We start from the raw sequence: 112,385 nt of genomic DNA on the forward strand, positions 1-112,385 counted from the left end.
CCCGCGGAGCGGGTACCACAGCGCTGCGCGCTGTGCAAGGGAAGGCCCTGCGCTGCGCTCCGGGCGCCCCACCCGTCGGGTGGGGCTGGCCTGCGCTGCGCTTCGGCCTGGGGTGGGTTCGCTGCGCTCTCCCACACTCCCTCGGTCATCCCCTGCGCTGCGCTTCGGGGTTGACCGAGGGTCACCGGCCGCGCTGCGCGCGGTCGGTGAGGCCTTTCGCTGCGCTCCCGGCCGGGCCCGGTCCGCTGCGCTCCCCGGGCCTGAGCCCGCTTCGCGGGCGGCCGGCTAGGTCAGGGGGTGTTCTCCGGGTGCGGGAACGGTGTCAATGGTTCAAGGGGAAAGGATTCCTTGGGCCTGGGGTCCGTGACTGCCACGAGTTCAGCCATCCGGGAGAGCCTGGCCCAGTAGGTCGGACTGTCACCGGGCCTCAGGGCAGGCAGGATCTGCTCAAGCTGCGACCCACGCCAGTGCAGGACCCTGTATCGCCATTCATCGAGCGTGCCACCGTTGACCAACCAGGTGTGGACACAGCCGCCAATGTCCGCATCGACCATAACCAGGTCGAAGCCCGCCCTCTCCGCACCGGCAAGACCAGGAGGAAAAGGAAGCGCACCGTGCGCTTCGTACAGCGCTGCCACAACAGTCATCGCATCAGAATCATTCATCACCCCCAAGACCACCCGGGCCCTACGAAGGTTGTACGGGGCGATATCGGCAGCCCGACTCTCGGCCCGGCCCCTGCACTGCGCTTCGGGGTTGACCGAGGGTCACCGGCCACGCTGCGCGCGGTCGATGAGGCCTTTCACTGCGCTCCAGGCTGGGCCCGCTTCGCGGGCGGCCGGCTACAGGGAGGGGGGGCCGGTCATGTTGCTGCTGGGGGCGTCAACCACTCCACGTAGTCCAACGGGCATGGGGCGGCTCGCACTGTCCGGACTCGATTGCCCATTGATACGCCTCCTTCACGTTCACCGGCTCCCCAGCGCTGCTGTAGGCGAAAACGCAATCCGGGTAGACCGGCTGTAACCCATACCAGCAGGTGGTTATCAGGAGGGTCAGCACAAATGCGGCAAAGGGGTACCTCCACGTGAGAGGACCTGAGAGAGGACGGATCACACCGGAAATCGTACGACCGGGACCTCAACATCCGGCCCCCGCGGGGCCTTCCCATCGCCGAGGGGGTGGCCGGTCTTGCTGTTGTGCGGGTGTCAGCGTCGTCTTCTGAAGTAACCGTGTTGATGCAGTTTGTAGAGGACCCACGGAAGCAGGGCAGCCCACACCCCCAGGAACGCCCACTTGAACCACGGAGGCCCGTCCGGCCTGTCTCGCGCCAACTCTGAGGCAACCACGAAGAGCGAAGTCATGCCTCCCCGACTGCCCAGCCCGCAGGCCAACACACGGCCCCTCGGCACCAACCCAGACGGGGGAAGGTTCAGCCCGCTCCGCCGGCCCGCGGTGATCCCGTTCCACAGAATCCGGGCCCCCGGCCCTGTGTGTGTGGCGTCCCCCGCCCAGGTCCTTCCGATTCCGCCTCCAGGACCAGCCGCAGGGGCATCGGCCGGCCGCGGCCGGTGAAGGCCTTCCGCTGCGCTCCAGGCGCAGCCCCGCCCACTACACTCCCCGGCCCTGAGCCTGCTTCCCGGGCGGCCGGTTAGGTCGTCTCTTCCGGGTCTTGCGTGCCCGGCGCCGCCCAGCACGGTCAGACGACTCGGCTCATGCCGGCTGCTGGCGGCCGCCGCCCTCCACGGCCCAGCCTGTGATCTCGGGCCTGACCGGAGGAAGCGCCCACGGGTCCAGGGCTCCGTCGCAGAGCTCCGCCAGGAACTGGACCATTCCTCCCTCGTAGTGCCACCAGGGGCCGTTTCGGGAGCAGACGGTGACCGGCCAGCGCTCCGGATCATCGCCGAGCACACTCCAGAAGAACTGGTCGCCCTCCGCCGAGTCCCCCCAGGGCATCAGGCTCGTCGAGACGAGCTCCACGGGACGCAGTTCCGCGGGGTAGTCGAAGTCCCATCTCTTCGATTGCGTGCCCTCCGCGTTGACCTGGCCGATTTCCTGCCCGGGCCAGGGGAGCATGATGGCCAAAAAGTCGTCCAGGTCGAAGGCCGGATACCACTCGGCGAGCGACTTGAAGTCGGACGGCAGTGCCCTGCCGGCTTCTCCCTCGACCGCCCGCCAGTCGAAAACGGCTGGCGTCTGCCGGCGCAGTGCCACCAGGCCGGGGACAGTGCGTTCCAGTACGGCAATCGCCTCGTCCGGGTCGAGGATCCTGCGCACCGGCCTCTGGGTTCCCATGAGCTCTTCCACAGGCGCAGCATGCCAGACGGCTCCGACAGTCTCGCTGCTGGGTGATCCGCTGGTTGGGTTCCGGTGTAGCGGCTATATCAGCTAGATGCAGCATGTACCGTTGGCAAAAACATGGGACATCCACAGACCGTCTTGGCGGCAAGCGGTATTCTCTGAAAAGGACTATTGGGCATGTGGAGTGCTGACGATGTGGCGCGGGATTCGGTTCGGCGCCAGGGGGACGGTCTGGCCGGGGCTGCGGTTGTGGAGCGGGTCGTGGAGGCAGCGGTCAGGGAGCGGGAGACGGAACGGGTCCTGCTCGGCGGGGCGTTCTCCGAGTACGGGTCGGATCCGGAGCGGCTGGCCGCGGTCTGGGCGGCGAAGCACCGGGAGTGGCGGCGCGTCAGCCTCCTGATGGAGGCCTCCGGGTGGGGCGCGTACGAGCCGGAGCGGGACGTTCAGGGCTGCGAGTGGGCACGAGAGCGTGATGAACGGCGGCAGGAGGTCCTGTCCGGACACGCTGCGCAACTGGCGCGCCGGCAGGACGAACAAGATGAGCTGCGGGCGGAGCTGTGGCTGTCCGCGGGCTCCGGCCGGCTGATCAGGGCGGCGGCCGCTCGGGCAGGGCTGCGGCCCGCCGAGGTTCTGGCGCAGCTCGCCGAACGGGTCGTGGTCGACCAGGACGGCACGGTGTCCGTACCGCCGTTCTCGCCCTCCACGGCCACCTGAAGACCCACCGGAATTAGTCGTCGAAGGCCAGGAGAATGTCTGTGATTCAGCTCAGGGAACACCAGGTTGTACAGAAGTCGGCGTTCCGGAAATGGGTTGGATTCTCTGCAAGATCTTCTGTACCCGTTCAGGGGGTGCGGGGCACGATCGTGTCCGCGACCGGGTCGGGGAAGACGATCATGGCCGCCGCGTCCGCGCTGGAGTGCTTCCCCCGCGGGCGGATCCTCGTCACCGTCCCGACCCTGGACCTCCTCGTCCAGACCGCCCAGGCCTGGCGCAGGGTCGGGCACCGGGCTCCGATGGTCGCGGTCTGCTCGCTGGAGAACGACGCGGTCCTGGAGCAGCTCGGGGTGCGTACGACGACGAACCCGATCCAGCTCGCCTTGTGGGCCGGGACGGGGCCGGTCGTCGTGTTCGCCACGTACGCCTCGCTGGTGGACCGCGAGGACGTCGAGGCGCCCGTGGGGCAGCAGAAGGTGCGGGGGCCGTTGGAGGCCGCGCTCGCCGGCGGGGAGCGGCTGTACGGGCAGGTGATGGCCCCGTTCGACCTCGCGGTCGTGGACGAGGCGCACTCCACCGCCGGTGACCTCGCGCGGCCTTGGAGTGCGATCCACGACAACGCGCGGATCCCGGCCGCCTTCCGGCTGTACATGACGGCGACTCCGCGGATCCTGGCCGCGCCGCGGCCGCGGAAGGGCGGGGACGGGCCTGAGCCGGAGATCGCGAGCATGAGCGATGATCCGGACGGCATCTACGGGGCCTGGCTCCCGGGGGCGGAGCTGGGGCTGTCGGAGGCGGTGGAGCGGGGGATCCTCGCCGGGTTCGAGATCGACGTGCTGGAGATCCGCGACCCCGACCCCATCCTCGCCATCTCCGAGGACGGGCTGCGGGGCCGGCGTCTGGCCCTGCTGCTGGCCGCGCTGCTGGAGCACGCGGCGCGGCACAACCTCAAGACCGTCATGACGTTCCACCAGCGGGTCGAGGAAGCCGCCGCGTTCGCGGCGAAGCTGCCCGAGACCGCGGCCGAGCTGTACACCGCGGCGGGCACGGACGAGGGGGCGGCCGCCGCGGCCATGGCGCAGGCGGCGCTCCTCCCCCGCTCCTCGATCGGCGCCGAGTTCTACGAGCTGGAGACCGGCCGGCACGTCCCGCCGGACCGGGTGTGGGCGGCGTGGCTGTGCGGGGACCACCTCGTCGCCGAGCGGCGGGAGGTACTCCGGCAGTTCGCCAACGGCGTCGATGCCGGGGGGCGGCGGGTGCACCGGGCGTTCCTCGCGTCCGTACGCGTCCTCGGCGAAGGCGTCGACATCACCGGCGCACGGGGTGTGGAGGCGATCTGCTTCGCGGACACCCGCGGGTCGCAGGTCGAGATCGTGCAGAACATCGGCCGCGCGCTCCGGCCGAACCCGGACGGGACCACGAAGGTCGCCCGCATCATCGTCCCGGTCTTCCTGGAGCGGGGCGAGGACCCCGGCGACATGGTCGCCTCGGCGTCCTTTGCCCCCTTGGTGGCCGTGCTTCAGGGCCTCCGCTCGCATGACGCCCGCCTGGTCGAGCAGCTCGCCTCCCGCGCGCTCACCCGCGGACGGTACGAGCGGCCGGTCCACATCCAGCGCGACGAGGACGGCCGGATCACCAGCGCCAGCGCCGGGAACGGTGCCGGGGAGGACGGCGAGGACCAGGGGCAGGGCGGTACCGGCGCCGCGGCCGAGTCCGCGTTGCTGCGCTTCTCCAGCCCGCGGGATCCCGCGACGATCGCCGCCTTCCTGCGGACCCGCGTCTACCGGCCCGAGTCACTGGTCTGGCTGGAGGGGTACCAGGCCCTCCTGCGCTGGCGGAAGGAGAACGAGATCACCGGCCTGTACGCGGTCCCGTACGACGTGGAGACCGCGGTCGGGGTGACCGAGGACTTTCCGCTCGGGCGGTGGGTGCACCAGCAGCGGAAAGCCCTGCGCGGCGGCGAGCTGGAGGAGCGGCGCAGAACCCTCCTCGACGCGCCGGAGGCCGGGATGGTGTGGGAGCCGGGCGAGGAGGCGTGGGAGACCAAGCTCGCCGGTCTCCGCTCCTACCAGCGGGCACACGGGCACCTCGCACCCCGGCAGGACGCGGTGTGGGGCGAGGACGGCGAGCAGCTCGCGATCGGACAGCTGATGGCCAACCTCCGCCGGAAGGGTGGTCTCGGGAAGAACGAGGAGCGGGCCCGCGCCCGCGCGCAGCAGCTGGCCGCCATCGACCCGGACTGGGCGTGCCCGTGGCCGCTCGACTGGCAACGCCACCACCGGATCCTCGCCCAGCTCGCCGAAACCGAGACCGGCGGGCAGCTCCCCGCGATCGCGCCCGGGGTGCTCTTCGACGGCGACGACCTCGGCAGGTGGCTCACACGGCAGACCCGCGACTGGGCGCAGCTCTCCGCCGAGCAGCAGGAACGACTTGCCGCGCTCGGCGTGACGCCCGCCCAGGCCCCGGCCCCCGCCCCGGCGGCAGCGGGCGGCGGGGTGAAGGGCGGGTCGGGCAAGGCGCAGCAGGCGTTCCAGCGGGGCCTGGCGGCCCTCGCGCAGTGGGTCGCGCGGGAAGGAGCCGACCGGCCCGTGCCCCGCGGGCACGCCGAGCCGATCGAGGTCGACGGCGAGACCGAGCCGGTGACCGTGAAGCTCGGCGTGTGGGTCTCCAACACCCGGACCCGACGCGACAAGCTCGACCAGGCACAGCTGGACGCGCTCGCCGAGCTCGGGGTGGAGTGGGCGCGGTAACGGGACCGCGGGGCGTCGAGCGGTGGGGGGTAGGCCACCGGCCGTACGGCCCGCCCTACGACGCAGCGGGTCGCGCGGGAAGGCGCCGACCGGCTCGTGCCCCGCGCGCACGCCGAGCCGATCGAGGTCGACGGCGAGACCGAGCCGGTCATCGTCAAGCTCGGCGTGTGGGTCTCCAACACACGGGCCCGGCGCGACAAGCTCGACCGGGCGCAGTTGGACGCGCTCGCCGAGCTCGGGGTGGAGTGGGCGCGGTAGCGGGACCGCGGGGCGCCGAGCGGTGGCGGGGGTAGGCCACCGGCCGTACGGCCGGTACGACGGCGTGGAGCGCACATATCGCGTACGCGAGGCGTGCGCAGCGGGTGCGAGCCCTGCAGGCGGCCGCGTTCAGGAGAACGGCTGCCGCGGTGTTCCCGGCCCGATCACCGCAACCCGGTCCACGGCTACGTGGCCTTTTTGCGTGGTTGGCGTCTTCGGGCGGTGCCGTTCCGCGTCCTCTTCTACGCTCGTCCTCTACGTGATGCGGGATAGGGTACGTGATGCGGGATAGGGCCGGGGGGCAGGGTGCGGGCGAGAAGTGCGTGGGCGGGTTCGGTGGTTGCGGCCGCGACAGCGGTGGCTGCCGGGGCGTCGGCCGTGGTGACGAACTACGTGACGGATGTGCTGCCGGGCTGGGCCAAGAACCCGTGGGTGGTGTGGCCCGTCTTCGTCGCCTCCGTTGCTATAGCGGCCGTCCTGGCCGTGATCGGCCGCCGCCTGGACGGCGGCGGCGGGCCGGGGCCGGTGAGGCTGGTGCCGCTGGAGCGGGTCCTGGCCGGCGGAACCGAATCCCTGTCAGCCCCCCACGGCGCCGGGCCCGTCCGCGGGCGGGCCGACGAGCTCGCGGCGCTGCGCCGGATGCTGAAACGACCCGACGGCAAGCTGGCCGTGCTGTGCGGGGTCGGCGGGGTGGGGAAGACCACGATCGCCTCCGCGCTCGCGGACATCGGCCGCGCCGAAGGCCTGCGCGTGTTCTGGGTGCGCTGGCGCGGTCAGGGCGAACTCGCCGAGCAGATGACCCGGATCGCCCTGGCCTGCGGGCTCGCCGAGGAACGGCTGGAGGAGGCCCGGGCCGGTCGGGCCGGCCTTCCCGACCTGGTGTGGGAGCAGCTGGAGCGGGCCGGGCGGTGGCTGGTCGTGCTGGACAACGTGGACGACCCGGGGGCGGTGGGGCCTGGTGGTGAGCCGGTGGCGTCCTATCGGGGGTGGGTGCGGCCCGGTGGCCGGGGCCTGCTGCTGGTGACCAGCCGGGCCGGTGACCCTGCCGTGTGGGGCGCACGGGCCGAGCTGATGCGGGTGGCGTCGCTGGCGGCGTCGGCGGGCGGGCAGGTACTCCTCGACGCCGCGCCCGCGGCCGGCACCGCCGCAGAAGCGCAGCGTCTGTCCGTCCGGCTCGGCGGTCTTCCCCTCGCCCTGCATGCGGCCGGCCGCTATCTCGCCGCGCCCGGCAGCCGCTACCGCACCTTCAGCGCCTACCAGGACGCCCTCGACGGCCACCTGGCCACCCTCCTCGGCGCTGAACAACCGGGCGGGGCGGATCCCGAGGCCGCGCGCCGCCTGGTCCGCTACACCTGGGAACTCTCCCTCGACCAGCTCACCGCCAGCGGCAACACCCTCGCCCGGCCCGTCCTGCGCCTGCTCTCCCTCCTCGCGCCCGCACCGGTACCGGTCTCCTTCCTCAGCCCGGAACTGGTCACCGCGGCCTGCGGCCTGCCCGCCACCACCGTGACCGTCGAGAGCGCCGTGAACGGGCTTCACGCCTACGGCCTCCTCGACACCCCCGCGCCCGTAGACGGCGCCCCCGCCATCGGACAGGTCGTCCTCCATCCCCTGGTCCGCGAGATCACCGTCCTCTCCCTCCGCGCCGAAGTCCCGGACCCGCAGGACTGGCACCACGCCCTGGCCGCACGCATGGAAAGCGTGGTGGCTGAGGCCGCAAACGCCGAAAGCTCGGGCTGGGGCACCGTCCGGCTCCTCGCCCCCCATGCCCTCACCACCGCCCAGCTCACCCCCGACGCCGGGACCGCGGGCCGCACCCTCGACATGCTCTCGAGGAGCATTCGCCTAGCCGGACATCCTGAGCAGGCAGCCACCTTGGCGGAACAGGCTCTCAGCCGCCTCCAGCCAGAACTCGGCAACGACCACCCCGACACCCTCAGCAGCCGCAACAACCTCGCCACCGCCCTGCAGGGCCTCAGCCGCCACCAGGAAGCCGCCGACCTCCACCAACAGACGCTCACCGACCGCGAACGCACCCTCGGCCCTGACCACCCCGACACCCTCAGCAGCCGCAACAACCTCGCCAACGCCCTGCAGGGCCTCGGGCGGCATGAAGAAGCCGCCGACCTCCACCAACAGACGCTCACCGACCGCGAACGCACCCTCGGCCCTGACCACCCCGACACCCTCGGAAGCCGCAACAACCTCGCCAACGCCCTGCAGGACCTCTGGCGGCCTGAGGACGCCGCCGACCTCCACCAACAAAACCTCACCGACCGCGAACGCACCCTCGGACCCGACCACCCCCACACCCTCGGAAGCCGCAACAACCTCGCCAACGCCCTGCGACACTTCGGCCGGCATCAGGAAGCTGCCGACCTCCACCAACAGACGCTCACCGACTATGAACGCACCCTCGGACCCGACCACCCCCACACCCTCGGAAGCCGCAACAACCTCGCCGTCGCCCTGCAGGACCTCGGCCGACTTCAGGAAGCCGCCGACCTCCACCAACAGAACATCACCGCCTGCGAACGCACCCTCGGACCCGACCACCCCCACACCCTCATCAGCCGCAACAACCTCGCCATAATCCGTACACAGCTACCGTCCGGTTCCGTGGTTTGGCGGCTTCTGGACCGTTTCCGGATCCGTTCACGCGGTTGAGCAGCACGAGCTGGAGCGCCTCGGGGGGGCGAGGCGGCCGTGGAGCAGGCGGCGCTGCTCCCCCGCTCCTCGTTCGGCGCCGAACCATGCAGCAGGGCGCCGGCCTTCGCGGCTCCTGCTGTCGCAGCACGCCCCCGGTTCCGGTAGGTTGAACGCGTTCAAGTCGTCGGGTTCGAGGGTTGGTCATGCAGGCCGCTGTGCGAGCGAGTATTCATCCATGGCAGTTCGGCCTCGTGCTGTGCGCCGTGCTCACCCCCCTACCTGTGCTGATCGTGTGGTTCGCGGATTCCGGCAGCCCGGCGCTCGCCCTCGCGACCGCCGCGGTGGTCTCCGTGCCGTTGTTCCTGTACGCCCGGCCGTCCGGGTTCGTCTACGTCGCGGGCACCATCGCGGCGCTGCTGGTGCTGTGGTCGTTCATCGGCGCCATGGCCGGGATGTTCCTGTTCTTCCCCTCGGCGCTGCAGCTCCTGCTGGCCACCGGGGCGGACCCGCGCGAACGCCCGGCCGCCGCCAAGGTGATGGTCGCCACCGGACTCCTCATGTCGGCGGCGGTCGTGGTGCAGTCGTTGAGGAGCTGAGCGCTCCCAAGGGTCGGGCATAGCCAACCTCCGCAGGAAGGTCGGCCTCGGCAAGGACACGGAACGGGCCACACCCACGCCGAGCAGCCGACCGCGATCGACGAGGACTGGGCATGCCCCTGGCCGCTCGACTGGCAACGCCACCACCGGGTCGTGGCCCAGCTCGCCGAGACCGAGGCCGGCGGGCGGCTCCCCGCGATCGGACCCTGGGTGCTCTTCGACGGCGACGACCTCGACAGGTGGCTCACACGACAGGCCCGCGACTGGGCGCAGCTCTCCGCCGAGCAGCAGGAACGGCTGACCGCGCTCGGCGTACGAGCCGCCGCGGCCCCGGCCCCCGGCGGGCGCGGGCGCGGGTAGCAGGGTGAAGAAGCCGTCCAAGGCGCAGCAGGCGTTCCAGCGGGGCCTGGCAGCCCTCACGCGGTGGGTCGCGCGGGAAGGCGGCGACCGGCCCGTCCCCCGCAGGCACGCCGAGGTGCTGCCGGATGGGACGCCGGTCCGGCTGGGGGTCTGGTTGTCCAACGCCCGCAGCCGGCGGGACAAGCTCGACCAGGCGCAGCTGGACGCGCTCGCCGAGCTCGGGGCGGACTGGGCGCGATAGCGGGAGCGGCACGCGCGCTGCGGCCCTGCGCTCCGCGTGTGCCCTTGGCGTCGGTGCCGCGCAGGACATTGAGCACGGCTGGGCCGACCGCGTGAAGAGTGGTGCCCACGTGGTCGGCCCGTCAGCGATCAGGCGCTGCGTCCGACGGTCCTCCGAATCCAGTCGGCATACGCGGGAACGCTGCTGTACAGCCCTGGTCCGTCCGAGCACGCGACGCCCGGGGCGCCGGGCCCCGAGGTGGTCCCGACCAGTTCCCAGCGTCCGTGCCGTCCCTTCTGCAGCTGCGGTCCACCGGAGTCGCCGAAGCAGGCCATGGCCCGGGGCACGCGGCTGATGGTGCAGAGCCGGGTGCGGTCGGCATAGCCGGGGGCGCACTCAGCCGTGGCACCCCTGCGGGTTTCGAGCTGCTGCAACCGGTCCGCGAACGCCAACTCCGTGTCCGAAGTGGTGCCGAAGCCCAGAATCCTGGTCAGGGTGCCCGGCCCCCCCGCCCGCTTCGCGAGTGGAATGGGCGTTGCGGCCACGGGGCGGTCGAGGCGGACCAACGCCATGTCGTCCTTGTTCGCCCCTCCCTCGTAGCCATTCACGTAGCCGGGGTGGACGACGATCCGGTCGATGGCGCGGACAGTGCCCCCGGACGTACGGCGGCCGCTGCCGACGCGGACGGTGCCGTCGAGTACGAGGGCCTCACCCTGTACGCAGTGAGCGGCCGTGAGCACCCACTGCGGATCGATCAGCGCGGCCCCGCAGGTTCCGTCGAACAGCCCCTGTGACGGGGCCGATTCCGGAATCGTCGCCATGAAGGGGTAAGGCACGGTGGCATTGTTCCCATTGACGATCGCCGCGGCACTGCCGCTCATCAGGGTGCCGCACACCGCTGCGGTGAGAGCACCTACGACGGTGGTGCGGGCCACGCGACCACGCACCGATTTCAGGCTGAACACAGGGGGTTCCGTTCCTTGGACATCCGAACGTACCCAGCCTCCGTGTTCGACATCCATCGGACCATCGGGCCAGCAGGCCACCGGGCGGACCGGGTAGCGGTCCCCCACATGGTCGGGGTAGCCCCCCCCCCGGCGCGGCCGGCGGTGCCACGCCGCCGATGTCATCCGTGTGTGCATCGCCTCTGCCACGGCCCGCCCCCGAAGTGGTGGCTTCGGCATCGCAGGGATGCGCGAGTCCGCGGCAGTGCGGGGGCATCGGCGATCACCGTGAGGAGACTGGCTCGGGATGAGCGGGCGGTAGCGGGAGCACCGGGAGCCGGCGGGGCACCGCACCGCCCGTCGGACTCCGCGAAGCGGCAGCTCGCCTCCCGGGCACCGTCCCGGGGACGGCACGAGCGCACCGTCCACATCCAGCGCGACGAGAACGGCCGGATCACCAGCGCCAGCGCCGCGGCCGGCACCGGGTCCGGGGCCTGAGAGGAGGACGGCGAGGACCGGGAGCAGAGCGGTACCGCCCGCGGCCGAGTCGGCGCTGCTGCACTTCTCCAGCCCGTCCCAGCACCACCATCCCGCCCGCAGGGCCAAGGCAGTGCCCGAGAGCTCGTACCCGGACCACTGCGCCCACCAGCCGTCCGCGGCCAGTCTGGTCCCCGCCAGCACGCTGCCGCCGGTCCGGCGCTGCCTGCCCCCCTTCCGCGCAGTTCCGCCCGGTCAGGCGCCGGGGGCGGTGCCCGCCTCGCGGGCGCGGTGTTCGCTCGGGCGACTTGCCGCGCTCGGCGTAACACCCGCGCCGTCACCGGCTCCCGCCCCGGCGGCCGCGGGCCCGGACCCGGGTGGCGAGGCGAAGGGGGCGTCCAAGGCGCAGCAGGCGTTCCAGCGGGGCCTGGCAGCCCTCACCCGGTGGGTCGAGCGGGAAGGCACCGACCGGCCCGTGCCCCGCGGGCACGCCGAGACCATCACCGTCGACGGCGAAGCAGAACCGGTCATCGTCAAGCTCGGCGTATGGATCACCAACACCAAGGCCCGACGCAACAAACTCGACCAGGCCCAGCTCGCCGCGCTCGCCGAACTCGGTATCGGCTGGGCGCGGTGATACCCGGGCGGGTGGTTGGGATGCGCACCCGCTGCCGATGGAGGTCGTTCTCCAGGGGTGACCACATACAAGGCAGCCACGACCTTCGTACTCACCGCCGGCGCGGCGGCGGCACTGGCCGCAGCCGCCGTACCGGCTTCCGCCGGAGGCATCGGTGACGTCCTGTCACCGGCCTTCGGCACCAACTGCGCCAACCACAACACCGGACCCCACGCCGCCGGGACCACCACCACCGGCACCGGCGCCGCCGACGGCAACCTCCTCGGTCTCCCCCTCGGCAGCGCCCTCAACCAATGCGGCGGAGCCGACTTGACACCTGAAACGGACAGCCAGAACGGCCTCGCGAACCTGCACGGCGTCCCCATCGGCATCCTTGGCAGCGCCAGCAACACGGAGGAGGAGTAGGAGTCGATCACCCACACGAGCGTCCCGGCGCCGGCTCGCCGCCCAGCACCGGGACTTCGGAAGCTGAACGCCGAGCAGAAGCGCCGGTTCGGTGAGCTGGGCGTGAAGAAGGCCTTACGGGCCCGTAAGGCCCCCGCGAAGGCGGTTGTGGCGGCTGGGCCCGGCGCGGGCGGCGGGGCGTTCCAGAAGGGCGTGGAAGCGCTCGCGCAGTACGTCATGCGGGAGGGCCGGCTGCCGGCGCGGCGTGGTCGAGGTCCTGGCCGACGGGATCGAGTACCGCACCGGGATCTGGCTCGGGAACATGAGAGCCCGTCGCGACCGGCTCGACCAGGCGCAGCTGCGCGCGCTCGCCGAGCTTGGCGTGGGCTGGGCCCGGTAGGCGCAATGTGAGCCCGTGCCGACTCGGCCAGGGCTTGGGCGGCCTGGCGGAGGCCGGAGCGGCGGGGCGAGGCGGCGGGCCTCAGCGGGGAGCGGCCGCAGGCCGGCCGAACGCGACGGCCAACCGCAGCGGGGCGGCACCCCGCCCCCACGAACCGTACATATTGCGTACATGTGGCGTACGGAGGGCGTCTAGGGCGGGCGCGGGCGAAAGGAGCCCGGCGGCGGCAGCATCGGCCGGACGTTGGTACGCCGCCGGGTCCGGGGCCAGTCTCGCCTGCTCCCGGGCCGAGCCCCGGGAAAGGAGTGGGGCGGCCCGGCGGTACTGCCCCCGTCGAAGCGGGCACCGGGCCTGACCGGCACACCCATGTCGGTGCAGGCTGACACCGACCCAAACCGGCGTCCGGCCCCGGAGCCGGCGGCATCCTGCGGTCGCCTCGGGGCAGGAGAGCCGCATGCATCTCCTCCTGCTATTCCTCCTGCCCCTCGGACTGGCGCTCGTCCTCCTGGCCGTCGCCGAACCTCAGCACGCCGAACCCCAGCAACGCGGACGCCACCGCCGCTGACCCCGCCCGCCCCCCGCAGAGGACAGAGCACGCTCAAGGCGGCGCGGTCCATGGAGGTCACCGCGGACATGGCGAGGACGGGTGGCAGGCACGGGCTCCGTCTACAGGGTGCGGGCCGCGTCGATGCCGTCGGCGGTGGGGAGCAGGTCGCGTACCTGGGTGAGGTCCAGGAGACGGCCCAGCTGCTCGGGGACCGGGCCGGCGACGACCAGGCGGCCGGTGCGCAGCATGCGGACGATCACGTGGAGCATGGAGGAGTCGGCGAAGCCGACCTGGGTGACGTCGAGGACGATGCGTCGTACGGCGGGGTCGTCCACGGTGTCCGTACAGGCCTGGGTGAGGGGGGCCAGGGTGTCCTGGTCGAAGTCGCCTGCGCACTTGATGACGCGGACACCGTCCTCGTCGGGTAGGACCTGGACCTGCTGTTCCACCTGCGTACTCCCCAACATCCGCCCGGCCCGCTGGTCTCGCGGCCGCTATCGGCTGCCCAACATACCGGCGCAGACCATGCCGGTTGGCCGTGGTCCGGAAGCCGGTTCGCCCCGGCCGTGACCGGTTCGGATACGGGCGGGATGATTCCGCTTCCGCGCCCCTGTACGGCTCGGGAGGCGAGCTCCGCGGCAGCGTGGAGCAGCAGGCGGGGCGCCGGGGACTGCTCTGTCCGGGGGGGCAGGCCGGTGCGCCGAGCGATCCGGGGCAGGCGGTTAGAGTCCTCCGGTGGCCGCGCCCGCAGCGTGGCCGACCCGAGAGGGCATAGGAGGCCGAACAGCCCGTGGTGACCCGCCCCACCCCCATATCCTGCTCCGCCGTCTATAAGGGCAGCGAGCCGATCGCCGCCGCCCGCCACCTCGCCCGCCGCTTCCTCACCGACCTCCGGCACGTGCACCGCCTGCCGGTCAGCGAGCGCGCCCTGGAGCTGGTGGAGCTCGTGGTCAGCGAGCTGGTCACCAACACCCGGAAATACGCGCCCGGGCCGAGCGGGCTGCACCTGGAAGTGCGGGAGGGCTGTGTGGAAGTGATGGTGTGGGACAGCAACCCCAGCCCGCCCGCGATCCTGCCGCCCGACCCGCTGCGCATCGGACAGCAGGGGCTCGCGATCGTCGTGGGCGTCGCCCGCGCCTTCGGGATCGAGCGCGGACCCACCGGGAAACGCATCACCGCGACCATCGCCCTCACCGACAGCTGAAGCAGTCGGTACGAGCACGTCGACAGGCCGGGCGGGCCCGCGGGCCCCGGTGCGGGGTGGGGGTGGCCCTGACGCCTGACGTCGGCACCACCGTGCGCGGTACCCGTCACCGTCAGGCCCGGCGGTGGTCGGCCCGCGGTGACGGAAGCGGTCAGGCGCCAGGACCCGGGACCCGTCCCGGAAGCTGGGGCGGACCCCCGGGACAGCGTTGGCTCCCACCCCTCCAACGAACCTCCCCCACCCGCGGACACGCACGGCAAGGGCGCACCCCCGGGGCGCTGAGCCTAGGGCGGGAGCGGTCAGAAGGCGGTGGGGATGATGTCGAAGGTCTTGTCCGCGCCCGTGACGGCCAGCAGACGGGCAACCTGGCTACCGGGCGCGGCCAGACACAGGCCGCGCCCGGACTCACGGGCGACCAGCATGGCGCGGATCAGGACGTTCAGCCCCGAGGAGTCGCAGAAGTCGACCCGGCTCAGGTCCACGACGACGTCGGTGGGGCCGCCGGTGTGGGCCAAGGCGCCGAGGAGCGCGGTGCGCAGGGCGGGGGCCTGGTCGACGTCGAGCTCGCCGGTGGGGCGAACGATGATCACGTCACCACGTATCTCGGTCTCCACCGACTGCGGCCCGGTGGTCGCATCCGTTGCCATGCTGAATCTCCTCCATGCCGGACAGGGTCCTGGTGACCGTACTTGAGGATCTTCCTCGGCGGCCACGCCCGGGGTGCCGCCCGTAGGTGACGCGGGCCCGGGCCCGCTCGCGGCGTGCGCGGCCCGGATACCGGGTACCAGTGGCGCCATCAGCGGGTACGCCCCACGCCCTTGCCCTGTGCGGCCTGCTGCCGGTGAGCGGGGATCGCGGCTTCCGTCGGGGCCTGCTGTCCGGGAGCTGCGGCGGCGGGTGTGGTGGTGGAGCGGGAGCGGGCCGCCGCCGCGGAGACCCGGATCCGCACCGGGGACGCGTGCGCGGGCGGCTCCGAGGGCGGTGTCGTCAGGGAGTGCAGGGTCGCGTCCACGAGACGGCCGACCGCGGCCGAGCCGGAGACCTCCTTGAAGGAGGTGTCGTCCTTCAGGCGGGCCAGGTGCGCGCCGAGGAGTGCGGGGCCGCCCTGGTCGCGGATCCGGTTCATGCGGGCCGCGAGCAGGGGCCAGGGGCGGGAGCGGACCAGGAGACCCACCTCCGTCTCTGGCAGCACGTCCCTGACGAGGCCGACGATCGTGGCGTGCGCGAGCCGGTTCACGCCGAGCTGTTCCAAGGCCTTCGCCCGGTCGCCGAGATCCAGGTCCCTCGGCACGGTCAGCCCCTCGGTCAGCGGACCCCAGGAACGCTTCGCGTCCCGGCTCGCGGGCGGCGCCCACGGATCGACGGCCTCCCCCACCGGCACAGCAGCAGGAGCAGGGGCGGGAGCGGGAGCGGGCACACGGGCGTCAGCCGGAGCCGGATCGGGAGCGGAGGACGGGCCGCGCGCCGGGGCGGGTGCCGGGGCGGGTGCCGCGGCGGCCGGAGCGGTCCTCTCCGCGCGAGCGAAGGTGAGCCGACCGTCTCCCCCGCCAACGAGGTCGCCCGCGGGTCCTCTCCGCGCGAGCGAAGGTGAGCCGTTTCCCCTATCCGCGCGGCTGTTCCCGGTCAGGCGCCGGGGGCGGTGCCCGCCTCGCGGGCGGCGTGCCGCCGGACATCCTCCGAAAGCCACGCCAGCGGCCCCACCCACCGCGGGCGGAGCGGGCCGCGGCCGGTGGACGGCGCCCCGGTATAAGGTGGCCACGCCCGCCGTGCCAGCCAGGACCGACAGGACGAAGTCCGTCTGCACCATGCCGAGGTGGCCCGCCCGCCAAGCGGCCGCGAACAGCACGCCGGTCAGCAGCATGCCGTCGACAGCGATCCGGTCCCGGTCCGACAGCGCCCATCAAGCCGCCCATACCCGATCCGTCCACACCCGCAAGGCCTGTCGTCCGGATGTGGGGGCCTTCGCCGTCACCGCGTACGCCCCGCGCTCCTGACCGGTGCCGCCTGCTGCCGGTGGGCGGAGACGGCGGCCTCCGTCGGGGCCGGCTGGCCGGATGCCGCGGCGGCCGGGGTGGTGGTGGAGCGGGAGCCGGCCCCCGCCGCGGACACCAGCGAGTGTGGTGGGCCAGGAATGGCAGCTTGGTAACGCGCTGCGGCTATAAGCCTCCAGCAGCCGCGCCGACAGCTCCCGGTCGGCCCGGGCCCGCGCCGAGCCCGGCGGCCCCGGCGCGGGGCGTCCGGCCTGATCCCGGGGGCCCGCGGGAGTGGAGAGCGCCCGAGCGCACCGTCCAGCACCAGCGTCCCGGCCAGGAGGGCCAAGGCCAGGCCGCCGGGCCTCGCCCGGGAATTAGGTCACGTATTGACCTGGATGTCTTCTAGCGTTGCGTCCTCGGCAGGAATGCCTGCGGGACTCGGCGAGGGGGAACTCCGAATGACGATTCTGGTGACCGGCGGGACGGGGAACCTGGGCCGCCACATCGTGGAACGGTTGCTGCTCACGGGCCGGACGGTCCGCGTGCTGACCCGCGATGCGAGCGTCCACCGGCCGCCGGCGGGTGTCGAGGTGGTGGAAGGTGACCTGGAGCAGCCGTCGTCCCTGGCCGCGGCGCTGGACGGCGTCGGCGGCCTTCACCTGCTCGGCACCACGGGGGTGGACCACGCACCCCTGCGGACCGGGAGCGAGATCCTGACGATGGCCGCCGAGGCAGGCGTGCGCCGTATCACGGTCCTGTCGCCCGGCGACGGGGAGGGGTTGGACGAGGCGGTGCGTGGCAGCGCTCTGGAGTGGACGTTCCTCTGGCCGGTCGACCTGATGGCCAACGCTTTGGGGTGGGGCGACGCCATCCGCGCCGAGGACCGAGTCCGTGAACCGTACGGTGACCGGCGAACCGCCTCGGTGCACGAGAAGGACGTCGCGGACGTCGTCAGCATCATCCTGACCGGTGGCGGGCACGCCGGCCGCAGCTACGTCCTGACCGGCCCCCAGGCACTCAGCCCGGCCGACAAGACCGCCGCCCTCGCGGCGGCGGCCGGCCGCGAGATTCACTTCACGCACCTGACGGACAGGCAGGCACGCGAGCTGTGGCAGGCTCAGGGATGGCCCGAGGAAGGCATCGACTTCATGCTGCACATGTGGGCAACGGTGCCCGCCACAGTGGCCGATGTGACGTCTTCGGTAGAGCGTGTCACCGGCCACCCTCCCCGCAGCTTCGCGCAATGGGCCACCGCGCACGCCGAGACGTTCCGGAGCCTGTTCTCCGAGTAGGACACGCACCGCCGGCTCAAGCACCCGCTCAGACGCCGGGCAGCGCGGCCGCGCTTGCCGGACTCGGGGTGAAATGGGCGTAGGTTTGGGCGCCGAACCCACCCGCCTTGAACCGTACGTATTGCGTACGCAGGGGGTACGGATGCCCTCCGCGTCGATCCGATCCCGGCCCGCGCTCATGTCCCGCTTCGGTTGGGGGTTGCTGCCGCCGTTACCTCCCGCTCGTGCGCCCGGGGCCGGTAGGGCCGCGGCGCCTCACAGCCGGCTGCAGCCCGTCCAGGGTCCGGATCGGTGTGGATCTTCGCCTGCCGTGGAGGCTTTGGTCAGTGTGGAGTTCGGGCGCGGCTGTGAGGGTGGCCGCGCAGGGTGATGTTGTGGTCGGTGACGGCCGAGAGGTCACCGCACTGGCGGGCCCGCCGGCGCTCCTCACCCGCTTCGGCGCAGATCTCACACCCGGAAATGGGGATTGGGAACCGCCAGTCGTGGTCGGGAAGATCGAGCGGCGCTGGCTGCACACTGCTGTGGTTCATGGGACTGCTCCTTTGCCGGCCCCCTTCGGCAAGCTACCGCCGGTAATGGAACTGACGGCGCGTGAGGTGCGAAACCGGCCATATCTCCGGCCTGGACACGCGAAGACGGGCCGTACGGGTTTGGGGACCGGGAGGACCGGCACGGCCGGCGTGCTTCCCGGCCGCGCGGAGAGCTCCCGGAGCCGCGGCCGGGCTGGCCTCGCTCAAGGCCCCGCCCGGTGTTCGCCTGCCCGGTGGGTGATCGCAGACCTCGGCGGCATTGGAGCCGATGACGGTGCAGCGGGGTCTGCCGGAGCGGCGGGCCCAACCATGGTGCGCCGCTCCGGCAGGTTCCGGGGTGCGCGCCGATACGCGGGGCGCACCCCCGGGTGCGGTGTCCGGGCTCGAGGGGCGGACACCACGTGAGGGGTGGATCAGGAGCCGGGCCGGGGGCGGCTCCCGGAGGGGGCGGCTCGTTCCTCGCCGCGCTGGCCGGGGACGAGCCGGCCAGCGGCCTGCCACTCCCGGACGAGAGCCGCGTAGATCGGCGGGAAGCCGGGGGGGAGAACCCTTTCTTCCACTCTCTGTTGCCCGGCGGCAGCTGGGGCGGCCCCCATCCTCGTGGTCATATCCCGTTCAACGCGCAACCGCCTGGCCGGTTACCCCGCCACGGGGTGACAGGTGCCTTCGCAGGCCAGGGCGCGCCCGCGCCCTTCCCCCTGCCCGCGGCCCAGGTCGGCTGGTCGTGGTGTGCGGCCGGAGCGGGCGGTGGTGCCGGTGACGTCCACGGCCTGGGCACCGGATGGCACGAACTGCTCAAGGCCCGACCTGGCTTCGCTGCTGGAGCGGGGCGGGCCGGCGGCAGTGCCTGCGACTGCAGCAGACGCGGACGCGTGCAGGGCGCCGCCGGGTCCCCGCCACTACAGGGTGCGGGCTTCTACTCTCTCCCACCTCCACCGCAACCGGCGAAGTAGAGGCCGGATACCTCAAGCCCCTGATTGCAGCCACCTACCCACTGGAACGCATCGCCGCCGCCCACCGCGACGACGAAAACGGAACCGGAACCCCGGGGAAACGCATCATCGCCCTCACCGACGACACCACCTCTGTGCCGGCCGTCGGCCGTGGGGGTCGGCGTCGCAGCCGATAGCGCTCAATGCGCCGCTGGAGGTCGCTGCTGGTGGACGTCAGGGCGCAAAGGGGTCCACGCGGGTGAGTTGGGTGCTCGCTGCCCAGAGGGCTTCTGCGGTGGGCGGGTCGGTCATGTGGGGGTGGGGTGTTTCAAGGTGGGGCCTGCCGCTGAGGCCGAGCCTGCCGGGACCCCACAGCTGGCCGCCTCGGACCTCAGGGTCGAGGGTGGCCCGGACCGCGGGCCAGGCCCCTGCGTCCTTGCCCTGAAGGAGGAGTTTCGCGGGGAGGGTCAGGAGGTGCCGGGGGCCAGAGCGCTGGTGGATGCCGGGGCGGGGCGGGGTGAGTGCGTCCAGGGCGCCGCCGGGGTGGGCGACGACGCTCATGCAGGTGCTGTCCGAGGCGCGGAGCCGGCGGTCGAGTTCGAAGGCGAAGAGCATCTGGGCGAGTTTGGAGCGTCCGTAGGTGCGCTTGGGATCGTAGCCGCGTACGGATTGCAGGTCGTCGAGGTCGAGGCGTTCGGAGCGGGCGGCGAAGCTGCCCATGGTGACGATCCGGGCCGCCGGAGCTGCGTTGAGCAGGGACGTGAGCCAGTGCACCAGGGCGAAGTGGCCGAGGTGGTTGGTGGCGAACATCAGCTCGTGGCCGGGCCGGTTCTGCATGCGCGGCGGGGCGTCGAGAGCGACGCCCGCGTTGAGGACCACGGCGTCCAGGGCGTCGGTCTCCAGTCGGCTGACGGATGTCCGCAGAGAGGCGAGGTCGGCCAGGTCCAGCGGTATGTGCTGCACCTGGGGCCCGCGCACGCGGCTGGAGATGGCCTCCACGGCGGCGACGGCCTTCTCCGGGCTGCGGCTGCCGATGATGACGGTCGCTCCGGCGCCGGCGAGCTGCTCGGCGATGAAGTAGCCGATGCCGGCGTTGCCGCCGGTCACCAGCACGGTGGCGCCGTCGGCGCGCCGGGGCTTGTGAACGTTCCAGGCCACGGGGGCTCCTTGCAGGGTGTCGCGGGTGGGGCCCTCAGGTGGCGGCGGAGGCGTGATCAGATTTCGGGCCAGCCCAGTTGGAGACGGCGGAACGCCTCGGCGAGGGAGGCCTTGCGGTCGGGACGGCGTGATGCCACGTCCGGGGTCTCCAGCACGTAGCGCGCCAACAGGCGCAGCGACTCGTCGGGCTCGCTCCGGCCTGCGGCTTCGGCGAGCAGGGCGGCGAGCGGCTCCTGGCAGGCCACCCAGACCTGACGGGCGTAAGCCCACAGTGCCGGGGTGTCCATGATCAGTTGTGACGCACGCCGGTACTGCTCCGGCAGGTCATCCTCGTCGGCGAAGGGGGCCCGGCCCAGGAAGAAGCCGTGCAGGGCCTCCAGTGCCGAGCAGCCCTCGGGCCGGTTGCGGACCGCGTCGACCAGAGCGGCTTCCCGCTCCCCGCTGTCGGCGAGGATCAGTGCTTCCTTGCCCGCAGGGAAATGCGCGAACAGGGTCGTGGTCGCGGTGTCCGCGGCCTCGGCGATCTGCGCGATCGTCACCTTCTCGTACCCGTGCTCCAGGAAGAGCTCCAGGGCCGCGTCGGCCAGGGCCCTGCGGGTTGCCGCCTTCTTGCGTTCGCGCCTGCCGGGCGCGGCTCCAGTGGTCGCCATGACTGAAAGGTAGCACCACACATTTCAAAACCCTACTCGTTTCACTTTTGGCTGTAGTTGTGTTTCAGTCTCTGTGGTAATTCGAATGTCGTTCACTCTCGGAGGCCGCCATGACCACCACCGCACAGACCGGCCCTCCTGGGCCTCCGACAGGAGCGGCACGGCTCGGCAAGCTCACGATGTGGGCGGTCCTGCTCCTGGTCCTGCTCGCCGACGCGCTCGACATGATCGACGCCACCGTCACCAACATCGCAGCGCCCACGATCGCGGGAGACATAGGGGGCGGGGACGGCCTGATCAAATGGCTCGGCGCGTCCTACGCCCTGGCCATGGGGGTCCTGCTCGCCATCGGAGGACGCCTCGGCGACCGCTACGGACAGCGCCGCCTCTTCCTCATCGGCATGAGCGGCTTCACCCTCGCCTCCGCCGTCTGTGGACTGGCCACCGGACCCGGAGTGATGATCTGCGCCCGGATCCTGCAGGGCGCCTTCGGTGCGCTCCTGATCCCGCAGGGCATGGCGATCATCACCCGCCACTTCACGCCCGAGATGCGGCGCACCTCGTTTAACCTGTTCGGACCGCTGCTCGGCATCGCCACGATCGGCGGCCCGGTCCTGGCCGGATTCGTCATCGACGCCGACTTCGCCGGGCTCTCCTGGCGGCCGATCTTCCTGGTCAATCTCCTCCTGGGCACCATCGGCGTCGCCCTGGCCGCCCGGCTCCTGCCCCGCGACCACACCGACTCGACGGTCACCGTGGACGGGATCGGCGCGGGCATCCTCGCCCTGGCCATGTTCGGGACCATGTTCGGGCTGATCGACGGATCCGAGTCCGACTGGAGCGTCCTGTCCCTCGCGGCCCTGGCCGCCGGCGTGGTCTTCCTGCTGCTGTTCGCACGCCGTCAGCGCACGGCCCCGGCCCCGCTCATCACGCCCTCCCTGTTCCGCAACAAGGGCTTCACCTCAGGACTGCTGGTCGGGCTGATGTTCTTCGCCGTCACCAACGGACTGGCCTTCGTCATCTCCCTGTTCATCCAGCAGGCCCTGGGCGCCAGTCCCGGCAGTGCGGCCGTCGGCATGCTCCCGCTCACCCTCGGCATCATGGTCGGCGCCGGCGCGGGCATGGCCCTGACCAAGAAGCTGGGCCGCCTCCTCATCCTCGCCGGCATGCTCATCACCCTCGCCGGCGCCGGCTGGCTCCTCGCCCTGGTGACCACCAGCGGCACCGACGTCACCCTGCTCTCCCTGGCACCCGCCAGCGTCCTGGCCGGCATCGGCATGGGCGCCTGCTTCGGCACCCTCTTCGACATCACCATCGGCAACACCGACCCCGCCGAAGCCGGCAGCGCCAGCGGCACCCTCACCGCCGTACAGCAACTCGCCACCGCCCTCGGCTCCGCCACCGTCACCACCGTCTACCTCCACGGCGGAGCCCCCGACCACGCCATGACCCTCGCCATCATCACCGTCATGACCGTCACCATCATCTGCATCCCCTTCCTCAACCTCCTCCCCAAGACCACACCCACCGACAACCCGACCCCAATCCACTGAACCCTCAGAACCACCCCGCCCCGACAACGACGGACAGCCACCACCCACGCACGGCGTCCGCGCTCACCCCAGCGCAGGAAGTCGGCCTACGCCAGCCCGAGCTGGCCCGACCGACCGGGCGGCCGCGAACAGCAGGCCCCGGGCAGCGACCCGGTCCCGGACCGACAGCGCCCACCACGCCGCCCGTGCCCGATCCACGCCCGTGCAGCAGGAACGGCTGGCCGCGCTCGGCGTACGAGCCGCCCAGACCCCGGCGCCCGTCGCCGCACCGGCCGCGGCTACGGGCGGCGGGGTCAAGGGGCCGTCCAAGGCGCAGTAGGCGTTCCAGCGGGCCTGGCAGCCCTCACGCAGTGGGTCGCGCGGGAAGGCTCCGACTGGCCCGTCCAACGCGGGCACGCCGAGCCGATCGCGGTCGACGGCGAGGCAGAACCGCAGGCGGAAAACGCGCAGGTCATGCTCGCGAGAACGCAGCTCCCAAACGACGGTTACATGATCGCCCCGACAGCTCCGGCGCTCGGGGAACTGCGAGGCCGACCCCGTGGATTGCCGAACACGCGCGTAAGGCCGATCACGGGGTTGGCGTCGCAGTTCCCCGAGCCCCTGATGATGAGACCGTGCCGTAGGCCCGGAGGGTGTCGGCCGGGTCGCCGGGGCGGCCTCGCAGAGTGGCGTCCAGAAAGGCAAGGGTGGCCGCGGCGACGACGCGCGGGCTCTCGGTGCGGCCCAGGGTGCCGACGATCGAGGGCACCGGCGGCAGGTAGAGCGGGCCGTCCATAAAGGTGAGGTGCCCGGCGCCGGGGACGGTGAGCCGGTAGCTCGTCGCGGTGCTGTGCTCGAGGGCCTCGGTGAGCCGGGGCAGGTAGCGCGGGTCGGTGCCGGCGGTGATCTCCTGGGTGAGCGCGAGCGCTGGCTGCTCGAGGTCGGGCGCGGTGGGGCCGTGGGGGTAGCCGTCCAGGTCGACGACGGCGTCGAACCGGCGGTCCTGCCGGGCCACCTGCAGGGCGGCGGCTCCGCCCAGCGAGTGGCCGGCCACTGCGGCGCGGCCGGTGTCCAGGCATCCGGTCAGCGGGTCGGCGCTCTCACCGCGGTCCAGTCGCTCCAGCTGGGTGAGGGCGAAGCCGAGGTCGGCGGCCCGGACGGCGGTCCAGTCGGCGGCCAGTTCCTCGTCCCTGTCGCGGTCCCCGGAGGAGGCGGTGGTGGCGCGGATGATGCGGCCGTCGTCGAGGACGACGACGGTGGAGTCGTACGGGTGGTCGAGGGCGGCGACGAGGTAGCCGTGGCTGGCCAGCTCCTCCGCCCAGGCGGTGTTCTGGGAGCGCACCCCGCCCGACCCCGGGGAGAAGAGGACGACCGGGAACCGCTCTCCCCCGCCAGCCACCGGGGCGTCGACGACTGCGCGGCTGCGGGCTCTTGGTACGCCGTCGACCAGGAAACCGGGCAGGCCGACCCCGCCGGCGAGGGCCTCGGAGACGGTCCGCGCCTCGCCCTCCGTGCGTCCCAGGTACTGGGCCCGGGGGACGCCCCCAGGGCTCTCCTGCGCCGGGTACCAGAGTTGGACCACGAGGGTGCGCCGATCGTCCGGATCGGTGGTGAAGCTCTCGGGGCGGAGCGGGTCGGTCCACTGCACCACCCGGGTTCCGACAGCGAAGGCGCCCGTCGGCTCGGGAAATATGGGCACGGGGAAGGCCCAGGCGGCCACCGGGCCGGCGGCGATCAGGCCGGCGCATGCCAGCGATCCCGGCAGGGCCAGCCACCAGCGGGCCCGCCATGCCGGTCGGCCGGCACCGCGCCGCAGCAGGGGCGGGAGGGCGAACGCCGAGGCGACGGCGGCGCCGGCCAAGACCGGCAGCATCTGCCAGCGGATCCCCACGATGCCCAGCACGATCGCCGACGGCACGAGGACCGCCCCCGCCACGACGGTGATGGGCCGGCGGGCGGCCAGGGGGAGCCAGCGCGCCACCAGCAGCGCGACGGCGCCCAGCAGGACGAGGACTTCCGGAAGGGACAGGAACAGCCCCGGGATGGTTTCGGTCATCCGGCTATGCTCGGTGCCGGGTCCGCGCCGCCGCATCGGCCCCAGGTCGCCGCCGGCTGCGACCGGAGTGGTAACCGGGTACCCCGGACCGGCGGCCGGCCTGCGACCGCGGGAGGTGGCGGCTCTCCTCCTGTGGTCGTACTCCGGCACTGCGTCATGCACCACCCCCTCCGCCATCGTCGCCTTCAGGAGGTCTGCCCAGCAGTCGGTGCCCTTCGCCTTCGCCCGGGCCGCACTGGCCATCACAACTGAGTGCACGTTGTCGTCGAGGTGTTGAGGCGCGCCGGGTGCTCCCGACTGTGGTGCGCTCAGCGGACCGCAGGAAGCTGGCGGGCGAAGCGGCGGACGGCATCAGTGAAGGCATCGGGGTCGTCGAAGTTCGCAAGGTGTCGTGCCCGCGGGATCAATTCGATGCGAGCGTGTGGATGCGCGCGGGCAAAATCCGCCTCCCCGGCGCGGAAGACGGTGTCCTTCTCGCCGTTCAGGATGAGGACCGGAGCGTGTACATAACGCATCGCGTCCGCGTCGAAGCGTCCGAGTACTTCGTCCCAGGCTGCTGGCAGGGTACGGAAGGCGTAGCCGGTGCGGATGGTCGCCTCCACCACTTCCTGTGGGTAGAGCCGCCGCAGCAACTGGTCGTTCCACCGGGCCAGGCGATCCTCCGGCAGACGGGGGACCAGCCTGGCGAGCCACCGGTAGGGCGTTACCCGGAGGCCACGGGTGGAAGCGCTGGCACCCGCGAGAACCATTCCGCGCAGTTGTTCCGGGCAGCACCGCGCGAACTCCAACGCGGCGTAGCCACCGAGCGAGTGCCCGACGACCAGAGCCGGCCCGCGATCGAGCAAGTCCACCGCGGAAGCGATGATCTCCGTCGCGGTGCTCAGGCTCCAGGGCTGGGCGCTGCGCTCCCCATGGCCGGGCAGGTCGATGGCGACTACCGGGAACTCCTCCCGGAGCGCGGCAAGCTGCATGCTCCACTGTCCCGCGCTGAAGCGCGTCCCGTGGACGAAGACTATGGGCACTGCATCCGCTGCTGTCATCAGTCCCCCAGGCTGTCCCGGCGCTCAGTAAAGCTGTACGTGAGTGACCAGAATGTGGGGAGGGGTGCTGTCCGCCACGATGACGTACTCCGCGATGCCGAGGGCCCCCTCCTCGCCGAGGGCGAGGCGGCGCTGCTGGGGGCGGCGGGCGGAGGCTGTGCTCCCGGGGACCATGCCCGCGCTGTCGCTGATGGAGACCATCGCGGCGACGAGCGCCCCGAACGCGTCCGGGGGAAGTGCGGGGTCCATCATCAGCTGCGCGACGTCTTCAGCGAGCTCGCAGGGAAGTCCGGCGTCGTACGGATCACTCAACGGGGAGGCCTGCCCCCTGGCGCCGCACGAGGAGTTCGGCGAGCGACACGGTCGGGGTCGTGCCGGCCAGTGCGGCGTCGGCACGCTGATCTGCATCCAGGTCGGAGTCGAGCATCGCCTCCAGCCACCATCGCCGCAGGACGTTCTCCGCCCTCTCCGGCGCCGCGGCCAGCAGCTCCCGGTAGAACTCCATCCTCCGCTCCCCCGACAGAGCGGCCGCGATGCCCTCGGCATTGCGCGGTACCCGCTCAGGCTCGTGGCGGTGAACTGGTTGTGCGGTCATGGCGCGCCCCTTCCCTCGGCTCCGAGTCTGCCCTGCCGCTGCCTCCGCAGTCGACCCGCGCACGGAAACAGCTCCTGAACCGGTACGGAGTGGTCGAGAGATAGTCCTCTCCATGAAGACGACGGAGTTGGCGGTCGGAACATCGGTCAGGACGGCTTTTGAAGATCCTGGGTTGCCAGAGGGCAGCGTGGGAGAAGTCGTGATTGTGCACGACGACCTGACGGACGGTGTCGATGTCCAGTTCAGCGATGGACGGATGATCAACATCTTGGGCAATGCCCTGGACCCGGCTCTTCAGCCGTGCAGTTGACCCGACCCACCACACGGATGGTGCGGCCGCCCGTCCGATGCCTCCCGTCCCTGCGCGGCGTTTGTCCAGTCCAGTGGGCCCGCCCCCCCATCCGATCACAGCGGCGGGCAGGGCCATGGAGAGGTACAGCACGGTCTCGATGCGATCGACGCGCGGTGCTGTTCGGGGTGCGGGCCCGGTGGGGGCTCGGGCGGGAGACTGCCGGGCATGGACATGGAGTCGGTGACGGTGGAACTGCTTGCGTTGCAGCCTGCGGAGTTCACCGCAGCCAGGGACGCGTACGTGGCTCGGTCGCGGAAGGCCGGTGACAAGGAGCTTGCGGTCGCGATCGCGGGCTTGCGGAAGCCGACGCTCGCGGTGTGGGCGGCGGGGCTGCTGGCACGCCGCCGCCCTGATGAGGCCCAAGGGCTGCTGCAGCTCGGCGAGGCGCTCCGTGCTGCGCACCGGACGCTGGACGCCGGGCAGCTGCGGAAGCTGTCGCATGATCAGCATGTGGTGATCGGGGAGCTCGCGCGTACCGCGCGAGCCCTCGCGGCCGAGGCCGGGCAGGCGCTGAGCGAGCCGGTGCTGCACGACGTCGAGCAGATCCTTCATGCGGTTCTCGCCGACGGGGACATCGCGGAGCAGTGGGTGGCGGGCCGACTGGTGAAGGCTCCGGATGCGGTACGCGGGTTCACCGGCCTGGAACCGCAGCCGGGCGCGGCTCCGCCGGGCAGCAAGGCAGTCGCCGGGCCCGTCGGAGTCGCGTCGAAGGGGGCCCGCTCCCGTGCGCGCACGGCGGGGCCCGTCGAGGAGGCGGAACGGGCGCGCCGGGAGCGGGCGAAGGCGGCGCGGGAGGCGTTGGCCGAGGCTCGGGCCGAGGCCGACCGGCTCGAAGTGGCCTCCGCCGCCAGCCAGGAGCTGGCGGACTCCGCGGCCGCGACGGTGGCCGCGGCTGAGCTGGAGGTGGCTGCCGCGAAGGAACGGCTCGTCGAGGCCCGTTCGGTGAGCGTGGAGGCGGCCGCACGCCATCGGGAAGCCGGCCGGGCGGCTTCCCGGGCCCGGGCGCACGTGAAGGCCGCGGCGCGCAGTGCCGAGAAGCTCACGAGTCCCGAGGGATGAACCGCGGCCGGTGCCCGATGCCCGGCGGCGGCCCACCGGATCGCCGTGGCAGCGTCGGGCCCTCCGGGCGGGCGGAGCTGCACGGCGAGCGGCCGCCCGGACCCGGCCTCCGAACGCGTGTTCCGCGTCGCGGGCGGATGATCACGCGCACTGACGTTTTCTGTGTCTCGGGCAGGCCATGATCCGGCGTTCGGCGGGCAGCAGCGGGGGGAGGGCATTTCCTGAGTTCGCCCTCCGCCGACGGACCGTCGGCGGTTCCCACGAGGAAGAGGCTGTTCATGTCGCAGGTCGAAGAGTCCATCGAGGTCGATGTCCCCGTACGTACCGCCTACAACCAGTGGACGCAGTTCGAGACGTTCCCCCACTTCATGGACGGCGTCGAGAAGATCACCCAGGTCAACGACACCCTGACCCACTGGGAGACCAAGGTCGCCGGTGTGGAGCGCGAGTTCGACGCCGAGATCACCGAGCAGATCCCCGACGAGCGCGTGGCCTGGACCACCGTCGGCGGCGAGGCGAAGCAGGCCGGCGTCGTCACCTTCCACCACCTGGCCGACAACAAGACCAAGGTCATGCTCCAGCTCGACTACGACCCCGAGGGCTTCACGGAGAACGTCGGCGACAAGCTCGGCTTCGTCAAGCGACGGGTCACCGGCGACCTCAAGCGATTCAAGGAGTACATCGAAGCCCGCGGCGCCGAAACCGGCTCCTGGCGCGGCGAGGTCTGAGACCTCGACACCATCCCGGTCGGCCGCCCATAACGGCTGAGCCCGGATTGCTGCACTGCAGCACGAGCACGGACGAGGAGCAGCCGTGAAGCACCGCGAAAGTCCGGCCGCGCGTAATCCCGAGCGGCCCGGCCCCGAACTGCCGGACCAGGGCGCTGAGGTCGACGAGCATGGTCGCGCACCAGGCACGCCCTCCCGCACCGGTACCGGATCCAGCGCACCGCCAGCCGACTTGGATCGTATCGAAGAGGTTGAGGAGCCGTAGGAACGTCGAGGGGATCCCGACTCGATCCCGGAATGACGACGTTTTTCGGCAGCGCGAAGTGCGGGTGAGCCTCCGGCGAGGGCGGGGCAGCCGCGCCACAGCGCGGTGCCGGTGGCGATCTCCCGCGCCTCGGCGCCTCCTCATGTCCCGCCCGCATCCGTACGGCTAGGCGCCGGCCGTACGGCAGCCGCCCGACCCTGGTCACCCGCCCCGCGGGCAGAGCGCCGCCGGACGCCGCGGCCAGAGCGTCCGGGCGCGGCAGCCGCCATCGTCACTGCGTACGCCCCGCACCTCTGGTCGGGAGACCTTCCGCCGACGTGTGGGGGAAACCCTGTCCCACGCCCTGATCGGGGCACGAGAGCTGCATGCACGACCACTGCGGGTGAGGACAGGGGGGTTGCTCGAGCGGCTTTTTGATCATGGTGGAGTGGCAACCGGTTGGAGATGCGGCTGCACCCCGGTCCTTCCCCGACGGGTGCGGACCGGGGTGCAGCTTGGTGATCGGTGTCGGAACGTTCGCGCAGGTGGTTCAGGGCTTGACGACCGCTGCCCATCCGAGCGTGCAGGCCAGGGCGGGGGCACTGCAGGAGGTCTCGTAGACGTCTCCGGCAGTGGTGAGGACCTTGACGTAGACACGGCCGGTGTCCAGCTTGACGGCGACGCCGCAGGCGTTGCGGGGGTACCCGGGGGTAGTGCTGCCGGTCAGGTCGCGCCAGGTGTACGCGCCGGTCGAGGACGGACGGTAGCCCACGAACGCCTTGCCGCGAGTCAGAGCGGCGCTGTATTCGCTGCCCGGTGCAACCCCGGTGACGACGGCGAGATCGATGCACGGGCCGGCGGGACCGGCCGGCCCCCTATCTCCCTTGGGGCCCCGCGGTCCCTGCGGACCTCGCGGCCCTGTACATCCGTCTGCGGCCAGTCGGCGCACGCTCTTCGCGGACTTGGTCTTCGCGGTCTTCCCCTTGCTGCCGAGGGTTCGGAAGCCGGAGCAGTCGGCGGCCTGCACTGCGGCCGCAGTCGGCGAAGCGGCGGCCGGGGCCGCGACGGTGGCGAGGGAGAGCGCCACGGGCACGGCGAGAAGGCTCGCGAGTCGCATCCGGCGCGCTGTCTTGGGTACCGCGTTCACCTGTTCACTCCTCGAATCGTCGTACGGGACCTGGGGAGCATCGCCCGCCGGGCGCGCGCACGATGGTCGACAGGCTGATGATCGGATGAATGTCAGCGGGTCGGCTTAACCCGTGGACGGTGGCGAGCGCCTGAACGGAGGACGGACGCCCGGAGTGCACCCCCGACGTTCGGACGAGATCCATCGCCGCCACCCGGGCCGATACGTCGTCCACCCCTCGTCTGGGGCCAGAACGAGGGCATAGGCGTACGGCACTCGGGGCAGGCGGACAGCGCGGCCCGTAGCCGCTGACAGCCGGGCCTCCTGCCGTTCGACGGAGAGGACAGATCGGATGACGCCTCACAGCGCTCCCCAGCCCCCTGCGCGTTCCGGAGGACGCGGCGCCCGTGTCGTAGTCGTCGGAGCCACCGGCAACGTCGGCACCAGCGTGGTCCGCCGACTGGCCGAGGACCAGGCGGTCGATTCGGTCCTTGGCCTGGCCCGTCGCGTTCCGGGGTGGCAGCCGCCGAAGACCACCTGGCGTGCCGTCGACATCGAGCCCGGCGGAGCCGACCTCGTCCCCTTCTTCGCCGACGCGGACGCGGTGATCCACCTGGCCTGGAAGTTTCAGCCCACCCACCGCCCCGCTGAGACTTGGCGCACCAACGTCCTGGGCAGCAGCCGTGTCTTCGACGCTGTGGCTGCAGCGAAGGTCCCCGTCCTCATCCATGCCTCTTCGGTCGGTGCGTACTCCCCCGGCTCCAAGGACCGGCCGGTCGATGAGTCCTGGCCCACCCACGGCTGGCCCCAGGCCGCCTACACCCGCGAAAAGGCCTACCTCGAGCGGCTCCTCGACGCCTACGAGCACACCCACCGCGACATCCGTGTCGTACGCATGCGTCCGGGGTTCCTCTTCAAGCGGGAATCCGCGTCCGAACAGCGCAGGATCTTCGCCGGCCGCCTGCTGCCGGGCCGACTGGTGCGGGCCGGCCTCATCCCCGCCGTTCCCGACCTGCCGGGACTGCGCTTCCAGGCACTTCACACCGACGACGCGGCCGCCGCATACCTGGCAGCAGTACTCCGGCCGGTAAGCGGACCCTTCAACCTGGCAGCCGAACCTCCCGTGGACGCACACGTCCTGGCCGGCCTCTTCGACGCGCGAAGTTTCGCGATGCCCGCTGCGCCGCTGCGGACGGCTCTGGCTGCGGCCTGGAGGCTGCGCCTCGTACCTGCGTCACCCGACCTCTTCGACGCGGTTCTGCGCCTGCCCTTGATGGACTGCGCCCGTGCCCACGATGAACTGGGCTGGCAGCCCTCGTATACGGCCGGGGAAGCGCTCCATGAGTTCTTCGCCGGTCTGCGAGCGGGCGCCGGAATGGACACCCCACCGCTCACCGCTTGAGGCACCACCGGACTGCTGCGGGCACGGGGCTACAGGCTGCCCATCCGCTGCGCGGCGCTTCAACGACGGCAACCCGGGTACAACGCGGGCTGGCGTCACCCAGCGGTGTACTGCACCGCCTCGTGCAGCGCCGCAGGGGCGCCGGGGTGACCCATGAGGACGCAGAGCGTGAACAGGGTGTCTTCGAACGCCCGGCGCGCGTCCGGGTCGGTGGGCGCCGCGGTCAGACGCAGGCGCGCTTCAAAGAACCGGCCGAGGGCCTTCTCGGCATCGGTGCGCAGCGGGAGCAGGTACGGGGCGGCTTGGGGGGCAGTGCTGCGGGTGCGGGCGGCGTGGAAGGCCTGGCGTAGGGCTCGTTCGGCACGGGCCGGGGCCGGCAGGCCGCGGGAGGTGTCGAGCAGTGCGGCAGCGAGCGCCTGTTCAGAGAGGCCGGTTTGAGCTGCTGCGGCAGAGAGAATTCGGGCCGCCTCGCGCGCCGGAGCGGGCGTGGTTGCCATCAGCGTTCCCAGTGCCCACTCGATCGCCTGCGCCGGCGGTGTCTGGGTGCCGGGGAGCTGCAGGGTCGGGCGGAGACCGGCTGCGGAGGCGTGCGTGAGGGGGATGGACGCGGTCATCGGGATCACTTGCTTTCACGCGAGCGTGTTCAGGTGAGGAGGGGGCGGGTGCCGGTGAGATGCAGGAGCCGCTCGACGCTGCGGCTTGCATTGGTGATCTTGAGGTGGCGGCCTGCGCGCAGGGTGCCGAGCTGAGCGGTCAGAAGGGCGTTGAGGCCGGTGCAGTCGCAGAAGGTGACCTGCCTGAGGTCGAGTAGGAGGGTGCCGCGGTGGGACGTGAGGGCGATCAGGAGCGTCTCGCGGAGGAACGCCGCGTTGTCGAAATCGATCTCGCCTCTCACGCACAGGTGGACCGTGCCGGGTTGAGGGCCGGGAGTGACTCGGATTTCGAGTGCGCTGCCGGCGGGTGTGCCCGAGCGGTTGTCGTAGACGAGTGCGGTCATCGACTGCCTCCCCTGGGCCGGGAGTGCTTCTGCTTCCATCAGCATGGTCGGCGCATCAGCGTCGTACGTCAAGAATTACCTGAAAAACATGACGTATATGCGAATAGGGGGCACTCTGGATGTATGGGTGATGAAGCGCATCCGAGAGTTCCGTGGACCTTCCTGACCAGTCACGCCCGCGTCCTGCTCGCCCTCGCCAGGGATCCCGAAGTACGCCTTCGGGAGGTCGCTGTCACGTGCGTTCTGACCGAGCGGACCGTGCAGTCGATCGTCGCGGACCTGGAAGAGGAGGGATACCTCACCCGGGTACGCGAGGGTCGCCGCAACCACTACCAGCTCAGCGCCGGATCCACCTTCCGGCACCCTGCCGAGGCAGGACGCGACATCTCGGGCCTGCTCGCCCTCTTCGCCGAGGCGACGCCCGTCTCGGGCCCCGTGCGGCCTGCCCGCCGTGCGGCGCAGCACGCATGACCGATGCTGTGGCAGCAGACGCGCTTCACGCTCGCCCCCACAGGGCGGGAGCTGCAGCACCCATGCGCCCCGCGCTCCCATCCGGCCGTCGGGCGGTGTGGTGAGCCGCGGCCCTCTCAGGCGGCCCCGTGCACGGGGCGCAGGTTCAGAGCGGTGTCGGCTACGTCTTCGACTGGCCTTCGTACGGAGAGTCCGACCCGCACCTATTTGGCGGCGCTGGGAACGGCGAGGGGGTTGCCGGGGGCGTCCTTCTTCGCGGCTTCCATCTGCTCCCCGAGTTCGATGAGTCGGTTGCGGCCCATGGCCTTGCGGACGTCGGGGAACCACTCCTTCTCCTCCTCCTCGACGTGGTGGCGGACGTTCTCCATCAGGACGCTCATCTTGGCGTCGAAGCGTTCGTCGCTCGCGTCGAGATCCTTGAGTTCCGAGAGCATCCAGAGCACGACGTGGTGTTCCTCGACGCTCTCCAGGACGTGATCCTTGGTATCGGGAGCAGCCTCGCGGGCAGCCGGGTAGAAGATCTTCTCCTCGATCCAGGTGTGGGTGGTGAGCTCCTCGATCACCTGGTCAGCGATCTTCCGCTTCGTAGCGTGGGCGTTCTCGCCGGCCTTCTCGAACTGCTTGAACAGCTTCTCGACCGTCTTGTGATCTTCCTTGAGAAGCACGATCCCGTCCATGGGTTCTCCTTCGGATCCGTGTGTGGGTGAGCTGTGGTCCAGCCCGACGCCGTCTACCCCGTGGGGCGCCGTGAAGCCCGTGGATGGGGCGGAGTTAGTCCGCACGAGCGACGGGCGTACGCCGCACGGCTCGCGGTCCTGCCCCGCCCGACCTCTCGGGCCCAGCCCGGACTTGGCCACGCGGCCAGCGCAGCGCGAGGTACTCGATGAGCTAGCGGGCTGGGCAAGCGCCCTGATGGAAACCTCCCGCGGCCGGGGCGCCAGCTGGGGCCTGCCTCGCGGCCCACCCGGTGTGGCCAGCTGTCAGGCCGCCGACGCTGCTACCGGCGCCTGCGGTGACCTCGCCGGCGAGGTCACCGCCCTTCGCGGCCTCCTGGCACACGCACACGCTCATGTGCGCAGGTGATTTCGACCGCGTGCTCGGAGACCCGATGCCGCCCACCTTGTCCCGCCATTGGAGACACCCGGCCTCATCCGCACTTCGAGGAGTGTTCGGCTGCTGGGCGGTGCCCTCCTCCACTCGTCGCGGGGGCAGCGCGCGGCGCGGGGCTGGCTCGCTAGCAGGTGTCTTCCGCGGTCGGAGCCGCGGTGGGGGCGCCGTCCTGGAGCTGCTGCGCGCGTCGGGTGATGAGGCGGCGGAAGCCGTCCAGGGCGTAGCGCTCTCCGGTGGCGGAGCCGGGGCCGCGGATGCCGGCGACGTCGGCCATCAGCTGCTGGGGCTGGGGTTGCCAGCCCACGACCATGACCCGCAGTCCCAGGCACTGGGCTCGCCGGTGCAGGTCCAGGAGGTGAAGGAGCCCGGCGGGATCCATGGAGGCGACGCCGTGAATGTCGATCATGAGGGCACGGTCGTCGGCGGTGACGCGGTCGAGAGCCCCCTGGAGGACGGTGTCCGCATTCTCGTCGAGGTGCCCGGCGACGTTGAGCAGCACCGAGGTGCCGCAGGTCTGGATGTCCAGGGTGATCAAATTGGGTTCTCCTCCGGCCGGCATCAGGCTTGCGGCGCCCGAGGGGGTGCCCCATCCTGACGCACGGGTCCGGCCGGCTGTGCCCGGCACGCGCGACCCTGTCGACGTCCGGCCCGAGCATGGTGGAGTCCACCCGGCGGTCGGCCGGGTGGACCATCAGGCGTGAAGGGCCGCTCAGATGCCGCCGCGACCGTAGTACTTACCGACCTGGTCGCGGTAGGCGGCGTCGCCCCGGTTCTTGTCCTTGTCGTACTCCGGAGAGTCCTTGATCTGCTCCTTCGTGAGGTTCACGTGGACCTCCTTCTCCTTCACGTCCACGCGTACGACGGTGCCGGCCGGGAGCAGGACGTGCTTGCCGAAGATCCACGGACCGGTGTCGACCACGATGAAGGACGATCCGACCTCTTCGGTCTCCTCGTCCACCTTGCCGATGTGTCCGTCCGTCGCCTCCACCTTGAAGCCGACCAGACTCGTACCAGGCGTGTAGTGCGACTCCGGGTTGTAGCTCCACATCTCAGACACGGAGAACTCTCCTTCACGAGTTGGGGGAATGTCCGTGCCATCCCTGCCCGCTCTTCGTCCGTCAGCAGCCCGCGATACGCCGACCGCGCGGCGGTCGCCACCCGTACGGCCGAGAACCTCCATGGCGCGGGCCCCGCTCCGGCGTCATACCGGCCGAGCTGCGTTCCCGGCGGCCGGCTGTGGGGTATGTGAGGGCAGCGCGCGGGACAAGACTCCCTGCCCGTCCCGCAAGGAGGCCGAGGACGCCGTGCGGCGGGCATCGGCGACGCGGTCGCCTCTCCCTGACCGCGAACCCCGAACCCCGAACCTCCAGGCTCACCGCAACGGGGCCGCAGTTCGTCGGAACTCTGACGGCTGAAGCAGAAGTCGACCCTCCCAACTGCGGGCACATGGACCTCCCGGAGCGGGGTAGGGGCCGCGCGTGAACGTGTCAGAGCATGTGACAGCTGTGGAAAGCCAGCCCTCCTACCTGCTCATACTCATCGGAGTCCTCGTCGTGGCAGGCCTGCTGGCGGCCTTCTGGTAGGGAAGTCGTGCCCGCCACCGCAAAAGCGCCGATCGCCTCGCCGGACCACCCGACGGCGACCAGCGGCAGACGCCGGAACAGCGGAGCACCGACCTCGAGGACCCCTGATCCAGGACGGCCCGACCTCGGGACGCGGTGGGCACGCCGGTAGCTCCCCGCGACCGCAGCCACCCACCAGCTCACCCCCCGGCCCCGCAGACGACGGAACCCCGGCGATCGAAGCCGTCACCGACCGCGCCCACGCCCGCCGGGCCCGGCATCCGCCGCTCCGCCACCCTCGGCGGCCGAGCGGCTCACGGAGCGACCGGTAGTAACCGGCCTTCCTTCCACGCCGCCGGCGATCTGCGACCGCCGTACGGGCCAGCGTGGCCTGTCCCAAGGCGGTGGCGGGCGCCCTGGGGACCGGGCGAGCAGACCCGCTGCCTTCGCCATCGGGTGGGCTGAACTCTGCGTCCGGGTCGTGTGAGATGCGTACCCGGCCGGGTACGCGCACCATGACCGTAAATCCAACCCGTTCCGGAAAGAGGTCGCGTCATGCCCCGAGGTGCCAGTCCCCAGCGGGAGCGCCAGTACGAGCACATCAAGGAGTCCGGTGAGAAACGCGGCATGTCGGAGGGCCGGGCGAAGGAGATGGCCTCCCGCACGGTGAACAAGGAGCGTGCCCGGGCCGGGGAGAGCAAGACAGCCAGCTCCAGCTCCACGCAGGGCAAGTCTGCTTCGCAGCGCGGTGGTGAGCGGTCACGCGGAGGCGGCGGCTCATCCGACCGGACCAAGGACGATCTGTACCAGGAAGCGAAGAAACGGGGCGTCCAGGGCCGTTCCACGATGACGAAGCAGCAGCTCAAGAACGCTCTCGATCACTGATCCGCACCCAGGCCACGCTGTGGCGGCTTCGGCTGGTAGTGCATCGCAGCCTGCGTGGGAGCGGGCGGCCGCAGAGAGCTGACCCCCAACCGGATCCTTCTCGGGGCTGGGCTGATATCAGGCTCGATGAGCTGGGTAGCCGAGCCGTATGAACGCTGTTCCTCTGAAGGCTGTCGCCCTCGTGTGCACGTTGTCACCGTCGCCGAAGCCGTCCAGCTCTCAGCTGCTGGCCGAGCAGACTTTGGCGGCGCTGGCCGAGCACGGTGTCACCGGCACCATCATCCGCATCGCCGACCACGACGTGAAGCCCGGTGTGCAGACGGACATGGGCGGAGGGGATGCCTGGCCGGGCATCCGCGACAAGATCCTGGACGCCGACATTGTGGTCCTGTCCACGCCGATCTGGCTCGGCCACCCCTCCAGCATCGCGCAACTGGTGCTGGAGCGTCTGGACGCGGAGCTCGGCGAGAGCGACGACGAGGGCCGCATGCTGACCTACGGCAAGGCCGCGGCGGTCTGTGTCGTCGGCAACGAGGACGGCGCCCACAAGGTCAGTGCCGACCTGTTCCAGGGACTCAACGACGTCGGCTTCTCCCTCGCACCGAACGCCGTCACCTACTGGGTAGGCGAGGCCATGCAGGGCACCGACTACCAGGACCTCGACAAGTCGCCGGAGAAGACCGCCGCCACCACCAAGACCCTCGCCGCCAACACCGCGCACCTCGCCCGGCAGCTCAAGGCCGCCCCTTACCCTCCGAGCTGACCAGCTGCCGCAACCCGCCCGCGGTCTCGTCTCGGCGAGCAGGGAGGCCCCTCCACGCGCGAGGGGAACGGGTGACGCCAGAAGGCCCCTCCTGGCGGCCGCGCCCCAGCGCCGGCCCGCTCCCTCCGTCCGACAAGCCGCGGGGCGAACCCTCGCAATCCAATGAAGGGAAATGATCATGACGGAGTTCGGCTACTTCCTCTCCTGCGAGGAGTTCACTCCCGGCCAGCTGCTGGACCAGGCCAGAAGAGCGGCGGACGCGGGCTTCACGCGGCTGGCGATCTCGGACCACTTCCACCCGTGGAACGACGCGCAGGGCAGCAGCCCGTTCGTATGGTCGATGATCGGAGCCCTGTCGCAGACGGTCGAGCTGCCGGTCACCACCCTGGTCACCTGCCCGACCACACGGCTGCACCCGGTCGTCACGGCGCAGGCCGCAGCCACGTCCAGCGTCCTGCTCGACGGCCGCTTCACCCTCGGGGTGGGAACCGGTGAGGCACTCAACGAGCACGTCCTGGGCGACCGGTGGCCACGCCACGCGGAGCGGTCGGACATGCTGGAAGAGGCCGTCGAGGTCATGAGGAAGCTGTTCACGGGCGACCTCGTCAGCCACCGGGGGCAGCACTACACCGTGGACAACGCACGTCTGTACACCGTCCCGCCCGCCGCGCCGCCCGTCTACGTCTCCGGCTTCGGACCGAACGCCGCGCAGCTGGCGGGACGCATCGGAGACGGCTTCGTCCTCATGGGCCCCGACCAGGAACTGATCCAGGCGTTCCGTCAGGCCGGCGGCGCGGACAAGCCGGTCATCGGCGGCCTCAAGGTGTGCTGGGACTCCGACCGCGAGCGGGCCGTCGACACCGTCCACCGGTTGTGGCCCAGCGAACTCCTGCCCGGTGAACTCGGGCAGATCCTCCCGACGCCCGCCCACTTCGAACAGGCCTGCCAACTCGTCACTCGCGACCAGGTCGCCGACAGCACCCCGTGCGGCGACGATCCCGACGAGCACCTGAAGGCGATCCGCAAGTACGTCGACGCAGGCTTCGACGAGGTCTACGTCGGACAGATCGGCCCCGACCAGGACGCCTTCTTCGACAACTACCGCAAGACCGTTCTGCCAACGCTCGCCGGCTGATGCAAGGCCAGCCGAGCTCGAACAGCCCTCAACCGCCCAGAAGAGAGGAACAAGACATGCCCGAGAACGCCCCCGGGGCGTCCCAGCCCGTACACCGGAACGTCGCCCTGCTCGGCGATGCGGCCGCTGGGGCGCCGCCGGAGATCACCAACGGCGTGCCCCCGGCGAATGCCGTCCTGGCGTGGCCGACTGCGCGGTACGGCGTGATGCTCGCCGTCGCCACGTTCGCCGTGCTCGCCTGGCGCAAGCGGCGCTGAAGTCTCGTGCGACGGCCTTCCAGGCCGCACTGCTGGTGCCCGGCGGTCAGGGCACGCAGGCCGCACGGCGTTACGGAAGGGCGAGCACGAATCCGCTGCGGGGGGCCGTGGGCATGCGGGACAGCGGGATCGTCAGGTCTTGTTCGGGGACGTCGTAGTCGAGGCGGGCGAGTTCGCGGGCGAGGGTGGCGAGGGCTGTGACGGTGATGTCCTCGCCGGGGCAGCGGTGGCCGCGGGCCGGGTCGCCGCCACCCTGGGGGATCAGGTTGTCGGGCAGGCTGATCCCGCCGGTGAACCGCTGAGGCTCGAAGCGGTAGGGGTATTCCCACAGGTCAGCGTCGTGGTTCTGTCCGTAGAGGTCGAGGAGGACCAGGGCGTCCTTCGGGATCTCCCGGCCATGCCAGGTCAGGTCGGCCGCCGCCAGACCTCCGACGAAGGGCGCGAAGGGGTAGAAGCGGCGCACCTCGTGGGCGAACTCCCGGGCGTAGGAGCCCTTGGCGTCGGCCCGCAGGAGTTCGCGGTGCCGGGGCCAGCGGTGCAGCGCGTGGGCGGCGAAGGTGGCGAACCAGGCGATCGCGACCGTCGGCCGGATGATGTTCAGGAGTTCCACGGCAGCGGTGTGCGGCTCCAGGAGGCGGCCGTCTTCGTCCCGGTGCCAGGCCACCGTCTCCAGGGCGGACGGCCTGCCGGCAGGCTCCTGATTCTCCCGGACGCCGGTGATGACAGAGGCGAGGGCCTTCTCCTGGCGGGTGCGGGCGCGGCGGGCGCGCAGGTGGCGGGGGCCGGGGGTGGCGAATCCGTCGACCATGGCCGTGCAGTCGCGCGCCAGCTCATCGGTCTCGGCGTCGGAGAGCTGCAGACCGACCCAGCTGCACACGGCCTGGGCGAGGATCTTGGCGGTCTCGTCGAACAGGACCACCCGGTCCCGCTTCCATCCGGCAACCGCTTCCTGCCAACGCCAGCTGATGCGGTCGCCCAGCGCGGCGATGCCCCGGTCGTCCTTCAGGAGGGCGATGAACATCGCCTTACGGGCCCGGTGCGGGTCGCCGTCAAGCGTGTGCACGGCGCCTTGGCCGAAGAGGGTGTCCAGGACGGGATCCGGCAGGGCCGCAGCTCGCAGGACGTGGCCTTCGTCGTAGAAGAATTCGACGGCTTCCGGACCGCGCAGGGCGAACGTCGGCCGGCCCAGCAGCCGGGTCTGGTAAACGCCATCCACCGAGGTGCGCATCCGGTTCGGCAGCCAGGCATAACCGCTGGCCAGGAGACTGAGGGTGCTATCGCTGAGAGAGGGCATGAGGAGCGCGTACCCGGCGCGGCGTCCGGCACACTACGAGCGGTTGGCAGCCAACCGAGCTCCGGCGGAACGTGATCAGCGCCGACGAGGCGCGGGTCTTGGCCGTGTCCGTCGGACTCCTGGACCAGCATGTCGCGCCCGGCACAGGGCCGGGGGCCGGCGCGGAGATGCACCTGCGGGCTCTGGTTGACGAGAGTCTGAGTCCGCAGTTCCTGAACCGGCCGTGGCTCCTGATCGTCGGCGTACCACGCCGTTTGGGGCCGGGCGCCTTCGGGCAGGCGCGGCGAAAGCGACCGACATGCCTGATAGGAAGGGTGGCCAGTGAATGGGTACGCCGCCGAATGATCCCGTACCGCCCAGCCCGACGCCGGCACCAGGTCCGGGTCCAGGGCCGACTCCCGGGCCGCTGCCAGGTCCCGTACCCGCGCCCGGCGGGCCAGATCCGGTGCCCCCGGCACCGCCACAGCCGGAACCCGATCCTCACCCGTCTCCAGCACCGCGCCCCGAGCCGCACCCTCATCCGGGCCCTCTTCCCGGGCCCGTACCGGCACCGGAACCGGTTACGTGAGGGGGTGGGGCCCTGACCGACGGCTGTGCGACAACACGGTAGGGGACAGCAGGGCAGCGGTTTCCCGTGGCGACGCCCGGGCACGCGCCTCGTGAAGGGTCGAATCCACACCGAAGGGATCAAGGCCATGGACGACCAAGGCGGCGCCGGAGGCACACCTCTGCACGACGATGACCGCGATGCCCGGCATCGGCGTCCGCGAGTCCAGAAGCCCTCCCGCCAGGACAAGGTCACGCTGGCCGCGGACACGGACGAGGCGAGCCGCCTGGACCGGCCTTCCGAGTCTCTGGGGGCTCGAGAACAGCCCACTCGATGGACCAGCCCGGCGGACCGGCGCGAGTAGGGCGACGCGTCATGAAGAGCGGCGGAGAGCAGCCCGCCGGACGCGCTCGGCCCTCTCTGCTCGGTATCTACCTCAACGATCACCTCGCCGGGGCGGGTGGGGGCGTCGAGCTGTTCCGCCGGGCTGCGCGGGTGCATCGGGACGATGCGCTGGGGCCCTCGCTGCCTCCGGGGCCCCGGCCAGGAGGGCTGTGCACAGGAGCAGGGCGGCGGTGGTGTTCTTCATGGCCGGTCAATGCCGCTCCGGTCCCGGACGTCACGGGTCGGGGCGGAACCCGCCCCGAGGGGGTGACGCGGGCAGCGGCCCGCTCGGGAGCCGCGACGGACTTCCTGCCGCTGGCCACCGGCGCCCCGGCCTCGGGCGGTCCGGGGCGGTTGCCGTGGCGCGGTTCAGCGGGCTTCGAGGGGCTGGATGTTGCCGACGGCGGTCGTGAGCTCGCGGCCGCCGGCTTCGGGGCGGATGTAGGCGCGCCGTGTCCAGCGCGGGCCGCTGTGGGTGGGGACTTCTTCGCGGACGACGGCCATCAGCTTGCCCTCGGTGCCTGAGGCGATGTCGCGGACCGGGTGGCCCAGCAGCGGGTGGTCCTCGTGGCCGTAGCCGAGGTCGGCGGTCTTCTTCACCTCGCGCCCCCGTCGGTGGTTGTGTCCCGGCGCTCGTCCTGGCCGCCGAGGAAGCGGGTGAGGCCGCGCTCGGCCCGGACGAGCAGCTCCGGGGAGGGAGCGCCGTAGCCGGGCTGGGGCAGGTCCCGCCGGCTGGGCTCGGGGTCGTTGGTGGGCGGGCTCATGAGGGGGCCTCCCGTGCGGCCGGTGGAATCCCAACACCCCCGACGCTAGGGACCGGGCGGCAGGCTCCTCAACGTTCTTGCGGGAAATTGCGGACGTTCACCCGTGTGCTGCGGCGGCCCGGCGGATGAGTGCGCGGGCGTCGGTCCCGTAGACGGCGCTCCCGGAGAGGTCGGTGAAGGCCTGCTGGTAGGTGGCGATCTCGCCGGGGGCGGTGATGGTGACCCGGGCGGACAGCAGCTCGATGCCGACCTGTGCGTCGTCGTAGAGGGCGAAGGACTCCATCGACCACAGCGGCCGCGGGGCGCAGGTGGCGATGATGCCGAGGGAGACCTGCGGCAGGCGGGCGACCTCGATCAGCTGCTCCAGCTGGGCGAGGGTGGTGTCGGGGCCGGCGATGCGGGAGTACAGGACGGGCTCCTCGATGAGGAAGGCGAACTGCCGGCCGCGCTTGTGCAGGACCTTCGACCGCTTCACCCGGGCCGCGGCGGCGGCCTCGACGTCGTCGGCCGCGCCGTGGAAGGTGCCGTACGCCGTGATGACGGCGGCCGCGTACGCGGAAGTCTGCAACAGGCCGGGGACGACGTGGGAGCAGTACACGCGGAAGGCGCGGGTGCGCTCGACCAGGGGGACGATCTCCTGCTGGAGGCTGGCGAGCCCGGCCCGGTTCAGGCGCTTCCACTCCACGTACATGGAGGTGGCCGAGCGGGCGGCGGCGATCAGGTCCTCCGCCTGGCCGTCGGCCCCGCACGCCGTGCACCAGGCGCGGATGTCCGCATCGGAGGGTGCCGCGCGGGTGTTCTCGATGCGGGAGGTCTTCGCCGGGTGCCAGCCGCACGCGTCCGACAGCTGGTGGCCGGCCAGGCCCGCGTCCAGGCGCAGGTGCCGCAGGCGGGTGGCGAGCGCGGAGCGGGCGGCCTGGGCGCTGGACAGGGGCGAGGTCATCGGTGTTGCTCCGGCTAGGGCTTGGGCTTGTAGTCCTCGTAGGGCACGGCGCGCTCCCACACCGCTGCGAACGCGGACGCGCACAGGGCGGCGGCCGCCGGGTCTTCGGACATTTCGCCGCCGGCGGAGGTGCCGTTGCCGGCGAAGTGGTTCCAGCGGATGAGGCGGCCGTCGATCAGCCAGAAGTCGTTTCCGGGGAGCGCGATGACCGCCGCAAAAAAGGTGCCGTGAACACGCTGGCCGCGCTGAAGTCGATCCGCGCCGCCCGGTCAGACGGAGCACCGATCTACGTGATCATGGACAACCTGTCCGCCCACAAGGGCACTGACATCCGCCGCTGGGCTGAGAAGAACAAGGTCGAGTTGTGCTTCACCCCGACCTACGCCTCCTGGGCCAACCCGATCGAAGCCCACTTCGGACCGCTGAGGCAGTTCACCATCGCCACCAATTCGAATCACCCGAACCACACCGTCCAGACCCGGGCCCTGCACGCCTACCTCCGCTGGCGCAACGCCAACGCCCCCCACCGCGACGTCCTGGCCGCCGAACGCAAGGAACGCGCCCGCGTCCGCAGCGAGAGAGGCATCCGCTGGGGCGGCCGCCCCCTCGCCCCTGCGGCCTGAACAACCCGGCGAACCTATGCGGTCAGAGCACTAGGGGACAGCCGAAGTGAACTAGGAATCCCCGCCCTTCAGGGCGGGGAGGATGTCAAATGGCATGCGTGGCCGACACCGTTGCTGACTGCGTGCCGTCCGGGCGGTGAAAGACAGCCAGCGGCGGCGGGGGGCGGTATGTGGTGGGCGCCGGATGGCCCACGTCGAGCCCATCGTGCACGCGGACCATACCCCCGCCGTCGATCCGGACTCTGCGTGAGGCGAACGCTCCGCCCGGATGGGGCTGATGGGGGGCGGGCTGCTGCCGCGATGTGGCCGCCCCCGTCGTGACCTCTTGTCCTGTGACAGTGAACTTGGATCGATAGGCATCGAAGTTAGACCGCGCTACGGCTGGTCGTGCATGTCTCCTAACCTGTCTGAATGATCGCCGATGACGCTTCTGATGACCTGGTCGTCCGCGTGGGAGACCTCGGAGCGCAGGCGGTTCACCTGCTGCTCTGCGAACCCTCGCGGCCTTATGGAGATGAGCCGACCCTCGACTTCATCGTGCGGGCCCGCGGCCGATGGGTGAGCATCGAGACCTTGGTGCGGACATGGGACGGCGATGGCCTCGATTCCTTCCTCTCCTCCCTGGTAGAAGACTTCCGCGGCTGGGAGGGAGCAAGAACCTGGCACTCCCTCGAATACGACCTGACTCTCTCGGCAGAGCATCGGTCCGGTGGCCACGTCCATCTGACGTGGGGCATCCACGACCGGCCGCCCGCCGAAGAATGGCATTTCGAAGTCACCACGGTGCACGCGGCAGGCGAGGACATGCAGCGCCTTGCCGCTGAGATCCATGCCCTCCTCACGAGCGAGGCCGAGTAGCCGGAACGGCGGGCTACATCACGAACCGGTTCAGCTGCCGGTCCAACTACGTTGGCGATCGGTCCAGGTTCAGTGGCACAGCACACCTCTCCGCGTCGTCGCGGTGTCGTACCGTCGGACGGCCCCGGCATACCGTCACCGGTCGGCGTCACGCGGTGACGCCTCCTGAACGCGATCGCGGCTCGCGCCACGCCCGTCGGGCGGGCTACGCCCTGGCAGGCCCCTCGGTGACGGTGCACGGCGGGTGGCCAGCCTCGTGCTGGTAGGCCGGAGGGAAGGTCGGCCGCAGTGCACCGCGTTCCTCGTCGCTTAGAGGTCCTAACAGAAGCTGTTGATCATGTGACTTTCGGTCTGGGTGATCGTTGGTCTGGCTGTGGGGAACCGTGAGTCGCGGCCGTGGATCGTGTCGGATGAACTGTGGTCACTCGTCGAGCCGTTGCTGCCGCAGCCGGCGCCGAAACAGGTGGAGGGGCGCCCTCGGGTCCCGGACAGGCAGGCACTCTGCGGGATCCTGTTCGTGCTGCATACCGGAATCCAGTGGGAGTACCTGCCGCAGGAGCTGGGCTTCGGATCAGGCATGACCTGCTGGCGACGCCTGGCCGCATGGAACGACGCCGGCGTCTGGGACCGGCTGCACGTGATGCTGCTGAAGAAGCTGCGGGTCGCGAAGAAGCTGGACTGGTCGCGGGCGGTGATCGACTCCTCCCACGTCAGGGCAGCTCGGCGGGGCCCAAAAGCGGGCCCAGCCCGGTCGACCGAGCACGTCCGGGCAGCAAGCACCACCTCGTCGTCGACGGCCAGGGCATCCCACTCGCCGTCTCGCTGACCGGCGGGAACCGCAACGACGTCACCCAGTTGATACCCCTGCTGCAGAAGATTCCGTCCGTGGCCGGCCTGGTCGGACGGCCCCGCCAGCGACCCGACAGCCTCCTCGGCGACCGCGGCTGCGACCACGACAAATACCGCCGCCTGGTCTGGGCGCTGGGCATCAAACCAGTGATCGCCCGCCGCGGCGTCCCACACGGATCCGGCCTGGGAGTCCACCGCTGGGTTGTCGAGCGGACCATCGCCTGGCTCCACGGCTTCCGCCGGCTCCGCATCCGATGGGAACGACGCGACGACATCCACGAAGCCTTCCTCGGCCTCGCCACCTGCGTCATCACCCACCGACACGTCCAACGCCTTTGTTAGGACCTCTTAGCGGGGGTAGCCCCTTGTACTTTCGCCAGGCCTGTTGGCGGGAGGTACCGAGTGCGCCGGCGATGTCTTCCCACGGGGCGTCCAGGGCTCGCGCGTGCCGGACCGCCGCGGCCGCCGTGGTGGTGGCGAGCTGCTGAAGTTCGCGGGCGAGCGCAAGGGCGGCGAGCGGCTGGTCCGATGCAAGGCGGGTGCTCCAGGCGGCGGCGGCGCGGACGGCGTTCCGTGCTTCTGCGGGGGGCTCGCAGGAAGTGGTGGCGAGCGCGTGGGCGAGCCAGTAGGCACGAGCGCGGTCCTGGCCGACCGGGGCGAACACGGCGGGCCGTTCGGGGTCCGCCGGGGCGTCCAGGACGGACATGTCGGCCAGCACAGGAGAGGCCCAGCCGCAGAGACAGACCGCGCGCAAGAAGTCCGGGGGACCGAAGGGCGCTCCGTCCTTGGGTCCCTCCCATTCCCCGTCACACCAGGTCCGCTCGTAGAGGGCGCGGCCGACGCGGTAGGTAGGAGCCCGTTCGTCATCGCCTTGGTAGCCGAGCGCTGCCCCGAGGTGCGCCGCGCGGGAGTCGGAATCGAGCTGCCACATGGTCAGCGCCTTTGCCCAGCGCGGAACTGGGCGGGGAGGACCGCACCCAGAGTTGCGACTCCAGCGGCCGAGACGCCCGCGAGGCCGAGAGCGGCGGTCTCGTAGGCCGCAACGGGCTCCATGAACCCGGTGGCGCCCACGGCCCACATGAAGAGCGCTCCGGACCCGCCTGCGCCGGTGGCGAGGAGGCCGAGGGTGCGGCCTTGGCCCACACCGGCGGGCCCACCGACGTCGTCGTCGATCTCAGCCGCGTCGACTTCTGCGACTCCTCCGGGCTGAACGTCCTCATCCGCGCCATGCTCACGGCCCGCGAGTCCGGCCGCGGCCTGCGGCTGGCCGACCGCCCCCGCCAGCGCCCATCGGGGCGCCACTCACGTCGCCGAGGGTACGAGACGAGCCGCTGCACGATCTCGGACTCGCGGATTTCCTGCCTGAGGGATAGATGCTCTCGGTGTATTCGACGCGGGAAGTCGAGGACACCTCGTCGACCTGGTTCCGTGTGGCACGCACACAGCGGCTGGCGTCGCGGTTCGTGTGGGGCGACTTCCAACACGGCATGCACCCACGGCCATCCTCGTGAGTCTGCCACGTGTGTCCCAGAGCACCGCGCTGAGCCGAGTAGGTGTACGGCCGCGGGTAGGAGGGGTCCATGAACATGTCAGGTGAACTGGTGTCCGAGTCGGGAGTGCGGGAGTTGATCGGATGGCTGGTCCACATCATCGAGGCCGCCGGCGCGTTGATCATCTTCGTCGGCGCGATCTGGGCCTTCTTGCGCTTCGCCGCGACCGGTCTGCGCAGGCGTTCCCTCATCGGCGAGTTCAACAAGATCCGGCTCAGCCTGGGCCGCTTTCTCGTCCTGGGGCTGGAATTCCAGCTGGCGGGCGACGTCCTGCGCACGGCCGTCGCCCCCAGCTTCACCGAGATCGGCCAGCTTGCGGCCATCGCCGCTATCCGCACCGTCCTGAACTTCTTCCTCACCCGGGAGATCGCCCAGGAACGCGCCGAAATCGAACGCGACCAGAAGGAACCCGCCCCCCGCGCCGCGGTCGCCTGACGGCGGCCTCCTGACGGACGTGTTGTTGAGGAAGCGGAGCGCAGGGAGCGCAGACGGTCGGCGGTGGCGAAGACGCTCAGGCGCAGGGGCGCGGATGTCGTTGATGAGGCGCGCCAGGGGTCGAAGGTGTCCTCCACGACTTCGCTGGAGGCACGGACGTAGGCGATGGCGACACCGTATCCGAAGGGGCCGGTAGGGGCGGATGAGGATGATCTGTTCCAGAGTGCTGCGGTCCGCCCGTATGCGTCCGGTTCGTTGGCTGGGCGGTGGCGTCGACAGAGGCGGCCGAGCCGAGTAGTCCTGGGTCTGCCCAACGCCGCGGCAGGCACGGGGGCGATCGCAGCGGGGGAGGCGGGGCTGGGGGTCCCCGGTGTACGGACGCGCTGCGGGCCCTCGGGCGCGGCCAGCACATCCCTGGCGGTGCGACAGGCTTTGAGCGGCGAGCGCGGCGACGGGCTTATGCCTTGACGTTCTGGGTGGAGGGTTGGCCGCCTGCTGCGGCCCGGAAGTCGTCTCGGGTTGCGCGACGGGTGAGGGCGCCGACCGGGGCGGCTGACAGGACGAACAGGGCGGCGAGGATCATCCATCCGATTTGGCTTAGGCCGGTGACCAGCGAGGTGACGAGCGCAGGGCCCATGGCGACGACAGCTGCCTCCGTGCTGGCGGTGACGCCCTGGTACTGGCCTTCGGCGTTTTTGGCCATCAGCCCGAGGGACAGCCCCCAGCGTGAGGAGACGTAGTAGAGCTCGCCCACTACGTGGGCGCCCATGCCTACAAGGATCACTCCGGTGGCGAGCAGCGGGGAGGCCGCCCAGGAAACGGCGCCGAAGATGACGCAGCAGGCGGCGAGGGCCAGGGCTGAGATGCGGCTTGCGCGGACGGCCGCGGGGACTTCGACCGCGCGCTGGCTGACCCGGACCTGGAAGACGGCGATGGCGACGGAGCTCACGACTACCGCCAGGCCGGCCGTCCACAGCGGGGCCCTGGTGTCCTGGGCGATCCACAGGGGAAGCCCGCTCGCCAGGAGAGCCCAGCACAGGGACATCATGGCGGTGGTGCTCATGATCGCGACGTACGGGAGGTCTCGCAGAGCCTGGGTGCCGGAACGCCTGTTCTCCCGCGGTACCGGCGGGACTGAGGGAACGATCATCGTGAGTGCGGCCGTGGCCAGGAGGGCGAGTGCGTCGACCAGGACGGCGCCGACGAAGACCGCCGGTTTCCCGCTGGCCAGAACGAGCATGGCGCCGCCCGCGCCGACGGCGTAGGCGATGTGCTGGACGACGCGGCCCTGCGCCAGCACCTTGACCCGGTCCTCTTGCGGCATCAGGCCGTAGACCAGGGTTACGCGGACGCCGACACCGGAGCTCTGCACGGCGGAGAACAGCGTGGTCACCAGGAGCAGGGACCAGAATCCGCCGACGAACGCGTACGCGATCATCGCCAGCCCGCGTAAGACGATGACCGTGCACAGGACTTCGCGCGGGCCGCGCCGTTCGGCCACCACGCCGATGGGTACGGCGGCGAGGAGTCCGATGAGGCCGCCGATGCCCATCGCCAGCCCCATGCTGCCGGCTGGGATGTGCCGGATCTGGGTGAGGTAGATCGCCCAGATGCTGAACCACAGGCCGTCGCCGAAGCCGTTCACCCCCTGGGCGGTCAGGAGCCGTCGAACAATGCGTCGTTTTTCCATGGCGCGTCCTCTGTCCATTGCCTGCCGCGCGGCCGTGCCCCCTGCGCAAGGGGTCACGGCCGCTCTGTCATGCGTATCCGGCTGCCTGTGGGTGGAATCAGTTTCCGGACACGAAGCCGGCTCCCGCCCTGCCGGGGACGCGGCCCCAGGCCTGGAAGAGGATGGGGTGGACGACGATGGTTCCGGGCTGCGCCAGGTGCTCGCGAAGTTCGGCGGTGAGCCGGTCGAGTTCGGCGTGTCCGATCAGGTGGTGTTCGACCAAGGCCTCGCGGCAGAGTTCGGCACGGTCGACGACGAGCGTCTGATAGGGGTGGTCGTTCTGGAACACGCGGATGCCGGCGTCGACTCGGACGTCGGTGAGTCCGGCTTCGTGCAGCAGGCGCGGGAGGCGGCGGCCCAGGTGGACGTCCATGCCGCTGAGCCGCCACAACTCGGCGATAAGGTCGACCAGCTCGGTCCAGGCGGGGTGGGGCGGGTCGCATACGCGGGAGACCCAGTCGACGTCCTGCACTGCGATGGTGGCGCCGGGGCGGCCCAAGGCGATCATGGCGGAGAGTACGTCAGCGGAGTGCGGCACGTTCATCAGGACCAGCCGGGTGTGGACGAAGTCGAAGCTGGCCTTCTCTTCCGTGGTGGTGGCGGCGTCCGACTCGACCAGCCGGACGTTCGTTGCCTTCCGGTCGGCGAGGACCTGGCGCGCGAGAGCGAGCATCTCGCCCTGCACGTCCAGGCCGACCACCTCGCCGTCGGGGCCGACTCTGTCGGAGAGCATGTCGAGGATGCCCAGGGGGCCGCAGCCGACGTCGACCGCCCGCGCGCCCGGGCCGGGACCGCATTGGTCCAGTAGTCGCTCTGCCTCAGGCCGGAACATCTCGCCTTGGAAGAGCATGCGGTCCAGCTCGCTGGTGGTGGCGCCCATGAGGTACTTCTCTGCCATGTTCACGTGGTGCTCCTTGGATGTCCGTGCGGTCCGAGGGCGCGAGGGCCGTGTGTGCGGCCCGGTGGGTTTCACCCGGCGGGGCGGGTAGCGGCGGCGGACTCCTCCAGGATGGTGGCTGCCTTGAGGGCTTCCTCGGCTGTCACGGTCAGCGGCGGGGCGATGCGCAGGCAGTTGCCGTGCGGTCCGCCCAGGCCGATCAGAAGCCCCATGTCGCGGCAGGCCGATACGAACGCGCGCGCCGTCTCGGGCGCGGGGGTGCCGCTGCCGGGCTCGATCAGGTCGATGGCCAGCATCAGACCGTGGCCGCGGGCAGCGGCGAGGTGGGGTTCGCGTTCTTGCAGGGTGCGCAGCCGTGCCAGCAGGAGGGCGCCGATCTCGTCTGCGTTGTGCAGGAGGTCGCGGTCGCGGATGACGTCGAGCGTGACGAGGGCGGCGGTGCAGGAGAGGGGGTTGCCTCCGAAGGTGGAGATGGACTTGCCGGGGAGGCTGTCCAGGAGTGCCCGTTCGGCGACGAGGCCGCCCATGGGGAGGCCGCCGGCGATTCCCTTGGCGAAGGTGAGGGCGTCGGGGCGCAGCCCGTGGAGCTGGTATCCCCACCAGTCCTGTCCGGTGCGGCCCCAGGCGGTCTGGACCTCGTCGCTGATCACGACGCCTCCGCTGTCGCGGACCAAGGTTTCGTAGTGGCGTAGCAGGGCTGAGGGCGGGGTGTGGAAGCCGCCGAGTCCCTGGATGGGCTCGAGGATGAGCGCGGCGGCGCCGCCCTCGTTTTCCAGGGCGGCTCGTACGGCCTGGGTGGCGTGTTCGTCGTCGGCTTCGGTCCGCGTTTCCCCGGGAGGGTTGGCGCCGTTGTCGGCGAGCGTCACGTGCAGGGGGGAGTACGGGCTTGGGCGCCATCCGGGTAGTCCGGTGACCGCGGTGGTGGTCAGGGAACGGCCGTGGTAGCTGTCGCGCAGGGCGATGACGTGGTTGTTCTGGGCTCGGCAGAGTGCCGCCAGCAGTGCGGCGTCGTTGGCCTCGGTGCCGGAGCTGACGAGGAAGACGGCGGGATCGGTGAGCCCGGATAGTTCGGCCAGCCGCTCGGCGAGCCGGACTTGGGCTTCGATGAGGTAGAGGGTGGAGGTGTGGGTGAGGCCGGTGGCGAGTTGCCGCTGGAGGGCGTCGCGGAACTCCGGCAGGTCGTAGCCGAGTGAGTTGGTGAGGATGCCGGCGAAGAAGTCGAGGTAGGTGTGGCCGTCCGTGTCGGTGACGTGGCGTCCGCTGCCGTGGCTGAGGGCCAGGGGCTGGTCGTAGTAGGGGGTGACCCAGCTGGGCAGGACGCGGCGGTGCCGCGCGAGCAGCGTGTCCGGTCGCCCGGCGTTGGTCTCGGTGCTGTCGCGGGCGTCAGGAATCTGCTGTGCGGGGGGTTGGTGGGCGGAGGTGTCGGGGGTGGGCCTGCTCGTGATCATGGTGGTGGGTGCTTTCTGAGGGCTGGGAGGCGGGCAGGGCCCGGAGGCGGGAACGCAGGCGCAGCAGCCGCTCGCGTACGGAGTCGAGGTCGGTGGGGCCGTACGTGCCGGGGGCGTCGGGCCAGTGGGTGCGGAGGGCGGTGAGGGCGGCCGGTGTCGTACGGACGGTTCCGGTTGTGTCGACCACCACGCCGTCGAGTTCGGCGCAGCGCAGGTTCCAGGCCACCGCCTGCTCGCGGGAGAGGCCGTCGGGCAGCCGCAGCCGCACTTCTCGGTGGCCGACGGTGACCGGGTAGCCGCCGGGGAGCCCGTGGGGGCCGGGGAGGTGGCCGGTGTGGACGGAGCCGCTGCCGGCCAGCGCCGCGACGGCGGCTGCGCCCGCAGCGGCGCCGACTTCGTTGAGGTGCTGGCGCGGTCGGGAGCGGATGGGGGCGAGCTGGGAACGCAGCCCGTTGAGCGGGGCTCCGTCGAGCCAGCCGCGGACGTCGTCTTCCGGCTGGGCGGGAGTGTGCAGGTGGGCGTGGTGGGCGAACAGGTGCAGGCGCCGTGGTTCGGTCAGGTCCAGCCGGGCGGACAGGGCGGCGGCCAGGGTGGCGACGTTGCCGAGGCCGCAGAGAACCGGCAGGCCCGCGGCGTGCAGCAGGGGGTTGACCGCGTCGGGGAAGCACGCGTTGACGACGGTGGTGTTGGGGCTCGCCGCCGCACATGCGGCGGCGAGGTTGGCGACCACGGTGCTCTGCAGGGGCAGGGTGAGGCCGAAGCCGGACTGTGCCAACAGATCGGTCCATGCGGAGGGCGCGCTTCGCCCCTCGGCCGGGGACTGTTCGGAGCCCGCCACTACGAGAACGTCGGGACGAAGGGCTGCCAGCAGGCGGCGTGGTTGGTGCGGGTCGTGGGGGTCCAGGGAGTCGGCGGTGCACGCGGTGCGAGTCTCGGCCAGGTGGGCGTGGTTCCCCGCGATCTCTGCCAGGTTCCGGGCCCGGTTTCCGTCCCGGCTCAGCACGTGCAGGCGCAGCGGGTGAGAGTGGCGGGCCAGGGCGCGCACCAGGGCGCCGGCGAACGCTCCCGTGCCGGCGACGGCAACGAGTGGGGCGCTCACGTCCTGGTTCCGGGAGCTGGGGCGGGCAGGGGCGCCTGGGTGGTACCGGCGAGGAAGACGTCGAGGTCGAGGAGACGGGGTTCGGGCAGGCCCGGGCAGCTCGCGCTGATGTCCGTGCGGGGCGGTCTGGTCGAATCGGTGAAGTAGGTGGGGACCAGAGCGGGGCCGCGGGGGCCGGGTTCGAGGGCCAGGAGGGGGTTGGCGACGAGGAAGTCGCGGGTCTGCGGTGTGTCCCGGCGGACGTAGAGGCGGATGCGCTTGTCGGAGAAGTGGTTGGGGGGGAGGGTCACGCGGGGGCCGAACTTGCGCTTCCACTGGAAGATGCCCTTGCTGAGGAAGGCTTCGGTGCCGAAGAAGTCCACGTGGTCGACCCGGTTTTCCCGGGCCCATCTCAGGAGCAGGTGATAGACGGCCTTGAAGGCGCCCTCGTCGTAGTGTTCCTGGGCCCCGTCGCGGACGCCGAGCAGCCGGGTGGTCAGGGTTCGCCGGTCCGGGGACCAGTGGCACAGGACGCCGGCGACGCGTACTCCGGCGGAGGTTACGAACATCAGCGTCCCTCCGCGCAGGATGGCGTGCCGGGCGATGTCGATGCTCTCGGTACGGCTGCGTTCGCCGTGGCGGCGCCGCATCGTGGGGAGGTGCATGGCCTGGTAGAAGAAGTCGAGCGCCTCCAAGGAGGCGTCCTCTTCGAGGGCCCACTGGTGCTCGCGCTGGTTGCGGCGGAACTCCCAGCGTTCACGGCGTGAGATCTGCTGCTCGAGTTCCTCGGCCGAGGCCGGTACGTCCACCACGAGGTGGATGCGGAACGGGGCGGTCACAGAGCCGGTGGTGGGCAGATGTTCCAGCTGGCGGGCCTGGGCGCCCACGATCACGAGATCCGCGTCCGGCCACTGGCCGGCCGCCAGGTCCCGCAGGCGTGTACGGCCGCTTTCGCGGCGTACGGGGCCGGCGCTCGTGCGGGAGCGCTGGTGTTCGAGGAGTTGCAGGATGTTCGCCTCCCCCTGGGGAAGCCCCAGGTAGGCGATGCTGGGCTGCCCCTGCTCGGCCCGGGACACGGTCACGGGCATGCTGCGCGGCGCGCTGTCGCGCAGGCGGCGCAGAGTGCGCCAGCCTTGATCGGGGCTGTTGTTCCACGCGTACGCCAGGCGGGCGCGTGCGACGGCGGGCCCGGCGGCCGCCCTGCCGCCCGCGCGGGGCGGGATCGGCAGGGCGGCAGCGCGGTGTGAGTCTGTCGGAGCGGGTGAAGCGGACACTGGAGACTCCCGGGCGAAGGGTGAGGGATGCCGGCGCCGGCGCGCGGGGGTCAGGCCGCGGAGGTGCGGACTACCTGGCGCAGGTCGTCCAGGGAGTCGATGTGCCGCAGGTGGCGCGGGTCGGCGGCCCGGAAGTCCGCGCTGCTGTAGGAGCCCGACCCGTGGACGAGGATCTCCTGGGTGCCGATCAGGCCGCGGTCGATGCCGTTGAGCACACCGGTCAGGGCCATGATTAAGGACCATTCCCGCAGGTCGCGCGGGTCGGATGGCAGCTGGATGCCGTGCGGCGCCAGCATGTGGCGGATGCGCGGGTAGCGCTGCAGGCATTCCATCAGGGAGACGACCACGCCCCCGCCGCCCTGGCGGGTGATGATCTCGTTCATCCGCGGGGAGGTGACGGGCTTGTGCGTGTAGAAGGTGGCGTCGAGCTGTTCCTCGGGGTCGTGTGCGACCTGCGGGAAGTGCGGGTCCTGGTCCTGGTGGTAGAGGCCGTCGCGGGATGTCCAGGCGGGGCGGTGGTCGAACCGGCCGTGATGGAGGCTGGCCACCATGTCCGGGGTACCGAGGTGCTGTACGAGGAAGTACTGGCCGCCGAGTCCAGGCCAGTCCTTGCCGGTGTGCCACTGCTGGCCGTGGAAGTGCCCGAGCAGGCCGAACGCACTGGAGACAGAGTGTGCGTGGGTGCGTTCCGCCGCGGGCAGGAAGTCCCGTTCGAACAAGGCGCGTACGGCGTCGGCCACCATGTAGTTGCGCAGGTCGAGGGAGTGCCACAGGCGGATGCCGGTGTCCTTGAACAGGGATTCGGCTTCCTGGTCGACGACGGCGCGGGCGAGGTGCTTGACGTCGCCGGGCTCATCAGTGGTGAGGACCGCGAGCGGATTGGCCGTCCGGGAGGCTTCGTCGCCGGCCAGGTCGCTGTTCCAGAGCTTGGCGGTGGAAGTGGAGGGCACCACGCAGACGATGCGCAGCTGCTCCGGGGTGACCAGGCCGGATTCGTGGGCGCGCTGGACCGCGTCGCGCAGTGCGGTGGCCTTGTTCGCGCTCGAGGGTGTGACGATCATGATGGGCTCGCCGGTGCGGCGGATGTGCGCGACCGCTCGGGCGACGATGACCAGGGAGGCGAAGGTCTTGGTCGTCCGCGTACGGGGGTTGTGCATCAGGTTGAGGAGGCTGATGCGTTTGCCGCCGTCCTCGTCCAGGGTGTGCGCGCTGATCCCGGAAGGGGCGAAGAAGCGTTCGAGGTCGGGGCCCATGGCGGGCAGTTCCCAGGCGGGCGCGAAGCCGCCGAGCTGTCCGCCGCCGGGGGCGGGCGCGTCCGCGGCTGCGCCGAGGACGGCCCGTAACTCGGTGTCGTAGTGGGTCAGCGCCTGCGGGCAGGTGAGGTCGGTGGCCGGGAGGGCCTGGGAGGAGGGCAGGGTGGTGGTCATCGGCGGGCTCCTTCGACCACGTCGCCGCGCACGAGCCGGGCGGCTTCCGCGAACTCCGGCACCTCTGCGGGATCGGATCCGATGGAGAGCGGCCGGTTGCGCTCGTCGACGAACACCACGTGCTGGCTCGCCGTCCGGGCTTCTTCGTCGGCCACCGTCTGGTAGCCGATGATGATGACCAGGTCTCCGGGGGAGATCAGCCGGGCGGCCGCTCCGTTGATGCCGATGATTCCGCTGTCGCGTTCGCCTTCGATCACGTAGGTGGTGAGCCGGTTGCCGTTGTTGATGTCGACGATGTCGACCTGTTCACCGGGCAGGAGATCGGCGGCGTCCATCAGGGTGCGGTCGATGGTGACCGAGCCGACGTAGTGCAGTTCCGCCTGCGTGACCGTGGCCCGGTGAATCTTGCTGTGCAGCATGGTGCGTTGCATGGACAACTCCTCGGGAGGCCGGTCAGCCGGCGATCTGGATACGGCGCAGGTGTCGGCTGCGGTCGCTGAATGCGTTGCGGGCGTGCAGCAGGCGCCAGTTGTCCCAGACGAGCATGTCCCGCTCGCGGTATTCCACAGCGACGTGGTCGCGGTCGAAGGCGGCGTGCCAGCGGTCTTGGAGTCCGGCCGCGAAGTCGTCGTCCTCACGGATCAGGTTGTTGCAGCTGAAGCGGACGATGTCCCGTCCGGATCGCTCTTCGAGGATCGGGTGCCGGGTTTTCAGGTCCAGCCCCAGCCGCTGGACGCCCTCCGTGGTTTTCCACGCGTAGTCGTTGTCGAGGAGCTGCTTGCGTTCGACGTCGGTGAGGGCCGCGACCAGGGGGCGGGTGTCCATGAGGGTCGTCTCTCCGCCGGGTCCCGAGGCCGGGGTGATGCACCACAGCGCGATGTAGCGGGGCGGAGTGACGGCGAAGTCGTATCCCTCGGAGTGCGGGGTGAGGGGGCGGGTGTTGCCCGCGTGGTAGACGTCGTCCATGCCGGGTTCGGGTCGGACGTCCCCGACCACGGCGCCGGTGTAGTTCGGTACGAAATTCCCGAGACTGCGGCAGAACCGGACGTAGTCGAATTCTTCGGGAACGTTGCACATGAGCACGTACCCGTGCTCGTCCATCAACTGATGGAAAGTCCTCGATAAGAGTTCCTCGGTCAACGGGTTTCCGTTGAAATCGAGCTGAGACAGGATACTGATGGGCGAATGAGCCACATTTCCTCCACACCAAGCGGACCCCCTGATAGTCAATTCACGTCAGGGGGATTTGTGCGAATGTCAGGCGCACTGTTCCTCGGTGGTGCAAGCCGGTCTTCATCCGGCGATCCCACTCTACGGAGGCAGGGATGTGTTATGTCAAGCGAACTTGCCCGACTACTCTTTGTTCCAAATGCCCGCAGCAAGCCCCTAGTTCAGCCACGGAATGGAATCAATCAGCCATTTTCACGGAAGCTTCACTACGGAGCGTAAGTATACGTTTGTGCTTCAGACTGCCGGGAACTCGCGACGGTTGGATACCCAAGCCTGCGCTGGAAAGAAGTTTGTTAAATATTCTCCGTGATCTTTTGAGCCTGCACCCTTTCGCCCCTGCGGAGGCCCCTTTCCCTGGGCCGAACATGACGACCGACGTGAAGGCCCCCCTCGACGAGGGCGGTGCGAAGTCGTGTGACGAGACCTTGGGGACGGCCTGCCGACGCCGGTTCCGCTGCGCCGCTAACCGCCCGCCTCGCCGGCTCCGCTCAGCCCGATGGGGGCCGCTCACCCTGCGAGGGAGGCGAGTGCCTTCACGAGGTCGTCGCGGGACATCTGGGAGCGGCCGGGGAGGTTGGCGGCGGCGGCCTTCTTGTAGAGGTCGGTTTTCGTCAGCGCGTCGAGGTCTTCGGCGGGCGCGGAGCGGATCCGCTTCTTGGCGGAGGGCTTCCTCGCGGCGGTGGTCGTGCCGGAGGCGGTGGCCTTGCCGCCAGTGGCCTTAGGGCTGCCCGCTCGTTCGACGCTGGCGCGCAGGGCTTCCATGAGGTCGACGGCGCCGGTCGGCTCGGCCGCGGGTTCGGCCTTCTCAACGGTCTTGCCGGCCTGCTTGGACTCGATCATGGTGGCGACCTTCTCGCGGAAGGTGTCGTGGAACTCGCCCGGGTCCCACTTCATACTCAGGGCCTGGATGAGCTGCTCGGCCATCTTCAGTTCCCTGGCCGAGACCTTGGTCGTGCGGGGGAGGTTGTCGATCTCCTTATTCGGGTCCCGGATCTCGTCGGCCCAGTGAAGCGTGTGGAGGGTTAGGAGGCCGCTCTCGGCCTTGAGGGCGACGAGGTACTCGTGCTGGCGCATGACGAAGGTGGCGACGCCCGCCTTGCCGGACTTCGCGAGGGCCCGCTCCAGCAGGCTGTACACCCTGCCGTATTCCTTGCCGCGCGGCCCGAGGTAGTACGTCTTGTCGAAGAAGATCGGGTCTACGTCCGCGAGGTCGACGAACCCGGCGATCTCCAGGGACCGGGAGCGGCCCGGGGCGATCTCGTCCAGTTCCTTCGGCTCGAGCAGGACGTACTCGCCGCCGACGTCGTAGCCCTTAACGATGTCGTCGAGCTCGACCTCGTCGCCGGTCCGCTCGTTCACCCGGCGGTTGCGGATCCGGTCGGCGGTGCCGCGCTGGAGCTGGTGGAAGTGGATGGTGTGGCTGTCCGTGGCCGTGAAGAGGCCCACGGGCATGCTGACCAGGCCGAATGACAGGTTCCCGGCCCATACGGGACGAGCCATGATCGCCGCCTCCTCGTCAGAGGTCTCGTCTTTCCAGCTGACGACGCCCGACCGGTGATCGCATCCGTACTTCGGAGTAACCGATTCGCCATGTTCGATTTTAGTTCGATACCTTGGAGGTGCGAGTTCCGGCCATATCGGCCGAAACCGTTCGTTCATGGGAGGTGGGCATGCGCAACGGCTGTCACCTCCATGTGGCAAGCGGCTACTCGGCCCGCTATGGCGCCTCCCACCCCCGCGACCTGGTGAAACGGGCCGCCGAGCGTGGCATCGGGACGCTCGCGCTGACCGACCGGGACACCGTGACCGGCGCCGTGCGGTTCGCGAAGGCGGCCACGGCCGCCGGGATCCGGCCCGTCTTCGGCGTCGACGTCGCGGTCGCCCCCCACACCCCGGCCCGCCCGGGCTCTGCGGTCCGTGCCCGGACGCCGGTGCGTGGTGGCGCGCATGTGGTGGAGCCAGCGCTGCGGGTCACGCTGCTCGCGCGGAGCGCGGCGGGGTGGGGGCGGCTGTGCCGTCTGGTGTCGGCTGCGCACGCGGGTGCTGGGGGCGGGCCGCCGGTGGTGTCCTGGGAGACGCTCGGCCGGTACGCGGATGCGGAGCTGCTGGTGCTGTTGGGGCCGGTCTCCGAGCCGGTGCGTGCCCTGTCGGCGGGGCGGCCGGATCTCGCCGAGCGGCTGCTCGCGCCGTGGCGGGAGCTGGCCGGGGCGAACCTGCGGCTGGAGACGGTGTGCTGGGGTGTGCCCGGTACGGGGCCGGGGTCTCGGCGGCTGGCCGCCCGCACGCTCGGTCTCGCCGACCAGCTCGGCGTCCCTGCGGTGCTGACGAATGCGGTCCGGTACGCGGACCCGGGCCAGCACCGGATCGCGGATGTGCTGGATGCGGGCCGGCTGCTGCGGCCGATCGACCGCCGGAGGCTGGACTGCGGCGAGCGCTGGCTGAAGGACCCCTCCACGATGCAGGCCGACGCCGAGCGGATCGCGGAGGCGTCCGGCGCCGGACCGGGGCGCGCGGCCGCGCTGCTAGCGGAGACGGTCCGGGCCGGTCAGGAGTGCGTCCTCGATCCGGTCGCCGATCTCGGGCTGGGCCGCCCGCACTTCCCCGAGCCGGAGGTTGTCGGCGCCGAGCCGGGACCGGGCGGGGCGATGCGGCTGCTGCGCCAGCGGTGCGAGGCGGGCATGTTCGCCCGCGGTCTGGACCGGGACCGGCGTGCGGTCGGGCAGCTGGAGTACGAGCTGGGGGTGATCGGGAAGCTGGAGTACGAGGCGTACTTCCTGGCCGTCGCGCAGGTCGTCGCGGACGTCCGCGCGATGGGGATCCGGGTCGCGGCCCGCGGCTCGGGTGCCGGGTCGATGGTCAACCACAGCCTGTTCGTGGCCACCGCGAACCCGCTCGACCACGACCTGCTCTTCGAACGCTTCCTGTCGGTGCGGCGCCGGTCGCTGCCGGACATCGACGTGGACGTGGAGTCCGCGCGCCGGCTGGAGGTCTACGACCGGATCATCGAGCGATTCGGGACCGAGCGGGTCGCGGTGACGGGCATGCCGGAGACGTACCGGGCCCGGCACGCGCTCCGTGACACCGGGCTGGCGCTGGGGATCGCGCCGCAGGTGATCGACCAGGTCGCGAAGTCGTTCCCGCACATCCGCGCCTGCGACATCCGCGGTGCGCTCGCCGAGCTGCCCGAGCTGAAGCAGCTCGCCGCGGAAGCCGGCTCGTTCGGGCCGCTGTGGGAGCTCGCCGAAGGCCTGGACGCGCTCCCGCGGGGGATCGCGATGCACCCGTGCGGGGTGATCCTCTCGAACGCGGCGCTGCTGGACCGGCTTCCGGTGCAGCCGACCCCGGGCGGGTACCCGATGGTCCAGGCCGACAAGGAGGACGTCGAGGACCTCGGCCTGCTCAAGCTCGACGTGCTCGGAGTGCGGATGCAGTCCGCGATGGCCCACGCCGTGAAGGAGATCCGCCGTACCACCGGCCGGCAGATCGACCTCGACAACCCCGACCACGTCCCCCTCGGCGACCCCGGCGCCTTCGACCTGATCAGGAAGTCCGACACGGTGGGGATGTTCCAGCTGGAGTCCCCCGGCCAGCAGGACCTCGTCGGCCGGCTCCAGCCCCGCGACGTCCAGGACGTCATCGCCGACATCAGCCTGTTCCGGCCGGGCCCGGTCAAGGGCGGCATGCCCGCCCTGTACATCGCCGCCCGCCACGGCGCCGCACCCCGCTACCCGCACCCCGACCTCGTGCCGGTGCTCGCCTCGACGTACGGGGTGACGATCTGGCATGAGCAGATCATCGACATGTTCTCCGTGCTGACCGGCTGCGACCGCTCGCTCGCCGAAGTCGCCCGCCGCGCGCTCGCCGACAAGAACCGCCTGCCACAGGTGGAGACCTGGTTCAAGAACGGAGCTGGCGCCCGCGGCTACGCGCCAGCGGTCCTGGACGAGGTGTGGGAGATCATCAAGGGCTTCGGCGCCTACGGGTTCTGTCGCGCCCACGCTGTGGCCTTCGCCGTCCCCGCCCTGCAGTCCGCCTGGCTCAAGGCCCACCACCCGGCCGCCCTGTACGCGGGGCTGCTGGAGCACGATCCGGGGATGTGGCCGGCGCGGGTCATCGTCTCCGACGCCCGCCGCCACGACGTGCCCGTCCTGCAGGTCGACGTGAACCGCTCCGCCGCCGACTACCGCATCGAGCAGACACAGGCCGGGGTGTGGGGGGTACGGCTGTCGCTGTCCTCCGTGGAGGGGATCAGCGAGGACCAGGTCGCCCGGATCGCGGCCGGCCAGCCCTACAACGGCCTCCAGGACTTCTGGCAGCGCGCCCGCCCCGCCCTCCCGATCGCCGAGCGCCTCATCCAGATCGGCGCGCTCGACACGCTGCGCGGCCCGCTCACCCGCCGCGATCTCCTCCTGCAGGCCGCCGAGCTCCACGCACACACCCGCGCCCGACCCGCCGACGGCCAGCTCCCCCTCGGCGGGGAACTCGTCACCGCCGACCCTTCGGGCCTGCCGGAGATGACCAGCCGCGAAGCCCTGAACGCGGAGATCAGCGTGCTGTCCATCGACGTGTCCCAGCACCTGATGACCCACCACCACCGGCTCCTGCGCGAGATCGGCGCCACCGACGCCGCCCACCTCAAGGCCATGTACCCCGGACAGCAGGTCCTGGTCGCGGGCGTCCGCGCCTCCACGCAGACCCCACCGATCCCGTCGGGCAAGCGCGTCATCTTCGTGACCCTGGAAGACGGGGCCGGTCTCGTCGACATCGCCTTCTTCGAAGACAGCCACGACGCCGTCGCCCACACCGTCTTCCACTCCGCGCTCCTGCTCGTACGCGGCACCGTCGAAGCCCGCGGCCCGCGCCGCACCGTCATCGGACAGATGGTCTGGGACCTGGAAGAACTCGCCGCCGCCCGCCGCGACCACGGACCCGAAGCCGTCCTCAGCCTCCTCGGCCAGAACGAGCTCGCCCCCACCCCCGCGCAGAACGGCGCCCCCTCCCGGACCCTCGCCAATGGCACCACCGGCGCGCGCCTGCACCCGTACGCCGACCTCCAGCCCGCCGGCACCCGCGCCGCCGACCTCAAGTCCCTCGGCTACACCAGCCCCGGAAGCCCCGGGTGACCGCCATGAACCAGCGCCTCATCCTCCACACCCACTTTCACCTCCCCCGCCCCGGCTACACCGACCTGTACACGCAGCTCCTGGCCCTCGCGCAAGGGATCACCCCGCGCGTCCAGGCGATCCCCCCGGACGCCGCGCACCTCGACATCACCGGGGCGCTGCGCTACTGGGACCGCGACCCCGCCGGGCTCGCCGCGCTCCTGCGGCTGCGCACGCTGGCGCTGCACGGCGTGCAGACGACGTGCGCGATCGCCCCGAACCGGATGCTCGCGACGATGGCGGCCGCGGCCACCCCGCCCGGCACCACCACCGTCATCGAGGCGGGAGACGTCGAGCGGTGGCTGCGGCCGCGCCCGGCGGCGGCGCTCTACGGGGTCGGCCCGGCGACCGCGGGCAAGCTGCGCACCTACGGCCTGCACACCGTCGGCGACATCGCCGACACTCCCGTGCCCACCCTGATCCGTCTCTTCGGCGCTGCCGCCGGCCGCGCCTTGCACGCCCACGCCCAGGGTCAGGACCCGCGCACCGTCCAGACCCAGCCGATCGCGAAGTCGCTGGGCGCGGAGCGGGCATTCCAGCACGACGTCCTGGACCCGGCCGAGCACCGCCGAGCCCTGCTCTCCCTCGCCGAGGAAGTCGGCGCCCGCCTCCGCGACGGGGAGCAGGCCGCCGGCGGCTTGGCCCTGTCCGTGCGCTACGCCGACCGCAGCTCCAGCACCCGCAGCCGTACGCTCGCCGAAGCCAGTGCTCACACCCGGGCAATCGCCACCACGGCGTACGAGCTGTACGACCTGCTCGCCCTCCAGCGCGCCCGCGTCCGCAGCATCAGCCTGCGCGCACACGACCTCCACCCCGCGGCCCAGGCCGTCCAACAGCTGACCCTCGGTCCCAGCGACCACCGCGCCCTGGCCATCGAAGCGGTCACCGACCGCGCCCGCGCCCGCTACGGCCCAGGCACCCTCCGCCCCGCCGCCCTCGCCACCAGCACCAAACGCGCCAGCAACGGAATACCCGGCGCGAAAACGTTCCTGCCAGCACTGCCGCCATCCGAAGGGAACCGCCCATGACCACCCCCCAGACCCCAGCCAGAGTCCCCGCACTCAGCTGCGCCCCTGCCCAGATCGGCCCCTGCGCGAAGTGCCGACAGCCCTGTTGTCGCTACGGCGTCGGAGCGAACTCGCTCTGCGTCCCATGCCGTACCGCACTCCAGCAGGGCCAGCAGAAGTCCCACTCCGGAGCCTGACCGTCCGGGCTCGCGCGTTCCGGTCGATGCGTGCGCGCTATTCGTGGACGCGCACGACCGTGACCACCGCGTGCCGTGTCGTCCCGGCCGAGACCTCCACCACCAGGCCCTCGTCCGTACGCCGGTACGGCTCGCCGTCCGGCGTGCGGGCTTCGGCGGCTGGGGCGGCTCCCCGGAGGAAGAGGCCTACCTGCGCCGCCAGCGGCGCGGTGAGCCGTTGAGAACGGGCGATCCGGCCGTCGGGCAAGCGGACGAAGAGGTGACGGGGGCGGCCTGCGATGCCGGTGAAGCCGACGACTTCGGCGTCGACGGTCTCGGAGTGCCACTGGCGAAGAGGCGGTATTCCAACCCTGCGCAATTCGCGTGGCCCGCTTCCAGAACGGACCGGATGCGGGCCGCCCTCTGGCGCACTGGCTCGGAGGAGCATTCCCGGCGGCGTGGGTGTCTTGAAGTCGTGATGCTGGCCGTGACTGGATGCCGCACCTGTGGCCTACGGCAGCTGTTGGGACGATGCTCGCTCGGCGGTGCGGGGGGCGGTCATGTCGAGCAGGAGCATGGCGTCGTGGTCGGGGGTGCCGGGCTGGGCGGTGTAGACGCCGAGCCGGTGGCCGGGGGTGCCTTCGAGGGCCATGCCCTGGAAGTCGAGGGTGATCTTTCCGACCTGGGGGTGCTGGAAGGTCTTGGTGGTGATCTTGCGGCCCGTGACGTCGTAGCGGTCCCAGAGCTTGGCGAAGTCGGGGCTCTTCAGGAGCAGCTCGCCGACGAGCTGGGTGAGGTCGGGGGCGTCGGGGTCGGTGCCGGCCAGGGCTCGCAGGCGGGCGACGCAGTGCCGGATCTGGTTGTCCCAGTCGGGGAAGAGCTCGCGGGCGGCGGGGTGGAGGAAGAGGTAGCGACCGAGGTTTCGCTGGGCTGCGGGCCAGTCCGCCAGGCCGGGATACAGGGCGAGTCCGCCGGGGTTGTGGGCGAGGACGTCCATGCTGCGGCTGACGACGTAGGCCGGGTTCGGGCGCACGGTTTCCAGCAGCAGCTTCAGGTGCGGGCGCAGGGTGCGGCTGGGGGCGGGGGCGGCTTGGGGTGCGTAGTGGGCGGCGCGGACGGCGAGGTCGCGTAGGTGCTGGTGCTCGGCGTCGTCGAGCTGGAGGGCGCGGGCGAGCGCGTCGATGACGGCGGGGCTGGGACGGGTTTCCTTGCCACGTTCCATGCGGGTGTAGTAGTCGATGCTGACCCCGGCGAGCGTGGCCAGTTCTTCGCGTCGCAGTCCCGGAGTGCGGCGCACGCCGGGGCCCGGGGTGAGCCCGGCGGACTGGGGGCTGGTCTGGGTGCGGCGGGCGCGCAGGAAGCGTGCCAGCTCGTCACCGCTGCTGTGCTGCTCAGAAGCCATACCGCCAGTGTCGCGCCGTCTGCGGCGCGACATGCGCGCTGAGGGGGGCACTGTCACACCCCCGCTGGCCACCCCCTGTCACATCCCGGCCTGCCTGCGGCGGCTGCAAGGGGGCACGGTGGATGGTGTCGCACCGCGTCCGAGGACTTTTCGCCCTGTCTCCGGGGCGGCGCTCGGATGGCGTGCCCCTGGTGTGCGGGGAACGGTGGACGTGGTGCACGGAGACACGGCTGGTCGGGGGCCCGGCACCTGGCCTTGTACAGCGGAAGGGACTGACGATGGCGGACTGGAACGGCCCGGATCTGGAGAAGATCGCCGCGGCCGAGGAGCTGGACCTGGCATCCGAACGGTCCAACGGCACCCTGCGCGAGGCGGTGACGATGTGGGTGGTCCGCTCCGGCGACCAGCTGTACGTCCGTTCGGTCAAGGGCGCCGACGGTCCCTGGTACCGGGGAACGCAGTCCCGCCACCGGGGTCGCATTCAGGCCGGTGGCGTCCACCGGGACGTCACCTTCCACCCGGCCGGACCCGACGAGTACCGAGGCGTGGATGCGGCTTACCGGGAGAAGTACGGGCACTACCCGAGCATCGTCGAGCACGTCCTGACCGACCGGGCCCGCGCCTCCACCCTGCGCCTCGAACCCCGCTGATCACCCCGCCGGCCCTGCACTACCCACCGTCACGAAAGGCAAGATCTTCCATGCGCGCCACCCTCATGTACGGCCCCGCCGACGTCCGGGTCGAGAACGTTGCCGACCCGCGGATCGTCGAGCCCACGGACGCGATCGTCCGGATCACCCTGGCCTGCGTGTGCGGCTCCGACCTGCACCCCTACCACTCCATGGACAAGACCGACGAGGGTGCGCCGATGGGGCACGAGTTCCTCGGGATCGTGGAGGAGACCGGCTCGGAGGTCCGTGGTCTCAAGCGTGGGGACTTTGTCGTCTCCCCGTTCGCGTACGCCGACAACACCTGCCCGATCTGCCGGGACGGCTTCCACACCGCCTGCCCGCACGGCGGCTGGTACGGCGCCGGAGGCGTCGGCGGAGCACAGGCCGAGGCGATCCGCGTCCCCCAGGCCGACGGCACTCTGGTCAAGATCCCCACCGACGTCGACCCGGCGCTGCTGCCCTCACTGCTCGCCCTGAGCGACGTGTACCTCACCGGTTACCACGCCGCCCACATGGGCCGCGTCGAGCCCGGCAAGACCGTCACCGTGATCGGCGACGGCGCCGTCGGCCTGTCCGCCGTGCTCGCCTCCCGCCGGATGGGCGCCGAGAAGATCATCCTCATGGGCCGGCACACTTCCCGCACCGACCTCGGCAAGGAGTGGGGCGCCACCGACGTCGTCGCCGAGCGCGGCGAGGAAGGCATCGCCAAGGTGATGGACCTGACCGGCGGTGAGGGCTCCCACGTCGTCCTGGAGGCTGTCGGGCTCATGCCGGCCTACGAGCAGGCGTACGGCGTCGTGCGCCCCGGCGGGATCATCTCCCGCGTCGGCGTCCCGCAGTACGAGGAGGCCCCGGTCGGTTTCGGCTCGCTGTTCGGGAAGAACGCCCAGCTGGCAGGCGGGCCCGCCCCGGTGCGCGCCTACCTGGAGTCCGCCATCGCCGACGTGCTCGCCGGCCGGATCGACCCGGGCCGGGTGTTCGACGCCGAGGTCCCCCTGGACCAGGTCGCCGACGCGTACAAGGCCATGGACGACCGCACCAACCTCAAGGTCGTGGTCCGCCCGTGACCGCACGCAAGCCGAACGCCGCCGCTACCGCCGCGCACGAGCGACTCCTCCCCGGCCACGTCTCCACCCTCGCCGTCACCGATCCCGAGTTGATCGAGTACTTCGACAACTTCGCCTTCGACGAGGTCCTGCAGCACACGCAGGGGCTGCCGGAGCGGACCCGGCTGCTGACGCAGCTCGCGGCGATGATCGCCGTCGGCGCCCTCGCCGAGTACCGGGTGATGCTCGGCGCCGCCCTCACCATCGGCGTCACCCCGGTGCAGGCGAAGGAGATCGTCTACCAGGCCGTGCCGTACGCCGGCATGGCCCGGGTCTTCGACTTCCTGCACGCCACCAACGAGGTGTTCACCGACCGCGGTGTCGGGCTTCCTCTGGAAGGCCAGTCCACGACCAGCCCGGACACCCGGATGGAGCAAGGCCTGGCAGTGCAGAAGCAGATTGTCGGTGAGAAGGCCGTGGACGCCATGTACGCGAACGCCCCCGCCGACGAGCAGCACATCCAGCGGTTCCTTAGCGGGAACTGCTTCGGCGACCACTACACCCGCACCGGCATCGACGTCCCCACGCGTGAGCTGCTGACCTTCGCGATGCTCGCCGCGCTCGGCGGCGCCGACGCCCAGGTCAAGGGCCATGTCACCGCGAACCTGAACGTCGGCAACACCCGCGCCACCCTGCTCGCCGTACTGACCGGCCTGCTGCCGCTCATCGGCTACCCCCGCACCCTCAACGCCCTGGCCGCCGTCGACGCCGCCGCTCCGGCCGACACCGCCCCGGCCACGAAGAAGGACGACGCATGACCTCCCGTACCTGGCTCATCACCGGCGTCAGCAGCGGCCTCGGCCACGCCCTGACCACCCAGCTCATGGAACGCGGCGACGCGGTCATCGGCACCGTCCGCAACCTGGACAAGGTCTCCGACCTGACCGAGCAGTACCCCGACACCTTCCGCCCGGAGATCCTCGACGTCACCGACACCCGGGCCGTCCGCAAGACCGTGGACGCCGCGTTCGCAGCCGGCCGCGTCGACGTGATCGTCTCCAACGCCGGCTACGGACTGTTCGGCGCCGCCGAAGAGATCACCGACGACCAGGTTGACCACATCATCGCCACCAACCTCACCGGCTCCATCACCCTGATCCGCGCCGCGCTCCCGCACCTGCGCGCCCAAGGCGGCGGCCGCATCATCCAGATGTCCACCTACGGCGGACAGGTCGCCTTCCCCGGCAACTCCATGTACCACGCCACCAAATGGGGCATCGAGGGCTTCGCCGAGTCGGTCGCCCAAGAGGTTGCCCCGTTCGGCATCGGCGTGACGATCGTCGAGCCTGGCGGAGCGCGTACCGAGTTCCGCTACGGCAGCGCCCGGGTCGCCGACCCCATCGACGCCTACGAGGGCAACCCTGCCCACGCCTTCAAGGCCATGCTCGACCCGGCAGGCGGCCTCGCCCCAGGCGACCCGCAGCGCATGGCCGCCCGCATCATCGAGTCCGTCGACACCGGCCCGGCCCCGCTGCGGATGGTCCTCGGCTCCCAGGCGCTGGACTCCACCCTCGGTGTGCTGCGCAAGCGGATCGAGGACTTCGAGGCCCAACGCGACCTGGCGGCCTCCACGGACTTCCCGGCCGGCGAGTGACCCTCTCCAGGAATCCGGGCGGAAGCGGCCGGTAGCCGCTGCGGCCACCGCCCATACCGACCGACCGCTCCCATTCCCCGAACGACGAGGAGATCTCCGTGCAGAGCGTCACTTTGAACAACGGCGTCGAGATGCCGATCCTCGGCTACGGCGTCTATCAGATCCCGCCGGAGAAGACCGAGCAGGCAGTCGCCGACGCCCTCACGGCCGGCTACCGGCTTCTGGACACCGCGGCCGCCTACGGCAATGAGGAAGCCGTGGGCCGCGCGATCAAGAACAACGGGCTCCCGCGCGAGGAGCTGTTCGTCACCACCAAGCTGTGGGTTCAGGACGCCCCCGCCCAGGACAACGCCCGCCGCGCGCTGGAGACGTCCCTGACCAGGTTGGGCCTGGACCACGTCGACCTGTACCTGATGCACCAGCCCTACGGCGACGTGTACGGGCAGTGGCGCGCGATGGAGACCGCGAACCGGGAGGGCCTGGCCAAGGCGATCGGCGTCGCGAACTTCTTCCCCGACCGGCTCCTGGACCTGATTCTCAACAACGAGATCGTCCCGGCGGTCAACCAGATCGAGACCCACCCCTTCTTCCAGCGCACCACCGATCAGGTGCTGATGCGCGAGCACGGGGTCCAGCACCAGTCCTGGGGCGGCTTCGCCGAAGGCAAGAACGACCTCTTCACCCATCCCGTCCTGACCGAGATCGGCAAGGCGCACGAGAAGTCCGCCGCCCAGGTCGTGCTCCGCTGGCTGGTCCAGCGGGACATCGTCACGATCCCGAAGTCGGTCAGCCCCGACCGGATGGCGCAGAACTTCGACGTCTTCGACTTCGAACTCACCGACCGGCAGATGGCACAGATCGCCGACCTCGACACCGGCACGACGCTCTTCTTCGACCACCACGACCCCGAGATGGTCGCCTGGCTCAGCAAGCGCCGCCTCGACAGCTGAGAGCCGACCCCGCCCGACAGGAGAAGCATGACGATGAAGCACATCAAGCTGGGTGACCTGGAGGTTGCCCGGATCGGGCTCGGGGCGATGGGCATGTCCCACGGCCTGACCGGAGCCGGAAGCGACGACGCAGAATCCATCCGCACCATCCACCGGGCGGTCGACCTCGGTGTCACTCTCATCGACACCGCCGAGATCTACGGCCCCTACGTCAACGAAGACCTCGTCGGACAGGCACTCAAGGGCCGCCGCGACCAGGTGGTGCTGGCCACCAAGTTCGGCATGATCGACCACGGCGGCGCCGGCGCGTGGAACCTGAACTCCAGCCCCGCCAACATCCGCACCTCGGTCGAGGGGTCGCTGAAGCGGCTGGGCACCGACCACATCGACCTGTACTACCAGCACCGCGTCGACCCGAACATCCCTATCGAGGAGACTGCCCGCGCGGTCGCCGAGCTGATCGCCGAGGGCAAGGTCCGCCACTTCGGGCTGTCCGAGGCCGGCCCGGACACCATCCGCCGCGCCCACGCCGTCCAGCCCGTCACCGCGGTGCAGTCCGAGTACTCGCTGTGGACCCGCGGCATCGAGGAGCGGGTCCTGCCCGTCCTGCGGGAACTGGGCATCGGCCTGGTTCCGTTCGCCCCGCTCGGGCACGGCTTCCTCACCGGCACCGTCCGCAAGGAGAGCGACTTCGAGGAAGGCGACTTCCGCCGCGGCAACCCGCGCTTCACCGGCGAGAACTTCCGGCGCAACCTGGCCCTCGCCGACGAAGTCCAGGCCATCGCCACCGAGGTCGGCGCCACACCCGCGCAGGTCGCCCTCGCCTGGCTGCTGGCCCAGGGCGATGACATCGCCCCCATCCCCGGCACCAAGCGCGTCGCCCGCGTCGAGGAGAACACCGCCGCCGACCGCCTCCAGCTCAGCCCCGAGGTGCTGGCCAAGCTCTCCAGCCTCCCCCAGGCCGCCGGCGACACCCACAACGAAGCCGGCCTGGCCATGCTGGAACGCTGACCCACCCACTTCTCCCTCACATCCCACCCGTACGAAAAGCAAGGAGCATCCCGTGGAGTTCGTCAAGCCGCAGCCCACCGGCAAGGGACCTGAGGACTGGTTCAACGGAGACGTCTGGTTCGACGTCATCCACGCCGGTCAGGAACCCTCCCGCGTGCGCGCCAACATGGTGCGCTTCGCACCCGGGGCCCGCACCGCCTGGCACCACCACGCGGTGGGCCAGACCCTCCACGTGGTCGCCGGCGTCGCCCTGGTCGGCACCCGCGACGGAGTCGTCTTCGAGGCCCACCCCGGCGAGACCGTGACCTGCCCTCCCGGCGAGGAGCACTGGCACGGGGCCACCACGGAGAACTTCATGCAGCACCTCGCCCTGTGGGACGGCACCGCTCCCGACGACGACCGGCCCGAGACCACCTGGCTGGAACACATCACCGACGAGCAGTACGCCGCCCCGCGCACCCGCGCCCACTGACCCTCGCACGCGAAGGAAGAGCCACTCATGCCCGCGACGATGATCGCCCTCTTCGGTGGCGCCGGCCCCGACTGGGCCACCCGCCAAGTCCCCGTACCCCAGCCGGGACCTGGGCAGATCGTGGTCCGTGCCCGCTCAGTCGCCCTGAACAACGCAGACGCCTCCATGCTCACCGCCGCCGACCCCACCTCCGGCGGCACCGGCAAGGAGTACCAGGCCGGCTACGAGTTCGCCGGCGAGGTCACCGCCGTAGGCGACGACGTGACCACCCCCGCTGTCGGGGACCGGGTGATGGGCACGACCCCAGGCAGCTTCGCCCAGTACGTCCTCGCCGACCACCGCCACGTCCTGCCCGTACCCGACCACCTCGACTACGACGTCGCGTGCGCACTGCCCACCGGACTGCTCACCGAACACGGCGCCCTCATGACCGGCGGCTTCCGGGCCGGGCAGTCGGTGCTGATCACCGGGGCGACCTCCAGCATCGGCCTGATCGGCGTGCAGATCGCCAAGGCCCTCGGCGCCGGACAGGTCATCGCCACCACCCGCTCCGCCGCCAAGCACGACCTGCTTAAGCGGGCCGGTGCCGATAAGGTCCTGGTCGCCGGCGACCAGGACCCTGTCGGGGCCGTCCTCGACGCCACCGGAGGCAAGGGTGTCGACGTCGTCCTGGACCACGTCGGCGGTCCCACCTTCGCCGCGTGTCTTCCCGCCACCCGCGTCGACGGCGCCGTGGTCAACATCGGCCGCCTCGACACGGCCGAATCCACCATCGACCTCGACGCCCTGTCCTACCGCCACCTGCGCGTCACGGGAGTCTCCTTTGGCTTTACCCGGCCCGCTGAGCTGGGCGCCGTCATCGCCGCCGCCGGCGAGCAGCTGCTGCCCGCTGTCGCAGATGGACGCGTACGGCCCCGTATCGACACCACCCTCACTTTTGATACTGCCACCCGGGCCGCCGAACGGCTCCGATCCCACCAAGCCCACGGAAAGATCGTCCTCATCGTTCCCTGAGGGACCGACACACGAGCCGTTGAGAGCGGCCCAACCGCGCCCGGCGGCGAAAGCCCTCCGGGTCTGTGGGGGGCCTCCGGCCCGGCCGGGCAGAGGACATCACCGGCGCTGACGAGTCCCACGTGGTAGTTGTCGATCATGTCGTGGACACTGCCGGAACCGATACTCGCCACCCCTGTCGGCAGCCCGAGCCTCCCAGCACAGCATGCTGCCGAACCGAAGTGGGACGGCTACCGGGCTCTGCTGGCCCGGTACGCCGACGGCCGCGTGGTGATCCGCTCCCGTCGCGGAACGGACATGACCTCAGCTTTCCCTGAGATCACCGCAGCGGCCGCAAGGATCCCGGCGAACGTGGCCCTTGATGGCGAGCTGATCGTTTGGGAGGCCAACCGGCTGGCCTTCGAACGGTTGCAGGGCCGACTCAACCGTCCGGCCGCAGCCACTGCGCGGCTCGCCGAGCAGTGGCCGGTCCACTTCGTGGCGTTCGACATCCTGCGCCGCAGCGTTGACCTCACCGGAAAGCCGTACACCGCGCGCCGCGCCGCCCTGGAGCGACTCTTCGCGGAGCACGACCTCGGGCCTCAGTTCGCGCTGTGCCCGTCGACCACCGACCCGGCAACAGCGGCCGAGTGGCTGGAGTGGTCGTCGGTCGGGATGGAGGGCTTGGTCTTCAAGCGCTTGGACCAGCGGTACGCCGCGGGCCGCGGCTGGCGGAAGTACCGGTCGCGCGCATCGACCGAAGCACTGGTTTGCGCGGTCGGCGGCTCTCTTGCGTCCCCGACGACGGTCCTGCTGGGGCGGTTGGACGCGGGTGGTGTACGCATTTACGGCGACAGCACCGTGCTGACACGGGTGTGCGTAGTTGACGTACAGGAAATCCCGGTGAGAACGATCATGGTCGGTTAGCACACCCTACCCGATATATGGCCTGTGTAAGGATGCTGGCACACTGCACGCCATGAAGATCATCACACGGGGCGGGGGCGCCTTGATCGCGGGCGCCGTCGTGCTCTTCGCGACGCTGTTCGGGGCCCTGCCCGCGAACGCGGCCGGGTACGACTGCGGTACCCACACACTCTGTCTGTACAGCACCGAGGACGGCACGGGGAACGGCGGCCAGGTCCAGAGCTACGCCCGGGACAGGAACCCGGCCACGGGTGTCCTCGGCAACGAGGACGCGCAGTCCTACGAGGATTGGAACGACCAGGCGAAGTCCTTCCACAACCGCACGTTGTACTGGGCGTGCTTCTACGTGGAGACCTCGTACGGCGGTGCGGTCGTTCCGGTAAAGCCGCGGGCGAAGGGCACGCTGGCGGCGCTCGCCCCCGGACTGGGCGGCAGGCTGAGCTCCCACAAGCTGGTCCCCTCGCAGGGACAGTGCTTCACGGGCTTCGAGCGCTGCGAGGACGACAAGCTGTGCCTGTTCTACGAGCCGAACGGCCGGGGCCGGACCACGCAGCTCGACAAGGACTACACGACGTACCACCCGGACCACTGGGCGAACCGGGTCCAGGCGGTCTACAACCGCACAGCGTTCTCGGCATGCTTCTACGCGAAGCCGGCGGCCGAGCGCCTGCCCACGGACAAGCCCTTCCGGGTCCTGCCGGGTGATGCCACGACCATCGCGGCCCCGCACGCCAAGACCTTCAACTCCCACACCCTCAAGGACGACGGGGAGTGCCAGTGAGCACCCGTACCCGCCGCGCGGCACTCGCCTGCGCCACCGCCACCATGACGGCCCTGCTCGTGGCGGTGCCCGGCACGGCCGGATCGCTCGGCGTCCAGGCAGACGGTCCGGTGATCCCGGGCTGGCAGGAGGCCGCGCCCGACTCCGTGGATGTCGGGAAGGTCCTGGCCCCCGGCATCGAGCACTTCCGGTACCAGGAGAACCCGGTCACGGACCCCGCCCACCCCCGGTACGGGATGCCGCGCCGCGAGTTCAGCGTCCTGCGGATCGACCCGGCCAAGGGCTCCCTCCGGATCGAGAGCAGCACGGGCAAGGCGGCCGGTTCCGCGGAGATCGTCCGTGACCAGCTGAACGCCAACACCAAGAACCTGCCGATCGCCGGGATCAACGGCAGCTACTTCATGCGCGAGGGGCTCCGGAAGTCGGACCCCGCCGGCACCGAGGAGTCCGTCCAGAGCTTCGGGGCGACGGTGCGGGACGGTGTCCTGCTCGGCGCGGCCTGTCACGGGGCGAGCCGCAACTCGCTGGTGCTCCAGCACGGCATCCCCTACATCACCACCGTGAGCACGAAACTGGCGCTCAAGGAGAAGCTGCGCGAGGGCGCCACGGCGACGCCCGAGGAGATGGTGCTCGACGACGTGAACCGCGATCCCGGAGTGCCGCTGGCGTGCAAGCGCGAGGAAGGCGACGGAGAGAAGGTCGAGTTCACGCACTCCGGGGGCAAGGAGCTCGCAGCCTTCCAGGACCCCACGGAGCTCGTCCTCTTCAACGACCAGTACGGCCTCAAGACGCCCGCGCGGAACCTGATCGAGGACCCCAGGATTACCGCGGACGACGACGAAGGGTACGAGGTGCTGATCGCCGCGGACGGCACCCTTAGCCGGCCGCAGGCATGGACCGCGCAGCGCGGGGGCAAGGCGGTCCCCAAGGGGCAGTACATCCTCCAGGCAGTGGGCAAGGAGCGCGTGGACTGGCTCAAGGCGAGGCTCGCGAGTGGGGTGAAGTTCGACGTCAATCAGACGATGACCGACACCTTCGGCAACCGTCCCCTTCCCCTGGACGAGTCGGTGGACGTCGTCTCCGGTGGCGCCGACGCATTCGACGACGGGGTCGCCCAGGTGCCGAGCGTCTACGTGCTGACCACCAGCACCGATCCTGAGACGAGCGTGGAGCTGATCGACCCGTTGACCGGGGCGAAGGTCAGGGCCGCGCTCGATGAGGCAAAGCAGCCGGTGTTCAGCTCTTGCGCCCGCGCGGTGAAGACGGTCGGGAAGGTCTCCTGCCAAGACTCCCGGACCGTGGTCGGCGTGGACGACCAGGGCCGCACCCTCTTCGCCACCCTCACCGGGCCCCGCGACGAGGCCGACGAGGCCATCTTCGCGGGTGGCTTCCTGGTCGAACTCAACGCCCCCCTGACGGCGTTCGGCGTGATGGACGCGGTCAACCTGGACGGCGGCGGGTCGACCATGATGCTCATCCGCGACAGCGACCACCCGCAGAACTACCAGCGTCACACCGGCCTGACCGATCCGACGCACCGCGAGGTCTTCGATACGGTGTACGTCGGTTTCGGCGGCCGGCTTCTGGACTGACGTGATGGGTGACGGTGCGTCCGCTGCCGGCGGACGCTCCGTCGTCGGTTCCCGCTCCGTGAGCGGGAGGCGCTTCCGGACGGTCAGCGGAAGTGGTGGAGATTCGCGCGGCCCCAGTCCTCGTACGTGAGGGGGGTCCGGCCGATGACCTCCTGGACAGTGGGGCGCTGTCTAACAAGCCCTAACGAAATGATCTTCGGGCTGGTTGGATGAGCTGGAGGGCGTTCAGTTGGGGGTGCGGGGTGGCTCGGCGCAAGCCGTGGGAAGTCGACGACGAGTTGTGGGTGGTGATCGAGCCGCTGCTGCCGAAGGCCGAGCGACGGGTACGGCATCCGGGGCGGAGGCGGCATCCGGACCGGCTGGTGTTCCAGGGCATCCTGTTCGTTCTCCACACCGGGATCGCTTGGGAACACCTCCCGCAGGAATTGGGGTTCGGTTCGGGCATGACCTGCTGGCGACGCCTGGCGGAGTGGACCGAGGCTGGTGTCTGGCCGCGTCTCCACGAAACCCTCCTGGCCCGGCTCCGCGGAGCCGGCGCCATCGACTTCTCGCGGGCCGTGGTCGACGGCTCCCACATACGCGCGTTAAAGGGGGCTCCAAAACCGGACGAAGCCCGGTTGACCGGGGCAGGAACGGCAGCAAACACCACCTGATCACCGACGCCACCGGCATTCCGCTTGCCGCCACCCTGACCGGCGGCAACCGTAACGATGTCACCCAGTTCATCCCGCTGCTCCAGGCCGTCCCGCCGGTCCGCGGCAAGCGCGGCCGACCCCGCCGACGGCCCGACACCGTGCTCGGCGACCGCGGCTACGACCATGACAAATACCGGCGCATGGCCTGGGCCCTGGGCGTGAAACCCGTCATCGCCCGACGGGGCGTCCCGCACGGATCCGGACTCGGCACCGACCGCTGGGTCGTCGAGCGCACCTTCGCCCACCTCCACTGGCTCCGTCGGCTACGGATCCGTTGGGAAGTACGCGACGACATCCACGAAGCCTTCCTCAGCCTCGCCTGCTCGCTCATCTGCTGGCGACGCCTGAAGTCATTCCGATAGCAGTTCTAAGCGCTGGCAGCGCCATCGGCCTGGCCAGCACGCGTCCACCAGGCGATCACTCGCCCGGCCATCGCGTATGGCCGCAGGCCCAAGGAGTCGAGACCGAAGTGATCCTCCAACTCGTGCTGCAGGAACTCACCAAGCTCCGCCTGGCTGGCGCCACTGTGAAGCCTCCCGAGCAGGGGAACGAGCATGCAGTCGTACTCGTCCTGCACGTCGTCGGCGACGCCGATCGGGTCCCACTCATTGAGCAGATGCCGCAGGTCGTTCTCAGTGAGGTGCCCCAGGGTCTCATCACCCCAGACTGCCACCCGGGAACGACCACCATCCCTCGCCGCCGCCTTGATGAAAGCGAACTCCCGAGTCCTCCGTCCCCTCGTCGTCATCGTCAAGTTCGACCGCCTCCGGATCGTGCAACGGACGCAGGCCGCCGGCGACGGAGATGGAGGCGGTGGAGCTGAAGCGGCCCAGGACGTTGAGGTTCTTGTGCTTGAGCGGGGAGAGGCGGGCCACGTCCTCGTCGCGGCCGCGAAGTCGCCGCAACAGCGTGGACCAGCGCAAGCCTCACCCGCACCGCGGGTCGCTGCGTCGACGGCCTGCCCGCACCCCGGGTGCCCGGGGCGCTGCATCATCTACATCTTCGACGAGCCGCACTGGCCGGGGCTGCTGGAGGGTCCGACCGGGGGCGCAGGCACCAAGGTGCTCCTGCAGCGCCGTCTCGCGCAGTCCGGTCCGCGTGTTCCACGAGTGGGGTAACGGTTCGATTCGCGCCCACAGCGTGAGTCAACGGCACACACGAACAACGACTGGCGGTGCTGATGGAACGGCACCGCTGTCAGGCGGCCGGCCGGGTGCGAAGCCGCTGCACGTCCCGCACGAGCGTGTGCAAAGCGCTGAGGAAGATCACGACTGCGCCCACGAGCCAGAAGATCGAAGCGCCGGAGCGGTACTCACGAACGCCCGCAATGACCAGGATCACGCAGGCCAGGACGCCGAAGGCCGAGATCAGAGCGCTGATACGGTGAGTCACAGGGACATCATCAACGATGACCTCGGCCAGCGGAAGTGATCCAAACGAACCGGCCTAGCCGTCCAGGTCCGCAGCAAGGTCGTCGCGCCAGCGTACGGACAGGCGCCGGCCGAGGATCGTCTCGGCAGCGGCCGGCAGCGGCTTCAGCAGGAACTCGCGCAGAGCCCCGGCCGCCGAGTCCCGGACGGCCCACGCGGCGTGGTCGGCTTCGGTGACCGGCGCCGTATCCGCTTGGTGCCGGGCCTCGTCCAGCAGGCCCCGTGCCGCTCGGGCCTCCGCGGAGAGGGTCCTCATCCGCAGGTCCAGGGGCCCGTCGGCTGGAAGGTCCACCGGCTCGTTGCGGTGGATCCGCTCCAGTGCCTGCGCGATCTCCGGGTAGGTGTCGATGCCGGTCTCGGACGCCAGCCGGGCGAGCTGCGCCGCCATCGCGGAGCGCAACCGCTGCGGCGGCGTCCGCTCGACGAGTGCCTCGAGGTCGAAGTCGCGTACCGAGGAGACTGGATGCCGTGCCGGTGGCACGTCGCTGAGGACCGGCAGGAGCAGCGCGCTCGCCAGCGGCTCGTCGCCGTCGCCTTCCGGGTCCCAGGTGATGTCGTGCTCCTGCGTGAGGTCGGCCAGGAGCCGGGTGTAGGCGGCCGTTGAGCCGGGCCAGGGATCGACGCCGATTCGCTGCCACTGCTGCCCGCAGGCTCCCAGGACCGGCTGCCCGTCGGCATCGGTCACGTAGTCCTCGCGGGGTGAGTCGACCCGGCGGGATGCCTCGGGCTGCTCGACACCGTCGTCGACGACTGCGACGTGCACTTCGGGTCCCTGCTTCGACAGCCTCACGACGCGGGTCCCGCGGGACAGCCGTCGCAGCACTTCCGGACGGCCGAACTGGGCGTCGCCGCTTTCCTGGGTGGCGTACGACCACCCGTCGCCGCACCACCCGGCCCGGACCATCGGACGGTACGCCGCCCAGGATGCGGCAGCCGACAGCCGCGTCTGCTCCCGGCTGCGCGGCCGGACGGTCGCGGGCACGGAGCCCAGCCTGTCGAGGAGTTCCTCGGGCGGAATTCCGGCCACGAACACGACGTCCGGCTGACGTGGCGCGGCCTGCGCGGCGGGGGCTTCGACGGTGATGATGATGTAGGCCCCGTCGGGCCGCGGGGCGGACGGCACCGGCGCGGGCGGGGGCGGGATCAGCGGTTCGGTGGCCTCGGCGGCGAGGCCAAGGGGGAGAGCGGATCCGGGATGATCGGCTTCGTCTGGCCCGGCTGAGGAACGGTTTGAAGTGGTCCCACCCGGCGCCGACGGACGCTCTCATCGGCTCGGTCAGTCCCTTCTGCGAGCATGTCGCCATGACAATCGGACCACCTGATCAGCGTCCCGCTGAGGCCGCCCTGGAGTTCCTCCGTTCGGCGTTCGAGCCGGAGTGGCGGGAGTCGGCTCTCGGATACGAGGCGGTTTCGGCGTGGGAAGCCGAGAACGGGGCTGTGCTCCCGGAGCCGTACCGGAGCCTGGTCGCGGAGATCGCCAACGGGTCCTCGCTCGGGCCGCCGGAGGACGGTGGCCTGCTGCCCCTGGGCTGGCTCCCGCCGGGCTGGCCCTTCCAGGTAGGCCGGAATCCCGCGGCGCCGTTCCCGCTCCAGGAGACCTGGGCCTGGGAAGGCGAGCCTCTCGCCCAAGACCACAGCGCGCGCGTTGCCGACGTCTACAGCCACGGATCCGTCGTGCTGGGCACCGACGATGGACTCTCCTACTGGGTCCTCGTCGTCAACGGACCCCAACGGGGCAAGGTCTGGCTGGTCAGCGACGTCGGAGCCTACTCGTATCCGGGGCCGGAAGCCTTCGGCTTCCTGGAGTGGGTTCAGCGCTGGCAGACCGGCGCCGGCTGGTGGGACTGACCACCCCTGCACGTCGTCCGCTCCACCCCAGGACAGCCCGGAAACGTCACCCGGTCGAGGGGTGGGGCCACTTCAGTCCACTCAGCGGGGACACCTCCTGAATCGTTCACCCGGCCTAAAAGTGGGGCCACCGCGGACCGTCCATCGACCGAGCTGTCCTTACGCGTCTCAGCGGCGTCACTCACCGACTTCGCGATGCACGGCGCCGGCGCCGGCACCGCGGCGTGCGCGGAAACCGCCGCGAGGAGCAGCACGGCGGCGAAAGCCGCCGGACCTGCGTTCAGATGTCGATCCCAAAGAGTCAGCGGCGGTACATGACGTACAGCTTGCCGTTGTGGACGGCTGTGGCAGCTTCTTCCTTGGGCTTGTTCGCACTCGGGCCTCCGACGGGTGAGGTGGCGCTCCAGGTGCTGCCGACGAGGGTGGCGCTGTACAGGGTGCCGTCCATGCCACGGAGGAAAACCCACAGTTTGTTGTTGTGGGCGGCGAGGGCGGCTCCGTGGGGGATACGCCAGCCGGAGGGGGAGGCGACGTCCTTCCAGTTTCCGGTGAATTCACACCGGGTCAGGTGCAGCCGGTCCTGGTGGGTGTCACCCATCCCCCGGACGGCCTGCCACATCGTGTTCCCGAGCGTGGTCAGGGCCACCGGACTGGCCGTCCTCCAGGAGTGCCACTGGACGGAGCTGCTCCAGTTCGGGTCGCTTCCGTCGTAGTAGTTCTCCCAGACCCTTCCGTCCGAGCCGGAGTGCACCATCCACAGCTGGTCTCGCCAGGCGGTCATGGCCGGGGCGTTGGCGACATCGCCGATGCGGAACTGGCGCGCCGCGCTCCAGGTCGTACCGCTTTCGTGGGAGCTCCAGTAACCGCGGCCGTCCAGTCCGGCCATGCCGCAGTACAGCTTGTTCCGGTAGACGGCCAAGGCCGGCGGGAAGGCGCAGGACCATCCTTGGATCCGTGTGGGCGCGGTCCAGTTTTGGCCTTCGAGCCTGGTCCACATGACCGCTTGGTCACTGGGGCGCAAGAAGAGGGCGTGCAGTCTGCCGCCGAAGGAGGCCAGGGCGGGGGTGGCCATCGCCTGCCAGGGCAGGGCGACGGGGGCGCTGGGGGTGTCCGCGGTGTAGGTGATGTATTCGAGGGTGGTGGTGGGGAAGGGGATGGTGGCGCCTGTGAACTTGGCCTTCAGTTCGTGGTGGCCGTCCCCGTTGAAGTGCCATTGCGCGCTGCCGCTGTGGGAGAGCGCGGCCAGGGTGCGTTGGTCGAGGAGGAGAGTGCGGGAGCTGGAGACGTCGTTCCTCGCGACCAGGTTGACGATGTTGATCGTGAGGGCGGTGATGTCCATCAGGAGTCCGAAGACGTCGGGCACCACGGCGCCGATGGCATCCCACGCGAGGCTGAAGAGACGATTGCCGTTCAACCGGTTGAGGGCTTCTCGGAAACTGTCGTCGTTGCCATCGCCGGTGTCCCACTCCCAGCATGTGACGTTGAGGATCAGCCCGTTTTCGGCACGCCCCTGGAAGGCCAGCCGGTCACGGGTGAAGGCCGGCGTCTGTCCCTCCCGTGCGGTCTCTCCGCCGAACTCCTGCGACAGGAACGGTCTGGCGTGCATGCCCAGGTCGCTCTGGCCTCCGGAAGTCCAGCGGATCTCGTCCCTGGTGCTCGGCCAGCCGTCACCAACCGTGCGGTGGACACGGAAATTCTCGTATTCCAGCGTGAACTGATGGGCCGCCCGCTCGTCCTCGCGTGGCGCCTTCTGGCTCCCGTGGGCGTCTTCGGAGGCGGCCGCCCATGCAGGCACGGTGACTGCGAAGCCCCACTCGCGCATGCCCTCGATGAACTCGGGGCTGTCGAAGTCCTCCCCCGCGGCCAGCGCCTCGGGTTCGACCGTCGAATGGTTCGACTGCGCCCGCCATTGCTCTGCCACCGCCGGCAGATCCCCGGCCAGGTCCGTAAAGCCGTACCCCTCGGAGAGCGAACGGCTCGTAATGACCTCGGGCACACCCACCAGAGTCCCGTGAGTGCTCAGCGACTCACCATAGACCCGCCCCCATTCCTTGACCTCTTCCTCCGTCAGCACGCCCCGCAGCGAGCCCAACAGCAGTTCCTCCAGCTCGGTCAACGACTCACCCCGCCGCAACCGGTCCGCGGCATGCAGCAACGCCCCGAACATCACGTTCACCCTCGGTGCGCGCGACAGGCTCCGCGCCATCCGCGAATCACCCCGCGTCCCCGACAGCAGACCCCGCAACCGCTCCAGCCGCTCCGGCTCCATCGAACCCGCCTGCTCCGACACCGGACACCCCTCTTATCAACCATCCCGTAGCCGGAAGGACCACGGCCCGGGCCGACGCTAAAGCACCACTAACGGGCCGAAAGGAGTGAAGGAACCAACCAGCCACAAAGGAGACCGAAAACGCCACCTTGTCCCCGACCCGACTCCATGACCAGCACCATGAAAAGCACCGCGGCACCCGGCGGGACACCTTGCGACGTTCGCGGCCGAGCCGGGCGGCTCCTCACGATGCTGGACGCGGAAGGCCTCTGGCCTGCTCGGCGGTCAGCTGCCCGGCCGACAGCGCGGAGCACAGGTACGTGCCGCCCAGGCAGACCGATGCTCCGGTCGTCGTGCGGCATGTAGCGGATCTGGACGATCTGGCCGACCCTGCCGCAGATTTCGGGCGCGACGCAGGAGAGAGCGCACCGGCGGATGCCGCCCTTTCCGATGGTGCGTTCCTCTCCCGGCTGAACGAAGAGGATGATTCCGTCGCGCAGCGCCAGCGCAGTGGGCTCCGCTTAGCTCCCGTTCGGGTACGGCGCTGTCCCCCGCACCGGTGCACCGGTGTAGGTGTAGCGGTGCAGGTGTAGCGGTGCAGGTGTAGCGGGAGCCGGTCAGGATGGTGCCGAGGGCGGTGTGCATCGCCGATCGCACCACCTCGTAGCGGACGACGGTCTCGTCGTCCTTGCGGTCGGCTTCGACCATGTCCAGTGCCGCGCGGTCGAGGCGGGTGTGGGGCAGCCAGTCCACGACGACCAGGCCGGGCGTCTCGCCTGGTGGGCGGCTGAGGGAGCATGGACATCAAACCTGACACACCTCGGTGAGCAGGGCGCCTGCGAGCTGATGCTGATGGCGAAGTCCTGGCATAGCCGCCGGAGCGAAGCGCGGTGGTCGCCCGTGCGGCGTGCGCCTACGGCTGTACCACCGGCTGCACGGGTGGTTCGGGCCGTCCTGATAGGTATTTATCGCCTTTTTGGTCGGGATGTCATGGTGAGGGTGCCAAGGTCATGGGTGGTACTCGCAGCCGGGTCCGCCGGCGTCAGGGTTGCCCGCGGCCTCCGGTTCGAGACGTCAAGTGCCGATGGGCAGCAGGCGGTTTACGGCCGCGCTGTCCTTCCGTAGCACATCCGGCACGAACAGCAGGAGTTCCCTCTCATGCGCATGCGCACAGTCTTCTGCACCCTGCTCGTCGCAGCGATCGGCGCGACAGGCACCACCGCGGTACAGGCCCAGGCGGCCGCCCCGTCCGTCAAAACCGTCACTGCCACCGGCACCGCCGATAACACCGCCGTGACCGCCACCTGCCCGGACGGCTACGTGGTGACCGGGGGCGGGTACTCCACGGAGTCCACCTATAAGGACATCAGGGAGAACCTCCCGTCCTCCAAGACCGCCTGGACCGTCACCGCTCGCGAAGACGACCGGGACGACGCCCCCGGGCCGTTCACCGTGTACGCGCAGTGCCTGGCGGATCCCGAAGGACAGCTCACCAGCATCGTGAAGGCAACCGGCAACGGCAAGATCAAAGCGGCGACGTGCCTCAGCGGGAAGGTGACCGGCGGCGGCTGGAGCTACGAGGCGGACGGGATGAGCCCGGAGTTCAGGCGCTCCGCGATGTCCCGTGCCGGTGACGCCTGGGAAATCACACCCCAGGCAGAGGCGATCGGGGATTTCGGCGTGTATGCCGTGTGCCTGACCTCGGCTGACGCCACCGTCACCCCGGCCGCCGAGACCGTGGTCACCCCCGGCGATGCGACCGTGTACAAGGCGAGCTGCCCCGAAGGGCAGCTCGCGGTAGGAGGCGGCTACCTGTCCATCAACATCCCGAAGAGCTTGAAGCCCGCCGCCGACAACACCGGATGGGAGTTCGTACACGGGGGCAAGGACGGAACGCCCCGGCAGGTGAGCGTCATCGCCGAGTGCCTCAGCATCTGAGGAACATCCGTGTGAATCCGGGCACCTGACAGGTACCCGGGTGTTCCTCAACCCCCGCTTCGCCGCCATCCGTACGGATGGCGGCGAAGCGGTGCGCCCTGCGGCGGGCGGCGCAGAGCCGCCAGTTACTCGGAAGAGGAACGCGGCAACCTGCTGAAGAGGCCGGACCAGATGTTCGTCGTCGCCTATCAGGACGAGGAGTCCGCCGAGACGGCCGCGGAGCTCTTCCAGCTGGCAGGCGCCAAGGTCGTGGTGAACCAAATCTCCGACCGGAGCGGGGGCAGCCCGCGAGGCCGGGGCGAGGCGCCGGAGGACCCACTCGACCCCGCGAAGTCCACATATCGCGCATGTGGGGCGTGTGTGATGCATGGCGAGGCGAGTCTGGCGTGTCCTGGGGCTAGGCAGCGCTCTCATCGGGGTGTGACGGGGCAACGGGCGCCTTGGCGGAGCGTGACCGCCGGGTGCGGCGGTGGGGCAGTTGCATGCGTGATGCATTACCTGAAATGCGGTGTGGCGTTGGTCAGAACACGCAAAGAGCTGCGGGTGCTCCGGCCCAGGCGCATGATCACCCGCGTCGCGCACACCACAGTGGAGGAGAGTCCCATGGCAGTTTCCTACCCGGGCGTCTACGTCGAGGAGACGTTCAGCCTCAGCCTGTCCGTCCAGGGGGGGCAGACCGCGGTGACGGCGTTCGTCGGTGATTTCGCCGGTGTGCCTGCGGGCGGGGTGCGGGTGAACAGCTGGCTGGACTTCACCCGGTGGGCCGACGAGGACGGCAAGAGGGATGTCTTCACGGGGCTGGGGCCGGTCCTCAGGAGCTACTTCCAGAACGGCGGCGGGTACTGCTATCTGGTCAGCACCGCCGAAGCCTCGCTCGCCGAGGCACTGGAAGCGGTGACCGGGCTCGGGGACGTGACGATCCTGGTCGCCCCCGGTCTGTGGGACCACGGCGCGCAGGCGGCCGGCGAGTGGGCCCGCGCGCTCGCAGGCTGGGCCGCGCAGAACAAGGCGATGGCCGTCCTGCACACCGACCGGGACCACTCCGCCGGCCAGGCCGGTACGGCGATCGACGCCTGGGGCCTTGACGAGGAGGTGCGCGGCTACGCGGCGGTGTACTTCCCCTGGCTGCGGCAGAGCGGCGACGACGAGCCGGTCGCACCCAGCAGCGCCGTCGCGGGAGCCTGGGCCGCGGTCGACCGTGAGCGCGGCGTGTGGAAGGCTCCCGCCAACATCACCCTGCGCGGCATCACCGGCCCGCTCCGCCCGGCCTCCGACACCGACCAGGGCACCCACCTCAACGTCAACTTCATCCGCGCCTTCGCCGGCAGCGGCACCCTGATCTGGGGCGCACGGACTCTCTCTGACACCGACCAGTGGCGCTACATCCCGATTCGCCGCCTCTTCAACGCGGTCGAACACGACATCCAGCGGATGCTGCGCACTGCGGTGTTCGAGCCCAACAGCCAGCCCACGTGGGAGCGGGTACGCGCAGCAATCGACAACTACCTGCACGGTCTGTGGCGGCAGGGCGGCCTCAGGGGCCAGACGCCGCAGGAGGCGTACTTCGTCCAGGTCGGCACCGGCATCACGATGACGCAAGACGATCTGGCTTCGGGCCGGCTCATCGTCAAGGCCGGCCTCGCCGCCACGCGGCCCGCGGAGTTCGTCATCCTGCAGTTCACCCAGGAGATCGGCCAGGCCTGAACCGTCCCGCTGAGCCCCCGGGGGCTGCCACAGACAGCACACAGTGGCGGCCCCCGGAGGGCCTACTCGGGGCCGTCCCCCTCACCCGGGCACATCGCGCCCGACCCCGTCTGGCGTCGACGAGACGGGACCACCTGCGGGCAGGCGCTCTCGGCGGGCACCAGAAAGACGGAAGTACCAGCCTCACCCCGCCGGCGTTGTACCGGCATGACCCCCCACACCAGCACCGCCTGATCACGCTGCCGCTCCGAGCCGGTTCGCGATGTACGAGGCGGCCCTGATCCGCCGCCAGCTCACCGACACCGAATGGCACGAGCTCCTCAAGACCCGGCCACAGCTCGCCGCCGCCCTCACCGCGCATGAACGGGGGCGGCCCGGCGGTGCCGTCCCCGGCCGAAGCGGACGCCGGGCCTGACCCGTGCACGCCGTCGTAGCCGGGTGCCACGGCTACAGGGTTCGGGCCTCTTCCACGGTGTCGGCGATCGTGAACAGCGGGCCGGCCAGGGTGATCTCCAGGACCTGGGCCAGGAGGCGGGGCAGCGGGCCGGCCAGGACCAGGCGGCCGCTGCGCCGCAGGTACAGCATGGCGTCGAGCATGGCGGAGTCGGCGAAGGTGATGCGGCTGACGTCAAGGACGATCCGCCGGACCGCCGGGTCGGCGAGGGCCCGTGCGCAGGCCTGCCGCAGGGGTTCCAGGGAGGACTGGTCGAACTCTCCGGAACACGCGATCACACAGACGTCGTCGCCCTCGTCCGGGAGTACCAGGACGCCTTGTTCCACGGACTTTCCTCGATCGGGCTCAGGGGTCTCGGCTGGGCAGGGGATAGGGGAGAGCCGATGTGGGGGATCTCCGCATCGGCTCGTGAAGATGCGTGAGGGGTGGAACCGGTCAGGCCGCGGTCCGGGGCCGTGCCGGCGCCGCGGCGGTGGCGGCCTGCTGCTGCTCGGCGTTGATGCGCTGCGCCTCCAGGAGCTGGTCCTCCAGGATGACGATCCGGCAGGCCGCCTCGATCGGGGTGCCCTGGTCGACGAGCTCGCGCGCGCGGGCCGCGATGCGCAGCTGGTAGCGGGAGTAACGCCGGTGCCCGCCCGCGGAACGCAGCGGGGTGATCAGGCGGGCTTCACCGGTCGCGCGGAGGAAGCTCTGGGTGGTGCCGAGCATGTCGGCGGCCCGGCCCATCGTGTAGGCGGGGAAATCGTCGTCGTCGAGACGACCAAGCGTGTCGTCTGCTGTCATTTCACCTCTTTCTGGAGCATGCGGAGGGGCCCTGGTGCCTATGGCACCAGGGCCCCGAAGGAACTGCTACACCATCTGCCGGCCCTGGTACTGCGCCGGCCTACTTGCTCCGCCTACCCGACCTGAGCTCTGCGTCGGGACTGCGGGGATCGCGGTTGCTCGACCGGAGACCACCTCACTACTCGATGTCCTGCGGTACCCGGACTCGCGTGGCGTCCGGGCGATCCTGATGGCGACCAATCCCTCCGTTCATCCCTCGGATGATCAACTGCTGTACTGCTGGTACTGCGAACTGCTTGTACCGCTCGTGGCCTGACCGAGCGCCACGCTTTCGGCAGCCAGCCCCGTCGCCCGTCCTGCGTCTGCTCTGGCTTAGAACCCCACTGCCGAACCTCCCGGTGCGGACGCCCACCTTCGACGCCCTGACCGAGGTACTGCCTACTGCGAACTGCTGGTACTGCGTGTGGTGGCCCCTGATGACTGCGGGCCACCCGGTCCGGTGACCAGTCCCGTCGCCGACCTGCAACTGCTCTGGCTTCGACACTCCACCACCGCACCGCACTGCTGAACTGCAACAACCTGTACTACTGCCCGGCAGTTCGTCTCTGCCGGACCCTTCTTGACTGGGCTACGAGAGAAACCATAACCACACCACCACCCAATGTCTACTCCGGCCATCACAGATTTCCGGACGGGCTACGGAGAGGTAATCGGCGGCGGCGGGGCATGCCGGCGCAGGACGGCCGACGGCCGGTCCGGGAGGGGAGGAGAGTAGGTGAGGACGGGTTCGGCCCACGGGGTGAAGCGGTTACGGTCGGCGGAAAAACGGCTACTCCGGGGGAACGATGACCGATCACGACCAGCCCGCACAGCACCCCTCGCCGGCAGCCGTATCTGCGGCCCCGCCCGCCGTGGTGGTGGTCAGCGTCGCCGGGGAACTCGACATGGACACCGACCGCACCGCCGCCCTCGACGCGGCACTGCAACGCGCGATCACCGACCCCCACAACCCTCCGGAAATCACCCTCGACGTCAGCGGGCTCGGGTTCTGCCACTCCGCCGGCCTCAACGCCCTGCTCCGCGCCCAGCTCACCGCCCTCTCCCACGGCCGCACCCTGCGCCTGCGCGGGCCGAACCCACAGCTCCTCAACCTCCTGCACCGCACCGGCGCCCTCACCCTCTTCGACCACGAGCCCCGGCCCCCGGCGGTTGCCTGACCCGCACCGGGCAGGCGGCTGCCCAGGGCACGGAGCTGCGTACGAGCAGAGCCGGCGGGCGAAAGGCCCGAGCCCCGGCCCCGGGCCGCATCCCCGGGAGACGTCCCCGGGAGGCCGGCCCCCGAGCTGCTATCCGCACTCCGTACCAGCCGGGGGCTGTCCGGCGACGGGGCGCCGACACGTTGAGCGGCGGACGCTGCTGCGGTAGGCGGGGCCGGCCCGCAGAGCAGACAGGCCGACGTCCTGGAGCGGTGGTCACGCCGGTAGCCGTGCCGAACGCCCCGGCGGCCGGGGCGGGCCCGTCGTACAGGCTGACCTCCCCCGGCCCACCCCACCAGCGCGCAGCCGGCGGACGGGCCGGAGCGTCGGGGACGGCGTGCGCAAGTCGCCGGGGTGCCCGCGGACACCGCGGGCAGAGGGAAGGTCCTTTGCGGCTGTCCGGGTTCAGCCCAGGGGCGATCCTGCTCGGGGTGGGGTGACGCCCGGCCGTGAGGCTCGTTGATCGTTTCTGCACGGCGGCGCGTCCTGCCGGGCCCGGCCGTGGCAGTCCCGTGGCCGGCAGACGGTCCCGAGCCGGAGGTGCACCACCCGTGGCGGCGAACGGAAATCCCACCATCCGACGGCGCCGTCTGGGCGCGGAGCTGCGCCGGCTTCGTCTGGCCAGTGGCCTGACGGGTGCGCAGGTGGCCGGGGAGCTGATGGTCTCCCAGCCCAAGATCAGTCTTCTGGAGAACGGGCTCCGTGCGATCGGTCCCCGCGACGTGCGCGAGCTGTGCGGCCTCTACGGAGTCACGGACCCGCAGGCCGTCGACTCGTTGATGCGGATGGCGAGGGAGTCGGGCCGGCAGGGGTGGTGGGTTGCCTGGGGCGAAGTCCCGTACAGCGTCTACATCGGCCTGGAGAGCGAGGCCGCCGCGATCTGCTCCTACGAGCCGCTGGTGATCCCCGGTCTGCTGCAGACGCCCGCCTACGCGGCCGCGGTCATCGCGGAAACGATCCCCCTGGCCACGGCCGAACAGGCCGCCGCGCGCCTTGAGGTACGGCTGCGCCGCCAGCACCGGATCCACCACCCGGCCCGGTCCTTCCGCCTCTGGGTGGTGCTGGACGAATCGGCACTGCACCGGACGGTCGCCAGCCCCGCCGTCATGCGTGAACAACTGGAGCACCTGAACCATCTCGGCACCCAGCCCCACGTCACCGTGCAGGTCCTCCCCCACAGCCTCGGCGCCCATCCCGGCGTCTCCGGGCAGTTCTCCGTCCTGCGCTTCACGGACGCCCCGGACGGCGGGACGGTGTACCTGGAACGGTTCACCAGCGACCTCTACCTGGAGAAACGATCCGACGTACAGCACTACACCGTCATGTACGAACACCTCCAGGCCCAGGCCCTCAACCCCGACGACACCCGCAGATTCATCACCCAGACCGCCCAGACCTACCCCGCACCCTCCCTGCGGTCAGACCGCGGGCCCGAACCGGGCTGCTCGGATCCAGGTCGGGGGCGTACGGGGCGGTCACGGGCGGGGGTATCCGTGGCCCACGGGCGGGTAGTCCCGGCCTGGGAGTCCGGCGACCTCGTACCGGACGATCCGCCTTGACGGCCTACCCCTGGCGGGGTTCCCTGCTGGGTATGGAACCCCTGTTCTTACTTGGGCTGTTCGTCGTGGGTGGGTGGCTTTGGTGGAAGTGGGAGATGCGGCCCAAGTCACGCTCTGAGGGGAGCGGTCTCCCACCTGCTCCGAAGCTGCCCCCCGTGCCCTGCATGCCGAGGAAAGGGGACGACGAAGGAAGACACCCAGGCCTGTTGGGGATGTGGGGGCAGGGGGGTGCTCGACCCGCGCGATGACTGGTGAACCAACATCCGAGTGATCACAGGTTCACGTCGATGTAATCGATGCCGGTGAACTTCGCCAGGAGGCGCTGCGCGCGGTTCCCGCCGTCCTCCGCCCCGGCACGCTCGGGAAGAACCTCGACCACGCCGAGCGGCGAGCGGAGAAGCTCGCGGCCGTCGATCCGGACTGGAACCCGCGAGAGAGCGGGTGGCCGGTCGGCTGGCAGCGGCACTACACCTCCCCAGCCCAGCTCCCCACGGGCGGCGCCCGGCTCGACTGCCTCATGCCCGGGGTCACCCGGCACGGCGAGCGTCGGACGCCGGCTCACCACCCAGCGCCGGGACCTCAGCAAGCTGAACGCCGAGCAGCAGCGCAGGCTCGGCGAGCTCGGCGTGAAGAAGGCAGCACGGGCCCGCAAGGCCCCCGTGAAGCCGGGCCGGGGCGGCGCGGCGTCATCCAGGTCCTGGCCGACGGGAGCGAGCACCGGACCGGGATCTGGGTCGGGAACATCAAGGCCCGCCGCGACCGGCTCGGCGCGGCGCAGCTGCGCGCTCTCGCCGAGCTCGGCGTCGACTGGGCCCGGTGACCGGGTCGGGCGCCGTTGCAGAATTCTGGAACGGCGCGGCGCCCGGGTCAGGTGCGCGGGTAGTCGTGGCCCGGTGGCGGGTACTGCTGGCCGGGGAGTCGTGCGACGCCGAAGAGGACGATCCGCTCGAGCTCCGGCAGCTCGCCCGCCCGCCCGTGGTTCGTGGAGCCGATCGAGCGGGCGGCGTATCCGCGGTCGAAACACCCGGTGTCGGCCCGGGAGTTGCCCACTCCGGAAGCACGTATCCGGGAGGCAACGGCCCTGCCCCGGCTCGAGGCCGCGTCAGCGGCAGGCCTGAGAGGGCACGGAGGGCGGCGGTGCAGGGACTCGGCCGTTCAGCGGTTCCGGTCGACGCGGTCGACGAAGTCGCCGACCGCGGTGGCGAAGGCGGCGGGCGCCTCCTGCGCGACGAAATGCCCGACGTCCGGGATCGCGACCGCGGTGACGTCGCCGGCGACCTGGCGCATCGTCCGCTCGGTGAAGGGGGCGTTGATGCCGTCGACGGCGAGCACGGGAACGGTCAGCGGCCGCGACTCGGCCAGTTCCCGCATCCGGTCGCCGCCGATCAGGGAGGAACGGTAAAGCCCCTCGGTGCCGCGCCAGCCGCCCGGCCGTGCGTAGGTGCGGGCGAACTCGTCGAGGTCGGCGTCGGTGACCGCGCCCGGCACCATCGTCATCACCGAGACGGCCCAGTCGAGCATCACTCGCTCGCGGCCGGTCAGGAACAGCTCCGGAATTCCCGGGGCGGCCAGGAATCCCACGTGCCAGGAGCCGCCGTTCCTCACGTCGGCCAGCATCTCCCAGCCGTACCCCGGAAGGGTGGTCTCGACGCCGGTGAAGCTGAGGACGTCGCCGGGTTGCGTGGCCGCGAACGCGAAGACCGGCCCGCCGCTGATGTCCTGGCAGGTCACGTGCACGGGTCCGACGCCGAGGTGGGCGACCAGCCGGTGCAGGTCCTCCGCCATGGTGGCCACGTCGTGGTCGCCGTCGGCGATGCCGGAGTCGCCGAAGCCGCGCAGGTCGACGGCGAACACCCGGTGGGTGGCGGCGAGCAGCGGGATGACGCCGCGGAAGGCCCACCAGGACTCCGGCCACCCGTGCACCAGCAGGATCGGGGAGCCGGTGTCGCCCGCCGAGACGTAGTGCAACGTGGTGCCGTTGACCTCGGCAGTGTGGTGCGTGACGCCCGCTACGGCGGGAGAGGCGGTCACGAAAGCGCTGGTCATGCGGTGACTCCCAAGATAGACAACCAGGTTGACTAGAGCATTGGTCAACCTGGTTGTCCATGTCAAGGGAGATCTAGACTGAGGTCATGTCCTCACGATCCGGCGCCGATCTCGCCCTGCTGCTCCTGGGCAGCTATCGCAATCTGGTGGACGAAGTGGTCCGGGAGCTGGCGACCAGGGGATACCCCGACGCCCGGCCGTCGCACGAGTACGCGATCCGGGCCATCCGAGCCGGCGCCGACAGCGCCTCGGACCTGGCCCGCAGACTCGCCATCACCAAGCAAGCCGCGGCGAAGACGATCGCCGCGCTCGGCGAACGCGGGTACGTCGCCACCGAGACCGACCCCGCCGACACCCGCCGCAAGAACATCCGGATCACCGATCACGGGATCGGGCTGATCACCGAGAGCACGGCGATCTTCGACGAGGTGCGGGCCCGCTGGGAAGTGCGCCTGGGCGCCGCCGAACTCGCCGAGCTGGAAACGCAGCTCGCCCAATTCGTCGGCGACTCGCCCATAAACCTCGACGCTCCGGGCTGGGCGGCAGGACAGGAACTGCGCTAGCGGTCAGCAGCCGGCCCCGGGCAGCGGTCCGGCCCCGGTCCGACAGCGTCCACCAGGCCCCCATGCCCGGTCCGCGCCCGCCCGCAAGCCCCGCCCGCAGCGTGCGGGGGCGGGAACCTTCGCCGTCACCGCGTACGCCCCGCACCCGTGGCCCGTGCGGCCTGCTGCCTGTGAGCAGGGACGGCGGCTACCGCCGGGGCCAGCTCGCCGGGTGCCGCGGCGGCCGGGGTGCTGGTGGAGCGGGAGCGGACCGCCGCCGGGGACACCCGGGCCCGGGAGGCGGGCGCGACCGGCGCCGAAGACGGTGTCGTCAGGGAGCGCAGAGTCGCGTCCACGAGCCGCCCGGCCGTGGTGGAGGCGGGACCGTCCTTCCAGCCGGCGTCGGCCTGGAGGCGGGCCAGGTGCGCGCCGAGGAGTACGGGGCCGCCCTGGTCGCGGATCCGGTCCATACGGGCCGCGAGCAGCGGCCACTGGCGCGAGCCGACCAGCAGACCCACCTCGGTCTCCGGCAGAACGTCCTTGACGAGGCCGGCGATCGGGGCGGGCGCGAGCCCCTTCACGCCGAGCTGCTCCAAGGCCTTCGCGCGGTCGCCGAGGTCCAGATCCCGCGGCATGTGAAGGCCCTCGGTCAGCGGGCCCGAGGAACGCTTCGCATCCGTACTGGCGGGCGGCGCCCACGGATCGACGACCTCCCGCACCGGCGGCGCCGCGGCAGGAGCGGGGGGCGGCAGTCGGCGCGGCGGCGGGGGCGGGCACACGGCCGTCAGCCGGCGCAGGCGCAGGCGCGGAGGCCGGGCCGGACGCGGAGGCCGGGCGGCGGCCGGAGCGGGCGTAGCGGGTGCCGCAGCGGCCGCGGTGAGGACGGCGGCAACAGCCTGGTCGGCGCCCGCTCCGGCGGCGTGCGCGTCGAGGAGGATCCGGGCGACGTCGACACCGCGGGCGTCGAGGCGGCCCATGTCGGCCGCGATGTCCGGCCAGGCCGGCGAGGCGAGGATCGCGTCGCGCACCAGGCCGCCCGGCATCGTCGTACGAAGGAGGTCGGCCCACCGATCGGTGCCCTCCGCCTTCGTCCGGGCTGCGCCCGCCACCACGGCCTGGTGGACTCCGGCGGTCATGCGGCCCAGGTGCGGCAGGAACGTACCGAGGTCGACGCCGGCCTGCTGGAGACCGACGAGCCGGCGCGCCAGCTGCGGCCAGTCCGCACCCTCCATCAGCTCGGCGAGGATGTCGTCGCCCAGGACGCCGCGCAGCTGGTCGGCCGACCAGCCCGGGGCCATCTTCTGAGCGTCCTCGCCGAGTTCCTCCTCCCGGCCGGTGAGCCGTTTCTGGGTGGCGCGGCGGACGGCGTCGGTGATGGTCATGACCAGCCGGTAGGCCATCGCGGCCGTCTGCGCGGCTTCCCCGAGAGCTTCGGCGAACGGCTCGGGCTGGGGCGGGTACGTCATCGGCAGGAAGCTCCCTCGGATAGGGGTCAGCGCGTACGGGACGGGCCCGGCCGGCCGGGGTCAGGGCGCGGCCGGACCGGTACACCGGTAACGGGCGTGGTGGTCGGCAGGCCACGGTGTGCGGTGCGCGCCACGCGGCCGGTGCGCGGCTTCACCGTCGGGGGCGGGGTGCCGGTCAGGCCGGCTGCTTCCCGGAGCAGGACGGTGGCGTCGGCGGCGGCTTTGGCCTGTGCCCGGAAGGCCTGCGCGCGGTGCCAATCGGCGGCGGCTTCCACCGCCTCCACGAGCGCGATCAGCAGCGTGAGGACGACCGCGGCGCCACCCCCGCGTGCGGCGCGCGGTGCGTGCTCCAGCGCCCGGGCCCCGGCGCGCCATCCGGCACGGGCGCGGCCCTCCAGGGAGCGGGCGCCGGGGTGCGGGCGGCCTGCTCGAAGGCGTCGGCCGCCGCCCGGACGCGGGCACGGACATGGGCCGGGGAGTGCGCGGCGGCCACCGCCAGGAGGTCGCCGAGCGCGGCAACATCCCCGGCGCCCGCCGCCTGCCCGGCGGCGCCCAGCAGGGCGGACGCTTCCCGGATCCGGTGCTCGGCCAGCGCCCAGTCGGCAGGGGTGACGAGCGGGGTGAACCGCTCCCGGACCCGGGGCAGCGACAGGTCGTAGGCGAGCGTCGAACCGGAGAACCAGACGGGCCGGCTGCCGCCGTCGGCCCGGTCCCCGGGCAGCGCGACCGCGTACCCGAGCAGCGCGCCGGCCTCGTCGCGTCGTTCGCGCACACGCAAGCCCGCGTCGCGGAGCCGGTCGAGGAAGTCGGTGTCGCCGTGGGCGAGGGCGGCGGCCTGCCGGACGGTGCGCTGCAGCACCTCCCGGGCCGTCTCGGCCAGGCCGCGGCGGGCGGCTTTCTCGGCCTCGCCGGTGACGGGGCGGCGGCGCGCGGTCCGGTCGAGCGGGGACATCGGGGTGAGGCCCCAGCGGGCTTCGAAGGTCCGGGCGGCGGTGTGCATGTTGAGGATGTCACCGCGCACGCGGGGGTGCCGGCCGTCCTGGCGGGCGAGGGTCGCGAGGATGTGGATGTGGTCGGGAGCGTGGCGTACGGCGATCCACCGGCAGGCCTGCTCGTCGCCGTGCTCGGCGATGCCCGCGGCGTGCACCATGGCGGCCGCGACCTCCGCCCATTCCGCGTCCGACAGCGTGCGATCGTCAGGCGCGTTGCGGACGGAGATGTGCCAGACGTGTTCCTCCGGGCGCGGGCCGCGCAGTGCTTCGACGGGGGCGTCCAGGAGGAGCGCCAGGTCGGCGAGCGTCATACGGGCCGGGGTGCGGGCGGGGCACGGCAGGTCCGGGTCCCAGGCCGCGACGAGGTGGGGGTCGGTGTGCTCGTCGCGCTCGCCCGGACCGAAGACGTAGGCGAGGAGATCGGCGGTCGTAGAACCGCTCTCCGCCTTCTTCGGCATCACGACCTGGGGCGCCTCTCCCGCATCACCTGGGCCGTCGCGGCATCCACCCGCGCCACCGCCTTGAGGGCCTCCACCACGGCCGCGGCCGACTCCTCCACCGTGGCGGCCGGCTCGCCGACAGCCGCCACGGTGGCGGTCAGGGCGCGCAGCGCGGTCACGGTCTCCCGCAGGTGGACCCGGGCCTGGATCAGCTCCCGCAACACGTCGGCGGCGTCCCGGGAGACCGGCACCAGCACGTGCTGCGCGACCGCCATCACCTGACGTCCCGCCCAGGCCGCCGACGCCATCCCCTCGCGTTCCGCAGCGGTGCGCACGACGGCCAGCTCGGCGTCGCTGAAGGACACGTAGAAGCGCTTCTTCCGTGGTTCACCGGCCTGGCGTTCACGACGCCGCCCACCCGCATTCCCGTCCGTGCCGACTGCCACCCAAGGCCCTCACAAATTCCGTGCCAGCCGATACCGGCTTTCCGGCGTCCCGGGGGCTTACTGCCCCCATTACGTACTAACTGGCTGCCAATTTCTAATGCCTGAAAAAGTGGTGCAGGACCGTGCGCCCGCGAGCCGGAAAAACCAGGCGCGCCGACACCGGGCATCCACACCCACCAACGACCCCGCACCCCACACCGACACCCCCACCACACCACCACCCCGCCGCCACCGCGCCACACCACCACCACGGCCGCAGCCACCACCGCACACCACCACCCCCAACCCCCACCCCCACCCGAACACAAAGAAGCGACGACCACCCCACGGTTGAACTGCTCTCCGCGCTGCTCACCCGCCCCGGCTGGACGCGATGCCAGTCCTCCCAGACCTCTGGTTTGGCGAAGCACCCGCCAGCGTGAGCCGATGCTCCATAAGGTGGCGAGATGGCGCGCTCCTGGACTCGACTGCACGAACATCTGGGCCGCCCGATGGGCCCCCTTACCCACGGGATGGTGGCGGACGCCGTGGCCTCGAAGCTCGGCGAAACGGACGACCTCGACTGGAAGAAGCAGCTGCCCACCTTCGTGCCCAAACCGGGCATCTGGAACGAGTTCGCCAAGGACGTCACCGCGATGGCGAATACCCGCGGCGGCCTGCTCGTGTACGGGGTCAGGGACGATATCGAGCCCGTCGGGATCAACCTCGCCGAGGTGAATGAGCAGCAGCTGACGCAGACCCTCCGCAATGGAGTCCAGCCCTACCTGTCCGGCGTCGACATCATCCGTCTGCCCGCACCGGGCGTGGGCGGTCCCGACTTCCTGATCGTCGACGTAGAACCGAGCGAACTCGCGCCGCACTTCCAGTACGGGTGGGAGCAGAAGGACAAGGACCGGGCGACCTTCAACGCGCCCTACCGTGTCGGGAGCGAGACCTTCTACATGTCCGAGCATCAAGTCGCGCGGGCCTATCAGGAACGCTTCTCGCGTCAGGCGCGGGCCGAGACAGCTCTCGCCGAACTGGTTCAGCAGGCTGCCTCGGTCGTCCTCGGTGAGTCCGTGCCGGGATGTGCGTGGCTGGTTGTTGCGGGACGTCCCGCGCGGCCGGTGCCGCGCCTGGTGCCTGCCCCGAGCCGCGCCGAGGCCAAGGCCGCGCTGCTGGAAGGCATCAAGACCGCCGCCCGGCTTCGGCTTCACAGCGATCCGTACGGGGTCCGCGGCGCCCTGTCCGATCGGCTCAGCAACGCCATGCACGTGGGGCTGCGGCGCTGGGTCGACAGCAACATCCTCGTGCCGGAACTGCGAGGCTCACAGGCTGGAGCCATGGTCGAGCTCCACCATGACGGAGGGGTCGTCGTGTGCGTCGACCTGAGCCACCCCATGTCCAGTCAGATAGGCGCGGCTTTGGTCGACACCTGGACGCTTCCCGCCGCGCTGGGCGAAGCCGTCGCGGTCATCGACGCCCACCGCCGACGCCGCCTGCTCGACTCCACCGTCGACATCACCGCAGCCATCGTGGCCGACAGCAACAACGGACCAGACTTCCGGTTCCTGCCGTACGGGTACGGCAGCGGTCAACCCCGGCCGATCGAGCGTGCACGGCAACCCCTGCGCGTCCTTCCGGCCACCACGGAGCTGCCACCGATAGCCGATGACGACGTTCTCCTAGCGACCGGGAAAGAACTCATCGAAGGCCTGCTGTACCAGTTCGGGATCAACACGCACTGAGGCCGGAGCACCGCGCAGGAAGGACCGCACACCACGATGGATCTGAAATGCCTCCACCCCGGCTGCGGGCAGCACTTCACCGCTGCAGCGGGCTACGAGATACGGTCCGCTGCCCATCACGCCCTGGTCGCCGGACACCCTTGCGCCGCGTTTCAGGGGGGCAGTCGGAGCAACCTCGCGTCATCGGCACAAAGCGCCGCTTCGGCCCGCGCCTACGGTTTCCCCGCCCAGATACCGAAGCGACCAGCGGGCGCCACCATCCCCGGGCCGTCCCCCATGGCCATCGGGTGCGGGCTCATCGCCGCCCTCGCCGTAATCCTCGCGCTCGCTGGATCCTGCTCCACCACCGACAGCGGCCCGCAGAATGACCGCCAGAAATGCGAAGAGGAAAGCTCCCAGAGCGACACAATCCGCTTCGGTGACTGCAAGGGGATGTTCCCCGGCCAGTCCGGCATCAGCGGATGGGACTGATCGAACGCACCCTCGTCAGTATCCGGCGAGCGTTCTTCTCCTTGATCAGACGACTGGCCTTTGGATACTCTCCGGCCAGTACGGTGTGTGACGCACGGGGAACATCCTGTGTGCGGTTCAACGGCGCATGGGGGGTGGGCTGTGCCTGACTCGATAGCCGTGCCGACGGGTGTCCAGCCGATCAGCTTCGACGTGCACGCTGTTCGCGGGGGAAGCCCCGGCGGGGCCCGCGACGATTTCGAAACAATGATCGTTCAGTTGGCCGGCGCGACGACCCCTGGCGTACGGTCCATAGCTGCGAACCCGGGCGACTGGGGTATCGACGCCTTCGCCGGAAACCTCGGCGGAGCGATCACGGTGTGGCAGTCCAAGTACTTCATGCCGGTCACCACCAAGAAGCACATGCAGCAGGTCAAAGAATCGCTCGAAAACGTGCTGAAGGCGGCCGTCCAGAACGGCCACACCATCGCCAGCTGGATCGTGTGCATCCCTTCCAGCATGGACGGCCCCATGACGGCGTGGTGGGACACGTGGACGAAGGCGAAGGAGAAGGAACACAACCTCGTCATCCAGCTCTGGGACGAGAGCGCCCTGCGCAAGAAGCTGCTCAGCCCTGAGGGCGACGACGTGCGTCGCGGCTTCTACGAGACCTACGCTCAGGCAGCCCCCGCCGCCGTGGAGCAGCTTCGGCTGGTTCTCGAAGTCGAGGACGACAAGGCGGCCGTTCTTGGGTCCGCCTTGTTCATTCGGCAGATGACCGAGGCCGGCCACGTGGAGCTGGACTCTGCCAAGAGGCAGTTCTTCAACGCCGATCTGGTGGCCCGGGAGATCGCGCACAAGGATGTTCCGGCGGAGGTGGCGGCGCTCAGTTCCGCCGATGCGACGCTCCACGGTCTCTGGGAGATGCAGTTCAACGAGTGCGCGGCCGAGGGCACGATCGCGACTCTGCACCCCCGTGTCTGGCGGGATGTGCGCAACGAGCACGACAAACTACCGAAGTCGCTCCGCCTGGAGCTGGTGCACAGCTGGGGGCTGGTGCACCGGCTGGTGGACAACCGCAAGGCGGGCTGGGTCAAGCACTGGCGGCAGGTCGCCGCCGAGCACTCCGACGGCTGACCGCTGCCGTCGCCTGTCCTGTCAGACCTACGAGGAGTTCGCTGTGGAAGCACACCGGCCGGTGGTGATGCCGGAGGACGAGGTCACCTTCCGGCTGGCGCAGCTGCTGTTGCTTCTCGACGCTGTCGCCGGGCAGGACGCGAAGGGGGCGAGTCTGGAGCGCATCGGCTACTACGACTTCCTGTCGGCGAATCCCTTTCTCGTCGTCGATTCCGACGGCCGCGACGGGAACGTGCTCAGGCTGGCCGGGTTCGATCCGCAGGTGCTCTCCTACGCTTCCTCCTCGCAGCGTTTCACCAGTCGACGCGAGCGCATCCAGCACGACCTCGGGCTGCTCGTGGCCTACGGATGCTGCGAGGTCCACAACCGCAACGGCGCCTTCGCCTACTCGATCAGCGACCGCGGCCGGGAGCTCGGGGCGCGTTTCACCGCCACCTACGCCGCGTCGTTCACCACCGCGGCATCCATCGTTGTACGTCGCCTTCGCAAGCTGACCGACAAGGCGCTGCGCGAGCAGACAGCCCGGTGGCTACGGCCGGACGGAGAGGGCGCGCCCGGTGCCGCGCTCCTCAGCGTGCTGGGCGCGGGCCCGCAGACACCTGACATGCCCTGGGAGGGGTGACCACGATGCAGCCTCTGCCTGGCATCCGGATCCGGCGCCTGCGCCTAGCAGGCGTCAGCCGGAACTACGAAGTCGACTTCACGCGGGACCAGCGGGTGCGGGACCTGTCCGTGGTCGCCGGGGCGTTCAGCTCGGGCAAGACCGCGGTGCTGGAGTTCATCGCCTACGGCCTCGGAGGGAAGCGCCATCCACGGCATCCAGAGGTGCTGCGGAAGGTCCGTTCCTGCCTTCTGGAAGTCGAGCTGTCCGGCGAACCACACGTCATCGAGCGGCCCGTCGGGGAGCCGTCGAAGGTCGCCTACGTGCGCCGGGGAACGCTGGACAGCCCGCCGCTGTCCAAGCCGGAGAGCAGGCCCATCGATCCGGCGGGATCGCCCGAGAGCCTCTCCGCTCTCCTGCTGGGGCACTGCAAGCTCGAAGGCGTCCAGCTGCGGGAGGCCCCCTCCAGCCGCGAGTCCCGGACCGACCCCCTGAGCTTTCGCGACCTCATGAACCTCGCGTTCCTGCCCAACGAACGCATCGCCTCCAAGAACTTCCTGTTCGAGAACGAGTACATGAAGAAGCACAAGCTGAAGCAGGTGGTCGACGTCGTCTTCGGCGTTCACGACGACCGCGCCGTCGAGCTTGGGCAACGCATCAAGGAACTGGGCGCCCGGCTCACCCAGGCACGCTCCGAACTCGCCGCAGCACGGGCGTTCGTCGACGAGCAGGACGTTCCCGCAGTCGGCTCGCTGGTCGCTGAGCAGTACGAAGGCGAGCTGCGGGAGCTGACCGATGAGCTAAGGGTCCTTGATGAGGCTGCGCACGCTGGTACCACCTTCGCCGGGCGTCTGCGCGGCGAGCACCAGCAAGCGGCCCAGCTCGCCCGGCGAGCCGCCGGCGTCGTGCGTGACTGCGAGACGCAACTCGCCCGCATGATGCCGCTGCGGGCGCAATACGCGGATGACCTGGTCAAGCTCAACATGCTGGCCGAAGCGCAGCTCCTGTTCGACCCCCTGAGCGTCATGACCTGCCCCGCGTGCCTGAACCGGCTGCCCGCTCCCCCGTCGGTGGAGAACGGCTCGTGCAGTCTGTGCAGCCACGAGCTGCCCCACGGCGACGGGCACCTGACGCTCGGCACCGCCGACGCCCAGCAGGCGTCGGACGACCGGCAGCTAGATGTCGCAGCCGAGATCAGGGCCACCAAAGCCCGATTGAAGGAGATCACTGCCTACATTGAGGGCTTGGACGCGTCGCTCGCCGCGCTGAAGCTCCGGGCGGAAGACGCAGCCATCGACGAAGAACGGGCAGCAGCCGCGGTGGACGAAGCCACGTCGCCCTCCGTCACCCCGTTCCTCGCCGCTCGCGACCACCTCCAGCGCCGGCGCGAGGAAGTCCTCCGTAATCTCCAGCACGCCGAGAACGCGACGAAGCTTCAGGCAGGCCTGGAGAAGCGAGCTGCCCTGGTGGAGCGGCAGGAGGCACAGATCGAGCGTTTGCGGGAGGAACTCGATCGGTTGGGGGATGCAGCACAGGACCGGGACCTGGTCGTCGGTCGTATCAGCGGCCGGTACAGCGAGCTGCTGCGGCAGTGGCGCTACCCGAAACTCAGCCAGCCGATGATCGACACGAACCTGGTTCCGTACGTGCGCGGCGACTCCTACCGCGAGGCATCATCCGGTGCCCGGACGCTCCTGGCCCTGGCCTGGCAGCTGGCCGTCTTCGAGGTGGCCGTCGAAACGTCGGCCGCCCACCCCGGCTTCCTCATGATCGACAGCCCGCAGAAGAACCTCGGCCACAGCGGCACCCGGGACGCGGTGATCGCGGACGCGATCGCCATCGACGACTTCTACCGGCATCTGACCGACTGGCTGGCCGAAGAGGGGGCCGGTGCCCAACTGATCATCGTCGACAACAGCCCGCCCACGCTCGTGGAAGACAACGTCGTCGTGCGGTACAGCCGCAACGAGGATCAGCCCCCCTACGGGCTGATCGACGACGAAACCACCGTAGGAGAAGACAGCCACCCACAACCGCCGCACACTGACCGGCCGTAGCGCCCCTTCGCGAGTTGGCGAGACCTGCCAGGCCTCCAACTTGAAGGTCAGGCAGCGGCGTGTCACAGCTATCTGGCAGGGTTCGGCTATGGATGCCTCAGACGTCAATCTGCCGGTCGACCGCGATACCCGGCACATGGATCAGCTTCGAAACCTGCCTGATCCGTCCGAGGCGGTTCGTCTGCCCCCGGAAGTCCTGGAATCGGTTCAAGCATCAGCACGGGCAGTTACGGATGCCGCCAGGGTGCAGATACACCTGCCTGCGATGGTGGCAGCCATGTCTCCCGTGCTTACGGCCCTCGCAAGCACCAGGTCCGCGCTTGACGAGAACATCGACTGGGCGGCCGCGTCACCGGCACTCACAGCCCTCGCAGACGTCACGTCCACGCTCAACAACAACATCGACTGGACGGCCGCCTCACCAGCACTCACAGCCCTCGCAGACGTCACGTCGACAATCCACGACCTGTCATGGCTGCAAGGCAGCCTGTCTTCGATCCTGGCTTTCACTGAACGGCGGGACTGGTTCACCCAGCAGGTGCAGACGCTCTACACCAGCGACTGGATGGATGAACTCATCCGTGAACCTCCGACCGAACCGCCGGCGAACGTGCCGACGGAGACGGCGGCGGAACTGGAGGCCTCGGCCGCCGCGTTCCAGGAACAGGTCCAGTACCTACCGCTGGCGGAGCAGCAGAGGTTGTTCCTGGCTTTCATGGGAGCCGTCGGGATCTCGTTGTGTCTCATGCTGGCCGTCGTGGTTCAGGACAACGACACCGCGAAGGACGTTCTGGCGTCCGTAGGAGACATCGCCGGTGTTGCCTCGACAGTCGTTGCTCTTTCGCTCGCCGCTTGGGCTAGCCGTACCCAGCAGGGCGACAACAACGACAGCTGACCCCGTGATCTGCCCGCACGTCGTGTCCCGGCAGCGCAGCGGGTGACCTTCAGCGGCACTCGATGGGGTGGAGCTTCCTCGTGTGCGAAACCGGCCGACCGGGATACGGGTTCCCCGGTCATGAGCGACGAAAGCAAGATCACGATCGAGATCCGGGGGACACGAGAAGGCCGCGCTCGAAGCGGCCCACCGCATCTCCACCCTGCTCCTCTCCAGCGGACCGTGCCGGCTCCGCCGGTGAAGGCGGCTACCTCGCCCCGGCGCCCCGAACCATGATTCGATTGCTTCGACGGCAGCCGTCCTGAGCGGCAGGCTGCTGCGGTGGATCAGGCCGCCCGGCACAAGCGGAGGTCACGGGGCGGACCGCTCGGCTAATGGGGCCAGAGCGCAGCCCTTTATGGCGAGTCGGCGTTCGGTGCGGTCCGCGAGGCGGATCCAGAGGTAGGAGTGGGCGGAGTCGACTCCGTTCCAGCCGCTGCCGACCTGGACGACTTCCCTCTCGTAGGCAGCGGAGGTGCGGTAGTCACCCGGCGAAAAGGCTTCGGGTCCGCGCACCACGTCGCCCACTTGGTTCGGTGCGGACACTCTGGCGGGGCCCCGTGCGGCGAGATCACCGCGGAGGGGCAACCCTGACCGTATGCCCATAAGCCCTGGCCGCCGCCTGGTACGAACGCCTCGGATACCACCCCGTAGGACACACCCGCCCGGGGACGACGCCCCCACTATCGAGCCCTCGTCGAACCGTTCAGCGTCTGGACTCTGATTCGGCGGAGAAGGTGGGGTTAGCGCCCGACTTTGGTGCTCCTGCCCCAGATCTACGACGCCGGGAAAAGGGACGGGCGCCCAGCCGGAGGTGTCCGGCTGGGCGCCCTTCTGCTCGGTGGTGGTGACCGGTTAGCCGATGGTGAGGAAGGTGTTCCAGTTGTCCTCGTCGGCGCCTGACGCGGAGCCGGGCATGGTGGCGCGGGCGCCGGGGAAGAGGTACTGGTTTCCGTTGGTGCTGACCGCCCAGATGTCGGGGATCTGGTCGCCGTTGGCATCGGGTGTGCCGAGAACCATGGGGAGCTCGGCTCTGCTCCACTTGGTGGTGGCGTAGGTGGTGTCCGCGCCGCCGGCGGAGTCGGCGGCGGTCTCAAGGGAGGTCAGGTCGGTGCCTCCGTTAGGGCCTGGCTTGCCCTTGCGGAGGACGAGGCCGCGGGCGCTGTTGGCGTCGTCGCGGTACAGGAGGTCGGGGACGTTGTCTCCGGAGATGTCGCGGACGCCGATGATGTCGCGGGGGGCCCAGTTGGTGGCCATCTTCTTGGCGGCGGTGAAGCTGGCTCCGGTGTATCCGGTGAGGGCCCAGAGTGCGCCGGCTGTGTCGATGGCGAACATGTCCGCGAATGTGTCGCCGTCGACGTCTTCGGCGGCGACGAGCTGCCTCAGGGTGGCGGGGTCGGGTGCGCCGCCGGGCAGGAGGATCTCCATGCGGGCTCCGGCGTCGAACTGGCCGGTGCCAGTGCCGGGGTAGACGTACAGCTTCCCGTCGGGCATGCGGGCGATGAGGTCGGTGAGGCCGTCGCCGGGGAACCAGTCGGTGGAGTGGGCGATGAGGGCGGACTTCCCCGTGGCCGCGTCCTTCCAGTAGCCGCTGGGGACGGGCTTGCCGTTCTCGACGGCGCCGGGGATGTAGGCGTCGGTGTCGCCGTAGCCGTCGCCTGCGTAGGAGCGGAGGTTTCCGTCCTTGTCGATGCCGAGGATGTCGGGATGGCCGTCACCGGTGACGTCGCCGGGCTTGTCCAGACCGGCCCTGGGCTTGACCAGGAACAGGTACTCGGCTTGGGGTGAGATGTTGCCGAACTTGCTGACGGTGCGGACGTACAGGACGTTGGGGCCTGCGGTGTCGACCTGCAGTTTGACCGAGGCAACGCCGTCGGCCGCGGGGACGGCCGTCTGGTTGAACTGGGGCTTGTTCAGGCTCCACTGGTACTCGCGGATCTCCTCCGGCCTGGCTCCGTTCCCCACAAACTCAACGGTCTGGTCCTTCGTACTGGCCGGGTTGACGCTCCATACGGCATGGTCGGCACCGGGCAGGGGGAAGTCGGTGGAGCGGACCGCTGGGGCGGGGGGCGCGGAGTGGTCGACGGTGAACGTGCACCATCCGCCGCCTCCGGAGTCGGCGGGCCCGCTGCCCGGGGAGCCCCACCCGTCCCAGTCGTTGGTGCGGGAGAGCCAGTAGTACTTCGTTCCTGTCTTGAAGTAGTCCCAGGGAATGTCTTTGGTGATGACCCCGTCGCTGTTGGGCCACAGCCATTCCTCATACGTTTTGACGCCGGTTGCGGCTTCCCAGATCTCGATCTGGACCTGCCTGAGGTTGCCGTCCTGGTCAGTTCCCTTGACCTGGAAAGTCAGGTCAGTCTTGCCTACGCTGGTGCCAGCGCCACTGGTGAGACACGGACCGCCGGGGAAGGTCTGCATGTTCGCCGCGACGGGTGTGTCGGGAGGCCTGTTGTAAACGATCTCCAGGTACGGGGCAGTCTCGCCGTTGGCCAGAAGCTTCTTCCAGTAGTACGAGTCAGACTCGCTGGGGGCCGCGAAGCCGAGGGAGAGCGCGCCCCAGCGGGCGTTCGCCGCTTCCGACACCAGTCCCCGGATGTCGGTCGCCAGCCAGTTGTCGGGGCACGAGCTGTTGTATCCGTAGCCGGCGTCTTCGGAGGCGACCTTTCTGCCCCACCAGCCCGTGGTGTTGTTCCACGTGTTCGACGAGCCGACGAACGGCGTCGAGTAGATGTCCATCTTCTTCCGGTCGCAGGACCACGAGTAGGTCTGCAACGCCCTTACTTTGGCAGAGATGATTCCAGCGCCGTGAAGCTCACCACCGAAGTAGAAGTTGAAGATTGAACGGGATGTGCCGCCCGAGGTGGATTCGTAACCGACGCGAGCTTCGTTGGTGCCGCTCGCATTGTAGTTCTGCCCGTTGTAGAAGCTCGAGTTTCCCTGCGTCTTGTACAGAAGACTCCAGGAGTGCTTGTGCCCCTTGAAAGACGGGTCGATAAAGACCGGATACACCGTTTCCGGAGCGTTGAGCCAGGAATTGTCCGGTGTAAGGGAAAGCGTGTTGTCGGCGAGAGCGGAGGCGGCCACCTTCATGCTCGCGCCCTCCGCTCCGGCCAGCCCGGCGAGGGCCAGGGTCGGGTGCGCGCCGGCGATTTCGGTGGGCTTCCAGGCGGGTGCGTCGTCGGTGGTGGCGACTTTGCCGCTGGAGTCCCACATCAGGGGGGACGGCGCGCCGGCGACTTCCTCGCCCCGGTCGTCGTGGGCGCTGACGGCGCCGGACACTGCGTCCAGCTGGAATGTCAGGTCGGGCGAGGCGAGGCGGTAGTCGAGCCTGCTCAGGAGGGGGTCGGCTGCGGCCTGCTTGTCCTTGATGGCCAGGAGGTGGGAGTAGCCGCCGTCTTGGGCCGTCATGACGAGGTCGAGCCCGGGGCGGACGTTTTCGTACAGAGCCCTCGGGCCGTCGATGACGGGCTGGGGAAGGGGGCCGGGCCAGCTCACGACCATGTCGTGGCCACCGGTGTTCAGCCGGACCAGCTCGGTCCACGCCGTTGAGGGCGTGTCACGCTGGAAGGCCGCTTGCGTCAGCGACACCCGGTTTGCGGCACGGGAGGCGCGCTGCCCGCCGTCGCCCTGTTGCTTGGAGCCGGCGCTGAAGACGACAGCGCCGTTGACCGCCTTGGGCGCGAACCCGCCGTCCACCCGCTGCAGATTAGTGTCGATCGGCTTCCACACGCCGCCGACCCGTGCGCGGGTCGCCGCGGAGGAGACCTGCTTCCTGAACAGGCCGTCGGGCTGAGCCCAGGTGGTGGTGTTCGCGCCGCGCTCGGCGGTGACCTCGACGTCCTTGCCGGCTTCGCGGGCCAGCTGGCGGGCTTCCGGTGCGGCTACGGGCGCGTCGGAGTCGGCAGGCCTGCCGTTCCCCTTCCCGCTCTCGGTCACATGGATTGCGGCCGGGACTGCGACGGCCAGGGCGAGGAGTGCGGCAAGGCCGCCCACGGTCCTGCGGCGCTTGAACCACTGTCGGGCGGGTGCGGCAACTTCCTTTTCCGCCGGTGCTGTTGGCGGACTGCCGTCCACGGGTTCACTGACAGCCATCGTTGTTCTTCTCCCCCCTCGGGCGCGCGGTTCCGCAGCCCTCGGCACTCACAGATGATTCAGCCATCGACTTGACGGCGAAAGGTCCGCTCCCCGCTCGCCTTTCACGCAAAGAGTGCGCGAGTCGAGCATGGACCATCGCACCGACATCATCGCCCCTGGTATTCACCACCCCGGCCATCATTAACGACCGATTTGCTTCATTTATCCCAGGTATGCGGGCAGTAAGGTGATAAAGCCCACATCGGTTATCGGGGCATGGATTTTCTTCTTTGCCGGCCGCAGAATCAGCAGGATATCTGTCAGTTTCCTGCCTGCCGCGTGCCATCGCCGCGGCGGCAGATCGTGGGGGGTCCACATGTCGCCGTTCTCGGCGAATTTCCGCCTGCCCGGAAACAGAAAGGCGCGCCCTAGACGCGCGCGCCTCGCCGGGCAAGTCGGCATCACGCTGTCCGTGGTGCTGGTCGCATCTCTACTACCCGTTCAGGCATGGGCCGCGCCACCGGGCGGCCGCACCGGCATACAGCTCCCAGACCTTCAGAAGGACCTCAAGGCCAAGCTCGACGAGGTCGCGGCCGCGAAACTCAAGGGCTGGGCAGGCACCGCGCCGCTCCCGCCCGGGGCGTATGAGCCCAAACACGAGACGCCCCAGGAGGGCGCGGGCACCGTCAACCTGCAGCCGACTGCAGGCGACGCCCTCGTCCCGGTCGGTTCCCTTCCCGTCAGCATCGGCAAAGCGAAGGGCTCCGACACCGCTCCCTCGGGCACCTGGTCGGTCTCCATGGAGGCACGTGCCGCCACCGAGGACGCCGACATCGACGGCGCCCTCATCAAGATCACGCCGCCTGCCGGCGGGGCCACTCCCGTTGACGTCGCGCTGGACTACGCGAAGTTCAAGGACCTCTACGGCACGGAGTGGGCTACCCGCCTGAAGCTGAAGCAGCTGCCCGTGTGCTTCCTTGAGAAGCCCCTCCGTGACATATGCACCGTCTCAACCGACATTCCGAACACCGCTGACCCGTCTGGCACGAAGATCCGGGCCACCGTTGATCCGGCCGCTACGCCGGACCCCGGTATGCGCACGATGAGCGGAGCCGGGGGTGGCTCCTTCCTCTTGGCGGCGAGCGACGGAGGTGCGGGGGCGGGTGGCAGTTACAAGGCCACGTCACTCTCCCCTTCGGGTACCTGGACGGCCGGCAGCAGCGGTGGAGGCTTCTCCTGGACCTATCCGCTGACGGTGCCGCCGGCTGCCGCGGGACCCACGCCCAGCATCGCGTTCTCCTACTCCTCCCAGGCTGTTGACGGCAAGACGTCGGCGACCAACGGCCAGGCCTCCTGGGTAGGCGACGGCTGGGACTACAACCCCGGCTTCATCGAGCGGCGCTACCGCTCCTGCGCCGCGGACCTGAAGGCGAACCCGAAGAAGCCCAACAACGACACCACCAAGGACAAGAAGAAGGAAGACCTCTGCTGGGCGGGTGACAACCTCGCCCTGTCCCTCGGCGGCAACACCACCGAACTCGTCCACGACACCGCGAGCGGCAAGTGGATACCCGCCTCTGACGACGGCTCCAGGGTGGAGCGGATGACAGGCGGGGCGAACGGCGCCAAGGACGGCGAGTACTGGATCGTCACCACGCGCGACGGGATGCGCTACCACTACGGTCGCCACAATGTCGGCACCCACGGCGACGGCACGTCCCCGCAGACCGTCACCAACTCGGTCTTCTCCGTCCCCGTCTTCGGCAACCATCCTGACGAACCCTGCTACAAGCCTGCGTACGCCGACTCCTCCTGCAAGCAGGCCTGGCGCTGGAACCTCGACTACGTCGAGGACGTGCATGGCAATGCCATGGTCATCGACTGGCACAGGGAGGAAAACCGCTACGCCCGGAATGAGCAGTACGGGGAGAAGGACAACGCCAAGGTCGGATACGTCCGCGGCGGGTATCCCCTTCGGATTCTCTACGGCCTCCGAGCCGACAACCTCGCCGGAGCACCTGCCGGGCGGGTTGATTTCAGGGTGGAAGAGCGCTGCTTCGAGGACCGCGACACCAAGTGCGGCGATGCGCAGTTCGGTTCCAAGAACGCCGTCGACAAGCGTGGCTGGTGGGACACCCCCACTACCCTGCACTGCAAGGCGGACGCGGCGAAATGCTACGTCTCATCACCGACTTTCTGGTCGCGCAAGCGCCTGGCCGCAGTCACCACCTACGGACAGCGCACCGAGGGCTCGACCGCCCTTTCCAAAGTCGACCAGTGGTCCCTGAAGCAGTCCCTGCCCGCGCACCGTACCGACACGCATCCGCCGCTGTGGCTGGAGTCGATCACCCGCACCGGGTACGGCGCCAAGGACGGCGCCACGGGCGTGTCGATGCCGGCGGTCTCCTTCCTGGCCAATGCGATCGACATGCCCAACCGCGTCGCGAAGTCGGCCGACGAGGACGCACCGGACTTCGATCGGCTGCGTGTGGAGACGATCCGCACCGAAACCGGCGGCGAGATCTACATCGACTACTCCGCCCCCTGCACGGTCGGAGCCACCCGGCCCAAGCCCGAAGAGAACACCACCCGCTGCTTCCCGTCCCGCTGGTCCGCGGACTCCGGGCTGGAGCCTGAAAAGGTTCCGGTGGAGTGGTTCAACAAGTACGTCGTCGAGAGCGTCGTCGAAAAGGACCGGGTCGCCCGCCAGCCCGACGTCACCACCACGTACACCTATGAGGGCGATGCCGCCTGGGCCAAGGACACCGACGAGTTCACCAAGTCGGATCTGCGCACCTACAACCAGTGGCGCGGCTACGCCAGCGTCCTGACCAAGCGCGGAGTCACCGCGAACGCGGGCAAGCCCGACTCCACCGAGCAGTCCCAGACCCGTACCCGCTACTTCCGCGGCATGTCCGGTGACGCAGGCCGCGCGAAGATCACTGTCAAGGACTCCACCGGAACAGAAGACCTCGGCGAGGACCTGCTTCAGCACCAAGGCCAGGCCGCCGAGACCATCACCTACTCCAAGACCGGAGGGAGCATCGTCTCGCGGGTTCTCACCGTGCCCTGGAGCGAGCGGACGGCTGTCCGTGCCCGGACCGACACCACGAACCTCGAGGCATTCCGACGGGGCACCTCGCGAACTGACGAGATCCAGAACGTCAGCGGCGGAAAGTCCCGCATGGTGCGCACCCGCACCACCTACGACAGCGACGACGCCACCGACAGCGTCAACTACGGTCTGCCTTTCACCACTCAGATCGAGACCCTGACACACGACGGCACCAAGTGGGTCGAGGTCGAGCAGGCCTGCGCCAAGCCCACCTATGTACACAACACCGAGAAGAACCTGATCGGCCTTCCCCAGCAGAACCGGAAGACCGCCGGTGACTGCTCGAAGACCGCGACCGGCACGGTCCTCGCCGACGAGCGCATCTCCTACGACGCGCCCGCCGCGTTCGGCACGGCCCCCACGAGGGGCCTCCCCTACCAGGTCGACACCCTCGACGCGGCAGGCACCGCCTGGCTGACCACAACGCGAACTGAGTACGACGGGCTCGGGCGGGCCGTCAAAAGCTACGACGGCGCGGGCAGCCCCTCGGCCTCTGCCTTCAGTCCGGCAGCGGGGCCGCCGTTCAGCGTCACCTCCACCAACGCCCTCGGGCACACGGTGACAACCAAGCTCGACCCCGCCCGGGGCAGCGTGCTGGAGACGACCGACGCCAACGGCGGCAAGGCCACGACGACCTACGACGAACTGGGCCGCCGTACCGAGGTCCGGACGGCTTCGCAGAAGGCCACCGACAAGGCGGCCTACACGTTCGAATACCAGATCTCCGAACTCAAAACGCCGGTCGTCATCTCCCGTGCGCTCAAGGACAACGGAACCTACAGCACCTCACTCACCATCTACGACGGCCTCCTGCGCCCCCGCCAGACCCAGGCTGAGGCCCTGGGCGGCGGCCGGATCGTCACCGACACGCTCTACAGCGCGAACGGCACCGTCCGGCAGACCAACAGCGGATACCTCGCCGAAGGCACCCCGGACACCGGGATCTTCGTACCCAAGTCCATGACCGAAGTGCACAATTCAACCCAGACCGCCTACGACGGACTCGGCCGCGCCCTGCGCACCACCACCCTCTTCGAGGGAGTGCCCATCCAGTCCGCCACCACCCAGTACGGCGGTGACTGGACACTGGCACGCACCGGGATGTCCGCCAACGGATCAGCCCCGCTGCCGGGGAGCCGCGCGGTCAAGACCACGACCGATGCCATGAACCGGACGGCACTGGTGGAGCACTACACGTCTACCACGGTCGACGCGGACAAGGTCGAGGACCCCACCACGACGAAGACCAGGTACTCCTACGACGTCCGAGGAAACCTGGCCAAGGTCACCGACGCCGCCGGCAACAACTGGACCTACGCCTACGACGCCCGCGGCCGTATGACGTCCTCCGACGACCCCGACATGGGCCGCTCGACGTTCACCTACGACAACCTCGACCAGCAGGTCTCTACCACCAACTCCCTGAACCGTTCCCAGGTCACGAAGTACGACGCCCTCGGCCGCAAAACCGCCCTCCACGCGGACACCGCCGACGGCGCCCTCATCTCAGCCTGGACCTACGACACCCTGCCCAACGGTAAGGGCCTGCCCGTCGCCTCCACGCGCTATACCGGCGGCGCCAACGGCACCGCATACACCAGCGAGGTCACCGGCTACGACACCGAAGGCCGGCCCACCGGCTCCAAGATCACGATCCCGGACGTCAGCGCCACCAAGGGCCTGGCCGGAACCTACGCCTACAGCACCACCTACACCCCGACAGGCAAGGTCCAGTCCTCCACGCTTCCATCCACGCCGGGCGGGCTCGCCGCCGAGAAGCTGATCACCCGGCACAACGCCGACGGGTTGCCCCAGACCATGTCGGGTCTGGACTGGTACACCGCCGACACCATCTACAGCCCGTTCGGCCAGGTCCTGCGCACCGCAACCGGCAGTGCCCCCAACCGCATGTGGTCCAGCACCATCTACAACCAGAACACGGGCCGCGTAACTGAAGCCTCCAGCCACCGCGAGACCCCCGACCCCCTCGTCTCAGCACTGTCGTACACCTACGACGCAGTCGGGAACCCGACCTCGATCACCGACACCCAGCCCGGCGGCCGCGTGGAGCGCCAGTGCTTCACCCACGACACCATGGGCCAGCTCACCCAGGCCTGGACCGGCAAGACCGCAGCCTGCGCCAGCCCCACCCTCGCGAACGTCGACGCCGGCCCTGACAACGACGGGTTCTGGCAGGAATACCAGTTCGACAAGATCGGCAACCGCACCAAGTTCATCAACCGCACCCTCACCAAGGGGCCTGACGGCAAGGTCGGCTACGCCACCGACGACGAAACCACGTACACCTACGGCGTGACCGTCGCCGGCAACGGGACTCAGCCCCCGGTCACAACCCAACCGCACGCACTGGCCAAGGCCGAGGAGACCACCCGTAAAGCAGGGTCGGTCGTCAACTCCCTGTCCACCTACACCTACGACGCGACCGGCAACACCAAGACCCGCCGTATCGACGGCGACACCCAGACGCTCGGCTGGGACCGCCGAAACAAGCTGGTCAACGCCACCAGCCCCGGAATCGGCGGCGTAGCCATCACCGGACTCGGCGGGAAGTGCCTCGACGTCGAAGACGGCAAGAACACCGACGGGACCCCCGCACAACTCCTGTCGTGCAACGAATCCAAAGCCCAGCAGTGGCGCATCACCGGCGACACCATCCAGGCCCTCGGCAAATGCCTCACCGCCCAAGACGCCCGGGCCCGGCTGGCAACCTGCACCGGCAGCGCAGAGCAGAAGTTCACCTACAACGCCGCGGACAAGACCCTCTACAGCACAGCCGCCAAAGCCTGCGTCACCGTCCCCAACAACAACCCCGCCGAAGGCAACGACCTCCACATCTTCACCTGCACCAGCGGCGCCGCCGCCCAGCAGTGGACCTTCAGCAACGCCACCAGCTACCTCTACGACGCCGGCGACAACCGGCTCATCCAGGAAACTGGCAGCGCACGCACCCTCTACCTCGGTGAAGCCGAGATCACCGTCAGCAAAGCCGGCCAGCCCCTCGACGCCGTCCGCTACTACACCGGCCCCGGCAGCACCACAGTTCGCCACACCGACGGCAAGAAGGACAACCACAAGCTCTCCGTCCTGGTCACCGACCGCCACAACACCGCAACCGCCAACGTCGAACAAGCTGAAGATCAGAAGATCACCCGCCGCAAGTCCGATCCTTACGGCAATCCGCGCGGCGCACAGCCCGCCGACTGGCCCGGCGACCGGACCTTCCTCGGCACCGGCACAGACGACAACACCACCGGTCTCACCCACATCGGTGCCCGCGAGTACGACCCGGTCACCGGCCGCTTCATCAGCGTCGACCCCATCATCGACATCACTGACCCGCTGCAGATGAATGGCTACACCTACGCAAGCGGCAACCCCATCACCGGGTCCGACCCCAGTGGCCTGCGCAGCGAAGAATGCGGCACCCTCTACAGCTGCAACGGCAACACCACCATCACAGCCTCCAACTCCAGCCAAATCGACTACATGCCCTGGTCCCACCAGTACATGTACTACGAATCCCGCGTCGGCCGGAAAGCCGGCCAGCAGGGCTGGAACCGCAGAACCATCAGCGAACAAATCTCCGCAAACTTCCAAAGAAGATCACCCCGAGACCCGTACAAGGGCTACAAACCACGCCAGCTCTCGCTCAAGAACATGTCTGGCGGAATAGGAAAAAGCTTCGTTGACTTTGCCGATTTTGTAGTCTTTCGCGCAGACAACATAACAAGGCCGGGGCCCTTCGCAACAGGATACGGGGCCCTGATGCAGCACTTCGGCGTAGACACGAACAGTGGCTCCTACCTCCTGGGTGAGGTAGTAGCACCCATGCCCGGCGGATTGGCGAAAGGCGGAGTCAAAGCTGGCGCTAAGGGACTCACGAAACTCTTGACGAAGGCAGTCAAGGGCTGTGACAGCTTTACTGCGGGAACCAAAGTCCTTCTGGCCGACGGCACCAGCAAGCCCATCGAAAAATTGACCACAGGCGAGGAAGTCACCGCAACCGACCCTGAAACCGGGGAAACCGCTTCTAAGACGGTTACAGCTACCATCTTCACCGAGGACGACAAGAAATACGTCGACCTCGAAATCGAAACCAAAAACGGCATCTCGACCATCACCACAACAGGCCACCACCCGTTCTGGTCCGAAACGGACCGGGCTTGGGTGAACGCCAGCGAGCTCAAGCCAGGTGTTATCCTCCACACAGATGAGGGAAAAGCAGCGGCAGTAGTTCGAACCCGTTCATACCAAGCCGTCAACGAGACTTACAACCTCACCGTCGCCGACATCCACACGTACTATGTGCTGGCGGGGGCCACGCCCGTTCTCGTTCACAATTCCGGGGGTTGCGGAATATCGACACGCCAAGAGAAGGCTGGCGATATCGATAAATACACCGACGGGCAGGATACTCGCGATCCAGCGTCGCAGTGGTATCACGAGATGCTGAGCAATGAGGAACTTCTGGACGGGATCAATAATCCTGGCGCAGGAGACGGAATTCTCGTCTCGCGTGACGGCACGATCCTTGGAGGTCATCACCGCTCGGACGAACTCCGAACGAGGATGAGGGACGGACGCATCGACCCAGATACACCCATCCGCATCGACGTCTATGACGGGGAGTAGTGCCTTATGTCTCTGATTCATTCGACCGACCCAGACTTCCGCATTTGTCAGATCAGCTTCGATACACTGCTCGCGATCCAATTGGAGGCGGAGGGGCGAGGTTGGGCAACTCGATGGTCCTCGGTGGACGGGCTCCGCAGCCAGGTCAGGGAAGGCACCGTAATCCTCAAGTCGCTGATGCGCGAAGAGCGGGGAGGGGTCGTGCGTGCATATCGATGTCTCGTGCTGTTCTCGGCCGCGGATGACCGAGGGGCTGGCGGGATTGCCACGATCGATCTTGAGCCGGCGACGCTCAAATCGCTGGACC

The 112,385-nt window shown here is 70.1% G+C and carries 103 protein-coding genes and 3 pseudogenes (1 of these 106 running past the window's edge); 55 read left to right on the plus strand and 51 right to left on the minus strand.

The window, feature by feature from the left end; genetic code table 11:
- Positions 1–290: 290 nt before the first annotated feature.
- Positions 291–647, minus strand: coding sequence for a hypothetical protein (locus tag ACZ6S8_RS30970; RefSeq protein ID WP_469460737.1), 357 nt, complete (start codon positions 645–647; stop codon positions 291–293).
- Positions 648–1,710: 1,063 nt separating this feature from the next.
- Positions 1,711–2,292, minus strand: a complete 582-nt coding sequence (locus tag ACZ6S8_RS30975) for a hypothetical protein (protein WP_469460738.1) — start codon at positions 2,290–2,292, stop codon at positions 1,711–1,713.
- A 267-nt stretch (positions 2,293–2,559) separates the two neighbouring features.
- Here ACZ6S8_RS30975 and ACZ6S8_RS30980 point away from each other — a divergent pair, with 267 nt between their 5' ends.
- From ACZ6S8_RS30980 to ACZ6S8_RS31010, 7 genes are all read left to right on the plus strand, one after another.
- Entirely contained in the window at positions 2,560–3,012 is a 453-nt protein-coding gene (locus ACZ6S8_RS30980) for a hypothetical protein (RefSeq protein ID WP_469460739.1), read from the plus strand.
- A 35-nt stretch (positions 3,013–3,047) separates the two neighbouring features.
- Positions 3,048–5,762: a helicase associated domain-containing protein gene (locus ACZ6S8_RS30985; protein ID WP_469460740.1), complete on the plus strand. Its 2,715-nt coding sequence runs from the start codon at positions 3,048–3,050 to the stop codon at positions 5,760–5,762.
- A 96-nt stretch (positions 5,763–5,858) separates the two neighbouring features.
- Positions 5,859–6,020, plus strand: a complete 162-nt coding sequence (locus ACZ6S8_RS30990) for a hypothetical protein (protein WP_469460741.1) — start codon at positions 5,859–5,861, stop codon at positions 6,018–6,020.
- A 393-nt stretch (positions 6,021–6,413) separates the two neighbouring features.
- Positions 6,414–8,687, plus strand: coding sequence for a tetratricopeptide repeat protein (locus tag ACZ6S8_RS30995; RefSeq protein WP_469460742.1), 2,274 nt, complete (start codon positions 6,414–6,416; stop codon positions 8,685–8,687).
- Positions 8,688–8,872: 185 nt separating this feature from the next.
- On the plus strand, positions 8,873–9,265 hold the full coding sequence (locus ACZ6S8_RS31000; protein WP_469460743.1) for a hypothetical protein: 393 nt from the start codon (positions 8,873–8,875) through the stop codon (positions 9,263–9,265).
- Positions 9,266–9,418: 153 nt separating this feature from the next.
- Complete coding sequence (locus tag ACZ6S8_RS31005) at positions 9,419–9,625, plus strand: hypothetical protein (protein WP_469460744.1); 207 nt, start codon at positions 9,419–9,421, stop codon at positions 9,623–9,625.
- A 4-nt stretch (positions 9,626–9,629) separates the two neighbouring features.
- A complete protein-coding gene (locus tag ACZ6S8_RS31010; protein ID WP_469460745.1) occupies positions 9,630–9,866 on the plus strand; it encodes a helicase associated domain-containing protein in 237 nt (78 codons plus the stop codon).
- 128 nt (positions 9,867–9,994) lie between these two features.
- Here the strand turns inward: ACZ6S8_RS31010 and ACZ6S8_RS31015 are convergent, their stop codons facing one another.
- Positions 9,995–10,810 (minus strand): S1 family peptidase, encoded by an 816-nt coding sequence (locus ACZ6S8_RS31015; RefSeq protein WP_469460746.1) that lies wholly within the window; start codon positions 10,808–10,810, stop codon positions 9,995–9,997.
- A gap of 760 nt (positions 10,811–11,570) precedes the next feature.
- Here ACZ6S8_RS31015 and ACZ6S8_RS31020 point away from each other — a divergent pair.
- The 3 genes and pseudogenes from ACZ6S8_RS31020 to ACZ6S8_RS31030 all read left to right on the plus strand — a co-directional run.
- A pseudogene (locus ACZ6S8_RS31020) lies at positions 11,571–11,903 on the plus strand (helicase associated domain-containing protein); the annotation flags it as partial.
- Between the two features lie 57 nt (positions 11,904–11,960).
- The gene (locus ACZ6S8_RS31025) at positions 11,961–12,308 is read left to right on the plus strand and encodes a hypothetical protein (RefSeq protein WP_469460747.1); all 348 of its coding nucleotides are present in this window, start codon (positions 11,961–11,963) and stop codon (positions 12,306–12,308) included.
- A gap of 244 nt (positions 12,309–12,552) precedes the next feature.
- A complete protein-coding gene (locus ACZ6S8_RS31030) occupies positions 12,553–12,687 on the plus strand; it encodes a hypothetical protein (RefSeq protein WP_469460748.1) in 135 nt (44 codons plus the stop codon).
- A 666-nt stretch (positions 12,688–13,353) separates the two neighbouring features.
- Here the strand turns inward: ACZ6S8_RS31030 and ACZ6S8_RS31035 are convergent.
- On the minus strand, positions 13,354–13,683 hold the full coding sequence (locus ACZ6S8_RS31035; protein ID WP_469460749.1) for an STAS domain-containing protein: 330 nt from the start codon (positions 13,681–13,683) through the stop codon (positions 13,354–13,356).
- Between the two features lie 341 nt (positions 13,684–14,024).
- Here ACZ6S8_RS31035 and ACZ6S8_RS31040 point away from each other — a divergent pair, with 341 nt between their 5' ends.
- Positions 14,025–14,438, plus strand: a complete 414-nt coding sequence (locus ACZ6S8_RS31040) for an ATP-binding protein (protein WP_469460750.1) — start codon at positions 14,025–14,027, stop codon at positions 14,436–14,438.
- 299 nt (positions 14,439–14,737) lie between these two features.
- Here ACZ6S8_RS31040 and ACZ6S8_RS31045 read toward each other — a convergent pair whose 3' ends face one another.
- Entirely contained in the window at positions 14,738–15,085 is a 348-nt protein-coding gene (locus tag ACZ6S8_RS31045) for an STAS domain-containing protein (RefSeq protein ID WP_469460751.1), read from the minus strand.
- 149 nt (positions 15,086–15,234) lie between these two features.
- Complete coding sequence (locus ACZ6S8_RS31050) at positions 15,235–15,819, minus strand: hypothetical protein (protein WP_469460752.1); 585 nt, start codon at positions 15,817–15,819, stop codon at positions 15,235–15,237.
- A gap of 1,050 nt (positions 15,820–16,869) precedes the next feature.
- Here ACZ6S8_RS31050 and ACZ6S8_RS31055 point away from each other — a divergent pair.
- The gene (locus ACZ6S8_RS31055; protein ID WP_469460753.1) at positions 16,870–17,703 is read left to right on the plus strand and encodes an NmrA family NAD(P)-binding protein; all 834 of its coding nucleotides are present in this window, start codon (positions 16,870–16,872) and stop codon (positions 17,701–17,703) included.
- A 323-nt stretch (positions 17,704–18,026) separates the two neighbouring features.
- Here ACZ6S8_RS31055 and ACZ6S8_RS31060 read toward each other — a convergent pair whose 3' ends face one another.
- The 3 genes from ACZ6S8_RS31060 to ACZ6S8_RS31070 form a co-directional block, all read right to left on the minus strand.
- Positions 18,027–18,233: a hypothetical protein gene (locus tag ACZ6S8_RS31060; protein ID WP_469460754.1), complete on the minus strand. Its 207-nt coding sequence runs from the start codon at positions 18,231–18,233 to the stop codon at positions 18,027–18,029.
- Positions 18,234–19,399: 1,166 nt separating this feature from the next.
- Positions 19,400–20,338 (minus strand): SDR family NAD(P)-dependent oxidoreductase, encoded by a 939-nt coding sequence (locus ACZ6S8_RS31065; protein ID WP_469460836.1) that lies wholly within the window; start codon positions 20,336–20,338, stop codon positions 19,400–19,402.
- A gap of 41 nt (positions 20,339–20,379) precedes the next feature.
- Entirely contained in the window at positions 20,380–20,973 is a 594-nt protein-coding gene (locus ACZ6S8_RS31070; RefSeq protein WP_469460755.1) for a TetR/AcrR family transcriptional regulator, read from the minus strand.
- A 110-nt stretch (positions 20,974–21,083) separates the two neighbouring features.
- Here ACZ6S8_RS31070 and ACZ6S8_RS31075 point away from each other — a divergent pair, with 110 nt between their 5' ends.
- A complete protein-coding gene (locus ACZ6S8_RS31075; protein WP_469460756.1) occupies positions 21,084–22,526 on the plus strand; it encodes an MFS transporter in 1,443 nt (480 codons plus the stop codon).
- A 568-nt stretch (positions 22,527–23,094) separates the two neighbouring features.
- Here the strand turns inward: ACZ6S8_RS31075 and ACZ6S8_RS31080 are convergent.
- From ACZ6S8_RS31080 to ACZ6S8_RS31095, 4 genes are all read right to left on the minus strand, one after another.
- The gene (locus ACZ6S8_RS31080; RefSeq protein WP_469460757.1) at positions 23,095–24,561 is read right to left on the minus strand and encodes an alpha/beta hydrolase family protein; all 1,467 of its coding nucleotides are present in this window, start codon (positions 24,559–24,561) and stop codon (positions 23,095–23,097) included.
- 308 nt (positions 24,562–24,869) lie between these two features.
- Positions 24,870–25,601 (minus strand): alpha/beta fold hydrolase, encoded by a 732-nt coding sequence (locus ACZ6S8_RS31085; RefSeq protein ID WP_469460758.1) that lies wholly within the window; start codon positions 25,599–25,601, stop codon positions 24,870–24,872.
- A 24-nt stretch (positions 25,602–25,625) separates the two neighbouring features.
- Positions 25,626–25,913, minus strand: a complete 288-nt coding sequence (locus ACZ6S8_RS31090; RefSeq protein WP_469460759.1) for a hypothetical protein — start codon at positions 25,911–25,913, stop codon at positions 25,626–25,628.
- Positions 25,906–26,196: a hypothetical protein gene (locus tag ACZ6S8_RS31095; RefSeq protein WP_469460760.1), complete on the minus strand. Its 291-nt coding sequence runs from the start codon at positions 26,194–26,196 to the stop codon at positions 25,906–25,908. The genes ACZ6S8_RS31090 and ACZ6S8_RS31095 overlap by 8 nt, the downstream gene beginning before the upstream one ends.
- A gap of 112 nt (positions 26,197–26,308) precedes the next feature.
- Between ACZ6S8_RS31095 and ACZ6S8_RS31100 the strand changes: the two genes are divergently transcribed.
- From ACZ6S8_RS31100 to ACZ6S8_RS31110, 3 genes are all read left to right on the plus strand, one after another.
- A complete protein-coding gene (locus tag ACZ6S8_RS31100; protein WP_469460761.1) occupies positions 26,309–26,506 on the plus strand; it encodes a hypothetical protein in 198 nt (65 codons plus the stop codon).
- A 207-nt stretch (positions 26,507–26,713) separates the two neighbouring features.
- Complete coding sequence (locus ACZ6S8_RS31105) at positions 26,714–27,607, plus strand: hypothetical protein (RefSeq protein ID WP_469460762.1); 894 nt, start codon at positions 26,714–26,716, stop codon at positions 27,605–27,607.
- A gap of 278 nt (positions 27,608–27,885) precedes the next feature.
- Positions 27,886–28,335, plus strand: a complete 450-nt coding sequence (locus ACZ6S8_RS31110; RefSeq protein WP_469457246.1) for an SRPBCC family protein — start codon at positions 27,886–27,888, stop codon at positions 28,333–28,335.
- 794 nt (positions 28,336–29,129) lie between these two features.
- Here ACZ6S8_RS31110 and ACZ6S8_RS31115 read toward each other — a convergent pair.
- Positions 29,130–29,726 (minus strand): hypothetical protein, encoded by a 597-nt coding sequence (locus ACZ6S8_RS31115; RefSeq protein ID WP_469460763.1) that lies wholly within the window; start codon positions 29,724–29,726, stop codon positions 29,130–29,132.
- A gap of 331 nt (positions 29,727–30,057) precedes the next feature.
- Here ACZ6S8_RS31115 and ACZ6S8_RS31120 point away from each other — a divergent pair, with 331 nt between their 5' ends.
- On the plus strand, positions 30,058–31,107 hold the full coding sequence (locus tag ACZ6S8_RS31120; protein ID WP_469460764.1) for an NAD-dependent epimerase/dehydratase family protein: 1,050 nt from the start codon (positions 30,058–30,060) through the stop codon (positions 31,105–31,107).
- A 95-nt stretch (positions 31,108–31,202) separates the two neighbouring features.
- On the opposite strand, the gene ACZ6S8_RS31125 is transcribed toward ACZ6S8_RS31120, so the two are convergent.
- Both ACZ6S8_RS31125 and ACZ6S8_RS31130 read right to left on the minus strand, forming a co-directional pair.
- Complete coding sequence (locus ACZ6S8_RS31125) at positions 31,203–31,721, minus strand: DUF5133 domain-containing protein (RefSeq protein WP_469460765.1); 519 nt, start codon at positions 31,719–31,721, stop codon at positions 31,203–31,205.
- A 29-nt stretch (positions 31,722–31,750) separates the two neighbouring features.
- Positions 31,751–32,104 (minus strand): STAS domain-containing protein, encoded by a 354-nt coding sequence (locus tag ACZ6S8_RS31130; RefSeq protein WP_469460766.1) that lies wholly within the window; start codon positions 32,102–32,104, stop codon positions 31,751–31,753.
- A 123-nt stretch (positions 32,105–32,227) separates the two neighbouring features.
- On the opposite strand from ACZ6S8_RS31130, the gene ACZ6S8_RS31135 reads away from it, so the two are divergent.
- On the plus strand, positions 32,228–32,575 hold the full coding sequence (locus ACZ6S8_RS31135) for a helix-turn-helix transcriptional regulator (protein ID WP_469460767.1): 348 nt from the start codon (positions 32,228–32,230) through the stop codon (positions 32,573–32,575).
- Positions 32,576–32,778: 203 nt separating this feature from the next.
- Here the strand turns inward: ACZ6S8_RS31135 and ACZ6S8_RS31140 are convergent, their stop codons facing one another.
- The 3 genes from ACZ6S8_RS31140 to ACZ6S8_RS31150 all read right to left on the minus strand — a co-directional run bounded on the left by ACZ6S8_RS31140 (position 32,779) and on the right by ACZ6S8_RS31150 (position 34,742).
- Positions 32,779–33,252, minus strand: a complete 474-nt coding sequence (locus ACZ6S8_RS31140; RefSeq protein WP_469460768.1) for a hemerythrin domain-containing protein — start codon at positions 33,250–33,252, stop codon at positions 32,779–32,781.
- A 557-nt stretch (positions 33,253–33,809) separates the two neighbouring features.
- Complete coding sequence (locus tag ACZ6S8_RS31145) at positions 33,810–34,220, minus strand: STAS domain-containing protein (RefSeq protein ID WP_469460769.1); 411 nt, start codon at positions 34,218–34,220, stop codon at positions 33,810–33,812.
- Between the two features lie 174 nt (positions 34,221–34,394).
- Complete coding sequence (locus ACZ6S8_RS31150) at positions 34,395–34,742, minus strand: PRC-barrel domain-containing protein (RefSeq protein WP_469460770.1); 348 nt, start codon at positions 34,740–34,742, stop codon at positions 34,395–34,397.
- A 1,060-nt stretch (positions 34,743–35,802) separates the two neighbouring features.
- Here ACZ6S8_RS31150 and ACZ6S8_RS31155 point away from each other — a divergent pair.
- The 4 genes from ACZ6S8_RS31155 to ACZ6S8_RS31170 all read left to right on the plus strand — a co-directional run bounded on the left by ACZ6S8_RS31155 (position 35,803) and on the right by ACZ6S8_RS31170 (position 38,287).
- Positions 35,803–36,132: a plasmid stabilization protein gene (locus ACZ6S8_RS31155; RefSeq protein ID WP_469460771.1), complete on the plus strand. Its 330-nt coding sequence runs from the start codon at positions 35,803–35,805 to the stop codon at positions 36,130–36,132.
- Between the two features lie 148 nt (positions 36,133–36,280).
- Positions 36,281–36,895 (plus strand): flavodoxin family protein, encoded by a 615-nt coding sequence (locus tag ACZ6S8_RS31160; RefSeq protein WP_469460772.1) that lies wholly within the window; start codon positions 36,281–36,283, stop codon positions 36,893–36,895.
- A 178-nt stretch (positions 36,896–37,073) separates the two neighbouring features.
- Positions 37,074–38,030, plus strand: coding sequence for an LLM class F420-dependent oxidoreductase (locus ACZ6S8_RS31165; protein WP_469460773.1), 957 nt, complete (start codon positions 37,074–37,076; stop codon positions 38,028–38,030).
- A gap of 56 nt (positions 38,031–38,086) precedes the next feature.
- A complete protein-coding gene (locus ACZ6S8_RS31170) occupies positions 38,087–38,287 on the plus strand; it encodes a hypothetical protein (RefSeq protein WP_469460774.1) in 201 nt (66 codons plus the stop codon).
- 70 nt (positions 38,288–38,357) lie between these two features.
- Here the strand turns inward: ACZ6S8_RS31170 and ACZ6S8_RS31175 are convergent, their stop codons facing one another.
- From ACZ6S8_RS31175 to ACZ6S8_RS31195, 5 genes and pseudogenes are all read right to left on the minus strand, one after another.
- Positions 38,358–39,581: a cytochrome P450 gene (locus ACZ6S8_RS31175; RefSeq protein WP_469460775.1), complete on the minus strand. Its 1,224-nt coding sequence runs from the start codon at positions 39,579–39,581 to the stop codon at positions 38,358–38,360.
- Between the two features lie 1,300 nt (positions 39,582–40,881).
- A complete protein-coding gene (locus ACZ6S8_RS31180; RefSeq protein ID WP_469460776.1) occupies positions 40,882–41,112 on the minus strand; it encodes a hypothetical protein in 231 nt (76 codons plus the stop codon).
- Complete coding sequence (locus tag ACZ6S8_RS31185) at positions 41,109–41,276, minus strand: hypothetical protein (protein WP_469460777.1); 168 nt, start codon at positions 41,274–41,276, stop codon at positions 41,109–41,111. Before ACZ6S8_RS31185 ends, ACZ6S8_RS31180 begins: the two co-directional genes overlap by 4 nt.
- A gap of 97 nt (positions 41,277–41,373) precedes the next feature.
- The gene (locus ACZ6S8_RS31190; protein ID WP_469460778.1) at positions 41,374–42,219 is read right to left on the minus strand and encodes a helix-turn-helix domain-containing protein; all 846 of its coding nucleotides are present in this window, start codon (positions 42,217–42,219) and stop codon (positions 41,374–41,376) included.
- Between the two features lie 14 nt (positions 42,220–42,233).
- A pseudogene (locus tag ACZ6S8_RS31195) lies at positions 42,234–42,434 on the minus strand (DUF6879 family protein); the annotation flags it as partial.
- Between ACZ6S8_RS31195 and ACZ6S8_RS31200 the strand changes: the two are divergent.
- From ACZ6S8_RS31200 to ACZ6S8_RS31210, 3 genes and pseudogenes are all read left to right on the plus strand, one after another.
- Positions 42,426–42,842, plus strand: a pseudogene (locus ACZ6S8_RS31200) (transposase); the annotation flags it as partial. The pseudogenes ACZ6S8_RS31195 and ACZ6S8_RS31200 sit on opposite strands and share 9 nt — an antisense overlap.
- A gap of 411 nt (positions 42,843–43,253) precedes the next feature.
- Positions 43,254–43,700 (plus strand): DUF6228 family protein, encoded by a 447-nt coding sequence (locus ACZ6S8_RS31205; protein WP_469460779.1) that lies wholly within the window; start codon positions 43,254–43,256, stop codon positions 43,698–43,700.
- 400 nt (positions 43,701–44,100) lie between these two features.
- A protein-coding gene (locus ACZ6S8_RS31210; protein WP_469460837.1) for an IS5 family transposase occupies positions 44,101–44,891 on the plus strand; the annotation gives its coding sequence in 2 pieces (ribosomal slippage) (positions 44,101–44,419 and positions 44,419–44,891; 792 coding nt in all).
- On the opposite strand, the gene ACZ6S8_RS31215 is transcribed toward ACZ6S8_RS31210, so the two are convergent.
- A complete protein-coding gene (locus ACZ6S8_RS31215) occupies positions 44,860–45,480 on the minus strand; it encodes a hypothetical protein (protein ID WP_469460780.1) in 621 nt (206 codons plus the stop codon). The two genes, ACZ6S8_RS31210 and ACZ6S8_RS31215, sit on opposite strands and share 32 nt — an antisense overlap.
- A 203-nt stretch (positions 45,481–45,683) precedes the next feature.
- Between ACZ6S8_RS31215 and ACZ6S8_RS31220 the strand changes: the two genes are divergently transcribed.
- Both ACZ6S8_RS31220 and ACZ6S8_RS31225 read left to right on the plus strand, forming a co-directional pair.
- The gene (locus ACZ6S8_RS31220) at positions 45,684–46,133 is read left to right on the plus strand and encodes an STAS domain-containing protein (protein WP_469460781.1); all 450 of its coding nucleotides are present in this window, start codon (positions 45,684–45,686) and stop codon (positions 46,131–46,133) included.
- A 2-nt stretch (positions 46,134–46,135) separates the two neighbouring features.
- On the plus strand, positions 46,136–46,534 hold the full coding sequence (locus tag ACZ6S8_RS31225; RefSeq protein WP_469460838.1) for a DUF1622 domain-containing protein: 399 nt from the start codon (positions 46,136–46,138) through the stop codon (positions 46,532–46,534).
- 457 nt (positions 46,535–46,991) lie between these two features.
- Here the strand turns inward: ACZ6S8_RS31225 and ACZ6S8_RS31230 are convergent, their stop codons facing one another.
- The 9 genes from ACZ6S8_RS31230 to ku form a co-directional block, all read right to left on the minus strand.
- Positions 46,992–48,224: an MFS transporter gene (locus ACZ6S8_RS31230; protein WP_469460782.1), complete on the minus strand. Its 1,233-nt coding sequence runs from the start codon at positions 48,222–48,224 to the stop codon at positions 46,992–46,994.
- 97 nt (positions 48,225–48,321) lie between these two features.
- Positions 48,322–49,161: a methyltransferase domain-containing protein gene (locus ACZ6S8_RS31235; RefSeq protein WP_469460839.1), complete on the minus strand. Its 840-nt coding sequence runs from the start codon at positions 49,159–49,161 to the stop codon at positions 48,322–48,324.
- A 71-nt stretch (positions 49,162–49,232) separates the two neighbouring features.
- Positions 49,233–50,609: an aspartate aminotransferase family protein gene (locus tag ACZ6S8_RS31240; RefSeq protein ID WP_469460783.1), complete on the minus strand. Its 1,377-nt coding sequence runs from the start codon at positions 50,607–50,609 to the stop codon at positions 49,233–49,235.
- Complete coding sequence (locus tag ACZ6S8_RS31245; protein WP_469460784.1) at positions 50,545–51,708, minus strand: hypothetical protein; 1,164 nt, start codon at positions 51,706–51,708, stop codon at positions 50,545–50,547. Before ACZ6S8_RS31245 ends, ACZ6S8_RS31240 begins: the two co-directional genes overlap by 65 nt.
- Positions 51,705–52,961, minus strand: coding sequence for a hypothetical protein (locus ACZ6S8_RS31250; RefSeq protein WP_469460785.1), 1,257 nt, complete (start codon positions 52,959–52,961; stop codon positions 51,705–51,707). The genes ACZ6S8_RS31245 and ACZ6S8_RS31250 overlap by 4 nt, the downstream gene beginning before the upstream one ends.
- Before the next feature lie 50 nt (positions 52,962–53,011).
- Positions 53,012–54,388 (minus strand): DUF6002 family protein, encoded by a 1,377-nt coding sequence (locus ACZ6S8_RS31255; RefSeq protein WP_469460786.1) that lies wholly within the window; start codon positions 54,386–54,388, stop codon positions 53,012–53,014.
- A complete protein-coding gene (gene panD / locus ACZ6S8_RS31260; RefSeq protein WP_469460787.1) occupies positions 54,385–54,819 on the minus strand; it encodes an aspartate 1-decarboxylase in 435 nt (144 codons plus the stop codon). The genes ACZ6S8_RS31255 and panD overlap by 4 nt, the downstream gene beginning before the upstream one ends.
- A gap of 22 nt (positions 54,820–54,841) precedes the next feature.
- The gene (locus ACZ6S8_RS31265; protein ID WP_469460788.1) at positions 54,842–55,582 is read right to left on the minus strand and encodes a TauD/TfdA dioxygenase family protein; all 741 of its coding nucleotides are present in this window, start codon (positions 55,580–55,582) and stop codon (positions 54,842–54,844) included.
- 543 nt (positions 55,583–56,125) lie between these two features.
- Positions 56,126–57,118 carry a non-homologous end joining protein Ku gene (gene ku, locus ACZ6S8_RS31270; protein ID WP_469460789.1) on the minus strand — a complete coding sequence of 331 codons (993 nt, stop codon included), beginning with the start codon at positions 57,116–57,118 and terminating at the stop codon, positions 56,126–56,128.
- A gap of 170 nt (positions 57,119–57,288) precedes the next feature.
- Here ku and ACZ6S8_RS31275 point away from each other — a divergent pair, with 170 nt between their 5' ends.
- Entirely contained in the window at positions 57,289–60,741 is a 3,453-nt protein-coding gene (locus ACZ6S8_RS31275; RefSeq protein ID WP_469460790.1) for a DNA polymerase III subunit alpha, read from the plus strand.
- 5 nt (positions 60,742–60,746) lie between these two features.
- The gene (locus ACZ6S8_RS31280) at positions 60,747–61,808 is read left to right on the plus strand and encodes a DNA polymerase Y family protein (protein WP_469460791.1); all 1,062 of its coding nucleotides are present in this window, start codon (positions 60,747–60,749) and stop codon (positions 61,806–61,808) included.
- Positions 61,809–62,021: 213 nt separating this feature from the next.
- Here ACZ6S8_RS31280 and ACZ6S8_RS31285 read toward each other — a convergent pair whose 3' ends face one another.
- Together ACZ6S8_RS31285 and ACZ6S8_RS31290 are read right to left on the minus strand one after the other, a co-directional pair.
- Positions 62,022–62,342: a hypothetical protein gene (locus tag ACZ6S8_RS31285; RefSeq protein WP_469460792.1), complete on the minus strand. Its 321-nt coding sequence runs from the start codon at positions 62,340–62,342 to the stop codon at positions 62,022–62,024.
- A gap of 132 nt (positions 62,343–62,474) precedes the next feature.
- Positions 62,475–63,365 (minus strand): helix-turn-helix transcriptional regulator, encoded by an 891-nt coding sequence (locus tag ACZ6S8_RS31290; RefSeq protein ID WP_365626682.1) that lies wholly within the window; start codon positions 63,363–63,365, stop codon positions 62,475–62,477.
- Between the two features lie 278 nt (positions 63,366–63,643).
- Here ACZ6S8_RS31290 and ACZ6S8_RS31295 point away from each other — a divergent pair, with 278 nt between their 5' ends.
- From ACZ6S8_RS31295 to ACZ6S8_RS31350, 12 genes are all read left to right on the plus strand, one after another.
- A complete protein-coding gene (locus tag ACZ6S8_RS31295; protein ID WP_469460793.1) occupies positions 63,644–64,015 on the plus strand; it encodes a DUF2255 family protein in 372 nt (123 codons plus the stop codon).
- Positions 64,016–64,065: 50 nt separating this feature from the next.
- Positions 64,066–65,103, plus strand: coding sequence for an alcohol dehydrogenase catalytic domain-containing protein (locus ACZ6S8_RS31300; protein ID WP_469460794.1), 1,038 nt, complete (start codon positions 64,066–64,068; stop codon positions 65,101–65,103).
- Positions 65,100–65,900: a carboxymuconolactone decarboxylase family protein gene (locus ACZ6S8_RS31305; protein ID WP_469460795.1), complete on the plus strand. Its 801-nt coding sequence runs from the start codon at positions 65,100–65,102 to the stop codon at positions 65,898–65,900. Before ACZ6S8_RS31300 ends, ACZ6S8_RS31305 begins: the two co-directional genes overlap by 4 nt.
- Positions 65,897–66,736, plus strand: a complete 840-nt coding sequence (locus ACZ6S8_RS31310; RefSeq protein WP_469460796.1) for an SDR family oxidoreductase — start codon at positions 65,897–65,899, stop codon at positions 66,734–66,736. The genes ACZ6S8_RS31305 and ACZ6S8_RS31310 overlap by 4 nt, the downstream gene beginning before the upstream one ends.
- A gap of 98 nt (positions 66,737–66,834) precedes the next feature.
- Positions 66,835–67,686 carry an aldo/keto reductase gene (locus tag ACZ6S8_RS31315; RefSeq protein ID WP_365626667.1) on the plus strand — a complete coding sequence of 284 codons (852 nt, stop codon included), beginning with the start codon at positions 66,835–66,837 and terminating at the stop codon, positions 67,684–67,686.
- A 33-nt stretch (positions 67,687–67,719) separates the two neighbouring features.
- Entirely contained in the window at positions 67,720–68,697 is a 978-nt protein-coding gene (locus ACZ6S8_RS31320) for an aldo/keto reductase (RefSeq protein WP_469460840.1), read from the plus strand.
- Between the two features lie 52 nt (positions 68,698–68,749).
- Positions 68,750–69,169 (plus strand): (R)-mandelonitrile lyase, encoded by a 420-nt coding sequence (locus ACZ6S8_RS31325; protein WP_469460797.1) that lies wholly within the window; start codon positions 68,750–68,752, stop codon positions 69,167–69,169.
- Positions 69,170–69,196: 27 nt separating this feature from the next.
- A complete protein-coding gene (locus ACZ6S8_RS31330; protein WP_469460798.1) occupies positions 69,197–70,183 on the plus strand; it encodes a quinone oxidoreductase family protein in 987 nt (328 codons plus the stop codon).
- A gap of 138 nt (positions 70,184–70,321) precedes the next feature.
- The gene (locus ACZ6S8_RS31335) at positions 70,322–71,089 is read left to right on the plus strand and encodes an ATP-dependent DNA ligase (RefSeq protein ID WP_469460799.1); all 768 of its coding nucleotides are present in this window, start codon (positions 70,322–70,324) and stop codon (positions 71,087–71,089) included.
- 52 nt (positions 71,090–71,141) lie between these two features.
- Entirely contained in the window at positions 71,142–71,870 is a 729-nt protein-coding gene (locus ACZ6S8_RS31340) for a peptidase inhibitor family I36 protein (protein ID WP_469460800.1), read from the plus strand.
- Positions 71,867–73,462: a phosphodiester glycosidase family protein gene (locus ACZ6S8_RS31345; protein ID WP_469460801.1), complete on the plus strand. Its 1,596-nt coding sequence runs from the start codon at positions 71,867–71,869 to the stop codon at positions 73,460–73,462. The genes ACZ6S8_RS31340 and ACZ6S8_RS31345 overlap by 4 nt, the downstream gene beginning before the upstream one ends.
- 209 nt (positions 73,463–73,671) lie before the next feature.
- Positions 73,672–74,519, plus strand: a protein-coding gene (locus tag ACZ6S8_RS31350) for an IS5 family transposase (RefSeq protein ID WP_469460802.1) whose coding sequence is annotated in 2 segments (ribosomal slippage) — positions 73,672–74,047 and positions 74,047–74,519 — 849 coding nt in all. Because the reading frame shifts where the segments join, the coding sequence is not laid out codon by codon here.
- 5 nt (positions 74,520–74,524) lie between these two features.
- Here the strand turns inward: ACZ6S8_RS31350 and ACZ6S8_RS31355 are convergent.
- The 4 genes from ACZ6S8_RS31355 to ACZ6S8_RS31370 all read right to left on the minus strand — a co-directional run bounded on the left by ACZ6S8_RS31355 (position 74,525) and on the right by ACZ6S8_RS31370 (position 76,710).
- Entirely contained in the window at positions 74,525–74,830 is a 306-nt protein-coding gene (locus ACZ6S8_RS31355) for a hypothetical protein (RefSeq protein ID WP_469460803.1), read from the minus strand.
- Positions 74,814–75,080, minus strand: coding sequence for a hypothetical protein (locus ACZ6S8_RS31360; RefSeq protein ID WP_469460844.1), 267 nt, complete (start codon positions 75,078–75,080; stop codon positions 74,814–74,816). The genes ACZ6S8_RS31355 and ACZ6S8_RS31360 overlap by 17 nt, the downstream gene beginning before the upstream one ends.
- 274 nt (positions 75,081–75,354) lie before the next feature.
- On the minus strand, positions 75,355–75,549 hold the full coding sequence (locus tag ACZ6S8_RS31365) for a hypothetical protein (RefSeq protein ID WP_469460804.1): 195 nt from the start codon (positions 75,547–75,549) through the stop codon (positions 75,355–75,357).
- Between the two features lie 54 nt (positions 75,550–75,603).
- Positions 75,604–76,710: a hypothetical protein gene (locus ACZ6S8_RS31370; RefSeq protein WP_469460805.1), complete on the minus strand. Its 1,107-nt coding sequence runs from the start codon at positions 76,708–76,710 to the stop codon at positions 75,604–75,606.
- Positions 76,711–76,889: 179 nt separating this feature from the next.
- Between ACZ6S8_RS31370 and ACZ6S8_RS31375 the strand changes: the two genes are divergently transcribed.
- Complete coding sequence (locus ACZ6S8_RS31375) at positions 76,890–77,435, plus strand: SMI1/KNR4 family protein (protein ID WP_469460806.1); 546 nt, start codon at positions 76,890–76,892, stop codon at positions 77,433–77,435.
- A 301-nt stretch (positions 77,436–77,736) separates the two neighbouring features.
- On the opposite strand, the gene ACZ6S8_RS31380 is transcribed toward ACZ6S8_RS31375, so the two are convergent.
- A complete protein-coding gene (locus ACZ6S8_RS31380; RefSeq protein ID WP_469460807.1) occupies positions 77,737–79,725 on the minus strand; it encodes a PLL family lectin in 1,989 nt (662 codons plus the stop codon).
- A gap of 68 nt (positions 79,726–79,793) precedes the next feature.
- Positions 79,794–80,210: a Mu transposase C-terminal domain-containing protein gene (locus tag ACZ6S8_RS31385; RefSeq protein ID WP_469460841.1), complete on the minus strand. Its 417-nt coding sequence runs from the start codon at positions 80,208–80,210 to the stop codon at positions 79,794–79,796.
- 652 nt (positions 80,211–80,862) lie between these two features.
- On the opposite strand from ACZ6S8_RS31385, the gene ACZ6S8_RS31390 reads away from it, so the two are divergent.
- The 3 genes from ACZ6S8_RS31390 to ACZ6S8_RS31400 all read left to right on the plus strand — a co-directional run bounded on the left by ACZ6S8_RS31390 (position 80,863) and on the right by ACZ6S8_RS31400 (position 83,761).
- Complete coding sequence (locus ACZ6S8_RS31390; RefSeq protein ID WP_469460808.1) at positions 80,863–81,642, plus strand: hypothetical protein; 780 nt, start codon at positions 80,863–80,865, stop codon at positions 81,640–81,642.
- A 603-nt stretch (positions 81,643–82,245) separates the two neighbouring features.
- Complete coding sequence (locus ACZ6S8_RS31395; RefSeq protein WP_469460809.1) at positions 82,246–83,346, plus strand: phage tail sheath family protein; 1,101 nt, start codon at positions 82,246–82,248, stop codon at positions 83,344–83,346.
- A gap of 262 nt (positions 83,347–83,608) precedes the next feature.
- Entirely contained in the window at positions 83,609–83,761 is a 153-nt protein-coding gene (locus tag ACZ6S8_RS31400) for a hypothetical protein (protein WP_469460810.1), read from the plus strand.
- 32 nt (positions 83,762–83,793) lie between these two features.
- Here ACZ6S8_RS31400 and ACZ6S8_RS31405 read toward each other — a convergent pair whose 3' ends face one another.
- Together ACZ6S8_RS31405 and ACZ6S8_RS31410 are read right to left on the minus strand one after the other, a co-directional pair.
- Positions 83,794–84,126 (minus strand): STAS domain-containing protein, encoded by a 333-nt coding sequence (locus ACZ6S8_RS31405; RefSeq protein WP_469460811.1) that lies wholly within the window; start codon positions 84,124–84,126, stop codon positions 83,794–83,796.
- Positions 84,127–84,235: 109 nt separating this feature from the next.
- Positions 84,236–84,583 (minus strand): MerR family transcriptional regulator, encoded by a 348-nt coding sequence (locus ACZ6S8_RS31410; protein ID WP_469460812.1) that lies wholly within the window; start codon positions 84,581–84,583, stop codon positions 84,236–84,238.
- 845 nt (positions 84,584–85,428) lie between these two features.
- On the opposite strand from ACZ6S8_RS31410, the gene ACZ6S8_RS31415 reads away from it, so the two are divergent.
- Positions 85,429–85,800 carry an STAS domain-containing protein gene (locus tag ACZ6S8_RS31415; RefSeq protein ID WP_469460813.1) on the plus strand — a complete coding sequence of 124 codons (372 nt, stop codon included), beginning with the start codon at positions 85,429–85,431 and terminating at the stop codon, positions 85,798–85,800.
- Positions 85,801–86,390: 590 nt separating this feature from the next.
- Positions 86,391–87,398, plus strand: coding sequence for a helix-turn-helix domain-containing protein (locus tag ACZ6S8_RS31420; RefSeq protein WP_469460814.1), 1,008 nt, complete (start codon positions 86,391–86,393; stop codon positions 87,396–87,398).
- Between the two features lie 271 nt (positions 87,399–87,669).
- On the opposite strand, the gene ACZ6S8_RS31425 is transcribed toward ACZ6S8_RS31420, so the two are convergent.
- The 3 genes from ACZ6S8_RS31425 to ACZ6S8_RS31435 all read right to left on the minus strand — a co-directional run bounded on the left by ACZ6S8_RS31425 (position 87,670) and on the right by ACZ6S8_RS31435 (position 89,444).
- Positions 87,670–88,116, minus strand: a complete 447-nt coding sequence (locus ACZ6S8_RS31425) for a hypothetical protein (protein WP_469460815.1) — start codon at positions 88,114–88,116, stop codon at positions 87,670–87,672.
- Between the two features lie 149 nt (positions 88,117–88,265).
- The gene (locus tag ACZ6S8_RS31430; protein WP_469460816.1) at positions 88,266–88,448 is read right to left on the minus strand and encodes a hypothetical protein; all 183 of its coding nucleotides are present in this window, start codon (positions 88,446–88,448) and stop codon (positions 88,266–88,268) included.
- A gap of 105 nt (positions 88,449–88,553) precedes the next feature.
- Positions 88,554–89,444 (minus strand): alpha/beta fold hydrolase, encoded by an 891-nt coding sequence (locus ACZ6S8_RS31435; RefSeq protein WP_469460817.1) that lies wholly within the window; start codon positions 89,442–89,444, stop codon positions 88,554–88,556.
- 86 nt (positions 89,445–89,530) lie between these two features.
- Here ACZ6S8_RS31435 and ACZ6S8_RS31440 point away from each other — a divergent pair, with 86 nt between their 5' ends.
- Positions 89,531–90,007, plus strand: a complete 477-nt coding sequence (locus tag ACZ6S8_RS31440; protein WP_469460818.1) for a MarR family winged helix-turn-helix transcriptional regulator — start codon at positions 89,531–89,533, stop codon at positions 90,005–90,007.
- Between the two features lie 125 nt (positions 90,008–90,132).
- Here ACZ6S8_RS31440 and ACZ6S8_RS31445 read toward each other — a convergent pair whose 3' ends face one another.
- The 3 genes from ACZ6S8_RS31445 to ACZ6S8_RS31455 form a co-directional block, all read right to left on the minus strand.
- Positions 90,133–91,452: a hypothetical protein gene (locus ACZ6S8_RS31445; protein WP_469460819.1), complete on the minus strand. Its 1,320-nt coding sequence runs from the start codon at positions 91,450–91,452 to the stop codon at positions 90,133–90,135.
- Positions 91,453–91,744: 292 nt separating this feature from the next.
- Positions 91,745–92,902 carry a relaxase family protein gene (locus tag ACZ6S8_RS31450; protein ID WP_469460820.1) on the minus strand — a complete coding sequence of 386 codons (1,158 nt, stop codon included), beginning with the start codon at positions 92,900–92,902 and terminating at the stop codon, positions 91,745–91,747.
- Complete coding sequence (locus ACZ6S8_RS31455; RefSeq protein ID WP_469460821.1) at positions 92,902–93,249, minus strand: hypothetical protein; 348 nt, start codon at positions 93,247–93,249, stop codon at positions 92,902–92,904. The genes ACZ6S8_RS31450 and ACZ6S8_RS31455 overlap by 1 nt, the downstream gene beginning before the upstream one ends.
- Positions 93,250–93,776: 527 nt before the next feature.
- Here ACZ6S8_RS31455 and ACZ6S8_RS31460 point away from each other — a divergent pair.
- The 5 genes from ACZ6S8_RS31460 (at position 93,777) to ACZ6S8_RS31480 (ending at position 100,197) form a co-directional block, all read left to right on the plus strand.
- Complete coding sequence (locus ACZ6S8_RS31460; protein WP_469460822.1) at positions 93,777–95,057, plus strand: AlbA family DNA-binding domain-containing protein; 1,281 nt, start codon at positions 93,777–93,779, stop codon at positions 95,055–95,057.
- 612 nt (positions 95,058–95,669) lie between these two features.
- The gene (locus ACZ6S8_RS31465; protein ID WP_469460823.1) at positions 95,670–96,644 is read left to right on the plus strand and encodes a serine/threonine protein kinase; all 975 of its coding nucleotides are present in this window, start codon (positions 95,670–95,672) and stop codon (positions 96,642–96,644) included.
- A 43-nt stretch (positions 96,645–96,687) separates the two neighbouring features.
- Positions 96,688–97,266 (plus strand): ABC-three component system middle component 2, encoded by a 579-nt coding sequence (locus tag ACZ6S8_RS31470; protein ID WP_469460824.1) that lies wholly within the window; start codon positions 96,688–96,690, stop codon positions 97,264–97,266.
- Positions 97,267–97,271: 5 nt separating this feature from the next.
- The gene (locus tag ACZ6S8_RS31475; RefSeq protein WP_469460842.1) at positions 97,272–99,302 is read left to right on the plus strand and encodes a DNA recombination protein RecN; all 2,031 of its coding nucleotides are present in this window, start codon (positions 97,272–97,274) and stop codon (positions 99,300–99,302) included.
- Between the two features lie 88 nt (positions 99,303–99,390).
- On the plus strand, positions 99,391–100,197 hold the full coding sequence (locus ACZ6S8_RS31480) for a hypothetical protein (RefSeq protein ID WP_469460825.1): 807 nt from the start codon (positions 99,391–99,393) through the stop codon (positions 100,195–100,197).
- Positions 100,198–101,091: 894 nt separating this feature from the next.
- Here the strand turns inward: ACZ6S8_RS31480 and ACZ6S8_RS31485 are convergent.
- A complete protein-coding gene (locus ACZ6S8_RS31485) occupies positions 101,092–104,328 on the minus strand; it encodes a DNRLRE domain-containing protein (RefSeq protein WP_469460826.1) in 3,237 nt (1,078 codons plus the stop codon).
- Between the two features lie 358 nt (positions 104,329–104,686).
- On the opposite strand from ACZ6S8_RS31485, the gene ACZ6S8_RS31490 reads away from it, so the two are divergent.
- Together ACZ6S8_RS31490 and ACZ6S8_RS31495 are read left to right on the plus strand one after the other, a co-directional pair.
- Positions 104,687–112,078 carry a polymorphic toxin-type HINT domain-containing protein gene (locus tag ACZ6S8_RS31490; RefSeq protein ID WP_469460827.1) on the plus strand — a complete coding sequence of 2,464 codons (7,392 nt, stop codon included), beginning with the start codon at positions 104,687–104,689 and terminating at the stop codon, positions 112,076–112,078.
- 6 nt (positions 112,079–112,084) lie between these two features.
- Positions 112,085–112,385, plus strand: the 5' portion of a protein-coding gene (locus tag ACZ6S8_RS31495) for a hypothetical protein (RefSeq protein WP_469460828.1). It continues 89 nt past the right edge of the window; the window shows 301 of its 390 coding nt (coding positions 1–301); it begins with the start codon at positions 112,085–112,087; its stop codon lies beyond the right edge, outside the window.

The organism is Streptomyces sp. NPDC048461 (assembly GCF_055587105.1).

What these genes read in the sequence shown, in the direction of transcription:
- ACZ6S8_RS30970 (WP_469460737.1), bottom strand. Translation starts at nt 647, where the DNA reads ATGACTGTTGTGGCAGCGCTGTACGAAGCGCACGGTGCGCTTCCTTTT.
- ACZ6S8_RS30975 (WP_469460738.1), bottom strand. Translation starts at nt 2,292, where the DNA reads ATGGGAACCCAGAGGCCGGTGCGCAGGATCCTCGACCCGGACGAGGCG.
- ACZ6S8_RS30985 (WP_469460740.1), top strand. Translation starts at nt 3,048, where the DNA reads ATGTCTGTGATTCAGCTCAGGGAACACCAGGTTGTACAGAAGTCGGCG.
- ACZ6S8_RS31000 (WP_469460743.1), top strand. Translation starts at nt 8,873, where the DNA reads ATGCAGGCCGCTGTGCGAGCGAGTATTCATCCATGGCAGTTCGGCCTC.
- ACZ6S8_RS31045 (WP_469460751.1), bottom strand. Translation starts at nt 15,085, where the DNA reads ATGGCAACGGATGCGACCACCGGGCCGCAGTCGGTGGAGACCGAGATA.
- ACZ6S8_RS31055 (WP_469460753.1), top strand. Translation starts at nt 16,870, where the DNA reads ATGACGATTCTGGTGACCGGCGGGACGGGGAACCTGGGCCGCCACATC.
- ACZ6S8_RS31060 (WP_469460754.1), bottom strand. Translation starts at nt 18,233, where the DNA reads ATGAACCACAGCAGTGTGCAGCCAGCGCCGCTCGATCTTCCCGACCAC.
- ACZ6S8_RS31070 (WP_469460755.1), bottom strand. Translation starts at nt 20,973, where the DNA reads ATGGCGACCACTGGAGCCGCGCCCGGCAGGCGCGAACGCAAGAAGGCG.
- ACZ6S8_RS31075 (WP_469460756.1), top strand. Translation starts at nt 21,084, where the DNA reads ATGACCACCACCGCACAGACCGGCCCTCCTGGGCCTCCGACAGGAGCG.
- ACZ6S8_RS31080 (WP_469460757.1), bottom strand. Translation starts at nt 24,561, where the DNA reads ATGACCGAAACCATCCCGGGGCTGTTCCTGTCCCTTCCGGAAGTCCTC.
- ACZ6S8_RS31085 (WP_469460758.1), bottom strand. Translation starts at nt 25,601, where the DNA reads ATGACAGCAGCGGATGCAGTGCCCATAGTCTTCGTCCACGGGACGCGC.
- ACZ6S8_RS31095 (WP_469460760.1), bottom strand. Translation starts at nt 26,196, where the DNA reads ATGACCGCACAACCAGTTCACCGCCACGAGCCTGAGCGGGTACCGCGC.
- ACZ6S8_RS31100 (WP_469460761.1), top strand. Translation starts at nt 26,309, where the DNA reads ATGAAGACGACGGAGTTGGCGGTCGGAACATCGGTCAGGACGGCTTTT.
- ACZ6S8_RS31105 (WP_469460762.1), top strand. Translation starts at nt 26,714, where the DNA reads ATGGACATGGAGTCGGTGACGGTGGAACTGCTTGCGTTGCAGCCTGCG.
- ACZ6S8_RS31110 (WP_469457246.1), top strand. Translation starts at nt 27,886, where the DNA reads ATGTCGCAGGTCGAAGAGTCCATCGAGGTCGATGTCCCCGTACGTACC.
- ACZ6S8_RS31120 (WP_469460764.1), top strand. Translation starts at nt 30,058, where the DNA reads ATGACGCCTCACAGCGCTCCCCAGCCCCCTGCGCGTTCCGGAGGACGC.
- ACZ6S8_RS31125 (WP_469460765.1), bottom strand. Translation starts at nt 31,721, where the DNA reads ATGACCGCGTCCATCCCCCTCACGCACGCCTCCGCAGCCGGTCTCCGC.
- ACZ6S8_RS31130 (WP_469460766.1), bottom strand. Translation starts at nt 32,104, where the DNA reads ATGACCGCACTCGTCTACGACAACCGCTCGGGCACACCCGCCGGCAGC.
- ACZ6S8_RS31135 (WP_469460767.1), top strand. Translation starts at nt 32,228, where the DNA reads ATGGGTGATGAAGCGCATCCGAGAGTTCCGTGGACCTTCCTGACCAGT.
- ACZ6S8_RS31140 (WP_469460768.1), bottom strand. Translation starts at nt 33,252, where the DNA reads ATGGACGGGATCGTGCTTCTCAAGGAAGATCACAAGACGGTCGAGAAG.
- ACZ6S8_RS31155 (WP_469460771.1), top strand. Translation starts at nt 35,803, where the DNA reads ATGCCCCGAGGTGCCAGTCCCCAGCGGGAGCGCCAGTACGAGCACATC.
- ACZ6S8_RS31160 (WP_469460772.1), top strand. Translation starts at nt 36,281, where the DNA reads ATGAACGCTGTTCCTCTGAAGGCTGTCGCCCTCGTGTGCACGTTGTCA.
- ACZ6S8_RS31165 (WP_469460773.1), top strand. Translation starts at nt 37,074, where the DNA reads ATGACGGAGTTCGGCTACTTCCTCTCCTGCGAGGAGTTCACTCCCGGC.
- ACZ6S8_RS31170 (WP_469460774.1), top strand. Translation starts at nt 38,087, where the DNA reads ATGCCCGAGAACGCCCCCGGGGCGTCCCAGCCCGTACACCGGAACGTC.
- ACZ6S8_RS31175 (WP_469460775.1), bottom strand. Translation starts at nt 39,581, where the DNA reads ATGCCCTCTCTCAGCGATAGCACCCTCAGTCTCCTGGCCAGCGGTTAT.
- ACZ6S8_RS31185 (WP_469460777.1), bottom strand. Translation starts at nt 41,276, where the DNA reads ATGAGCCCGCCCACCAACGACCCCGAGCCCAGCCGGCGGGACCTGCCC.
- ACZ6S8_RS31190 (WP_469460778.1), bottom strand. Translation starts at nt 42,219, where the DNA reads ATGACCTCGCCCCTGTCCAGCGCCCAGGCCGCCCGCTCCGCGCTCGCC.
- ACZ6S8_RS31205 (WP_469460779.1), top strand. Translation starts at nt 43,254, where the DNA reads ATGATCGCCGATGACGCTTCTGATGACCTGGTCGTCCGCGTGGGAGAC.
- ACZ6S8_RS31215 (WP_469460780.1), bottom strand. Translation starts at nt 45,480, where the DNA reads ATGTGGCAGCTCGATTCCGACTCCCGCGCGGCGCACCTCGGGGCAGCG.
- ACZ6S8_RS31225 (WP_469460838.1), top strand. Translation starts at nt 46,136, where the DNA reads ATGTCAGGTGAACTGGTGTCCGAGTCGGGAGTGCGGGAGTTGATCGGA.
- ACZ6S8_RS31230 (WP_469460782.1), bottom strand. Translation starts at nt 48,224, where the DNA reads ATGGAAAAACGACGCATTGTTCGACGGCTCCTGACCGCCCAGGGGGTG.
- ACZ6S8_RS31235 (WP_469460839.1), bottom strand. Translation starts at nt 49,161, where the DNA reads ATGGCAGAGAAGTACCTCATGGGCGCCACCACCAGCGAGCTGGACCGC.
- ACZ6S8_RS31240 (WP_469460783.1), bottom strand. Translation starts at nt 50,609, where the DNA reads ATGATCACGAGCAGGCCCACCCCCGACACCTCCGCCCACCAACCCCCC.
- ACZ6S8_RS31255 (WP_469460786.1), bottom strand. Translation starts at nt 54,388, where the DNA reads ATGACCACCACCCTGCCCTCCTCCCAGGCCCTCCCGGCCACCGACCTC.
- panD (WP_469460787.1), bottom strand. Translation starts at nt 54,819, where the DNA reads ATGCAACGCACCATGCTGCACAGCAAGATTCACCGGGCCACGGTCACG.
- ku (WP_469460789.1), bottom strand. Translation starts at nt 57,118, where the DNA reads ATGGCTCGTCCCGTATGGGCCGGGAACCTGTCATTCGGCCTGGTCAGC.
- ACZ6S8_RS31275 (WP_469460790.1), top strand. Translation starts at nt 57,289, where the DNA reads ATGCGCAACGGCTGTCACCTCCATGTGGCAAGCGGCTACTCGGCCCGC.
- ACZ6S8_RS31280 (WP_469460791.1), top strand. Translation starts at nt 60,747, where the DNA reads ATGAACCAGCGCCTCATCCTCCACACCCACTTTCACCTCCCCCGCCCC.
- ACZ6S8_RS31290 (WP_365626682.1), bottom strand. Translation starts at nt 63,365, where the DNA reads ATGGCTTCTGAGCAGCACAGCAGCGGTGACGAGCTGGCACGCTTCCTG.
- ACZ6S8_RS31295 (WP_469460793.1), top strand. Translation starts at nt 63,644, where the DNA reads ATGGCGGACTGGAACGGCCCGGATCTGGAGAAGATCGCCGCGGCCGAG.
- ACZ6S8_RS31300 (WP_469460794.1), top strand. Translation starts at nt 64,066, where the DNA reads ATGCGCGCCACCCTCATGTACGGCCCCGCCGACGTCCGGGTCGAGAAC.
- ACZ6S8_RS31310 (WP_469460796.1), top strand. Translation starts at nt 65,897, where the DNA reads ATGACCTCCCGTACCTGGCTCATCACCGGCGTCAGCAGCGGCCTCGGC.
- ACZ6S8_RS31320 (WP_469460840.1), top strand. Translation starts at nt 67,720, where the DNA reads ATGAAGCACATCAAGCTGGGTGACCTGGAGGTTGCCCGGATCGGGCTC.
- ACZ6S8_RS31330 (WP_469460798.1), top strand. Translation starts at nt 69,197, where the DNA reads ATGCCCGCGACGATGATCGCCCTCTTCGGTGGCGCCGGCCCCGACTGG.
- ACZ6S8_RS31335 (WP_469460799.1), top strand. Translation starts at nt 70,322, where the DNA reads ATGTCGTGGACACTGCCGGAACCGATACTCGCCACCCCTGTCGGCAGC.
- ACZ6S8_RS31340 (WP_469460800.1), top strand. Translation starts at nt 71,142, where the DNA reads ATGAAGATCATCACACGGGGCGGGGGCGCCTTGATCGCGGGCGCCGTC.
- ACZ6S8_RS31375 (WP_469460806.1), top strand. Translation starts at nt 76,890, where the DNA reads ATGACAATCGGACCACCTGATCAGCGTCCCGCTGAGGCCGCCCTGGAG.
- ACZ6S8_RS31390 (WP_469460808.1), top strand. Translation starts at nt 80,863, where the DNA reads ATGCGCATGCGCACAGTCTTCTGCACCCTGCTCGTCGCAGCGATCGGC.
- ACZ6S8_RS31395 (WP_469460809.1), top strand. Translation starts at nt 82,246, where the DNA reads ATGGCAGTTTCCTACCCGGGCGTCTACGTCGAGGAGACGTTCAGCCTC.
- ACZ6S8_RS31400 (WP_469460810.1), top strand. Translation starts at nt 83,609, where the DNA reads ATGTACGAGGCGGCCCTGATCCGCCGCCAGCTCACCGACACCGAATGG.
- ACZ6S8_RS31410 (WP_469460812.1), bottom strand. Translation starts at nt 84,583, where the DNA reads ATGACAGCAGACGACACGCTTGGTCGTCTCGACGACGACGATTTCCCC.
- ACZ6S8_RS31415 (WP_469460813.1), top strand. Translation starts at nt 85,429, where the DNA reads ATGACCGATCACGACCAGCCCGCACAGCACCCCTCGCCGGCAGCCGTA.
- ACZ6S8_RS31435 (WP_469460817.1), bottom strand. Translation starts at nt 89,444, where the DNA reads ATGACCAGCGCTTTCGTGACCGCCTCTCCCGCCGTAGCGGGCGTCACG.
- ACZ6S8_RS31440 (WP_469460818.1), top strand. Translation starts at nt 89,531, where the DNA reads ATGTCCTCACGATCCGGCGCCGATCTCGCCCTGCTGCTCCTGGGCAGC.
- ACZ6S8_RS31445 (WP_469460819.1), bottom strand. Translation starts at nt 91,452, where the DNA reads ATGACGTACCCGCCCCAGCCCGAGCCGTTCGCCGAAGCTCTCGGGGAA.
- ACZ6S8_RS31450 (WP_469460820.1), bottom strand. Translation starts at nt 92,902, where the DNA reads ATGCCGAAGAAGGCGGAGAGCGGTTCTACGACCGCCGATCTCCTCGCC.
- ACZ6S8_RS31460 (WP_469460822.1), top strand. Translation starts at nt 93,777, where the DNA reads ATGGCGCGCTCCTGGACTCGACTGCACGAACATCTGGGCCGCCCGATG.
- ACZ6S8_RS31475 (WP_469460842.1), top strand. Translation starts at nt 97,272, where the DNA reads ATGCAGCCTCTGCCTGGCATCCGGATCCGGCGCCTGCGCCTAGCAGGC.
- ACZ6S8_RS31480 (WP_469460825.1), top strand. Translation starts at nt 99,391, where the DNA reads ATGGATGCCTCAGACGTCAATCTGCCGGTCGACCGCGATACCCGGCAC.
- ACZ6S8_RS31485 (WP_469460826.1), bottom strand. Translation starts at nt 104,328, where the DNA reads ATGGCTGTCAGTGAACCCGTGGACGGCAGTCCGCCAACAGCACCGGCG.
- ACZ6S8_RS31490 (WP_469460827.1), top strand. Translation starts at nt 104,687, where the DNA reads ATGTCGCCGTTCTCGGCGAATTTCCGCCTGCCCGGAAACAGAAAGGCG.